The sequence below is a fragment of the Photorhabdus cinerea genome (assembly GCF_011189575.1).
Lineage (GTDB): Bacteria > Pseudomonadota > Gammaproteobacteria > Enterobacterales > Enterobacteriaceae > Photorhabdus > Photorhabdus cinerea.
In genome coordinates this window covers 1-115,343 of record NZ_PUJW01000005.1, presented here as the reverse complement: position 1 = coordinate 115,343, position 115,343 = coordinate 1, and the positions used below count along the sequence as shown (strand labels likewise).

At 40.5% G+C, this 115,343-nt stretch carries 101 protein-coding genes, 3 tRNA genes, 2 other RNA genes and 4 pseudogenes (1 of these 110 running past the window's edge); 43 read left to right on the top strand and 67 right to left on the bottom strand.

The window, feature by feature from the left end; all coding sequences use genetic code 11:
- Positions 1-2,354, top strand: partial view of a bifunctional acetaldehyde-CoA/alcohol dehydrogenase gene (adhE, locus tag C5469_RS06365; protein WP_166303859.1) — the 3' portion only. 307 nt of this gene lie to the left of the window's left edge; 2,354 of the gene's 2,661 nt are visible here — the last part of the coding sequence; the start codon falls outside the window, past its left edge; it ends in the stop codon at positions 2,352-2,354.
- Positions 2,355-2,477: 123 nt separating this feature from the next.
- Here adhE and C5469_RS06360 read toward each other — a convergent pair whose 3' ends face one another.
- A complete protein-coding gene (locus tag C5469_RS06360) occupies positions 2,478-3,086 on the bottom strand; it encodes a thymidine kinase (RefSeq protein ID WP_166303856.1) in 609 nt (202 codons plus the stop codon).
- Positions 3,087-3,728: 642 nt separating this feature from the next.
- On the opposite strand from C5469_RS06360, the gene hns reads away from it, so the two are divergent.
- On the top strand, positions 3,729-4,133 hold the full coding sequence (hns, locus tag C5469_RS06355; protein ID WP_054480421.1) for a histone-like nucleoid-structuring protein H-NS: 405 nt from the start codon (positions 3,729-3,731) through the stop codon (positions 4,131-4,133).
- Between the two features lie 296 nt (positions 4,134-4,429).
- Here hns and C5469_RS06350 read toward each other — a convergent pair whose 3' ends face one another.
- The 4 genes from C5469_RS06350 to rssB form a co-directional block, all read right to left on the bottom strand.
- Positions 4,430-5,443 carry an NAD-dependent epimerase gene (locus C5469_RS06350; RefSeq protein WP_166303853.1) on the bottom strand — a complete coding sequence of 338 codons (1,014 nt, stop codon included), beginning with the start codon at positions 5,441-5,443 and terminating at the stop codon, positions 4,430-4,432.
- Positions 5,444-5,451: 8 nt separating this feature from the next.
- Positions 5,452-6,795: a UDP-glucose dehydrogenase family protein gene (locus C5469_RS06345; RefSeq protein ID WP_166303850.1), complete on the bottom strand. Its 1,344-nt coding sequence runs from the start codon at positions 6,793-6,795 to the stop codon at positions 5,452-5,454.
- A gap of 23 nt (positions 6,796-6,818) precedes the next feature.
- The gene (gene galU, locus C5469_RS06340) at positions 6,819-7,742 is read right to left on the bottom strand and encodes a UTP--glucose-1-phosphate uridylyltransferase GalU (RefSeq protein ID WP_166303847.1); all 924 of its coding nucleotides are present in this window, start codon (positions 7,740-7,742) and stop codon (positions 6,819-6,821) included.
- A gap of 414 nt (positions 7,743-8,156) precedes the next feature.
- The gene (gene rssB / locus C5469_RS06335; protein WP_166303844.1) at positions 8,157-9,182 is read right to left on the bottom strand and encodes a two-component system response regulator RssB; all 1,026 of its coding nucleotides are present in this window, start codon (positions 9,180-9,182) and stop codon (positions 8,157-8,159) included.
- A gap of 157 nt (positions 9,183-9,339) precedes the next feature.
- Here rssB and C5469_RS06330 point away from each other — a divergent pair, with 157 nt between their 5' ends.
- From C5469_RS06330 to C5469_RS06290, 9 genes and pseudogenes are all read left to right on the top strand, one after another.
- A complete protein-coding gene (locus C5469_RS06330; protein WP_166303841.1) occupies positions 9,340-9,801 on the top strand; it encodes a YchJ family protein in 462 nt (153 codons plus the stop codon).
- A 61-nt stretch (positions 9,802-9,862) separates the two neighbouring features.
- Positions 9,863-10,711 carry a formyltetrahydrofolate deformylase gene (purU, locus tag C5469_RS06325; protein ID WP_166303838.1) on the top strand — a complete coding sequence of 283 codons (849 nt, stop codon included), beginning with the start codon at positions 9,863-9,865 and terminating at the stop codon, positions 10,709-10,711.
- 227 nt (positions 10,712-10,938) lie between these two features.
- A tRNA-Tyr gene (locus tag C5469_RS06320) sits at positions 10,939-11,023 on the top strand.
- A gap of 45 nt (positions 11,024-11,068) precedes the next feature.
- Positions 11,069-11,206: non-coding RNA, RtT sRNA (locus C5469_RS06315), on the top strand.
- A 45-nt stretch (positions 11,207-11,251) separates the two neighbouring features.
- Positions 11,252-11,389: non-coding RNA, RtT sRNA (locus C5469_RS06310), on the top strand.
- Between the two features lie 26 nt (positions 11,390-11,415).
- Positions 11,416-11,808: pseudogene (locus tag C5469_RS06305) on the top strand (class II aldolase/adducin family protein); the annotation flags it as partial.
- A 16-nt stretch (positions 11,809-11,824) separates the two neighbouring features.
- Positions 11,825-12,604, top strand: a complete 780-nt coding sequence (gene otnI, locus C5469_RS06300; protein WP_166303835.1) for a 2-oxo-tetronate isomerase — start codon at positions 11,825-11,827, stop codon at positions 12,602-12,604.
- Positions 12,605-12,615: 11 nt separating this feature from the next.
- Positions 12,616-12,792, top strand: a pseudogene (locus C5469_RS23215) (DeoR family transcriptional regulator); the annotation flags it as partial.
- Positions 12,793-12,911: 119 nt separating this feature from the next.
- A pseudogene (locus tag C5469_RS06290) lies at positions 12,912-13,508 on the top strand (GntP family permease); the annotation flags it as partial.
- A gap of 138 nt (positions 13,509-13,646) precedes the next feature.
- Here the strand turns inward: C5469_RS06290 and C5469_RS06285 are convergent.
- From C5469_RS06285 to C5469_RS06195, 19 genes are all read right to left on the bottom strand, one after another.
- Complete coding sequence (locus tag C5469_RS06285) at positions 13,647-14,483, bottom strand: hypothetical protein (RefSeq protein ID WP_166303830.1); 837 nt, start codon at positions 14,481-14,483, stop codon at positions 13,647-13,649.
- 104 nt (positions 14,484-14,587) lie between these two features.
- On the bottom strand, positions 14,588-15,460 hold the full coding sequence (locus C5469_RS06280; protein WP_166303827.1) for a YwqJ-related putative deaminase: 873 nt from the start codon (positions 15,458-15,460) through the stop codon (positions 14,588-14,590).
- A 355-nt stretch (positions 15,461-15,815) separates the two neighbouring features.
- Entirely contained in the window at positions 15,816-16,715 is a 900-nt protein-coding gene (locus tag C5469_RS06275) for a cycle-inhibiting factor (protein ID WP_166303824.1), read from the bottom strand.
- A 161-nt stretch (positions 16,716-16,876) separates the two neighbouring features.
- Complete coding sequence (locus tag C5469_RS06270) at positions 16,877-17,788, bottom strand: Pvc16 family protein (RefSeq protein ID WP_166303821.1); 912 nt, start codon at positions 17,786-17,788, stop codon at positions 16,877-16,879.
- 24 nt (positions 17,789-17,812) lie between these two features.
- Positions 17,813-19,897 (bottom strand): ATP-binding protein, encoded by a 2,085-nt coding sequence (locus C5469_RS06265; protein ID WP_166303818.1) that lies wholly within the window; start codon positions 19,895-19,897, stop codon positions 17,813-17,815.
- 9 nt (positions 19,898-19,906) lie between these two features.
- Positions 19,907-21,802, bottom strand: coding sequence for a contractile injection system tape measure protein (locus tag C5469_RS06260; protein ID WP_166303816.1), 1,896 nt, complete (start codon positions 21,800-21,802; stop codon positions 19,907-19,909).
- A 62-nt stretch (positions 21,803-21,864) separates the two neighbouring features.
- The gene (locus C5469_RS06255) at positions 21,865-22,695 is read right to left on the bottom strand and encodes a tail fiber protein (RefSeq protein WP_166303813.1); all 831 of its coding nucleotides are present in this window, start codon (positions 22,693-22,695) and stop codon (positions 21,865-21,867) included.
- A 138-nt stretch (positions 22,696-22,833) separates the two neighbouring features.
- Positions 22,834-25,800, bottom strand: a complete 2,967-nt coding sequence (locus C5469_RS06250) for a hypothetical protein (protein WP_166303810.1) — start codon at positions 25,798-25,800, stop codon at positions 22,834-22,836.
- On the bottom strand, positions 25,793-28,558 hold the full coding sequence (locus C5469_RS06245) for a baseplate J/gp47 family protein (RefSeq protein WP_166303807.1): 2,766 nt from the start codon (positions 28,556-28,558) through the stop codon (positions 25,793-25,795). The genes C5469_RS06250 and C5469_RS06245 overlap by 8 nt, the downstream gene beginning before the upstream one ends.
- A gap of 83 nt (positions 28,559-28,641) precedes the next feature.
- The gene (locus C5469_RS06240; protein ID WP_166303804.1) at positions 28,642-29,058 is read right to left on the bottom strand and encodes a hypothetical protein; all 417 of its coding nucleotides are present in this window, start codon (positions 29,056-29,058) and stop codon (positions 28,642-28,644) included.
- Positions 29,055-29,498: a GPW/gp25 family protein gene (locus C5469_RS06235; RefSeq protein ID WP_166303801.1), complete on the bottom strand. Its 444-nt coding sequence runs from the start codon at positions 29,496-29,498 to the stop codon at positions 29,055-29,057. The genes C5469_RS06240 and C5469_RS06235 overlap by 4 nt, the downstream gene beginning before the upstream one ends.
- A 12-nt stretch (positions 29,499-29,510) precedes the next feature.
- Positions 29,511-31,112: a phage baseplate assembly protein V gene (locus tag C5469_RS06230; protein ID WP_166303798.1), complete on the bottom strand. Its 1,602-nt coding sequence runs from the start codon at positions 31,110-31,112 to the stop codon at positions 29,511-29,513.
- A complete protein-coding gene (locus C5469_RS06225; RefSeq protein ID WP_166303795.1) occupies positions 31,109-31,792 on the bottom strand; it encodes a CIS tube protein in 684 nt (227 codons plus the stop codon). Before C5469_RS06225 ends, C5469_RS06230 begins: the two co-directional genes overlap by 4 nt.
- Positions 31,779-31,958, bottom strand: coding sequence for a DUF5908 family protein (locus tag C5469_RS06220; RefSeq protein ID WP_166303792.1), 180 nt, complete (start codon positions 31,956-31,958; stop codon positions 31,779-31,781). The genes C5469_RS06225 and C5469_RS06220 overlap by 14 nt, the downstream gene beginning before the upstream one ends.
- Positions 31,955-32,413, bottom strand: a complete 459-nt coding sequence (locus tag C5469_RS06215) for a phage tail protein (RefSeq protein ID WP_166303789.1) — start codon at positions 32,411-32,413, stop codon at positions 31,955-31,957. The genes C5469_RS06220 and C5469_RS06215 overlap by 4 nt, the downstream gene beginning before the upstream one ends.
- Before the next feature lie 13 nt (positions 32,414-32,426).
- The gene (locus C5469_RS06210; RefSeq protein ID WP_166303786.1) at positions 32,427-33,626 is read right to left on the bottom strand and encodes a phage tail sheath family protein; all 1,200 of its coding nucleotides are present in this window, start codon (positions 33,624-33,626) and stop codon (positions 32,427-32,429) included.
- A gap of 52 nt (positions 33,627-33,678) precedes the next feature.
- The gene (locus tag C5469_RS06205) at positions 33,679-35,205 is read right to left on the bottom strand and encodes a phage tail sheath family protein (protein WP_166303783.1); all 1,527 of its coding nucleotides are present in this window, start codon (positions 35,203-35,205) and stop codon (positions 33,679-33,681) included.
- A 55-nt stretch (positions 35,206-35,260) separates the two neighbouring features.
- Positions 35,261-36,343 (bottom strand): phage tail sheath family protein, encoded by a 1,083-nt coding sequence (locus tag C5469_RS06200; protein WP_166303780.1) that lies wholly within the window; start codon positions 36,341-36,343, stop codon positions 35,261-35,263.
- 63 nt (positions 36,344-36,406) lie between these two features.
- Positions 36,407-36,856: a phage tail protein gene (locus C5469_RS06195; RefSeq protein ID WP_015834130.1), complete on the bottom strand. Its 450-nt coding sequence runs from the start codon at positions 36,854-36,856 to the stop codon at positions 36,407-36,409.
- A 679-nt stretch (positions 36,857-37,535) separates the two neighbouring features.
- On the opposite strand from C5469_RS06195, the gene C5469_RS06190 reads away from it, so the two are divergent.
- On the top strand, positions 37,536-38,018 hold the full coding sequence (locus C5469_RS06190) for a winged helix-turn-helix domain-containing protein (RefSeq protein ID WP_207628799.1): 483 nt from the start codon (positions 37,536-37,538) through the stop codon (positions 38,016-38,018).
- A gap of 167 nt (positions 38,019-38,185) precedes the next feature.
- Here the strand turns inward: C5469_RS06190 and C5469_RS06185 are convergent, their stop codons facing one another.
- The 7 genes and pseudogenes from C5469_RS06185 to C5469_RS06155 all read right to left on the bottom strand — a co-directional run bounded on the left by C5469_RS06185 (position 38,186) and on the right by C5469_RS06155 (position 43,915).
- Positions 38,186-38,443: a hypothetical protein gene (locus C5469_RS06185; RefSeq protein WP_166303777.1), complete on the bottom strand. Its 258-nt coding sequence runs from the start codon at positions 38,441-38,443 to the stop codon at positions 38,186-38,188.
- Between the two features lie 304 nt (positions 38,444-38,747).
- A pseudogene (locus C5469_RS06180) lies at positions 38,748-38,873 on the bottom strand (CatA-like O-acetyltransferase); the annotation flags it as partial.
- Positions 38,874-39,057: 184 nt separating this feature from the next.
- Complete coding sequence (locus C5469_RS06175; protein ID WP_166303774.1) at positions 39,058-39,477, bottom strand: type II toxin-antitoxin system HicB family antitoxin; 420 nt, start codon at positions 39,475-39,477, stop codon at positions 39,058-39,060.
- Between the two features lie 50 nt (positions 39,478-39,527).
- Positions 39,528-39,701, bottom strand: a complete 174-nt coding sequence (locus tag C5469_RS06170) for a type II toxin-antitoxin system HicA family toxin (protein WP_166303771.1) — start codon at positions 39,699-39,701, stop codon at positions 39,528-39,530.
- A 462-nt stretch (positions 39,702-40,163) separates the two neighbouring features.
- The gene (locus C5469_RS06165; RefSeq protein WP_166303768.1) at positions 40,164-41,294 is read right to left on the bottom strand and encodes a hypothetical protein; all 1,131 of its coding nucleotides are present in this window, start codon (positions 41,292-41,294) and stop codon (positions 40,164-40,166) included.
- Between the two features lie 160 nt (positions 41,295-41,454).
- Positions 41,455-42,558, bottom strand: coding sequence for a T6SS immunity protein Tli4 family protein (locus C5469_RS06160; RefSeq protein ID WP_166303765.1), 1,104 nt, complete (start codon positions 42,556-42,558; stop codon positions 41,455-41,457).
- Positions 42,551-43,915, bottom strand: a complete 1,365-nt coding sequence (locus C5469_RS06155; RefSeq protein ID WP_166303762.1) for a hypothetical protein — start codon at positions 43,913-43,915, stop codon at positions 42,551-42,553. Before C5469_RS06155 ends, C5469_RS06160 begins: the two co-directional genes overlap by 8 nt.
- 728 nt (positions 43,916-44,643) lie before the next feature.
- Between C5469_RS06155 and C5469_RS06150 the strand changes: the two genes are divergently transcribed.
- Complete coding sequence (locus C5469_RS06150) at positions 44,644-44,964, top strand: hypothetical protein (RefSeq protein WP_166303759.1); 321 nt, start codon at positions 44,644-44,646, stop codon at positions 44,962-44,964.
- Between the two features lie 874 nt (positions 44,965-45,838).
- On the opposite strand, the gene C5469_RS06145 is transcribed toward C5469_RS06150, so the two are convergent.
- Positions 45,839-46,702, bottom strand: coding sequence for a helix-turn-helix domain-containing protein (locus tag C5469_RS06145; protein WP_166303756.1), 864 nt, complete (start codon positions 46,700-46,702; stop codon positions 45,839-45,841).
- 501 nt (positions 46,703-47,203) lie between these two features.
- Between C5469_RS06145 and xthA the strand changes: the two genes are divergently transcribed.
- Entirely contained in the window at positions 47,204-48,010 is an 807-nt protein-coding gene (xthA, locus tag C5469_RS06140; RefSeq protein WP_166303753.1) for an exodeoxyribonuclease III, read from the top strand.
- 58 nt (positions 48,011-48,068) lie between these two features.
- On the opposite strand, the gene C5469_RS06135 is transcribed toward xthA, so the two are convergent.
- From C5469_RS06135 to C5469_RS06125, 3 genes are read right to left on the bottom strand one after another with little or no spacing between them, the layout of a single operon-like run.
- Positions 48,069-49,997 carry a DNA topoisomerase III gene (locus C5469_RS06135; protein WP_166303751.1) on the bottom strand — a complete coding sequence of 643 codons (1,929 nt, stop codon included), beginning with the start codon at positions 49,995-49,997 and terminating at the stop codon, positions 48,069-48,071.
- A gap of 5 nt (positions 49,998-50,002) precedes the next feature.
- Positions 50,003-51,046, bottom strand: coding sequence for a selenide, water dikinase SelD (gene selD, locus C5469_RS06130; protein ID WP_166303748.1), 1,044 nt, complete (start codon positions 51,044-51,046; stop codon positions 50,003-50,005).
- Positions 51,047-51,058: 12 nt separating this feature from the next.
- Positions 51,059-51,610: an NAD(P)H nitroreductase gene (locus tag C5469_RS06125; RefSeq protein ID WP_166303745.1), complete on the bottom strand. Its 552-nt coding sequence runs from the start codon at positions 51,608-51,610 to the stop codon at positions 51,059-51,061.
- 170 nt (positions 51,611-51,780) lie between these two features.
- Here C5469_RS06125 and sppA point away from each other — a divergent pair, with 170 nt between their 5' ends.
- From sppA to pncA, 3 genes are all read left to right on the top strand, one after another.
- Entirely contained in the window at positions 51,781-53,637 is a 1,857-nt protein-coding gene (sppA, locus tag C5469_RS06120; protein WP_166303742.1) for a signal peptide peptidase SppA, read from the top strand.
- Between the two features lie 164 nt (positions 53,638-53,801).
- A complete protein-coding gene (gene ansA, locus C5469_RS06115; protein ID WP_166303739.1) occupies positions 53,802-54,821 on the top strand; it encodes an asparaginase in 1,020 nt (339 codons plus the stop codon).
- Between the two features lie 12 nt (positions 54,822-54,833).
- Positions 54,834-55,472: a bifunctional nicotinamidase/pyrazinamidase gene (gene pncA / locus C5469_RS06110; RefSeq protein ID WP_166303736.1), complete on the top strand. Its 639-nt coding sequence runs from the start codon at positions 54,834-54,836 to the stop codon at positions 55,470-55,472.
- A 64-nt stretch (positions 55,473-55,536) separates the two neighbouring features.
- Here pncA and C5469_RS06105 read toward each other — a convergent pair whose 3' ends face one another.
- Positions 55,537-55,806 (bottom strand): YeaC family protein, encoded by a 270-nt coding sequence (locus tag C5469_RS06105; protein ID WP_166303733.1) that lies wholly within the window; start codon positions 55,804-55,806, stop codon positions 55,537-55,539.
- An 84-nt stretch (positions 55,807-55,890) separates the two neighbouring features.
- Complete coding sequence (gene msrB, locus C5469_RS06100) at positions 55,891-56,301, bottom strand: peptide-methionine (R)-S-oxide reductase MsrB (RefSeq protein ID WP_166303730.1); 411 nt, start codon at positions 56,299-56,301, stop codon at positions 55,891-55,893.
- A 345-nt stretch (positions 56,302-56,646) separates the two neighbouring features.
- Between msrB and gapA the strand changes: the two genes are divergently transcribed.
- Together gapA and C5469_RS06090 are read left to right on the top strand one after the other, a co-directional pair.
- Positions 56,647-57,642 carry a glyceraldehyde-3-phosphate dehydrogenase gene (gene gapA, locus C5469_RS06095; RefSeq protein WP_166303727.1) on the top strand — a complete coding sequence of 332 codons (996 nt, stop codon included), beginning with the start codon at positions 56,647-56,649 and terminating at the stop codon, positions 57,640-57,642.
- A gap of 125 nt (positions 57,643-57,767) precedes the next feature.
- The gene (locus C5469_RS06090; RefSeq protein ID WP_166303724.1) at positions 57,768-58,646 is read left to right on the top strand and encodes a D-hexose-6-phosphate mutarotase; all 879 of its coding nucleotides are present in this window, start codon (positions 57,768-57,770) and stop codon (positions 58,644-58,646) included.
- A gap of 76 nt (positions 58,647-58,722) precedes the next feature.
- On the opposite strand, the gene C5469_RS06085 is transcribed toward C5469_RS06090, so the two are convergent.
- The 4 genes from C5469_RS06085 to fadR all read right to left on the bottom strand — a co-directional run bounded on the left by C5469_RS06085 (position 58,723) and on the right by fadR (position 63,376).
- On the bottom strand, positions 58,723-59,475 hold the full coding sequence (locus tag C5469_RS06085) for a MipA/OmpV family protein (RefSeq protein ID WP_166303721.1): 753 nt from the start codon (positions 59,473-59,475) through the stop codon (positions 58,723-58,725).
- 274 nt (positions 59,476-59,749) lie between these two features.
- Positions 59,750-60,823, bottom strand: coding sequence for an alanine racemase (gene alr / locus C5469_RS06080; protein WP_166303718.1), 1,074 nt, complete (start codon positions 60,821-60,823; stop codon positions 59,750-59,752).
- 1 nt (position 60,824) lies between these two features.
- The gene (locus C5469_RS06075; RefSeq protein ID WP_166303715.1) at positions 60,825-62,135 is read right to left on the bottom strand and encodes a D-amino acid dehydrogenase; all 1,311 of its coding nucleotides are present in this window, start codon (positions 62,133-62,135) and stop codon (positions 60,825-60,827) included.
- Positions 62,136-62,656: 521 nt separating this feature from the next.
- Positions 62,657-63,376: a fatty acid metabolism transcriptional regulator FadR gene (gene fadR, locus C5469_RS06070; RefSeq protein ID WP_166303712.1), complete on the bottom strand. Its 720-nt coding sequence runs from the start codon at positions 63,374-63,376 to the stop codon at positions 62,657-62,659.
- Positions 63,377-63,598: 222 nt separating this feature from the next.
- Between fadR and nhaB the strand changes: the two genes are divergently transcribed.
- Entirely contained in the window at positions 63,599-65,140 is a 1,542-nt protein-coding gene (gene nhaB / locus C5469_RS06065; protein WP_166303709.1) for a sodium/proton antiporter NhaB, read from the top strand.
- Between the two features lie 157 nt (positions 65,141-65,297).
- Positions 65,298-65,807, top strand: coding sequence for a disulfide bond formation protein DsbB (dsbB, locus tag C5469_RS06060; protein ID WP_166303706.1), 510 nt, complete (start codon positions 65,298-65,300; stop codon positions 65,805-65,807).
- Positions 65,808-65,952: 145 nt separating this feature from the next.
- Here dsbB and C5469_RS06055 read toward each other — a convergent pair whose 3' ends face one another.
- Both C5469_RS06055 and C5469_RS06050 read right to left on the bottom strand, forming a co-directional pair.
- Positions 65,953-66,252 carry a putative hemolysin gene (locus C5469_RS06055; RefSeq protein ID WP_166303703.1) on the bottom strand — a complete coding sequence of 100 codons (300 nt, stop codon included), beginning with the start codon at positions 66,250-66,252 and terminating at the stop codon, positions 65,953-65,955.
- Between the two features lie 48 nt (positions 66,253-66,300).
- Complete coding sequence (locus C5469_RS06050; RefSeq protein WP_015834102.1) at positions 66,301-66,633, bottom strand: DMT family transporter; 333 nt, start codon at positions 66,631-66,633, stop codon at positions 66,301-66,303.
- A 1,530-nt stretch (positions 66,634-68,163) separates the two neighbouring features.
- Between C5469_RS06050 and C5469_RS06045 the strand changes: the two genes are divergently transcribed.
- Positions 68,164-68,610 carry an ester cyclase gene (locus tag C5469_RS06045; RefSeq protein ID WP_207628797.1) on the top strand — a complete coding sequence of 149 codons (447 nt, stop codon included), beginning with the start codon at positions 68,164-68,166 and terminating at the stop codon, positions 68,608-68,610.
- Between the two features lie 174 nt (positions 68,611-68,784).
- On the opposite strand, the gene ttcA is transcribed toward C5469_RS06045, so the two are convergent.
- The 3 genes from ttcA to C5469_RS06030 form a co-directional block, all read right to left on the bottom strand.
- Positions 68,785-69,681, bottom strand: coding sequence for a tRNA 2-thiocytidine(32) synthetase TtcA (ttcA, locus tag C5469_RS06040; protein ID WP_166303697.1), 897 nt, complete (start codon positions 69,679-69,681; stop codon positions 68,785-68,787).
- Positions 69,682-70,494: 813 nt separating this feature from the next.
- Positions 70,495-71,478: a zinc transporter ZntB gene (zntB, locus tag C5469_RS06035; protein ID WP_166303694.1), complete on the bottom strand. Its 984-nt coding sequence runs from the start codon at positions 71,476-71,478 to the stop codon at positions 70,495-70,497.
- 16 nt (positions 71,479-71,494) lie between these two features.
- Positions 71,495-73,117, bottom strand: a complete 1,623-nt coding sequence (locus tag C5469_RS06030) for a peptide ABC transporter substrate-binding protein (RefSeq protein WP_166303691.1) — start codon at positions 73,115-73,117, stop codon at positions 71,495-71,497.
- A 177-nt stretch (positions 73,118-73,294) separates the two neighbouring features.
- Between C5469_RS06030 and tpx the strand changes: the two genes are divergently transcribed.
- Entirely contained in the window at positions 73,295-73,798 is a 504-nt protein-coding gene (gene tpx, locus C5469_RS06025; protein ID WP_166303689.1) for a thiol peroxidase, read from the top strand.
- 41 nt (positions 73,799-73,839) lie between these two features.
- Here the strand turns inward: tpx and tyrR are convergent, their stop codons facing one another.
- The 6 genes from tyrR to pspA form a co-directional block, all read right to left on the bottom strand.
- Complete coding sequence (gene tyrR, locus C5469_RS06020) at positions 73,840-75,423, bottom strand: transcriptional regulator TyrR (RefSeq protein ID WP_166303687.1); 1,584 nt, start codon at positions 75,421-75,423, stop codon at positions 73,840-73,842.
- 246 nt (positions 75,424-75,669) lie between these two features.
- Complete coding sequence (locus C5469_RS06015) at positions 75,670-76,734, bottom strand: YcjF family protein (RefSeq protein WP_166303685.1); 1,065 nt, start codon at positions 76,732-76,734, stop codon at positions 75,670-75,672.
- Positions 76,731-78,128 carry a YcjX family GTP-binding protein gene (locus tag C5469_RS06010; protein ID WP_166303683.1) on the bottom strand — a complete coding sequence of 466 codons (1,398 nt, stop codon included), beginning with the start codon at positions 78,126-78,128 and terminating at the stop codon, positions 76,731-76,733. The genes C5469_RS06015 and C5469_RS06010 overlap by 4 nt, the downstream gene beginning before the upstream one ends.
- Before the next feature lie 104 nt (positions 78,129-78,232).
- On the bottom strand, positions 78,233-78,586 hold the full coding sequence (gene pspC / locus C5469_RS06005; protein ID WP_166303681.1) for an envelope stress response membrane protein PspC: 354 nt from the start codon (positions 78,584-78,586) through the stop codon (positions 78,233-78,235).
- The gene (gene pspB / locus C5469_RS06000; RefSeq protein ID WP_166303679.1) at positions 78,573-78,800 is read right to left on the bottom strand and encodes an envelope stress response membrane protein PspB; all 228 of its coding nucleotides are present in this window, start codon (positions 78,798-78,800) and stop codon (positions 78,573-78,575) included. Before pspB ends, pspC begins: the two co-directional genes overlap by 14 nt.
- Before the next feature lie 160 nt (positions 78,801-78,960).
- Positions 78,961-79,632, bottom strand: coding sequence for a phage shock protein PspA (gene pspA, locus C5469_RS05995; protein ID WP_166303678.1), 672 nt, complete (start codon positions 79,630-79,632; stop codon positions 78,961-78,963).
- Between the two features lie 189 nt (positions 79,633-79,821).
- Between pspA and pspF the strand changes: the two genes are divergently transcribed.
- The 9 genes from pspF (at position 79,822) to gstA (ending at position 89,671) form a co-directional block, all read left to right on the top strand.
- Positions 79,822-80,826 carry a phage shock protein operon transcriptional activator gene (pspF, locus tag C5469_RS05990; RefSeq protein ID WP_166303676.1) on the top strand — a complete coding sequence of 335 codons (1,005 nt, stop codon included), beginning with the start codon at positions 79,822-79,824 and terminating at the stop codon, positions 80,824-80,826.
- A gap of 258 nt (positions 80,827-81,084) precedes the next feature.
- Positions 81,085-82,737 (top strand): ABC transporter substrate-binding protein SapA, encoded by a 1,653-nt coding sequence (sapA, locus tag C5469_RS05985; RefSeq protein WP_166303673.1) that lies wholly within the window; start codon positions 81,085-81,087, stop codon positions 82,735-82,737.
- A gap of 9 nt (positions 82,738-82,746) precedes the next feature.
- Positions 82,747-83,712 (top strand): putrescine export ABC transporter permease SapB, encoded by a 966-nt coding sequence (gene sapB, locus C5469_RS05980; protein ID WP_166303670.1) that lies wholly within the window; start codon positions 82,747-82,749, stop codon positions 83,710-83,712.
- Entirely contained in the window at positions 83,699-84,589 is an 891-nt protein-coding gene (gene sapC / locus C5469_RS05975; RefSeq protein WP_166303668.1) for a putrescine export ABC transporter permease SapC, read from the top strand. Before sapB ends, sapC begins: the two co-directional genes overlap by 14 nt.
- Positions 84,590-85,582 (top strand): putrescine export ABC transporter ATP-binding protein SapD, encoded by a 993-nt coding sequence (gene sapD, locus C5469_RS05970; protein WP_054479861.1) that lies wholly within the window; start codon positions 84,590-84,592, stop codon positions 85,580-85,582.
- Positions 85,582-86,391, top strand: a complete 810-nt coding sequence (sapF, locus tag C5469_RS05965) for a putrescine export ABC transporter ATP-binding protein SapF (protein WP_166303665.1) — start codon at positions 85,582-85,584, stop codon at positions 86,389-86,391. Before sapD ends, sapF begins: the two co-directional genes overlap by 1 nt.
- Positions 86,392-86,580: 189 nt before the next feature.
- Entirely contained in the window at positions 86,581-87,378 is a 798-nt protein-coding gene (gene fabI / locus C5469_RS05960; protein ID WP_166303662.1) for an enoyl-ACP reductase FabI, read from the top strand.
- A gap of 414 nt (positions 87,379-87,792) precedes the next feature.
- Complete coding sequence (locus C5469_RS05955; RefSeq protein WP_166303659.1) at positions 87,793-88,551, top strand: hypothetical protein; 759 nt, start codon at positions 87,793-87,795, stop codon at positions 88,549-88,551.
- Positions 88,552-89,065: 514 nt separating this feature from the next.
- Positions 89,066-89,671, top strand: coding sequence for a glutathione transferase GstA (gene gstA, locus C5469_RS05950; RefSeq protein ID WP_166303656.1), 606 nt, complete (start codon positions 89,066-89,068; stop codon positions 89,669-89,671).
- A gap of 55 nt (positions 89,672-89,726) precedes the next feature.
- Here gstA and pdxY read toward each other — a convergent pair whose 3' ends face one another.
- From pdxY to anmK, 4 genes are all read right to left on the bottom strand, one after another.
- Positions 89,727-90,590, bottom strand: a complete 864-nt coding sequence (gene pdxY / locus C5469_RS05945) for a pyridoxal kinase PdxY (protein ID WP_166303653.1) — start codon at positions 90,588-90,590, stop codon at positions 89,727-89,729.
- Between the two features lie 106 nt (positions 90,591-90,696).
- Positions 90,697-91,971: a tyrosine--tRNA ligase gene (tyrS, locus tag C5469_RS05940; RefSeq protein ID WP_166303650.1), complete on the bottom strand. Its 1,275-nt coding sequence runs from the start codon at positions 91,969-91,971 to the stop codon at positions 90,697-90,699.
- A 238-nt stretch (positions 91,972-92,209) separates the two neighbouring features.
- Positions 92,210-92,863: a pyridoxamine 5'-phosphate oxidase gene (gene pdxH, locus C5469_RS05935; protein ID WP_166303647.1), complete on the bottom strand. Its 654-nt coding sequence runs from the start codon at positions 92,861-92,863 to the stop codon at positions 92,210-92,212.
- 48 nt (positions 92,864-92,911) lie between these two features.
- Complete coding sequence (gene anmK, locus C5469_RS05930; RefSeq protein ID WP_166304220.1) at positions 92,912-94,024, bottom strand: anhydro-N-acetylmuramic acid kinase; 1,113 nt, start codon at positions 94,022-94,024, stop codon at positions 92,912-92,914.
- 349 nt (positions 94,025-94,373) lie between these two features.
- On the opposite strand from anmK, the gene C5469_RS05925 reads away from it, so the two are divergent.
- On the top strand, positions 94,374-94,844 hold the full coding sequence (locus C5469_RS05925; protein ID WP_054479869.1) for an outer membrane lipoprotein: 471 nt from the start codon (positions 94,374-94,376) through the stop codon (positions 94,842-94,844).
- 80 nt (positions 94,845-94,924) lie between these two features.
- Here the strand turns inward: C5469_RS05925 and slyA are convergent, their stop codons facing one another.
- Together slyA and C5469_RS05915 are read right to left on the bottom strand one after the other, a co-directional pair.
- Positions 94,925-95,356, bottom strand: coding sequence for a transcriptional regulator SlyA (gene slyA / locus C5469_RS05920; RefSeq protein WP_054479870.1), 432 nt, complete (start codon positions 95,354-95,356; stop codon positions 94,925-94,927).
- 558 nt (positions 95,357-95,914) lie between these two features.
- A complete protein-coding gene (locus tag C5469_RS05915) occupies positions 95,915-96,154 on the bottom strand; it encodes a DUF1289 domain-containing protein (protein WP_166303644.1) in 240 nt (79 codons plus the stop codon).
- Between the two features lie 173 nt (positions 96,155-96,327).
- Between C5469_RS05915 and gloA the strand changes: the two genes are divergently transcribed.
- Both gloA and rnt read left to right on the top strand, forming a co-directional pair.
- Positions 96,328-96,741 carry a lactoylglutathione lyase gene (gene gloA / locus C5469_RS05910; protein ID WP_166303641.1) on the top strand — a complete coding sequence of 138 codons (414 nt, stop codon included), beginning with the start codon at positions 96,328-96,330 and terminating at the stop codon, positions 96,739-96,741.
- Positions 96,741-97,394: a ribonuclease T gene (rnt, locus tag C5469_RS05905; protein WP_166303638.1), complete on the top strand. Its 654-nt coding sequence runs from the start codon at positions 96,741-96,743 to the stop codon at positions 97,392-97,394. Before gloA ends, rnt begins: the two co-directional genes overlap by 1 nt.
- A 191-nt stretch (positions 97,395-97,585) precedes the next feature.
- Here the strand turns inward: rnt and C5469_RS05900 are convergent, their stop codons facing one another.
- Positions 97,586-97,933, bottom strand: a complete 348-nt coding sequence (locus tag C5469_RS05900; protein ID WP_166303635.1) for a Grx4 family monothiol glutaredoxin — start codon at positions 97,931-97,933, stop codon at positions 97,586-97,588.
- 395 nt (positions 97,934-98,328) lie between these two features.
- Here C5469_RS05900 and sodB point away from each other — a divergent pair, with 395 nt between their 5' ends.
- Positions 98,329-98,907, top strand: coding sequence for a superoxide dismutase [Fe] (sodB, locus tag C5469_RS05895; protein ID WP_166303632.1), 579 nt, complete (start codon positions 98,329-98,331; stop codon positions 98,905-98,907).
- A 127-nt stretch (positions 98,908-99,034) separates the two neighbouring features.
- Here the strand turns inward: sodB and cydH are convergent, their stop codons facing one another.
- A complete protein-coding gene (gene cydH, locus C5469_RS05890) occupies positions 99,035-99,127 on the bottom strand; it encodes a cytochrome bd-I oxidase subunit CydH (RefSeq protein WP_166303630.1) in 93 nt (30 codons plus the stop codon).
- Positions 99,128-99,390: 263 nt separating this feature from the next.
- Here cydH and purR point away from each other — a divergent pair, with 263 nt between their 5' ends.
- On the top strand, positions 99,391-100,416 hold the full coding sequence (gene purR, locus C5469_RS05885) for an HTH-type transcriptional repressor PurR (protein WP_166303627.1): 1,026 nt from the start codon (positions 99,391-99,393) through the stop codon (positions 100,414-100,416).
- 6 nt (positions 100,417-100,422) lie between these two features.
- On the opposite strand, the gene punR is transcribed toward purR, so the two are convergent.
- Positions 100,423-101,331 carry a DNA-binding transcriptional activator PunR gene (gene punR / locus C5469_RS05880; protein ID WP_166303624.1) on the bottom strand — a complete coding sequence of 303 codons (909 nt, stop codon included), beginning with the start codon at positions 101,329-101,331 and terminating at the stop codon, positions 100,423-100,425.
- A gap of 147 nt (positions 101,332-101,478) precedes the next feature.
- Here punR and punC point away from each other — a divergent pair, with 147 nt between their 5' ends.
- Both punC and cfa read left to right on the top strand, forming a co-directional pair.
- The gene (gene punC / locus C5469_RS05875) at positions 101,479-102,690 is read left to right on the top strand and encodes a purine nucleoside transporter PunC (protein ID WP_207628793.1); all 1,212 of its coding nucleotides are present in this window, start codon (positions 101,479-101,481) and stop codon (positions 102,688-102,690) included.
- A gap of 295 nt (positions 102,691-102,985) precedes the next feature.
- A complete protein-coding gene (cfa, locus tag C5469_RS05870; protein ID WP_166303618.1) occupies positions 102,986-104,137 on the top strand; it encodes a cyclopropane fatty acyl phospholipid synthase in 1,152 nt (383 codons plus the stop codon).
- Between the two features lie 173 nt (positions 104,138-104,310).
- On the opposite strand, the gene C5469_RS05865 is transcribed toward cfa, so the two are convergent.
- Both C5469_RS05865 and C5469_RS05860 read right to left on the bottom strand, forming a co-directional pair.
- Positions 104,311-105,288 carry a M29 family metallopeptidase gene (locus C5469_RS05865; protein WP_166303615.1) on the bottom strand — a complete coding sequence of 326 codons (978 nt, stop codon included), beginning with the start codon at positions 105,286-105,288 and terminating at the stop codon, positions 104,311-104,313.
- Positions 105,289-105,717: 429 nt separating this feature from the next.
- The gene (locus C5469_RS05860; protein WP_166303612.1) at positions 105,718-106,374 is read right to left on the bottom strand and encodes a riboflavin synthase subunit alpha; all 657 of its coding nucleotides are present in this window, start codon (positions 106,372-106,374) and stop codon (positions 105,718-105,720) included.
- Positions 106,375-106,643: 269 nt separating this feature from the next.
- On the opposite strand from C5469_RS05860, the gene C5469_RS05855 reads away from it, so the two are divergent.
- The 4 genes from C5469_RS05855 to pykF all read left to right on the top strand — a co-directional run bounded on the left by C5469_RS05855 (position 106,644) and on the right by pykF (position 110,236).
- Complete coding sequence (locus C5469_RS05855; RefSeq protein WP_166303609.1) at positions 106,644-108,017, top strand: MATE family efflux transporter; 1,374 nt, start codon at positions 106,644-106,646, stop codon at positions 108,015-108,017.
- Positions 108,018-108,188: 171 nt separating this feature from the next.
- Positions 108,189-108,265 (top strand) — tRNA-Val (locus tag C5469_RS05850).
- A gap of 31 nt (positions 108,266-108,296) precedes the next feature.
- Positions 108,297-108,373: transfer RNA gene (locus C5469_RS05845), tRNA-Val, on the top strand.
- A 453-nt stretch (positions 108,374-108,826) separates the two neighbouring features.
- The gene (pykF, locus tag C5469_RS05840) at positions 108,827-110,236 is read left to right on the top strand and encodes a pyruvate kinase PykF (RefSeq protein ID WP_166303607.1); all 1,410 of its coding nucleotides are present in this window, start codon (positions 108,827-108,829) and stop codon (positions 110,234-110,236) included.
- A gap of 92 nt (positions 110,237-110,328) precedes the next feature.
- On the opposite strand, the gene C5469_RS05835 is transcribed toward pykF, so the two are convergent.
- From C5469_RS05835 to C5469_RS05820, 4 genes are all read right to left on the bottom strand, one after another.
- Positions 110,329-110,670, bottom strand: a complete 342-nt coding sequence (locus tag C5469_RS05835) for a type VI secretion IcmF C-terminal domain-containing protein (protein WP_422615850.1) — start codon at positions 110,668-110,670, stop codon at positions 110,329-110,331.
- 635 nt (positions 110,671-111,305) lie between these two features.
- Positions 111,306-112,391: a T6SS immunity protein Tli4 family protein gene (locus C5469_RS05830; protein ID WP_166303604.1), complete on the bottom strand. Its 1,086-nt coding sequence runs from the start codon at positions 112,389-112,391 to the stop codon at positions 111,306-111,308.
- Positions 112,384-113,994 (bottom strand): esterase/lipase family protein, encoded by a 1,611-nt coding sequence (locus tag C5469_RS05825; protein ID WP_166303601.1) that lies wholly within the window; start codon positions 113,992-113,994, stop codon positions 112,384-112,386. The genes C5469_RS05830 and C5469_RS05825 overlap by 8 nt, the downstream gene beginning before the upstream one ends.
- A gap of 3 nt (positions 113,995-113,997) precedes the next feature.
- Positions 113,998-115,343: DUF2345 domain-containing protein (locus tag C5469_RS05820; protein ID WP_166303599.1), on the bottom strand; the 1,346-nt coding region annotated here is incomplete at its 5' end.

Genomic DNA, 115,343 nt, shown 5'->3' with positions numbered 1-115,343 from the left:
CTATAGGCTTAATTTGCGGCATCGTGCCAACCACTAACCCAACATCTACAGCTATTTTTAAGGCGCTAATCAGCCTAAAAACCCGTAACGGTATTATTTTCTCACCACACCCACGAGCTAAAAAAGCAACCAACAAAGCTGCTGAATTGGTCCTACGTGCTGCAATTGAGGCCGGCGCACCTGAAGATATTATTGGCTGGATTGATGAACCTTCTGTTGAACTTTCTAATGCGTTGATGCACCACCAAGACATCAACCTGATCCTGGCTACCGGTGGCCCAGGTATGGTAAAAGCGGCATACAGCTCAGGTAAACCCGCAATCGGCGTTGGTGCGGGTAACACCCCCGTCGTCATTGATGAATCAGCTGATATTAAACGTGCCGTTGCATCTATTCTGATGTCCAAAACGTTTGACAACGGCGTTATCTGCGCTTCAGAACAGTCCGTTATCGTAGTGGATTCTGTTTACGAACAGGTACGTGAACGATTCTTTACTCACGGTGGTTATTTGTTACAAGGCAAAGAGCTGAAAGCAGTTCAGGATATTATCCTGAAAAACGGTAGCCTGAATGCAGCAATTGTTGGCCAGCCTGCAACTAAAATTGCCAAAATGGCAGGCATCAATGTTCCTGAAAAAACCAAGATCCTGATTGGGGAAGTCAGCCAGATTGATGAAACTGAACCTTTTGCTCACGAAAAACTATCTCCACTGCTCGCTATGTATCATGCTAACAGTTTTGAAGATGCGGTAGAAAAAGCAGAAAAACTGGTTGAAATGGGCGGTATTGGTCACACCTCCTGCCTGTATACCGATCAAGATAATCAAGCAGCAAGAATCAAGTACTTTGGCGACAAAATGAAAACAGCACGCATCCTGGTGAATACACCCGCATCTCAAGGTGGTATCGGTGATCTTTACAACTTCAAACTTGCTCCATCTCTGACACTAGGTTGCGGTTCCTGGGGAGGAAATTCCATCTCCGAAAATGTGGGGCCAAAACATCTCATCAACACCAAAACCGTGGCGAAGAGAGCAGAAAATATGTTATGGCATAAACTTCCAAAATCAATTTACTTCCGTCGTGGTTCCCTGCCTGTCGCATTAGGGGAAGTGGCAACCGATGGTGCAAAACGGGCCTTTATCGTAACAGACCGTTTCTTATTCAATAATGGTTTTGCTGATCAAGTCACTGATGTGCTGAAATCCCACGGGATAGAAACAGAAGTTTTCTTTGAAGTTGAAGCCGACCCGACATTGAGCATCGTTCGTAAAGGTGCTGAACAAATGCACTCATTCAAACCGGATATCATTATTGCACTAGGGGGTGGTTCTCCAATGGATGCCGCCAAAATCATGTGGGTAATGTATGAACACCCCGAAACGCATTTCGAAGAATTAGCCCTGCGGTTTATGGATATCCGTAAACGCATCTACAAATTCCCGAAAATGGGCATTAAAGCTAAAATGGTAGCGATTACCACAACTTCCGGCACAGGCTCTGAGGTGACACCATTTGCCGTTGTCACTGATGATACAACTGGTCAAAAATATCCATTGGCCGACTATGCCCTGACTCCGGATATGGCTATCGTTGATGCTAATCTGGTCATGGATTTACCAAAATCACTGTGTGCTTTTGGTGGCCTGGATGCAATCACCCATTCTCTAGAAGCTTATGTATCTGTGCTGGCAAACGAATACTCTGACGGACAAGCTCTTCAAGCCCTAAAACTACTCAAAGAATTCCTCCCAACCAGCTATCACGAAGGTGCAACTAACCCTATTGCCCGTGAACGGGTTCATAATGCTGCAACCATTGCTGGCATTGCATTTGCTAACGCCTTCCTGGGTGTATGTCACTCTATGGCACATAAGTTGGGTTCTGAGTTCCATATCCCGCACGGCCTTGCTAACGCACTGCTGATTTGTAACGTTATCCGTTATAACGCTAACGATAACCCAACTAAACAGACTGCATTCAGCCAATATGACCGTCCACAAGCACGTCGTCGTTATGCTGAAATTGCAGATCACCTTGGCTTATCTGCTACCGGGGACCGTACTGCAACAAAAATTGAAAAACTGCTAGCATGGCTGAAAGAGATGAAATCTGAACTGGGTATTCCAGCGTCTATCCGCGCAGCCGGTATTCAGGAGGCGGACTTTTTAGTGAAAATTGATAAATTGTCTGAAGATGCTTTCGATGACCAATGCACTGGCGCAAATCCTCGTTATCCCCTGATTTCTGAGCTGAAACAACTATTGTTGGATTCATACTATGGACGTGAATTCACAGAAACGACTGTAACACAGGAAACGGCAGAGCCAACACAAAACCCGGGCAAAAACTAGCCATTAACTAACTCAATATCACTTAAAGGGTGCTGATATTAGTACCCTTTAACTCATTCTATAAAAACGCCGACTCAATCCTAATAAGCCCTTAAACGTCCTCTGGAAGCTTTAAAAAAATTATTAACTACCGCTGTATTTTCGTTTTTCCTTCGCTTCACTGATAACATCCGTATAGTGTTTGCGGCAAACAGACACATATTTTTCATTACCCCCAATATCAATCTGCTTACCATCATAAATGGCCACACCTTCACTATCAAAACGTAATACACGGCTTCCTTTACGCCCACAATGGCAAATAGTTTTCAGTTCAACTAACTTATCAGCCCATGCCAAAAGATATTGGCTACCGCTAAAAAGCTCCCCTCTAAAATCAGTTCTCAGCCCATAACATAGGGCAGGAATATCATCGTAGTCAGTCACTTTACACAGCTGTTCAACCTGTTCTTTTGTAAGAAACTGGCATTCATCAATCAACACACAATGCACTTTCTCCCGCTTATTTTCATTTCTGATCAACTCACCTATATCCGTCTGTTGGCTAAACAGGAGTGCACCAGCGGATAATCCAATACGAGAACTAACTTTTCCTTTTCCAAATCGAGTGTCAATTTCTGCGGTAAAAATCAGCGTCCTCATCCCTCTCTCATTATAGTTATATGAAGACTGCAACAGAGATGTCGATTTTCCAGCGTTCATTGCAGAGTAATAAAAATAAAGTTGAGCCATAGGCCCTACCCCTTAACAAAATTTATAAAGCCATATAGTCAGATGAGTTTACCATAAACTTTAGTCGTGATTATCCATCTCAGTAAGCTACATCAGTTGATATCGTGAAATATTTAGCTTAGTGATGTCTTAATCATTCATGATCATCATTACATCAAACGGGCAATTAAGACTCATCTGCGTGGCAAATGCTCATGTTTAAATTAAGCAAATGAAAGCTTGATTCATTTGTTGCATATTGTATGCAAATTAATAAACTGCGTGATTTACTGCCAGAAAATGACAACAGAAAATCAAGGATAACTCATGGATTAGTCATAAGTTTTTTTAAACTTGGTATTATTCTTCCTTAACAGGTATGATAAGAAACAGTTAAAATTACTTACCGATTTAGTATATAGATGGTTTATAAATTAGAGAGATAATCATGTACCCTCTTAAAGGTACCCTGAACATGTTATTGTCGAATGACAATCAAAATAGCTGTATAAAAAGCGCTATATAACTTTTGTAAAGAAATTACGTTTAAAAAAAAAGAGTCATTTTATCGGAATATGAGAAATTGACTATTGCAGAAAATAAAATAGCATTCTATTATTATATCCACATCAGCCATCATCATTATAATTTGAGACCAGGACAATGAGCGATTTAAAAACCTTAAATAACATCCGTACTTTACGAGCTCAAGCAAGAGAATGTGACCTTGAGTTCTTAGAAGAAATACTTGAGAAACTGACCGTCGTTGTTGAAGAACGCCGTGAAGAAGAAAGTCTAGTACAAGCTGAATTAGAAGAACGCACACGTAAATTGGAAGAAGTTCGTAAAATGATTCTTGAACAAGGAATTGATCCAAGCGAATTGCTTCAAACAATGAGTACTGGCAAATCTGCTGGTAAAACAAAACGTGCTGCACGCCCAGCTAAATATCAATATGTTGATACAAACGGTGAAACTAAAACCTGGACTGGCCAGGGACGTACACCTGCTGTCATCAAAAAAGCAATTGAAGAGGAAGGAAAAACTCTGGAAAGCTTCTTACTGTAACTCATTGTTTTTAAATTAATTTAATTAAAAACACCCTTTCAAAATAGAAGGGTGTTTTATTATTTAAATTGTTTAAATAACAAAAGAATTAACAGCTATCATATCAACTTGTTTGAGTATCATTGACAAGGATTTAATCAAGTTGTGCATTTTTGTATCATTCTTTTGTGATAAAGCAGAGCTAGTTGTAACCTAGCTAATGCCAAGGCAAATAATAATCAAACAGGCACAACTATTTACTTCTTTTGATAACTAACGTTGATCCAATAGAAAAGGAGCCAACTGGCTCCTTTTTCTTATTTAGATTTATGATAAAAACTCAAATACCACTCTACGAACTGCTTTACACCATGCCTGACCGAAGTATTGGGTGCAAATCCTATTCTTTGAAAAATGTCACTTGAATCGGCACAGGTCGACAGAACATCACCATCTTGCATAGGCATAAAATTTTTCTTAGCTTGAATGCCTAATGACTCTTCTATCGCTTCAATAAAATCACCTAATCTAGTTGGTTGACCATTACCAATATTATAAATACAGTAAGGTGCAGAACTGGTAGATATTTGCCCATCCTCAACCACCCAGCTCTCATTTGGCACGGGAATAATGTCTTGTAACCTGATTATTGATTCAACGATATCATCTATATAAGTAAAGTCTCTAACCATATTGCCGTGGTTATACACATCAATAGGCTGCCCTGATAACATAGCTTTAGTGAACTTAAATAAAGCCATATCAGGACGCCCCCATGGGCCATATACGGTGAAAAAACGCAAACCTGTCGTTGGCAACTGATAAAGATGAGAATAACTGTGAGACATTAATTCGTCTGATTTTTTAGTTGCCGCATATAACGAGATTGGATGATCAACAGAATCGTTTGTAGAAAACGGTTGCTTTCTATTTAGCCCATAAACTGAACTGGAAGAGGAATATAATAAATGCTCAACATTATTATGACGGCAAGCTTCCAGTATATTGATATGCCCTATTATATTCGAATCAATGTAAGCCATTGGATTCTGCAATGAATAGCGAACACCAGCCTGAGCCCCCAGATGGATAACCCGCTGAAATTGATGTCGCTCAAAAAGATCGGGAATAGCTATTCTGTCAGCTAAATCCAGTTTTTCAAATTTAAAACCTGGCTTGCCAAGTAATAGATCTAACCGTACCTGCTTGAGATTCACATCATAATAGCCATTAAGGTTGTCGATACCTACAACCTCATACCCCATTTGCAATAACCGCTGGCTCACATGGAAACCAATAAAACCAGCAGCACCTGTCACTAAGAATTTCATCGTATTACTCAGATAACTGGGTTAATGGATGCACCACGACCAATCCCATAATAAGTAAAACCTCGAGATTGCAGGCGTTCAGGATCATAGAGATTTCGGCCATCAAAGATAACCGGAGTCTTAAGAGACTCTTTGATTACATCAAAATCTGGTGCACGGAAACTTTGCCATTCAGTACAGATAATCAGGGCATCTGCCCCCTTAAGGGCCGCCTCTTTAGTACCCATTAATGACAAATCATCACGTTGACCATAAATACGCTGGGCTTCCTGCATAGCTTCAGGATCGTAAGCCTGTATTTTAGCGCCGGCCTGCCACAATGTTTCCATTAAAACACGACTTGATGCTTCACGCATATCATCGGTATTCGGTTTGAACGCTAATCCCCAAACAGCAAATGTCTTACCGGATAAATCTTCACCAAAGTGACGTTTTACGAAAGAAGGTAATTTACTCTTTTGCTGTTCATTCACTTGTTCTACCGCATGAAGAATTTTAGGCTGATAACCAATTTGCTCCGCGGTACGAATTAACGCCTGTACATCTTTCGGAAAACATGAGCCACCATAACCACAACCTGGATAAATAAAATGATAACCAATACGAGAATCAGAACCAATTCCTTGACGAACATGTTCAATATCAGCTCCCAGCATTTCAGCTAAGTTAGAGATCTCATTCATAAAGCTGATTTTTGTTGCCAACATACAGTTAGCGGCATATTTCGTCAGTTCTGCACTACGGATATCCATCACAATCATACGATCATGATTACGGTTAAATGGTTGATACAATTCACGCACCAGATCAATGACTCTTTCGTTATCACACCCGATAATGATTCGCTCAGGACGCATACAATCTGCAATAGCGGCCCCCTCTTTAAGGAATTCCGGATTAGAAACCACATCAAATGGGATATCAAGATTACGCTGACGCAGACTCTCATTGACAACAGCATTAACTTTATCGGCAGTACCAACAGGAACCGTAGATTTATCGATAATAACTTTATAACTCTCCATGTATTCCGCGATAGTACGGGCAACAGCGGTTACATATTTCAAATCTGCTGAACCATCTTCATCAGGAGGCGTGCCTACAGCAATAAACTGTAATTTACCGTGTGCAACACCGGCCTTTGCATCTGTACTAAAATTCAGACGGCCTTCTTCATAATTCTTCTTAACCAGCGGTGCCAAGCCAGGTTCAAAAATAGGGATCTGACCATTTTTCAAATTTTCAACTTTATTTGCATCTACATCAATACAAAGTACATCATGCCCTACTTCAGCTAAAACCGTAGCCTGCACCAGGCCAACATAACCAATACCAAATACTGTAACTTTCATATGATACCTAAATTTCCGCAAAATTATTCTTTAGTCTGATTCTGTAAAGCCACTAACCCTAACCAATCAGTAAACTCTTTACCTAACTCATCGTGTTTCATACCATACCGAACAAACGCCTGCATATAGCCAAGCTTATTGCCACAATCATGGCTTAAACCCTGCAAGTGGTATGCTTCCACAGGTTCCTCTTCCATTAACATAGCAATCGCATCGGTAAGTTGAATTTCATCACCAGCCCCTGGTGCTGTTTTTGCCAATAACGGCCAAATTCTTTCAGACAGCACATAACGGCCAACAATAGAAAGGTTTGATGGTGCTTCTTCCGGTTTAGGTTTTTCAACTACACGTTTGATTGGCTTACTATCACCAGGTTGAAGACTTTCTCCCTGACAATCAACAACACCATAACTGGAAACTTCTTCATGAGGCACAGGCTCTACTAATATCTGGCTGGCACCGGTTTCATTATAACGAGCCAACATCTCACTCAGATTATATTTAGTTAGGTCTGTACTATACTCGTCAAGAATAACGTCAGGGAGTATCACAGCAAAAGGTTCATCACCAATTAACGGCTTCGCACATAGCACTGCATGTCCTAACCCTTTAGCAATTCCCTGCCGGGTTTGCATAATGGTGACATGGCTTGGACAAATAGACTGAACTTCATCCAATAACTGACGTTTCACCCTTTTTTCAAGGATCGCTTCCAGCTCAAAACTGGTATCAAAATGGTTTTCGATTGAATTTTTCGATGAATGAGTAACCAAGATAATTTCATTAATGCCAGCGGCAATACATTCATTGACAACATACTGAATAAGAGGCTTATCCACTAAAGGTAGCATCTCTTTAGGAATCGCCTTCGTGGCGGGTAACATTCTGGTTCCTAATCCTGCGACGGGAATAACGACTTTCTTAACTACTTTGTTTACTGATGGCATTAATCTTATCTCCTGATGTTTTTGGTTGAAACAAATCCGTCTTCAACTCAAAATCAGTGCTAACTTTTTCAGAACCTATTCCAATAAGGCATTATTATCTTTTGCCAATAAATTGTGGACACAGACAGAGCGCATAAACTGGGACGCATACACATAGTACGCGCTTCTACTCGCTCTTTTTGGACTAGATTAAGCACGTCCAAAAGCTAGCGCTTTTATCTAAGCACTAGCAAATCCACTTTTTACTACAAAGAACAGCCAATAAATATAGCCTAATGAGATAGGTTCCAAACGTAATGGACTGAGTATACCAGCTAATTCTACCCGATAAACAGCACCGTTATGTTTAATTACATCACCGTGACTTGATGTTTAATATCTGCTTTTTTAAGCAAAATGTCACTCTGGTAATATTCATCTGGAATACATTGAAGAAAGCATCAATTTTATTTGACTATCTGTATTCCAAATCCGGCATTGCCATTCAGCACTATGAGAACAAACTTGGTTCGAACAAATCGTTCGCAATGTTCCGAGCGGAACACCACTATCTAATTGAATTTGGCGATTACCCGATTTAATACTGGCATGTAACCCCGCAGAAGTAAGCAAAACCGTTTTATTAACGGTATGATAATACCCGAGCAACAGTGGAAATTGCCCTTGTAGCCCTGCATTCTCCAGCAAGTTATTAATCCTGTTCAAAATACCTGCCATGCTGGGTAAACGCCGAGAATGATGGATGATATGTTCTTGTAATAAGCTGTTAAATACAACTCTTAATAATAATGCTGAAATCACACCATACTCTTTTGAACGGCTAATATCCAGACAATAAAAAGCTAATTCATTATCAGACAATGCGGCCATATCGAGAATTAACCCTGGTTTATCAATCATATTTAATTTTCGGTAATTGACCTTACAGTGAGCAATCACCTGTGAAACCGGGGGTTGTAACTGCTTAAGCATATTTAATGCTTCATCTGAGTTATGTTTTAACGTTAACCAATCTTTATTCAAATTATTCTGCTCAATCGCACCGGACATAAAAACAGCAGGATGCAAATAGGCCAACACGGCCTTTTTTATCTCATTTAGATCTGAAACGGGTTTTAATAAAACATCTTTTGCACCTAAACGAAGCACTTCATCAACTTCTGCCATCTTGTTGGTTGCTGAAATAATAATAACTGGAATACTCATACCCTCATGAGTCAATTTCGCAACAAATTCAATACCATTCATAACAGGCATATCTAAATCACATAAAATAAGTTCAATATGCGCTTCACTTCCCAGCATCTGTAGTGCAACAGCACCATTAGATGCAACCAACACCCTGGCACCTAACGTTCGCAAATACCCTGCCAGCAAAGAACTAAAAACAGGTTCATCCTCTACAATCAAAATCTCTTTGCCTGCCAGTGCTTTTTCCATAAACGCGCTCCCTTACCTTAATATTGCGACTTTCACCTTTTCTTAGGTACTATCAATCATATTAGTTCAATTGAGTGACTATCATTTGTTCTCTTACGTTTCTTTGCAATAGAAAACACATAAAATGGTATTTCACCCTCAAAAGATTGGAGTTATTTTGACAGAATTATGCCCTTGTGGTAGTGCAATAAATTTTGCAGATTGTTGTTCCCCTTATCTGCAAAACATAAAATTTGCGGCCAATGCTGAATCATTAATGCGTTCCAGATACAGTGCTTATGTAAAACACAATGTCGATTATCTTATTACCAGTTGGCATCCTGACTGCCAGGCTGAAAAGTGGCGTTTAGATATAGAACAAAGTTTTATTGCAACTCAATGGATTGGGTTAAATGTAATTGCGACTGAAAAAGGCAAAGACGACAACGAAGCCTATGTTGAATTTTCAGCTTGCTTTCTTGATCAGAAAGCTCAAGATAAACAACTTATCCATGAACGCTCACGTTTTCTTCGTATAGATCAGCGTTGGTACTATATTGATGGTGTAAAGCCTCAAACTGGCCGTAATAGTCCTTGCCCATGTGGTTCGGGTAAAAAATACAAAAAATGTTGTGGTTAAAAACCACAGACAAAAACCAGATAAACAAGAAACGAAAAAGATTTAAGGAATCATCTCATTCATGCCACACAAAAATATACAAAAGAAAATTCTGCGTACTATTTGCCCTGATGCGAAAGGATTAATCGCTAAAATTACCAACATCTGCTACAAACACCAACTGAACATAGTTCAGAATAATGAATTCGTCGATCATTGCACTGGCCGTTTTTTCATGCGCACTGAACTTGAAGGAATCTTCAACGATGAAACATTTCTAGCTGATTTAGATGACGCACTTCCGGTTGGATCTCAACGGGAATTAAACTCTGCGGGGCGTCGTCGGATTGTTATTATGGTGACAAAAGAAGCGCATTGTCTTGGGGATTTACTCATGAAAAGCGCTTATGATGGGCTTGATGTTGAAATTGCGGCAGTTATTGGCAACCACGCAACATTGCAATCATTGGTTGAGCAATTTGGTATTCCTTTCCATTTAATCAGTCACGAAGATTTAACTCGTGAACAACACGACGAAAAACTGATTGCCCAGATCGATCAATACAAACCTGATTACGTGGTATTAGCCAAATACATGCGGGTACTGACACCAGAATTCGTTCAGCATTATCCAAATCAAATCATTAACATTCACCACTCCTTCTTACCTGCATTTATAGGGGCACGCCCTTATCATCAGGCTTACGAGAGAGGTGTAAAAATCATAGGAGCAACAGCTCACTACGTGAATGACAATCTGGATGAAGGTCCAATTATTACTCAGAACGTCATTAACATAGACCATACATACACAGCGGAAGACATGATGAGAGCAGGCCGAGACGTTGAAAAAAACGTACTAAGTCATGCTTTATACTGGGTTCTTGCTCAACGTGTTTTTGTTTATGGGAACCGCACTATAATTCTTTAATTTTCAAATACATGCTTTACATCGGCGGTTCATTTGACATGACTCCGCCCGTTGTAAACAACAATGATACATTTCAAAACCTGGTGGGGTTCTATTTGTTCACAACAGGATCAACAAGGATAAAAAAACAGCATACGGTAACTTATTTTTAAATATATACTTTACAGCAGCGGCTCATTTGATATGATTCTGCCCGCTGTAATCAGCAGTGATACATTTCAAAACTTGGTGGGGTTCCCGAGCGGCCAAAGGGAGCAGACTGTAAATCTGCCGTCACAGACTTCGAAGGTTCGAATCCTTCCCCCACCACCACCGTTGAATACTTACTCAGATATCTCAAGAGAACTAACAAGAATATATTCCCCATTCAGGGGAAGGTTGAGAACCTTCGCCAAGGTTTGAGTTGAGCGCAGCGAAACAACAACGCGACGCTTGCGACGCGTTGGCCCGCAAGGGCGAGGAACGCAGTGACGAGTCATCCTTCCCCCACCACCACCGTTGAATACTTACTCAGATATCTCAAGAAAACTAACAAGAATATATTCCCCATTCAGGGGAAGGTTGAGAACCTTCGCCAAGGTTCGAGTTGAGCGCAACGAAACAACAACGCGACGCTTGCGACGCGTTGGCCCGCAAGGGCGAGGAACGCAGTGACGAGTCATCCTTCCCCCACCACCACCGTTGAATACCTACTCAGACATCTCAAGAAAACTAACAAGAATATAGCAGTGGTGCACCTCCACTCGCCTTGGTTAACCGCACTTTCCTGCCTGCCAAATCTGAACCCTGATAATTGCCTGCCACCTATGACACCTTATTATGTGATGCGAATCGGCAAACTTCCTCTGGTGAAATATCTACCACCAGGCGACGAGAAAATCGGTGAGGAAATTGCGAAGCTGGCCGCAAAACACAACGCAATTCTGCTTTCTAACCACGGACCTGTTGTCGGTGGCAAAACTTTACGGCAAGCTTTTTTCAATGCGGAAGAATTGGAAGATACTGCCCGGTTGTATCTGACATTATTGCCATACGGTTTCACTACTTTAAATAAAGAGCAAGTGCAGGAACTTGAAACGCTCTACCCCAAAAACTGAATAAAAGGAATTCATCATGGCTGAATTTACGGCAAACCTAAGTATGATGTTTAACGACGTTCCTTTTAAAGAACGTTTTGCCCGCGCAGCCAAAGCTGGGTTTAAAGGCGTTGAATATCTGTTTCCTTATGGAGAAACAGCTGAAGACCTGTCTGTCCTGTTAAAACAACATCAATTAACACAGGTTCTGTTCAACATGCCTGCCGGAAACTGGGCAGCGAATGAAAGAGGAATAGCCTCTATTCCTGGCCGTGAAAAAGAATTTGCCGAAGGTGTACAGACCGCTCTGAAATATGCATTGGCTCTGAACTGTAAGCAAATTCATGCTATGGCAGGAAAACTGGATGAACAATTTACGCCAGAACAACAACGTGAGTGTTATATCAGAAATATTCAACATTCCTCTGATGTGATGGTGGAACATAACATTAACATATTAATTGAACCGATTAATAATCTTGATATGCCGGGTTATTTTCTGACAACTCAGCATCAGGCTGAAATATTGCTTAAAGAAATTAACCGTCAAAATGTTTTTATTCAGCTAGATCTTTATCACTGCCAGATTATGGAAGGCGATTTACTCCGCACTATTGAACGTTTATGGGGAAAATTCAGTCACATTCAAATCGCCTCCGTGCCAGAACGCCATGAACCTGATAGCGGTGAAGTGAACTATCCATGGTTGTTTAATAAACTGGATGAAATGGGCTATCAAGGTTGGCTAGGCTGTGAGTACCACCCTATCGGCTACACTGAAGATGGTCTGGGTTGGTTGATCAAGGCACAGAAATAACAGGAGAAAATATGCTCCCATCAGAGCGCAGAGACTTTATTTATCGCTATGTACATGAATATCGCACAATTTCCATTAGCGCACTGGTTGAACTGATGAACGTTTCGCATATGACAGTACGGCGGGATATCCGCACTCTGGAAGAGGAAGGCAAAGTCATTAGTATCAGTGGCGGTGTGCAACTCAGTTGGCCGGGTAACTTTGATATCAGTCGTAGTCTGTCGCTGGCTTTTTATACTGATGGAGCTTTCAGCGATACGATACGTGCTTTCATCACCAATAACATGTTCCAGAATGGAGGTTGAGTATGGAATTCTACATTCCGGTCATTGGTCTGGGTGTAGCCGTATTTGCCCTAATCTTTCTTGTGCTACGTACCCGTGTTCATGCTTTGCTGGCAATGTTGATTGCCGCCGCGATTGCTGGGATTTCTGGTGGTTTAACCGCAGCGAATACTATTGATGTCATCACTAAAGGCTTCGGTTCTACACTTGGCAGTATTGGTATTGTTATCGGTTTAGGTGTCATGATGGGGAGAGTGCTGGAAGTTTCTGGCGCGGCTGAACAGATAGCTTACAGCTTTATTCGGTGGTTGGGTAAAAAACGCGAAGAATGGGCTTTAGCAATTACCGGTTATATTGTCAGTATTCCGATTTTTGTCGATTCCGCTTTCGTTATCCTCTACCCTTTAGCTAAAGCGCTGGCAAAAAAAGGGAAACGTAATCTACTGACTCTCGGTGTAGCCCTGGCGGGTGGACTGGTTGTTACCCATCACGCCGTCCCACCCACTCCAGCGCCGTTGGGTGTCGCAGGTATCTTTGGCGTAGATATCGGCGCTATGATGCTAACTGGAATGGTGCTGGCAGTTCCTTGTGTTATTGGTATTGTGTTCTATGCCAAATGGGCAATTGGCTTATGCGGCGTCATCATCCTGGATCTAGTGCTATAAACACAAAATCATCAATAAAATTTATCATCCAGCCTCCTTAACCTAAGAGGCTGAACAACAGTGTACTGATAACACTGTAATTTTTGCAGGATTTTATTTCTTAAATGGCATTGGATGCCATGTATTTGTGCCTCTTTTCCTGTACGAGGTTATATAACTTAAGGGAATAGGAGTGATAAATGTAAGCTCTTCAGAGCGTGCTGGTATCATTGCGACAAACTCTGACTCTGCAAGAGTCAAATGGCTCATTAAAAAGTGAGGGTAATTAATTCCCCTGCTATCTTGTCTAATTTTTTCACCAAGAGTTCTTTCATTCATATCCTGCGGTTTTAGTCCAGGGATTTCCATCCTGTACAGGTATTCAGATTGCTCTCCAAACCCACCTGAATCCATATTCATACCCGTCGAAACATAGTTTTTATTTGGACTCCTGACATGCCCCATCATATGAGCTGAAGGCCCAATTTTAATAAATTCATCTATTAACTCTTTTTTAATTTTACCCGCATCCTGTTTTGACCATGGATAGAATCCACCTGCTGCTCCGATCTGTTCAGGAGTCCGATTATCGCCTCTAAAAACAACGACTTTTCCTTGACTTGTCAGCTCTAACTTATATTTGCCAATAGTTAAAGTTGAAGACGTTGTATCACACCTATTTGATGATAATAATTTATCAGGACTTGCAGGTGCTGGCGTGGGGATATTAACCGGTGATGTTGAATTTGCAGTAGCTACAGCAATCGACGATCTTCCTGGATTAATATTTACAACAGGTCTATTAGATGTATAAGGTCTTGAAAACTGAGGAACAGGTTGACTGCTGTTAGATAATCCGTTTCTCTCAAGTGCTGCTATACGTTCACTTATTGCAGTCTTACGACTTAACTTCGAGGGATTTTTTTGTTTTTCACTATATTCTCTTTCCATATTCTCACCTACTAATTTTTGGGTAAAAAAACATATTAGGAAAATTAACTTCCAAATTCACAATATTTTTATATTGGAGATTCTTGTGACGTCTTATATCGAGATCATGTTGATGAAAAATTACCCCCCGCACTTTCCACCTTACCGGTAATAACATTGACTGGTGATGACAATATCCCAGAACAATTATGGCAAGCAGAAAAATCTTTCCCAGCTTGTCCTGTTGTCAATCGCTGAGTAAAAATAGATGATTCCAACATATCTCGTATATATTTCCATTTTTCGCGTTTCTCTGTTCCTTTATCCCCTGAAATAAATAAATTATTAAGTGCTTGTACCTCCGCATGCAAACCAGCAATACCCGCCATCGTAGGTAATATATTTTCATTGTTAGCAATATGCTTTCTAATTAAAGCCTCTGTTTCTGCATGCAAAAATGTGTTTCCCTGTCGATACATACCCTTCACCCCAGAAATAAATTTCTCAATGTCAGTGACCTTATAAGCTTCGGCTTCGTCAATTTCTTTGGTGGGTTCCCATTCTCCGTCTTTATTTTTTACTCTTGAGAGTTTACGACGTTCAATCAGGCTAATACCAGGAAACAGCTTTCCTTTTGCTAAATTTTTCTTATTATCCTTAAAATTGACAAATTCATCTTCATAATGGCCATTATTTTCATATCCCGCATGAGCAGCAAAATTCTTTAAAGCATTTTTTGTATAAATAAAACTTCCATCCAAAACACCATTATTTTTTAAACCAGATTTAGAGAAGCCTTTACGTTTTTTTTCAGGCAATGGCGAAAATTCATTTGAAGAACTGAGAATTAACTTCGTCTTATCATCAAATTTTTTATATTTATCATTAAGCTTCTGATAAGCCAAGGTTACCGCTTCTACATTAGGAATTTCCAGATAAAATGAATCTATCATTCTATCTAAAGTTTTGCCTTTGCCAGATTGAGTTATTTTTTTCATCACGAATATGATCTTGGAACATTGATAAACCCTCTATTATGGTTAAGCCTATTACATCTAGAATTATCATTACGATGTTCTGACGTCTCAATTATAAAAATTTAGATAAAGAGCGCTCTGAACAGCTACTTTAGTCAAAAAACATTGTCACATTCTTCATTACCCTACAAAATGGACAAAGAAATTTCTGGCAAATTTAACTTTTTAAAGGTTATAGGAACTTATATCTTATTGTTAATATATACCCTTCATCTTTCAATTTGCTGCTTTCACTTACCCCAGTCACATCGTTATATGCTCCTGGGGATGCGTTCACTTGCCGCTGCGCTGCAATTTGAAATCTATTGGGTATGAATCAAGCTAATTTAGTCTTTAGTTTTTCAATATTGCTAATGAAATCATTGAGATCATATTCTCTTAAACAAACATCTACCGCTTTATCTTTTTTAATTTCACCTAACTTCACATTGGATATATCTTTATTTAGGTCAAGAAGTTCAGCTATTAATTCTTTTTGTTCATTCTCAGGTAACATAATGAATTCATGACTTAAAAATTTCTTTAATTTATTCGCATTAATCGATTCTTTTCCTCTGAATTTTAACCAATCTGCTATTTTAAGGGCGGGTAATGCACCATCTCCCAAATCTGACTGATAGATATATCCTACTCTTTCTCGATTCGTTGATGGAATATCAATTAAGAACATATGTCCAAGTCGGTGGTCATTAATTAATGCAACATAATTATTTGAGTTATTGAGCTGTTCCAATTTTTCAGCAAATTCATTACCGTTTATTTTTCCTGTTTGCGCCATTTTTACCGGATCAACAGCATGTTCTCCTTCAGTCATTAATTTAAATATATTTTGTGCAGAATAACCACAAACTGGCTCCGTAGGATCATAAGGATTTTCTCCAACCATATCTTTATAACTTTCAAGCCCACCAAATGCAGAAACCATTTCATCAATTATTTTAAATATGCTTTCCAGATCTCTATCAATGATTTTATCTTGCCAATTATCATTCCAGAGTAACTTATTTCCTTTAGGATCATTATGTAGCTTTATAATATCATTTATTAACTTTATGTAATTTAAACCATGATATTTTTTCTCTGGCATACCATTTAAATTAACTAAACAGGTGAGATAATCCATTTCCAGATAGTTATCTGCCTCTACATTTTCAGATTTTACTAAATTTGTTTTTTCTTCTATGCAATCATCTTCGTTACTATATTCTCGCATCATATTACCACCTATTGGCTTTAATAAAAAAACATATCAATAAGGAACAATACATCAATGAACAAATCACTTACATTTCATTTTTAGTTAACAGAAAATTAATTCAAATAAATATATTAACAAAATATCTTTTTCATATGGAATAATTAATTAATATAAAAAAATCATTTATTATCTCTTATTCCAATTAATTCTTCAAAATATTCCTCAATAATAATACCGGTGTCACTTACATTAACAATGGCACTATGACTATTTTTCCAGGTTGCAAGAATATCTCTTATTTTGGATAAATAATCCAAACGAGTAACGCCAGAAACATTAAGAATAACGTTTTTATTTTCCTGACTTTCATTATCCTTTGCGGTGAATTCAGTTTTCAGATTTACTTTAGCAAGAGCAAAATACGCATCTTCTGTCCCCCCCAAATCTGAACACAATTTCTTTGTCAGAATCTGATTTATTTGTGAACTATTTAGACTCGGTTTTTGATTTACAGAAGAGAAGATTTGGCTAACTGGTTTTATAGCATCTTTAATATTTAGCAGTTTTACCGGTGCGGTAACTGAATACAACAAAGAAAGTCGAGGACGATTGCTAAGAGCTTGCCAAAAATTACCCAGACTATTTAGATTTTCTTGCGGTGGGATCACTCTGGTATATGCCCCAGGAATTGTAGGTAATTGCCGGTTATTAATCAATGCGTTCAAGACACATGTCATGACCTTCGCAGCTTGATTATTAGGCTGGCTATCAGGATTGGTGCTATCTCCCGCTGGCTTATTTGAATGCCAGTAAGTAATTAAGTAGTTGTAATTAATGTTTACCCATCCCGGCAATAATGTACTAGAGGCAGGATGATAATTCCTGTGTTCGGCAGAACGTAATTGTAGATCCTCATGTATATCATAAAGAAATACACTGACTGTAGGATATGACGGGATTGACTCCATTTCGGGTAGATCAAAACGAATATCAATTTTCTGACCAGAAATATTTAAATATTGAGATAAGATTTCATTTAATGCATTATTAACCTCAACAATCGCATTATCAGGTGAAATTATATTTATCATATTAACTCCAATTCTATTAAATGTTTAAAAGATCAATCGCCCCGTTTTATTTAATTCGAGCATCACGGCTCGTTCTATATATTTATTTTCAATTTGAACGCTATTATTTTCAGCTGCCAATATCGATGCTAATAAAGCAACGTTTCTAATATTGGCTCCTGTTAGCTCAGCCCGTTTAGCCAAATGTTCAAAATTAATCTCATCCGATAATCTAACTTGTTCAGGCCAAATGGCCTGCCACATTTTTTTACGCAATATTTCATCAGGATAAGTGAAACGAGTAATAAAGGTAAAGCGGCGATTAAATGCACTGTCCAGATGGCTGCGGTTATTAGTGGCTAAAATCACCAATCCCGGATAATCTTCCAATCGTTGTAAAAGATAAGAAACTTCAATATTAGCGTGTCTATCATGAGCATCTTTAGTTTCACTGCGCTTGCCAAATAATGCATCGGCTTCGTCAAAAAACAGTACCCCGGAATCAGCTTCCGCCAGGTCAAAAATGCGGGCAATATTCTTCTCGGTTTCACCAATATATTTATTCACAACAGTAGAAAGATCCACTTTAATTAGATCAACACCAAGATACCCAGCAATAACCTCTGCCGCCATGGTTTTTCCCGTCCCTGATTCACCATAGAATAAAGCACTAATACCGGTACCATAGCTTATTTTCTCCTGAAAGCCAGAATTCATAATCTGGTCACGATAATTAATTGCTGCGATAATTTCTTTTAATTGTTGAGCCAATTCATCAGAAATCACTAAATCATTAAAGTGGCGTTTTGGGGTAATTCTCTGAGCTAATTTACCGAAATTCTGTTGAGCGCGGAAACTTAATGCCTTGTACAAATCTATTTCCTCTAATTGACCTTCCGGTTGCCGGAGTATTTGGTATTGACAGGCTTCTTTAATAATTAATGGTAATGTTTCGGCTGTAAATGAAAAACGATGACATAACTTATCGATATTAATCTCATCTGAAGAATTACTCGGTAAGCTTATTTTTAACATGATTCCTTTTTCTGCCAATGTTGCTATAGGCATATTAATTTGCACCATGGACAGATGTTTAATCCACACTAATGAATCCCCTGATTCTACTAAACAAACAACACGTAATTTTGGTTGGTTCAGCAAAATAGATAATTCACTATTTAATATTTTCTTTTCTGCTGCAAGCAAAGAAAAATTACGGATTAATAAACAGGCTCCGTGTAACCGGGCTTCCCGTACTACATCTTTTAACAAGTCAGATATTGTGGTTGAGTTCTCTTCATCTGTCAGGCGAGCTAAATCAAGGGTTAACGTATTAATGCTATGAGACGCCATGATATTACTCACCGCTAATTCTCTGGCGCTGGCCTGTTTTCCTCTGAGTATTACCAGTGGACGCACCTCGTCTGTTTCATTCAATAATATTTTTTCAAGTTGACGATGAAGCGTTGGTGGATACCAGATGTGTGGGGCAAGAGTACACCAGTAAGTACAGGTTATTAACGGAGGTAAAATCACTCGCTGACCGGACAAAAAATGCCAGACCGCACTGTGAGTCAGAAATTGTGTTTGTAACCAAATAGACTCTTCGTCATTATTGAGTCGCAATAGATGATGACTTATTAATGGTGTTAGTGGTAAGAAACTGTTTTGCAGTAATTGCCGATCACTTTGACGTTCACTAAATAATTCAATCGCTAAAGCAAAATTGGGCCATTGTCTTTTGCTATTACCATGCAGAGCAGCAAACAGCGCATGATAGCGGCTGTCAAAATGTGGCAATAAACCTAACAATAAAACATCACGTTCAAATTCAGTGAGTTCAAAACGTTCGATCAATAGTGACAAAGCATTAGAGGCAAGGTGTTCTTCGGTTCCCTGGCAATTAACAATATTACTTTCCTCAGATAACCAATGAGGAATGCCCTGCGGTTGTGCCAAATATTGATCTACCTTATCTTCGGCAAGTAAAAAACTCTCTGGTAAGGAATCGTATTTATCTCTCTTTTGATAATAGTAATGCTGCAACAACAGATCAATACGTTCCAAATGAGGATAAATCCAACGTAACTCAGCCATCATATAATGGTTATTTTTAAGTAAAGAATTCATATAAACCTTTTAAATGTTTTGCCAGTCTATGGATAAAGGCTGATTCAGCCAAGGAAGTTTTGCGATATTTAACGGCCATGGCCAGTCGTTTAATAGCAGATCAAATGGCTGATGTTGGATTGTGATTTTGATTTCCTGTTCGCCGATCAGCAGTTTACCTGGCCGTTGTAAAAACAGTTGCCGAACGTCATTACGGCTTAAGTTTTTCCAACCAGGAAGTTGGGCGATAACTGCATCCAGCCATTGCTCTGTTATCAACTGTTTTTCTGGCTCAAGAGAAATTGATTCATCATGTTCATTGACCATTAGCCCACACAGTACGTTATTCAATGCCTTTCGTTCTCTTTGCCCCTCTTCGTCACCCCAAATCAGGTAGTCCAGTAAATCAACTGCACTAAACTGAGCCTGACGATGAATAAATTGTTGTGTTTCAAGCAAACCAAGATGATTAAACAATGCAGGTAACATCGGCCATAGAATTAATATTCCAGCACTATTTACTGAATATAGAGGAGTTTGTCCAGTCAATAAAATCGGCTCAATGCGTGGCCTGTTGATAGTTTGCAATTGACTACAGTTATTATCTTTAATATACAGGTTATCTGGTGCTAATAATATTGCCTGATCTTGGGAGGTTAATGTTTGGTCTGTATTATTTAACATAAAACGTTGCGACAGATAGTTATATTTCTCAGCAGAGAGATGTTTTTTACATATTTGTGCAACAGGAGCCAATTGCCATAATGGCGCTAACCACGCTGTACTCGTTTTGTTATATAACGCCGGATGTTGCAATAGCTGGAGAATATTTTCTGTTTTAACCTCTCCTGTTTGAATCGCTGTCGCTATTAATGAAAGTTGATGCTGATTTAATGGTGGTAAATCTTGCTGAGGCTCTATCGCTAATATCTGTAATAACTGAGTCAATAGAGGATTAACTTCCGTTGTTTGCTGTAAAGCATATTCCCTGAAAGTTTGCTCTTCATAACTAAAGCGATTAATTAAAGTTTCATATTGCTGAATAGAGAGGTGTTTTTTGCAAAGTTGTGGAATGAGATCTGTTTGCCAAAGTTTCTCCAACCACTCATGCAATAAGGAATGATGAGTCACGATAACTTGACGAAATAACGTAATAATAGGCGCAGTATTAAGCGTTCCCTGATTGAGATCAATTATAATACGTGATATCACTTGCGTATCTGGTTTGATTATTTCCTGTATATTATGCCACTGCATATATCCCAGCGCATTCAATATCAGTTGACCAGAGGAAACTAATTCCCCCTGATGCTGTGATATATTTATATCCTCTGATAATTTGCGATTAATGGCAGTGAATAAAGCCGGTTGATTGATAGACAGAAGTCGCTGCAAACTATTTTCAGATAAACAGATTTTTGCCAATAATAATGTCAATTTACTTTCCATTCGTGTTAATTGATTAATTAACTGTCTTATATTGATATTATCCAGCATTATTTTTTCTGAATTTAATTTAAAGTCTTTTTGATATAAATAATGAATAAATCCCTCTATATTAATTAAATAATCATCTTTAAGCAAAGGAGGTTTACGGGTATTTTTTATTATAACTGGCTCTTTCGGAAAAATCCCCTCCTCATTATTATTCTTATAATATTGGCTAAACACTCTATTTAGCGCAGCATTAAGCCTAATCGGAAACAATGAATTAAAATCATGCAAGCTTATTTTACCAAGATCCAATGATAATTTTTCCAAACAAATATCTTGATTGAAAGTATATTCATTAAAGTATAAGTTAAATAGCTTATATATATTGGTTTGATTCAGTAGAGAACTATACAATACTTTTTTAGCCTCTGGCTGATTATCAGCTTCAATATTAATGGTAATCCGATTCAGCAGATTTTTCTCAGAAATCATATAAATATTTCCTTTTTAATTAATAAAAATAGATGACATGAATCTGCCAGTATGGAATAAAATTAAAGTTTTATAATAAAGGCTAATAAATAGTAAGGCGGAACCACATCAACTTTATGGCTATGTGGAGAAGACGATCCTGTTGCTGGGTGATTATGTCCTTTTCCCTCCCCAACTTCTGATGTATGTGGATGCAGATCATCATAATTACTATTTTTATCTTTGTGCCAAAGTGACGAATTAGGTGTATTATCTATTCGGTATGGTGTTTTCCCCCAATTAACATGGGAATATCCAAATCCTCCATCACTATGATAAGGAAGACATTGAATATGTTTATGCTTAGGTATTTGTGAGATATCCAGTATAGTATCTTCTACTTTAACGTTGACAGAAACTGTAATTGATTCTGTATCTTTGAGGAAGTTTTTCTTATCTCCACTACCACTGGCTTTACTACTTTGCCCTTTTTCAGAAATGGTCTCACCGCACATAATAAAACGGCTTCTTAAATCTGGGGTGTTATTGCTACCATCACAAAAAGCCCAACCTGGCGGAGCTTTCTCTCCTGAAAACATTACAATCATTCCTTTAGGAAATACTTGGTCTGGATTAATCTTAATTCCATTTTCATCAACAGTGATACCATTTCCAGCTTTGACCACTAATCTGCCATGCTCATCCAGTTTCAGCGCTGAATTTGGATTATCAGCTTGCCCAGGCGCTTGCCCGGTTGCTTTGCGGCCAATATCAGCCATATCAATTAAATATCTATAATCAGTCTGTAATGGAATACTGCCTGCCTTAAAACGATCTTTTAAATCGTCTGCTGAGAGATTTTTTAATTCAACCTTAGTATTTTCTGCTTTTGGTAAATCATATTCTTTTTCCATCTTTATCACCTCATATAATATTGAATTATCTTTAAATACCCATGTGGATATTACTACTCAATAATAAAGGATAATTAATTTAATAGTAAAACAAATGGTTCCTATTATGACGAAACATTACCCTTTCTAATATGTAAATTAATCTTTGTTTTTATCATCTTCAAACTGAGATTGAGAATTTTCAGATAATGTATTTTTTTCATTATCATTAGTTCCCGTATCTATCTTAGCTCCTGGTACATATAATAGCTGATTACTTTTGATTATCTTATCGCGTAATTCATCATCAGATGCTTTGATGACTTCATTTTTCTGTTCTTCCGTAGCAATTCGCAAATTTCCTGTGCCGGTTGATTCCGGTGGCAAACGTCCCAGGGTTAACATTTCTAAAATATGATAGGCTTCATCCCCTAAAGGAGAGCCATTATTTTGCCAACGTTTATAAGTGCTGGCAAAATCGCCAAAACGTTCCGGTGATAACCAATGAATAATCATAGAAACATGAGCAGGAAATTCAGCTAAAATCTCGGTTTTTACCCACGATTCCAGTTTATGCGGATCAACATTGCTATTCTCAATTAACTGACGATTAATAACTATGCTGACGACAAATGAAAAACGATCAGCATGAGCATATTTTTCACTGGAGAAATACCAACGATAACGCCATGCTTCTGCCTCTGGTGGAAAATCATTTTTCTTATCTTCTGTTTTCTTAAGCTTTATCCGACCTTCAATACGATCAAAATCCACTATCTGGGCTTTAAGATTATAAACAGATGAAGAATTCGAATTCGTCGACGTTTCTGTTGGTGATACATACGGCGTAATAACATATTTCAGGGTGATTTCATCACCTTTATTGATCATTGCAGGGAAAGGGCTGTGGGCATTAGAGACAATCCATCGTTCATCTTCTTCACTACTTTGATGTAATTTATCGTCATAAACCAGTTGATAATCCATGTCTTCTAACCACACCGGACTATTACACCAGAATAAATTGTTAGCCTTAAATGCCTGCTGCACTTCTTTCAGTCTGTGTTCCAAAACCGCACTGTTACGGGTGTCAAGATAAAATGATTTTTCCGTAATTTCAGTGATTATTTGGCCCCGCAGTGTGAATCCATTATCGCCTTTGATAATCAGGTCAATCATCTGCCCGTGTAGTAGCTGTCCTACCACTTCTTCTGTCTGGGTAATAATTAAATGATGACTTTCAGAGCCGGTAACATCTTTAATCTCCAGATTATCAGGCTTTTGTTCCTTGTCGAATTTCGCATTAGGTTTCACTGGTAAGAGCCGACGATGCTCAATTAAATAAAAAGGCAAGTCGGCCAGATCTGGTGGTTCATTGAAACATTTTTTCCCCAAACCCAGCCGGGCTGCAATTCGCTTTTGCAGTGCCGACACTTTATCAATACGAATATTATTACGGTGATAGGCTAATTCTGGCTGTTGAGCTAAGTAACCGCGCTGGGTAGATAGAAAATCCTGTCGGCTGAGTATCAGAGGTCTGGCTGCACGATGAGCACCAAAATAGCCTAACAGATAATCCAGAATTTCCAATTCCTTAGAATAACTTCTGTCATTACTGTCGATTTGCGCATCATCATTTAACTTCTTAATTAAGTCAGGCATTATTTCCTGATGCACTTTTTGACTAATCGTATTCGTTTTAAAAGGCCATTGCACACCGTATACCGCATTTCCTCGCTGTTTAAATGCCAATAGTTTTGGCAATAAAGCGAGTTCAGCACAGCCATTAGCCAATATTTGCTCAAAAGGCAGCATAAATTGATGCAATTGCTCCTGTTGTTGAGTATTAGCGTCGGTCTGCAATCCATAACAGGCAGGTAATTTATTACTCACCGGGTAGTAGTCCCGGACTTTACGATGTTTTCCCCAGTTTAATAATTCTGGTTGCGTATTAATCAGCGGTTCTGTAATGAGATTTTTCTCTATATCTTCTTTAGAAACCGCAACTTTCACGCCACCTTTAGCAATAATAGTTAGTGGGCTGTCTGGTGAAGTAATCAACGCTAAGGGATCTTCACCCCATAGTCTGGGATAATAATGTTCTTTAATAATTTTCCAGGACCAATTATCGTTCGGTAGCGAAGAAATAATGCCAGGATCATATTTACCTAATTCCAGCCGGGTTACACTTTGAACGCCTTTAATAGTCAATAATCGATTAACCAGAGGACTTAAATTTAACTCCATCGAGCCGTCGTAATTTTTGATCGGCGGTAATTGAGGTATCCAACCGTGATGTAAATAAGGCCCATCAAAAATTTCTTCATTACTGTAGCCCTGTTCCTTCATCGCCTCAGTGGTATAGCGTAATGGCTTTTCAATCACCATTTCTTCCGCTGTCATATAAATTTTAGCCAGTATGTCAGCGATATCTTTAACATCATCATTTAGCTGAATATCAATCTGTAATGGTAGATCGACGGGTTCCAGCCAAATAATTTCACTGACGAACTCTCCCAAGTTACGGTTATTTCGCAAGAAGTCTTTCAGGATTTCCTCAGCCTGAGTTTTATTGGTTTCAGTTTTCCGACTTGGGAGTAAATAAAGCCAGTAGTTTCCTCTTAGGGTTAATTTGCTATCTGAACCACAATCTTTAAAGCTGTATTTACGTTCCTCTTTGTTATACCAGTATTCATAGCGTTGGCCTTTAGGTTCACATATCAGCAGTACATCATTAAATAAAAAATAACCATTAACTGTGTCGTCACTATTTAAAGTGTCATCACTATGCAAATCCAACAAGGCCCGGCGATAATCCTCCGCGGTAATGGGGCCACAAGTCAGTATTTGTTGTGGGCCAAATTCTTGTGGAAAAATACCGTCACCGAATGTCTGTTCCTCTTGTTCAGGCGTGAGAAGATCCCGAAGTGGTAGTGAATGGCGATAGGCTAAATCGGACGCACCATAACAACAGGCTTCTAATAAAGTAATACCGGGATCATTTTCCCCCATATCGCTCCAGCGTTGCTCAGATTGCTGCTTAATAATCGTCTTAGCCTGAGTGAGTAAGGTATCAAAGGCAATATCATCTTTGACGATGGGAAACAAGGCGTCCTGATTATCCATTGTTAACTCCTTGGTTTGAGGAACTCTTTTCAGACCAAACTAAAATCAGTACTTCATTATCGTCAGCGTCAATACTTTTACCTGTATTAGCCCCAAGCTGATTATCTTTTTTCAACGTTAAGTTCATCACCCGCTCAACCAAAGGTGATCGCTGAATCGTGGCTAACAGCTGGTAATAATCAATGTGACGACCGATTGCGACACCAATAATAGGATTTTCTCCCCACGGCATATATTGCCGACTCAATTCTCGTTGTAGTTGATAATAGCCATAGGCGGGACTAATACCGGCAACAAATACCAGTTGATAACTGATCAAGACGTTAACGTAGGTAGGATTGTTAATTTCAATGGTTGCCCAAGGACTACTTAATCGATCTAACCACTCAACCATCTCTTTCAATTGAGCCGCGTTCAATTCCGGACGTAGCGCATCATCGTTATCTTTATGACGGTTGTCTGGAATAACTATCAATTGTTGCTTTTCTGGTGCCGGAATCGTGGTTAATTTATTGCCAGAATGGTGTCTGACATCAAATAAGCTAATAAAATGATCTTTTAGCAATGTCACCATATTCCCCCAACTCAACACTCGGTTACGATGAGATAGCCGGGTAGGAATCCGTTTCAGAAAAGCTTGCTCAGTTTCTGCCGGGTGACCATTCCAGGATGCCCAAGGTTGGGTAACACCACTGATCGCAACGGATGCAGTGACCGGTTGTTTAATACTGTCGGCGGCCAATCCATTGATAAAATGATCCTGTTCAACCGTTTCTGAATTAATTAAGGTGGCGATTGTGGCGTTATACAACAGGCCCTTAATGCGTGGATAATCCCGCGGTTCAATCTTATGATTGGTTATCTCTGCTTTCAGCCAGTATCGTCCCGTCGGCATCAGAGCAACTTGACTTGCAGCGTCCTCTGGTAATAAGGCACGCCAGATACCCCGATCAAACAGGTTACGAGTTTGGTCGTGAACAAGTTTATCCAATGGACTCCAGATGTTGTATTTGTTGAGATAAAACCAGGATAAATTAAGCGCTTTAAGACCTTCTAACTGCCAATATAAAGATAGAGTTTGCCCTGGCAGTACACCCGTAAATCCCAAATAAAATGCCTCATGGATGTATGCTGACGTTTCTGCTACTGCCTCGCCACGGCCAAAAGGCGCCAGAGGATAAACGGCAAATTGTTCAGGTTTAGCTTTAGCACTGAATTGAACCTGTAACGCACTGATTTGTGGCGTATAGGGTAAATTCTTATCTTTAGGAGCTTGCCAATATTGGGTGTGCATAAAATCTTGCTCGACCAGTTCTATACGCACCGATGCAGGCCAATCATTGGGCTCTGGACTGTCTGCAAGAGGGTAATTCATTGCTGGCAAATTAAAACTCAGGCTTTTTCCTTGAGGGGCATTATTTCCTTCGAATAATGACAGGGGATCATTAATCACGGTTTTTCCCTGGGGGGTAACTAAGTAACCCTGAATTTTAAATGCCTTATTATCAGGTTTAGTACTATATGCTGCATACCATTGCGAAAAATTTTGTTGAGGCAATCCAATCCACTGAGGAGTCATTGTCACTGTTGCGTTTTCAGTGCCATACCATTCCGGGGCAACCAAATTAAAACCGAAGCCTAACGACGGCAATTGACCAAAGGGAAAACTAGTTGTATTCGTTTGTTCAATACCACCATCAGAGGCATAGTACACACTGTGGTTACCATTAACACTGACTTCGATCTCAGTAATCTTGGGTAGAATAGGGCCTTGAGTGGTACCTAGCTTTAATACCGGTACCTTAAATGTCATATTATCCAAGCTATCAGGAGGAGTGATGGGATCATTATTAGCTGACAAGTAAAATGTAAGGCAATGGACATCAGTATTTTCTCTTACTTCAGTATCTTCTTTTACTTCGGTATTTTCTTTTACTTCCGTTGTTATAGAAGGTTTTGGTAGTGAAAGCCAATGATCTCCCGAACTGATCTGAGCGGTGATGTGATCACGATTACCCTCCCACTTGCTCGCCAGTGTCACTTTAATACTGCGTTTTCCTGCTGACATGGCAAATAGAGGCGAAGTAATCAGATAGCCAGAAAGAACCGAAACATCATTAGGCGTTGGGCTAAAAAGCTGGATATCGTTTTCAGGCAATTTAATGCCATCTGCAAGATTCAGAGGTATTGCCGATTGCCAACCATCACCCTCTTTTCGATACCAACGCAAATCGGTCACCTCCCCCTGATTCGCCAATAAATCTGATTCGGCCACATATTGTAACGGATTTCCCTCCTTATCATGCCCAGCATCAAAAAGCGTTCCTTTTGGAATAAGGTATTCAGCACAATCAGAATTCAGGGTAATACCTATCGCAACCTGATCCGCCCGCGCATTTCTGAGTTTCAAACCCAATAACTCTCGGTAATAAAGATTACGATGCCGTGCCGGGAAGGTATTGAATAATATTTTAGTCGTTTCTAATAGTTTTAAAAAAGCCAGTAAAAATGCCTGATGTGCGGGCAAAAGGCCATTTGCTTTATTCGCATTTTGGTAAATATTCGCTAATTGATGAGGATGATTTTCCTGAATAAAATAGAAACCATCCCAGAATTGTTTTTTCTCTTGATCAAAGGGGATTTTTTCTGCATATGTTTTAAGCCAATTTAAAATATCTAATGTACTTCTTTCATCAAGTTTAAAAGCGGTATCCGGTACGATAGCGGTAAGTTTATTATTTAATCCGGTCTGTTCCATATTTACGCCACCTGTTATTTGAATATAACCTTAATATGTTTTCAGGAGATCATGGTTATTTGAAAATAAGATTAAACTGTTATCTACCCGGTACTAACGGCATATTGACTGGCAATAAAACGGCCTTTTCCCATACTTGGCGCCGTTACATCCGGTCCGGTTGACGGATTATTTGCCGGCTGTGACGGGGTAAAACGGGCAGTAAATTGCTGTCCGACAATAATCATCGTGACAGGGCTGCGACAAAAGTTTACCTGCTGGCTAGCATCTAACTGAGCAATAGTGACCATGCCCATACCGGGTATCGGGTGGCTGGGGGTAATATACTGCGCTTGAAACTGTACCTTTTTTTCGTCCCCCACAATAACGATCTTTTTCCCCCGGATTTGCGCGTGCCCGCTGCCTCTGATGGTTGCCGGCCCCAAAATGATGACCTGCCGGTTACCAAATAACGGCTCGAATAGCAGGATGTCGCCATCAACAACCAGTTGTTTACTCATAAGATCACCTGTATCGGTCCTTCGCCAATCTCAAGAATACCTTCAATTTGCTGACTAATTTCGCTGCCTCTCAGGGCATAAGTCACCTGAACATGTAAGGTATTAGGCAAATCGGTTCTCTGGCTCCCCTGAATTTCCGTCACTTCTGCACGAGGTTCATAACGTAATACTCGCTCTTCAATGCGCGTTTGAATTCGTGCTATCAGTTCATCACTGATATTTTCAAACATATAATCATTCAGGCCACAACCATAATCTTCACGCATAATCCGTTCGCCAGGTTCCGTTAAAAAAAGGATTTTCATACTTTGGCGAACATGCTCGGCTCCTTCCGCCATTTTTACACCGGATTGCGCTTCAGGAATATTTTCATCGATAAAAAACTGTGGCGGAAATGCCCAGCCGCGACCATAAATATCAGCCAATATTTTGTTTGTCATTTTACTGTCCTATTATTGGGTTAAATTAATTTTCGTCCCTTTAATCTCTACCCCAGACTTTCCAGCGGCTGACAGGGATTTTTCAGCCTGGATATTAATTTCCTGTGCATGAGCTATTAGATTTTTAGTGGAATTAATCGTGATATCTTTATCCTGTTGCAGAGATAAAGTATTTTTTCCACTATTAAAGGCGAGAGTTTTATCTTTATTATCGAATAGCAATGCCTGCTGGTTATCCGCCTGTTTAATCACTAACGTTTTCACCAAATTTTTTTCACTGGGTTCTAACGGCGATTTATTTTTAGGGTTATGCATGGAGCCTAATATCACCGGGAAACGGGGATCGCATTCAAAGAAACCGATAATCACCTCATCCCCCGGCTCTGGATAGAAACAGAATCCACTTTCATGACTGGCGTAAGGTTTACCCAACCGGGCAAAAAGCACACCATTGGTCAAGTTAAAAACGGGGATTTTAACCGGGATACGTTCCAGTGACTGGCTGTCTTGTTGGTATTTCTCTACGATACCGATATGTAACTCTTTAACTTGCGGTACAGCCTGTTCTGCGTCTGGTTGCATGCCTAAAGTTAACCGGGTACGCCAACCTTGTTGCTGAGTGATTGTCTGACTGACACCGGTGATAATTGCCTGACCATCCATCCCCTGACCAAAGCCATTTAATGCCAGAATATGACCCGGTTGATAGCGATCATGACCTTCAACTTCAAAACTGCCGGATATATTATGACTTCTCCGGCTGTCCATGATGCCTTGAGCAACATGTTTAGTTTGTTCATTATCCAACGGATAGCTGAAAATCCATTGCCATTCCTGATCGGTCAGTGATTTCAGATTATCTATAGCAAGTTGGTTTTTCCCCAGTCCACTATTTTTTACCTGAATGGCCTTCGATAGTTTTTGTTGGCTAATATCCCAAGACTGCACACTGACCATTTTAGGACTGCGCTGATTATCCCATTGCAGATTAGCCTCAAATAACACAACGTCCTGATGGCTACCACGCTGACGAATAGTGTGCACGGTTGAATGATTAAGTGATTCAGGCGTGACCAACGTAATGGCATCATGACCAGGTAGCAACCAGGTATGAGTAGCATTAAGCCGACTTTTTAAGAATGCCCAGTCATTACAGCGAAACTGAACCATTTGCTCATGAACCGCTTTCAGCTGAGGAGCCTGTTTTATCGTCACAGATAGGCCCGCCTGACTGAATAGCTTCCTGATAATCGCCTCATCACTCTGTTTACTAAATAGCTGCGAGTGGAAGCTGTGAGTTAATTTTTGCAGCGAATGTTTTGCCGTCAGAATAATCATGCTGTCCTGACCTTTAAGCCCCAGTGCCTGCCGAACGATGACACCTTTAAATAACACATTTTTTTGGACCTGCACGATAAGTTCATGATTCGGGCGGCAATTTGTCAATTCAGTCTGAGCCTTTGCCTCGAATATATGACTCGCATCACCAACGATACCCAAAGTCAGGTTAGCCGAAGGGATACCATTAATATGGTGGTTTATTGTCAGACTGATAACCGTAAATTGGCTGAGCGCTTTGCCATCTATCTTAATGGCTATCTCGGGTATATTCATGCCTTCCTCCGTGCTTGCAGCGTTTGTCCTGGAGTGAAATCATCCAGATTATCCAAACCGTTTTGCCAGGCCAGAGAAAGATAATCGATACCGCCTGCCAGAGTAGCTCCAGCCCCCAGTGCGATCAAGGGTAGAGAGAGCATATCGGTTACACTGACCGCAGTAACCGGTGGCGATTTTAATTGTTGCTCGGTAGCCTGAATAACAAGACTTTCATCTGCCACCACAGATAAGGTGGCAGTTGCCCGCAACGGCGTAGCATCCCGGTCAAATAAGGTGTAATGAATGTTGAAGCCATTGGCCCGGCAAGCAAAATAACCTTTATTTTCCCAGCGCATTTTTCCCCATTTGATTTTAAGGTAATGGGGTTTTTTAGTACCGGCATCAACGGCACAGAGGGTTTTCAGCATCGCCAGCTGGGTTTCGATCGGCGTATTGTTGCCGGGCATGGATGCGTCAAACAGCAGATCTAATGACAGGCTAGCAGGCTGAGATGACATATAATGGTTGCTTTGGTGAGTACTGGTAACGCTTTCAGCCTTTTTATAATTGGCCTGATAATTGAACTGGATTGCATCAGGGTTATACATGACCTGTAAACTACCCACTGAGATTTTACCGTCCGGATCTTTAAAAGCAGTCAGCGTGAGTTTGGACAGACTACGTTCAATTAAGCTCATAATGACCACCTGCTTCACGTAATGCCTCTAACACCTCTCGCTTCACCCTTTCAATCAGGCGGGCATTATCTAACTCTTCCTGGGCTAATGTTCGTGGGGATGATACATCACTTGTGGAATCAGTGACTTTAGCCTGAATAATCAATTCTTTAATTTCTACCGTCATACTGTCACTCCTAACCAGAGCATATCCTGATAACGTAATTCCAAAGAGTTCACCAAAACAGCATTGCTATTGGCATCAAAGTCACCGGTAGACCAACGAACCGGTAATGCATTACTCACTGTCCAGCTTGCCACGGGTAAATAATTTTCATTCAGCAACATAATGACCACATCAGCATAAATCGCTTTTCCCCCGCGCAAGACATGATCAAATACCAGAGTGAGCGGCGTCACCGTCATAACACCGCGTTCCAACACTAAACTGCCATGTTGGATCTTATCGGCTAGCCAGACATTTCTGGCATTTTCCCCACCTTGACTGTGTTGGGTGGTTTGCAGCTCACGGCTCAGACCCGAGATCCGCTGAAAGGCAATATCAAGTGGACTGGGAATATTGTTAAAAAGAAAACTGGCGATAAAACGGTGTGACACTGACGGGGTGTAGAGGTTATGCATATTTTGCCCCTGTTTAACTTAACCTGGTTGTGCCGGTACGCGTATCAAACGTCAGACTCAGTTCAATAAATTCTGACGGAATTAACAGCGCTAGCCTGATTTTCATGATCATTTTCCCGGCTCGCATATCCGCTTCACTCATTGATTCTTCAACGCCGAGTAATATGTCAAATGCCCGTTCTTCCTCAGTCCCCCGCAATCCACCTTTTAACCACAACTGATGCAACCAGTTATAAGTTTGACCTTTAAGTTTCATCCAAGTGATCGGGTTATTTGGCTCGAAAACGAAAGCATGGCCGAGTCGGGTCATATGAGCTTCAATATAGGAAACCAGACGGCGAATTTGGATATAGCGCCATGGGGAGTCGGGCGTGTTGTCCAAGGTTCGACATCCCCAGATTTTTATCCCTTTGCCGGGAAAACTGCGAATCAGATTCAGCGGAGTATCGTCATCCCGATTAAAGAAGGCATTAGCTTCAATAAAAGAGCGTATCGGACTAACCACTTTGGCTAAGGCCACATTAGCAGGGGCGGTCCAGATACCTTTCTGATTATCGTTATTCTGGATGACGGCAGCAACCGCAGCCGTAGGCGAAAGCACGACAGTATTTTGCCTTGCATCCTGATAAGCACTTTTCAGTGCCGGCCAATATACCGCGCCCCATTGCCGATCACTTGAGGAAAACTGCGCTAAACATTTAGCAGCCAATGCTGGGTCATCAGGGGCATCCAGCAATCCTATAATGCCACGCCGACTCTTACACAGATCGAGCACTGACTGCCAAAACTGCAACCAAAGATCTATTTTTGCGCTGAGATCCCCCATCCGATTGAAGCGAGCAATATCAGGAGCGACAATCAGTGTGATGGCGCTCTCTGCGGAAATAACCTGTTTAATCCAATTCTGTTGCAGCGCAGTGATCAATGATTGAAAATCTTTTAATTGCTCGTCAAGATCCAGTGGCAATACATAGGCTTGCTGCCCCCCATTTTCAAAGAAATGGCGCACGGAATAGTACGTTAATCCTGACTGAGCAAATGTCAGAGTAAAATCGGTCAGGCTAGTGAGTTTAACAACTTTATCGCTACTGCTTTCGTTTACAAGACGTTGGGTATCGCCAATAAAAACAGGTACACCAATGAATTCATTATCCTGTTTCTGCGATATCAGGTTCTCCGTTACGGTTACGCCTGGCTGTTTTATCATCTCCATTATCATCTCCTTAGCAGTAAACAGACGCAGCGTTAACCGCGTCTTAATGCAGTTACTGTGCTACGTTTTGCGAAAATTGCAGGATAATAAATTCAGCCGGACGAACCGCCGCCATCCCAACCTTGACGATCATTTTTCCTTGTCTAATGTCGCCCTCGGACATCGTGGTCCTCAGACCAATTTGCACAAAATAGGCTTCCTGAGGGTTACTACCGACCAGCGCCCCTTGCTGCCAAAGTTGGTGGAGATAGTTGTCAATGGCTGACCGTACTCGCTCCCAGGTGGGTTGGCTATTAGGTTCAAAGACAGCAACTCGCATTGCCTGTTTGATATCCCGTTCTGCACTATTAAATAAACGACGTACCGGAATATAGCGCCAATTATCATCATCTTTCAGGGTACGTGAGCCCCAAATCAATGTGCCTTTGCCGGTAAAATGACGGATAGCATTAATGCCAGCTTTATTCATAGCACCTTGCTTATCATCCGTGATCACCTTGTTTGGTATAGCATTATTCAATACTACGTTGGCCGGAGCCTTCCAAACACCACGACTGGCATCGGTTGCCGCATAAGCACCCGCAACTGCGGCGCTGGGTGGCAGGGTAATTGGTGTTGTGGGTACGTTAGCCGCTTGCCATTTTTTACCGACTTCTTCCTTAGCTTTAGTATATTCATCTGACGAAGATGTTTTCAGCGCAGCTAGAGTATCCACCTCCTTATTCCCCTTATAACCACTTAGCACAATATCAGCATCCGTTGGCGGGCTATAAGTAAAAGAGGTCTCTAAATCAGGGTAATAGACCGCGGTTTTATCTGCCTGGGTCGTTGGTTTACTTGTTCCATCTTTACTGTCAGCAATCAGAAAGTAACCCACTTTTTTTTGCAACAAGGAATTTATCGCATTGTAAACATCCTGTTTTTGGCAGTTTACTAATGTTTCATCCGTTTCAGCACAGAGCAGTAAAGTAATCTCTTGCTGTTTTTCAATTAGGTCTGGCAGCGTTGCTAATTCTGTTGTGGCAGTACCTGCATCAGTTGCTACCAATGGCAACAAATAACAGACACCACCGCCATTATTAAAATAATGCTGCACCGCAAAGGCACTTAAAGACGTGGCCGTGACAGTGGCAACATAGGTATAAGTGTATTTAACCTCCTCTTCCTCTCCTTTCTTTTTATCTTTCTCTAGCAAATCACTACCTTCAGTAACAGCAAGTCTCTGAATATCTTTTGGTTCCGTAGTTTTAGACTTAAGTTCAGGTTCAGGTTCAGGTTCAGGTTCTGGCTTAGGTTTAGGTTTAGGTTTAGGTTCTGGCTTAGGTTCGGGCTGAGGCTTAAGTTCAACCTCAGTAGCCTCAGCCTTTACTGACACTACAGGCAAAAATGAAAACTGTGAGGTAAAATCCAACCAACTGGTGATTTTAATACAGCTACCCTGTTTTATTGGGCTTCCATCTTTTCTGAAAAACTTACCAATAAAAACCGGAATCGCTGTTGGGCTGGTGCTAATTGATAACGATAGTGAAGCATCTTCTTCAATATAGACACCGGGTGTAGTATATGCGACAGAAGGCATTATAACGTCCTCATTCAATTTAGATGATTAGCAGCTATAAACAGGCCACCATGATTTACCGGGCTTGCCCAATTGACTGGCTAAACTGCAAGATAATAAATTCGGCTGGGCGAACCGCCGCCATACCCACTTTGACGATCATTCTGCCCTGTTTAATATCATCATCAGTCATGGTGGTACCTTTACCTATTTGAACGAAATAAGCCTGATCAGCTTTATTTCCCACTAATCCGCCTTGTTGCCAGAGAGAATAGAGATAATTATCAATAGCCCGGCGCACAACCTCCCAAGTTGGTTGGCTGTTGGGTTCAAATACTGCGAAACTCATGGCATTTTTGATATCCCTTTCTGCACTGTTAAACAGGCGACGAACCGAGATATAACGCCAGTTATCACTATCCTCAAGCGTTCTGGCGCCCCAGACAAGCGTGCTGCCCTTAGGAAAGGTACGGATCATATTCAACGCTTTATCTTTGTTATATTCCCCTTGCAAATCATCAGTCACCGGGTATTTAGGTTGTAATCCGCCTTGAATAGGGACATTAGCCGGTGCTTGCCAAACCCCTCGGCTGTTATCAACACTGGCATAAATACCGGCCATCACGGCACTGGGTGGAATATCAACAAGCGCTTTTTTCTCTCCCCATTCAGCCGTTAGCCAAGGGTAGTAAACTGCGCCGTAAGGGGTTGCCGGGTAAGATTGACGTATTTTTTCCGGGTCTTTTATTTCACTATCACTCTTTGGGCCATCAAAAATGGCGAATAATCCTTTACCCGGTTTACAAAGTGTACTTACAGCCTCTTTGATGTTTTCTCCAGCCGCAACCAACAAGGTTACATCGTCAAGTTCTGGAACCTGGTTGGCTAAATCTTGGGTTTTAACCAGATAACCATATCCACCGCCATGAATAAAATAAGCACGTAGTGAAATATCAAGCGTATCAGCGGGATTAAATGGCCCTTTTTTTAGTGTCAGATAGTCCAGCCAGCTATTAATGCGAATATGGGTAGCTGACATTAATGAATTGTCATTTGCAACAGCAAAAACAGGCACTGCCGTTGCACTTGTACGGACAGAAAGTGCCAATGAAGCATCTTCTTCAATATAGACACCCGGATAAGATGTATCAATTGTCATAATATTAGCCTTTAAAAAGCACTGCATTGACGTGCCAGACTATTTCTGACACCAAGCAGTGTATTAATGGAATTCAACAGTAACCCGATCTGCTTTCAAGCTTATCTCCTGCACCGCAACTTCATTACTGGTTGCATCAAAACTGGGCGCAGTCAGCTTTTCTGGGAAAGCATTAGCAATATTCCAGGTAATCAGCAAATTTGAACCTGTTTCATCGGTCAGACTAATAGAAATATCTTTCTTCTCTATCTGATTAAGAGAAATAGAATTAATCCAATCGTACAACTTAGATTGTCCTTTAAAGATACCTCGTTTCAAGGTGATAGTGGGTCTTTGACGCTGACCCGGCATTTGTAGCCAGTTACCCACTCCATCACGATATTCAATTGTGTCATAGCTGATATCTAATCCTGATACACTTTGAAAACACATTTGCTCATCACCAATGGTAACGACAAAACGATAGGTTGGGATTGGGTATTGAACAGCAATTTGATCGGCAGTTGTAGACATCGTTATTTCCTTCCTAAAAAAATTTATATTGAGCTAAAGCACTCATCATTTCAGGTACGCTACCGCCCTTAGGTATCATGCCTAATTCCTCTGGTGTATTAGCCCGGCTTTTATATCCAAATCCTCATAGAAGAAATGAGGCGACCTAACTAACACCTGAACCAACTAAATTAATACGTGATAAACATCACGCCAGAGCCATCCGCCGATTAATAATCACTCACCCATACCTAAATAAAAGTTAAAAATAAAAACTAATTATTTTTATCGCTACTTTTTCTCAATGATTCAATACAATACCCCAATACTTCCCTGTTCACTGGGTTATCACTCATAGCCATCTATTCTCTAATTTTCATAAAAATGACTTATAAAAATTCAATAATACCTAAAAATTTTTTATCTATATTAAAAAACTTCCCCTTACTTCATAAATAAAAAATAACCACCATCAAAAATATAAACAAAATTGATAAATAAATAATTATCATTAATTTTATTTCTTAATAAAAACCAGAAAAATAACATACATTACAAAACAAAATAAAAAATTTTAAATTATTTATTTTCTTGCATTATTAATGCAGAAATTATATAAATTTTAACAGGCATAAGCCTATTTGAGTCCCCTGGCTATTGCGGATAGATAAACACACTAAACAGAGGCAGAGAATGCGTTATGCTGAAAATAACTAGAGATGTTTATTTGGATTGTGACTCCAACAAAATAATCCATGGTAAGAATATATTTATCATTACGGAAAAAGAGAAACGCCTGCTGCTCGCACTATGGGAACATGCATCACAAGGGAACACCTTAAACCGGGAACAGCTAATCCCACTGGTTTGGCCTGAACGCAAAAACGGAGTAGCAGAAACCAATCTATTGCAATTGATCTGTAAGTTACGCCGGACACTACGCTATTGTGAGCTAGGCGAAGCAATACATACTGTATACCGACAGGGCTATCGTTTTATTTTGCCATTTCAAGATAGAGGACCAGATGATAGTCAGTCAAAAAATACCGAATCACCCATCCCCACAGATACAACTCCCAAACCATCTTATCGGCGTTTCACCAAGCTTATTATTATGTTCATCACGGCAAGCATCTGGTTATCTACTATCCTATATACCGCTCCATTTTTAGCTGAGAAATAATTATGACTTATATTTTAATAATTGAAGAAAATATTAATAAAATATGAATTTTTATTTTCAACTCTATTAAAGATTCACAAATGGAGATAAATTAAATAAGAAACAACCGAAATTAATTTAACTATCCCCTGCGGCTCATCCCATAAATTTATGAGCCGCTTTCATAATTAATCATGGCTCATCACTATGAAAAGGCGTAACGCTCTTCCCATACCAGCAAAGATGTTTAACTTTTTCTGGATGGCAAATTTTGTCGATGAGAATAATTGAGCAGATACAAATTCACTGTATATTTTCTTACCAACTTGCATTAGAAGACGATTCCCCTTTGATAAGTGATAGAACTTTTCTACAATCTCTTCTTTTATACAGTCAGGTTTTCTACTTAAATCTTTAATGTATGAATCATTCAGGTCAGGGGCCATCTTTATTTCAGTTACACGCTAGCAACAGAACTATATTTCTGAATAAAATCACAATCAGTTTTTTCAATACTGATATTTTTAGAATTTTCTACTTTTCGGTTTAATAAATCCCCGGGATTTTAAATACCATGACAGATTTAATGACTGCAATATATCACAATGTCAGTATAATGTTCTGAATTAATTGCTACTCGTATTGTTGAAGTATTACGGACATAAAAACCACCAGCGTTAACTGATGGCTATTAATGTATTTCCGATACAACCTTATATTGAGGCCATAAATAATTCAGGTTGGCTTTAACTAAATAAAATCGTTACATAGTTCTTGTAATTTATTCATAACACGCCCCACATGGAAACCATCACAAGTAGCATGATGCACCTGAATTGCCAAAAGCAACTGCGTTTGATTTCCATTCTTGTAAAATGGGTGTTAATGTTCACTGGCACTGAGTTTTGATGTCGTCCCGCAAGTATTGAGTTTGCTATTTGTTTAGATAGCGATTTCCTATCAGGCTCATTATCTTTTTTTCCATATTTCACCTATAACAAAAAGGCCACACAATGCGTAGCCTTTGAACGTGTGTGATGAGAGAAATGCTAATCTTATGTTATGAGTACGAAATAACGGATACCTCAAGACTTTTACCCATTGCACCCATAGCACGCTGAACCGTATCGATTTTTGTTGAATGCCGTAAGTCAAAGATACGTTGCACTTCCTGTTTCTTAACGGTAATACGCTCGGCAAGCTCAACTTGTGTTAAGCCCGAATCGATAAACGTATTTAACATGACAATTTTTACCGCGATACTTATTGGTACCTCAACAAAATCACCCGTTACCTCGCTAGGTAACGGCACTTTTTCGTTATCTTCAAAGTAAAACTCAAAGGCGGTAATCAGTGCATCACGCGCCATTTCTAGCGCTTCCTCACGTGTATCGCCTTGTGTGAGGGCTTCCGGTATATCGGGAAACGACACCACAAAGCCCCCCTCGTCGACTGGCTGCAAGTTTACTGGATATCGCATAATTATTGGGTGCCGCATAGCAAGTACCAGCCCCAAAAAGGGCTGGTTCGTTACAATCCTAACTGCTTAATGATTGCTTTTCTGAGTGGTTCTTTTATCTCAGCGGAGGGATGTCTTGGCATTACGCTTCGTTTTCCCTTGTATCTCAGTTTCAAATGATTTGTCCCATTCCAAACCTCAACCCCCTGAGATTCAAGCCACCGCCTGAACTCGCTTTGCTTCACCACTCCTCCTGTTTGTTGAACATGTGATTATAGTAAACAATTTTGATTACCAAGTCAGCATTTATGTTTACTTTCATATTCAAAACGGAAAAAGTCATTTATCGATTAAGCTTTACCTGCCCTGAAACGAAAAAACCCGCTGAACATGCGGATAGCAATTGATCCTGCATGCTCTAAATAACTGTCGTTTTGGATTGACAGCATCTTCTTAGATGTTAATTTCCCGATTGCATAAATAACTCTCTGCTGGTTTTTCTCGCAGATTTGTTAATCTACCAAATATTATTTTTCATTTTCAATTCTATTAAACATTCATAAATGGAGGTAAATTAAATAAAAAACCAAATTAAATCAACTACACTCTGTGACTCATTCCATAAATTTATAAGCCGCTTTAATAGTTAATCATGACTCATCACTATGAAAAGACGTTTTGATTATTAATGACTTTGAGGTTAATTTTTATTTCTCATGTAATTCTTTTGTCATTAAATAGAGTACTGCGCTACCCTCGGGTAATTGATTAATGATGATATGGTCACTCTTTGTCAAACTGATTGCCTCAGTTAACATAGCTGATACCAAAAACGCAGACAACGGTCCTGGTGGGCCAAAAGTATGATCAATTAAATGAACCGGATTTTCTGGCGAGAAATTGAGCGAGTGCTCATGACTATAAATTGCCAGTTTAGTCAGTACATCATCAGTAATACCTGTTATCCAAAGGTGCCGCATACTGCTTTTATCAATACGGTTATACTCAAACAATATATGCAGATCTTTTATTATTTCTCCCGGTAACGAAGGTAATGCTCTTCCCATACCAGCCAAGATGTTTAATTTTTTCTGGATGGCAAATTTTGTCGATGAGAATAATTGAACAGATACAAATTCGCTATATACCTTATTATCACTTTCAGAAGGCCAGCACTGGAATGCAATAACCATTACCATCCCCTCAAAAGCCGGTTCGTTGTATAACTTATCGATTTCATCCCGATTCGCTATACGTACAAGCTCCACTTTCCACTTCCGACGAATAACTTCTTGGTACTGAAACAAATCGATAGAAGGCGTTTCTGCCAGATAAACTCTGTGCAAATGGTAGCGATAACCCGGACATTGTTTCTCAAAATCACGATCAATATTATCCAATAATTGCCGGATATCTTTCAATGGCAAATACAGTGCCCGTCCTTTATCCGGAAAAGCAGGAATATCTTTCAGATCACCTAATAATGGCGCAATACCTTGCTGTTCAGGCGTCAAAATAATATTACCAACTACTGCCAGTTGCTTTCTGCTCCATTGCTGCCACTGAAAATGAGTTTCGGCGCTGGCCTCTTCCCAGGCATGCGCTACCGAGCGATATCGCTCATAACGGTTCAGCACCGCGCCAAATAACATCATCCACACACAGAAAGCTGGTAAGCTGCCATAAATCGCAATGTGAAAGAAATCACTAGTACCGTTCAGAAAGACGCCAACGAGTGTGCCAACAGCCAGCATTAAAAGCAAAATGATAAACCACCGCCGATAACGCAAAGGTGCCACTGCTTTAAGTTCAGGTATTTCAGGAATAGGCCAGCTCATAACGATAACTCCATATTGTGATGAAACGTGGGATTAAAAATCATATTCAGCCTCTCATAAGTTCATTATTTAAAAAAATATCTGTTTTTTCGTGTTTGCTTATCTTTCCTTATCCTGATTTCTAATCCCTAATAAGCGTTTTCATTTAAAAAAACGTATTTTATCGGGATTCAAAAGCCCCCGGCCTTTTACGAAAGGTACTCGTTACCGCATCCCAAAACGTAATCAGTTCATCTCCGGTATAAGGCGTCGGAGGTAGCTGATAATTCTTCAACATAATACTGACATAGGGGTTTTTATAGTCTCCGACGGTTTCATTTGCAACTAACTCAAATTGATAGCGGGGATTATTGTCAAAAGGTTGCAAACCGATTGCTAATAACTCTTCCGCATGAATGCCGTTGACTTCCCGTTTCCCTTTTCTGGCTATTCCACCACGGTTAGCATGTAAATCCTTTTCAATTTTACCCACACGTTCAAGCAAGGTACTTTCCCCTGTCAGGTCATTAAGGATTTCAATACTGAACTTAAAGTTCTCATCCTTATTTCCCCGATAGACAAAACCTATATTCTCTCTCTCATTATGACTACCGGCAATAAACCCGTCAGGAATGCAAGTTCCTGCCACTGTCGGGATTTCGGTATCTTTTCTGCCGCTGATTCTGGATAGCAGTCGTTTCATTTTCTCCCGGGTTTGATACAACTCATTGTATTGCTTTTCAGAAAATCCACCTTTGATAAAATCATCCCTGTCTGCTTTGTACTTATCATCTGATAACTCAATAAATTCCATTGTTACGGTAAAAGCTACTCCATGACTATACAAATGCGCTTCTAATACTCGGGCATAACCAGGAACAGCAGTATCTTCATTCCTGTCGAAAATTACACCTTCCATATTATCCTGGAGGCGATAGACTTTCTTTAAAAAAGGCATATCTTTTGGTTTAACATATTGCATCGTCTTTAATTCCTGCTCCCTTGACTCTATCCGATATTTAAACTCCGGTGGATATAAACGTTCAGTTTGTATTGTCGCATCACCAATAAATATCCCATCATGAATCATATTGCCAAATGCCGCAGGGATATCAATCAGATAACGACCCACACAACGGGTCTGCATATTGGCTAACATTTCTGTTGTCACTTTCTTTTCCTTCTCAGTTAAATTGGGGTGATAAGGGTCAGGGAAATACCACCGCCACAAGGCATAAATAGCCAGGATAGATAATAAAATAAATAAGATACTTTTCTTATTCAATCTTCACCGCCTGAACCATCTTCACAATTGAGCGCAGGGTAAATAACCGGGCTTTATCCTCGTCATATGCCCCTTCATGGTCGGCATCTACTGCTAACTGACTACGTAATTTTCTGGTTGGAATACGGCCAGCCTGTTCCGGCACAGTGCCATCCCCTTTCTCCTTTGGCGGTGCCAGTTTAAAAGTTTTCGCGGCAATATCCTGAAAAGAAGGCCCAACAGAGAACTGAACCATACGTGTTGTGCCAGTTTCCAAATCATAAGGATCATATACCGGCTGATCAAATGTCATGCCGGAATAATCTTCCGTTTTATTGTAATAATCTTTACTGACCTCTTTCCAGGAGATAACTCCATATGACAGATGTTTCTCGCTGGCACCATAAAAGGTATAAGTATTAGGATGGTATTTACCACTCAACTCTTCAATAAATGGCCTGACTGTTTTTTTCATTAATTGCCAGTAATTACTCCAGCTTTCCTCATCTTTCCATTTATCTTCTTTATCTGGATTTAAAAACCGGGTCTCACATAATCCCCACCATCGGTTCTTTTCCAGATAGATTTCCTTATACGGGTCAAATTCCGGTAACTTGTGTGTAATTTTACCATCGGCGATATGTAACCAACCTTTACCGTATGCCTTTCCGGGCAAGAGCTGTAAGGGGCCGGGAGATTGTGCCAACACCGGGGTCATCTCCGCGCCATTACTACCAATAACTAACCCAGTTATGCCATCTTCTCCAGTTTTCATCCGTTTATAGGTCACTGGTGAACCGGTATCAGGCATAACACCATGTACAATACCTAAAATATTATCCCGCCCACCCAAATTTTCTGAATAATGACGAGCCACTAATCCCCCCATTGAGTGAGTGACTAAAATAACCTTCTTTATTGCACAGCGTTTGCCATAGGAAGCTAAAACCTTATCAACATATTCCGCCAGTTTCCTGGCGGAAACCGCATTGGATTGCAACCAGTTATAACCCATCACATGATAGCGATCAGAGAATTTCCTCCCTTCAGCAATGTAATTATTTATTGCCCCCGAATCGTAAATATCAGTGTTTTGAGGATCTAACGTTTCTTTCCTATAAGAAGCGTTCTTCATTATCCAACTTGCAACACCAAGCTTAGAATTGACCAACCAGACTGGATCATCATCGCGTCTTGATTTTAAGTTACTCCCCATTACCCCCGGCAGGAAAATCACCGGGATCACCTTACTCGCGTATTTCACACAAACTGCTACCAGATTTTCCTCCGTTCTGGCATTCGGTACGTTGTAGTACGGACGACCACATTCGTCATATTCCGGGTGAATATAAATTTTATTTTCACTGTTATCACTCATTCTCTGCTCCTTTCTCTTCATTAACAGTAGAATTTTTTTGAATAAGACCATCCTCCTAATGGGTGAATATAAAAATCAAGATATTTTTTCCAAAAAGCACTATATGCCTAATCTTAGAAAGAGATAAATAATATTAGAAACACAATACATCAACAAAAATAAAACAATAATAATATTTATTTAAAAAAACTTGCATTTATTATAGTAATATGAATTGAAAATAATTTATCTATTTAACACTTTAATAACTCATAAATTTAATGATGAATCCCTATTATTCCAGAAGCCTTTTAGATTAAAATATATCCTTATATTTCAATTTGTTATATATTTTTTATTATTCAAATTGGTAAGATTATTTACCCTATCATTGCCACATTCTCATTCATTTATCTGGCAACAGGAATATCATTTTTATTGACGTAAAAGAGATAAACTTCAATGACACCATATAAAATTAAACATTAGTTAAACAGGATTACCAATAAATACATAATAAATGAAATTTTTAGGAATATTCCTAATGCCATTTTAATAAAAATCCATTTATAATCAGATAGAAAAACAAGTACTGAAACTCTGAAAATAATTATCAACGTTCAAAGAGAAGTTGTAATTATCGGCCTGATATCATCGATTAATGAATGGAATAATCTAGCTTCCATATTAGCAGAAAAACCGCAAAACTTTCGTTACGCCCTCTGCAAGAACGGCAGGATATTAATGGTGTGCAAATTATTTATAACTGGAAGCAACTGGAGAGTGCATCGGGGAAATATGATTTTTCCGCGATCGAAAAAGATCTGATGCTACTTAGCAAGATCCAAAAGAAGCTGTTTATCCAAATCCAAGATCGCTTTTTTGAGAGAAATGTCCGCTATACCCCATCTTATCTTCAACAAGACACAAAATATCAAGGCGGCTTAGTCTCACTGATAATCCCGGTGAAGGCAAAGCACAAGGCTATGGCTGGGTTACTATTCAGTGGAATTCATAGAGTTGCACAAACACTACCAGAATTTGCTTTCTGCGCTAACAAAAGAATTTGATGGTCGTTTTACCGATATTAACTTGCCATAAACCGACATTGATATTGACATGAAGTGACAAAACCGGATTTTGCTGCCGAACTTGACCATGTCAAATTTACCCGTCAAGTATTCAAAAAATCCTATGTGGTGCAATATGTTAATTTCTGACCATGCGAATGGAATAACGATCATCAGTATATATCTCACCTGTTTTATTTCGCGTTGAAAAATAAGATGGGTCTCGGTGGTCCAGATATCGTGCCATATAAACCCACTCAGATGAAAAACGCCTATCCATTTTTCAATCGTTAAAAGGTAAACTGGATTTGGTCGCGATAGCAGTCCAGGAGCCTGCTTTGATCTGTACCAACCCGAAAATCATTTATCCAAGAAGAGTTCATTGATTTTGCCGAAAACTATCTGGGGGCTAACATCATTTTTTGGCGCGCCACTGCGCCGTGGCTAAAACAATAAACCGAAATCCATGCTGGTTGATATATTATGTGTGATGCCAAGATGAACTGTGACTGACAGTTCTAATGGATGCAACAAGAAAAGGCCATAAACAATGGCCTTGAATAATTTGATACCGGGAAAATACCGGCCCAGAAATAATATATCACTAACTATAAGAAATGAATGGTATTTATTCAAAGTTCTTTTACATATCGAACAAGGTTTGGTTGAGCCGAATAAAACAACAAGATAATCATTGACCCAACGGTAAGGAACGAGTCACCTTTCCCCACCACCATAAAACATTCTTTAGGATATTCAAACAAAACCAAAATAAATATAGACTTCCTATTTAGCTACAGTGAAAACTTTCTATAACTATCCTATAGAATAACAACGCGGAGCTTACAATAAGCTACTCCGCGTAAAATAAACTCTAGCTCATATCATTAACTGAATCGATAAAACGATTAAGTACACTTGAATGTGACTTAGATTTATAAATATAACATTGGTTTGCTACGCCAGGTTTTTCAATAGGAACAAAACTCAAAGCATCTCCTCCTTCCAATTCGTCCGGATGAGAATCTGTAATAAAAATATAATCCCTTGAATAAATAAAATTCAGACAGCATCCCATATTATCCATTTGGCGCATATTCACTTTCCCACCACTTTGAATAACTTCTTCTTCCAAGTTTTTAATGAAACTGCTTTTATAAAGTACAGGGTCGCATAACCAAGTATTATTTTTTAGCAATTGCATTACATCACCACCAGCAATATCTAATAATTCTTTTCGGCAGCAAATCCCCAATTCAGGCCCCTTTATTTTACGAATAAGACTGAAACGGTCGCTTAGTATCTTTTCTGAGCTTAGAATCAGCGTGTTGCCGTCATAATCCACTATTTCTTCAATGTTATCATAACTAAACCGGAATATATTTACCTGGGAGCTATTTCTGTCAGCTGCCTTATATAAATAAATTAGGTGCTTGTTTTTCCCCCAATCGTAATAAATATTAACTATGTTACATATACTACCACTGATATGTTTTTTAGTTATTTCTTTTTCTTGTAAATAAAGATCTTTAAGATCGTTATATAATTCTAAACCATCTTTAGTCAGACTCATCCCAAATTTCTCCCTTTTGAAAAGGCGCTTCCCTAATGTTGCCTCGAAGTCTTTGATTGATTTAGCTACTGGAGGAGTTGTACGGTTCATCACTCTTGCCGCTTTACTTAAAGAACCATTTTCCACCACTGCCATGAATGCTTCTAATTTACGAGAAAAAAACATAATTCACCGTTCCTATATAACCTGTGGCTAAAATAATTTCTTTGAAATAGCCTTCACCAAATGACAGTTAAATCAAGTTTGATACGTGAAGGCATAAATTTTGTACAAAAAAACAAATACTTCTCAAACATATACCACATAAAAAAAGCTTATGTTCAATACATAGGTGGCTCAATAAACGCTATTATTCATGTTTATCATGGTTCAAAAATTAATCTCAACCAATCAACCATTAGAAAATATAAACATTACTAACGAGCTCAATTTTCTATCAAAGATTAGGATAGGGTTCTACATTTTTCAGTAATCAATTTTTGTAACACTAGAGATAAAAACGGTCTACCCGAGGTGTTTTCTCACTATAAATTATTATATTTTTCACAATGAATTATAATATTGAAGGGTCCGTTACTATTTCGTTCTGACCATTGTCAATAGTTACTTTTTAAAATCCATCTGTTATTATTGTCCTTGTGTCTTTTTACTGGATGGCTGTAAAAGATGAAATTTATCTCTTTTAATATTAATGGATTACGTGCCCGCCCCCATCAGTTAGCTGCGATCGTAGAGCAGCATCAACCCGATGTTATAGGTTTACAGGAAACAAAAGTTCATGATGAGTTGTTTCCTTTAGAAGAAGTCAGCGAACTTGGCTATCATGTATTTTATTATGGTCAGAAAGCCCATTACGGCGTTGCGCTGCTAACGCGACAGGCTCCTGTTGCTGTACGCCGTGGGTTTCCAGGAGATGATGAAGATTCCCAACGCCGTATTATCATGGCAGACTTGGAAACCCCTCACGGGCTATTAACAGTCATTAATGGCTATTTTCCACAAGGGGAAAGCCGTGACCATCCAGTGAAATTTCCCGCAAAAGAGAAGTTTTATCAGGACCTACAAAGCTATTTAGAGCAGAATTTATCCTCCCAGTCACAAGTGCTTGTCATGGGTGATATGAATATCAGCCCAACAGATCTGGATATCGGGATTGGTGATAACAACCAAAAACGGTGGTTAAAAACAGGTAAATGTTCTTTTCTGCCAGAGGAACGAGATTGGATGGATCGTCTGAAAAATTGGGGATTGGTTGATACATTCCGGAACCTGAATCCAGAATGTAACGACCAATTTTCCTGGTTTGATTATCGTTCAAAAGGGTTTGATGATAATCGCGGGCTACGTATTGATTTGCTGCTCGCAAGTAAACCATTAGCGGAGCGCTGCGTCGCTACAGGTATTGATTACAAAATCCGGGAAATGGAAAAACCTTCAGATCATGCACCTGTTTGGGCAGAATTTGAAACTTGATATTCTAATTAGCACTGAATATCAATGACTTTTTGCAGAATAATGCAACAACTGCGCCTTACGGCGCAGTTGCTTTGGTTTTTTTCCCAGATTTTACTTTTTTCCCGTTTTTACCTTTAACCGGGACTGGAGGTAAATCACGGAAAGCCTGCAAGTTGCGGTGCTGCTTAGCCTGCCAGATTAACTGCTGTAATGTCTCCTCAAGCGGCCTCATGAAATCCTGATAGCGGAACTGTTTCTCACTGATTTGCGTTAACCGTGATTCCCAGTGTGCTGTCATATCCGGTAAAGCTGCTATATCCGGCAATACATGAATCAACGCCCTGCCCGCTGGCGTTGCATGAATATGACGTCCTTTTTTATAAAGAAATTCTCGTTTAAACAACAATTCGATAATGCCAGCCCGCGTTGCTTCAGTCCCTAATCCATCTGTGGCCCGCAGAACTTTTTTTAGTTCCTTATCCTGTACAAAACGGGCGATTCCAGTCATAGCAGAAAGGAGGGTCGCATCAGAAAATGGCTTTGGTGGTTGAGTCTGACGGTCTATCACCTCTCCTCTTTCACACAATAACTCATCACCTTTCGCAACCACGGGTAATGGCGTTCCGTCATTTTCTTCATCGCGCTCTTTATTACCAAGCAACGTTCTCCAACCTGCCTCAGCAAGAAAACGGGCTTTCGCAATAAATTTTCCACCAGCAATTTCCAATTCAATAACACATTTTCGAAATATCGCATCTGGGAAAAATTGCATCAAATATTGTCTGGCAATCAAACCATAAATATTAGTTTCGTTGTCTGTCAGATTTGTATGGCTATTTCGGGCGGTTGGGATAATTGCGTGATGAGCATCAACCTTTTTATCATCCCAACAGCGATTCTTTCTATCTACTTCCAATAGATCTTGGGGTAACAGATTTGTTGTGTGAACAGATATCGCATTAAACACTGCGTGACGCCCGGTAAAATGCTCTTCAGGTAAATAACGGCAATCAGAACGGGGATAAGTAATCAACTTATGCGTTTCATATAACCGCTGACAAATATCCAGCACTTGTTGCGCATTCAAGCCAAAACGTTTAGCGGCTTCAATCTGCAATGAGGATAACGAAAACGGCAAGGGAGCAACTTCAGATTCCCGTTTATCTTGATACGATATTACATAGGCTGGCTGGCCGGTTATTCTGGCAACAACATGTTCAGCCAGAGGCCGGTGTATCAATCGACCTTCTTCATCCTGAAAATCGATACAAGATTCACTCGGCTGCCAAATTGCGATAAAACGTTCATCTTTCGGCGTAACAATATGAGCTTTTACTTCAAAGAAGTCTTTTGGTACGAAATGCTCAATTTCTTCATCCCGACGAACGACTAATCCCAAAACAGGTGTCTGAACCCGCCCAACAGATAATACACCCTGATACCCCGCATTGCGTCCAAGCAAGGTGTAAGCCCGGGTCATGTTTATACCATACAGCCAATCAGCTCTGGCTCTGGCAAGAGCTGAAACGCACAGCGGAATAAAATCCCGGTTATCTCTCAACCGATCAACCGCTTTAGTAACTGCTTGTGGATTTAGATCATTTACCAGACAACGGCGAACATTTTTTCGTTTTTCACCATCCAAATTCAAAAAATCCAGCACTTCATCCACCAGCAGTTGCCCTTCGCGATCCGGGTCCCCGGCATGCACCACTTCATCTGCTTTTTTCAGCAATTCCTGAATGATATTAAGTTGTTTCGCAACAGAGGGACGAGGTTTTAACTGCCATTTTTCAGGAACGATGGGAAGATCGACCAATGACCAACGAGCAAAACGACTATCATAGGCATCAGGTTCCGCCTGTTCCAGCAAATGTCCAATACACCAAGTAACAAACTGGTTATCTCCACAAGCAATAAAGCCATCACCACGGCGATGCGGTTTAGGTAGAACATCCGCGATCGCCCTGGCTAAGCTTGGTTTTTCTGCAATAAAAAGCCGCATGGATATTATTCATTAACCTCAATTAGTACTCTGCCTAACCGTTGCTCAGACAATTCACCAATTGCTGTCAGTTCAATGCCATGACATCGTGCAATAGCTTTCACTTCATCCACAGCCTCTGGCAGAACGGCCAACAGCAAGCCACCGGATGTCTGCGGATCACATAACAGTTTGCGCTGAAGTTCTGTCATTTCGCCAATAAGATGACCATAACTGTCAAAGTTACGCCCGGTTCCTCCCGGAACACAACCTTTTTCAATATAGGATTCTACTTCCGGCAATTTAGGAATTTTTGAAAAATAGAGAGTTGCCTGAACACCTGAACCTTCACAAACTTCACTCAAATGCCCTAACAGGCCAAACCCAGTCACATCGGTCATTGCCGTAACACCAGCAACTTCGGCAAAATCAATCCCCGTTTTATTCAATCGGCACATTGTTTCTATCGCTATCCCCTGATGCTCAGGTAACAACAAGCTTTTTTTCTCAGCCGTGGTTAATACGCCGATGCCAAGCGGCTTTGTCAGAAATAGCTGGCTACCTGCTTTCGCTGCACTGTTTTGTTTCACCCGGGCAATGTTAACGATACCGGTTACAGCCAAACCGAAAATAGGCTCAGGTGCATCAATAGAATGTCCTCCCGCCAGTACAATCCCCGCCTCTCTACAAACAGCCCGGCCACCTTCAATCACCTCGCGAGCAATTTCTGGTGCCAGTTTATCAATCGGCCATCCCAGAATAGCTATCGCCATAATGGGCTTACCGCCCATCGCATAAATATCGCTGATAGCGTTTGTTGCAGCAATACGCCCGAAATCAAACGGATCATCGACAATCGGCATAAAGAAATCTGTCGTGCTGATGATACCCGTACCATTCCCTATATCATAAACCGCAGCGTCATCGCGTGTTTCATTGCCAACCAGTAAATGAGGGTCAAGAAACTTTTCCTGTTCACTGTGCAGAATGGTTTCCAGAACCTTTGGTGAAATTTTACAGCCACAACCAGCGCCGTGGCTGTATTGGGTAAGATGAACTTCTGTTGACATAGCAGACTCCGGCTAGAAGTAGCTGACAAAATTAGTCATATCCGGCATGGCAACCTTGCCTGGTGCTTTCAAAGCTGGTGTTCCCAGGTAGAGAAAACCCACTATTTTGTCATGTTCATTACAACTCAGACCGGCACGCACTGTATTATCATCAGTCCATGAGCCGGAACGCCAAATACCACCAAACCCTTGTGCCACCGCAGCCATTTGCATCGCATGTACAGCACAACCAGCAGCAATGACTTGTTCCCATTCCGGTATTTTGGAATTCTCTGTCACTCTTGCAATAACAGAGATGATTAATGGCGCACGATAAGGCGCATTTTTCGCTTTTTCTTCTGCCTCAACACCCAAATTACTGTTAACGGCAGCCTGATGGAGTAATTGACTGAATCGCTCAATACCTTCATTCTGCATGACAATAAAGCGCCACGGGCGTAATGCACCATGATCAGGAGCCCTCATACCAGCAGCCAGAATATTCTGTAATGCTTCACCTTGAGGCGCAGGTGTCGTTAAACGTGATACTGAACGTCGATTCAATAAGAGTTCCAATGCGTCCATATTTTTCTCCTAGATTAAGATGTTTTATTATAAGCTAATATTTTCTATTTGTTTGTTAATGAATAAAAGCCCAAAAGCGGTTTTTTCGGGCAATATGCCACTATTTGAAGCTGACATTGACATGTCTGGTCATTAGGATAGCCTCACTTGATCCTATCTTTGGAGATGATATGCGTATTTTATGGAAGTTGATCGCAAGATTATTTAAATGGAGTTGGCAACTACTGAATTTTGTTAGGGAAGTCGTTTCGAACCTGATTTTTATCATACTCATTCTGGCTGTTGTTGGAGGATTTCTGATTTATCAACAGCCAAACAAAACAGTAGATAGTTATCAGGGAGCATTGTATGTCAATCTCACTGGCGTTGTTGTAGATCAAGTTTCTAACCGTAACCCGTTGAATCAGTTGGGACGAGAACTGTTTGGTGTATCCAGTAATAAATTACAGGAAAACTCTCTGTTTGATATTGTTGATAATATTCGCCGGGCAAAAACTGATGACAAAATCACCGGTCTGGTACTGAAACTTGATGATTTCACTGGCGCTGACCAATCATCTATGCAGTATATCGGTAAGGCAATTAATGAGTTTAAAACTTCCGGCAAACCCGTTTACTCTATCAGTGACAGTTACAATCAGTCACAATACTATCTAGCCACCTATGCCGATAAAATTTATCTGTCACCACAAGGAACTGTTGGTCTTTACGGCTATTCAACCAATAATCTCTATTACAAATCCTTGCTGGATTCACTGAAAGTTACCACCCATATCTTCCGTGTCGGAACGTATAAATCAGCCGTTGAACCCGTTATGCGTGATGATATGTCTCCAGCCGCCCGCGAAGCTGACAGCCGTTGGGTCAACGGTCTTTGGCACAACTACCTCAATACTATCGCCACTAATCGCAAACTTTCTGTTCATCAAGTATTTCCAGGTGCTGATGAGATGATTGCTAATCTGCGTGCGGCTGGGGGTGATAACGCCCAATATGCACTTAAACACAAGCTGGTCGATTATGTCGTTCCACGTAATATTATTGAAAGCGAAATGACCAAAGCCTTTGGTTGGGATGAGAAAAACCAGCATTTCAATGCCATCAGTATTTATGATTATGCACCACAGAATAAGTCATCATCCAAGGGCAATATCGCCGTTATCGTAGCACAAGGTGCAATCATTGATGGACAGCAAGCCCCGGGAATGGTTGGCGGTGATACAACCGCTGCTCAGATCCGCCAGGCTCGTCTGGACGATAATATCAAAGCAGTTGTTCTGCGAGTAAACAGCCCTGGTGGCAGCGTAAGCGCTTCTGATGTTATCCGTACCGAACTGGCTGCCCTACGTGCGGCAAATAAACCCGTTGTCGTTTCTATGGGTGGGCTGGCTGCATCCGGCGGTTACTGGATCTCCACACCGGCCAACTACATTATCGCAAACCAAAGTACGCTGACCGGTTCTATCGGTATCTTCGGTGTTATCACAACCTATGAAAACAGTTTGGATCATATTGGTATCCACACTGATGGTATCGCCACAACGCCATTAGCTGATATATCCTTCACTAAAGGGCTGAGTAAAGAGTTCTCAGAACTGATGCAGCTTAATATTGAGAATGGCTACAAGAACTTTATTGGCTTGGTTGCTGATGCTCGCAATAAGACACCGGAAGAAGTTGATAAGATTGCTCAGGGGCATGTGTGGATTGGTAATGATGCGAAAGCCAATGGATTGGTCGACCAATTAGGTGATTTCGATGATGCCGTTGCAAAAGCAGCAGAATTGGCAAAATTGGATAAGCCAGAACTTGACTGGATGCAACCCGAAATGTCATTTAGCGAATTGCTGATAAGCCAATTAACGACAACCGCTCAAGCCATAATGCCGGAAGCTATTCAGGCATGGCTGCCTGCTCCGCTGGTTCAAGTGGCCCAGCAAGCGAAACAACAGGTAGAGTTCTATCGCCATTTGAATGATCCACAAAATCGCTATGCATTTTGTTTAAATTGCGAGGATATTCGCTAAAAGGCCGTAACCATGCCATTAGCAAGAATATGTCATGATAATTCATGACATAGCTCTGGCAGTATTTGAATTAATTAAATCATTAGCCTGATAGATACCCTGTCAGGCTTTTTTTATTTGGTAATATCCCTATAATCCAGTTGATCTTTTTACGAGGCACAGTCATGCAGAAGAAATCTATTTATGTCGTCTATACCGGCGGAACAATTGGAATGCAACATTCATCTCAGGGATACATTCCCGTTTCCGGGCACTTGCAGCACCAATTAACCAAGATGCCTGAATTCCACCGCGCTGAAATGCCGATATTTACTATCCGTGAACATCAGCCACTGATTGATTCTTCTGATATGACACCAGAAGACTGGCAATGTATCGCTGACGATATCCAGCAGAATTACGATGATTATGATGGTTTCGTGATTTTGCATGGCACAGATACGATGGCGTTTACCGCATCAGCTCTCTCTTTTATGTTTGAGAATCTTGGTAAGCCAATCATTGTTACAGGGTCACAAATTCCATTAGAAGCACTGCGTTCCGACGGGCAAACAAACTTGCTGAATGCGCTTTATCTTGCCGCTAACTATCCAGTTAATGAAGTCAGCCTGTTTTTCAATAATAAGCTGTTCCGTGGAAACCGGACAGTCAAAGCCCATGCAGATGGTTTCGATGCCTTTGCTTCACCAAACTGTTCTCCATTAATGGAAGCTGGTATTAATATCAAAGCCTTCAATACATGCCCGGCACCTGCCAGCCAGGGTGAATTTATCACCCATCGAATTACTCCCCAGCCAATTGGCGTAGTAACCATTTACCCCGGCCTTTCCAGTCAGGTTGTGAATAATATTTTAATGCAGCCAGTTAAGGCATTAATCCTACGCTCATATGGCGTTGGAAACGCGCCACAGCACCCTGAATTACTGAAAGAGCTAAAACAGGCAACAGAAAGAGGGATTGTCGTTGTCAATCTGACTCAATGCATTTCTGGTAGGGTAAACATGGAAGGATACGCAACAGGCCATGCTCTGGCTGAGGCTGGCGTGATAAGCGGTTATGATATGACTTTTGAAGCAACTTTAACCAAATTACACTATTTACTCAGTCAATCGTACAGCCATGAAGAAATTAGATATCTAATGCAACAAAATTTACGTGGTGAATTGAGTTATGCTGACAAATAATCCAGGAAAAAGATGAAAACAGCACTATTACTTATCGATATACAGAACGATTTCTGTACTGGCGGAGCCTTAGCCGTAAAAGAAAGTGAACAAGTCATTGATGTTGCAAATCAGGCTATTGATATTTGCCTGAAGTACAATATCAGTATTATTGCTAGCCAAGATTGGCACCCTGCTAAACATATGAGTTTCGCAGTGAATTCCGGTCAGAAGATCGGTGATATTGGTGTACTGAATGGTATTCCACAAATATGGTGGCCGGAACATTGCGTTCAAGGACAACATGGCGCTGATTTTCATCCACAGCTAAACAAACAGGCCATTATCGAGATTTTCCATAAAGGCGAAAATCCACAAATCGATAGCTACAGCGCTTTTTTTGACAATGGCCATCAGAGTAAAACCCAGCTTGATAACTGGTTGCAAACACAGCAAATTGAACGTCTGTTCATTATTGGCATCGCCACCGACTATTGTGTGAAGTTTACCGCACTGGACGCATTGGCATTAGGTTATGAAACCTGGGTCATTACCGATGGCTGCCGAGGGGTTAACCTCAATCCAGATGACAGTAAAGTGGCGTTCAAAGAGATAAAAGAGCAAGGCGCTATGCTAATAAGAATTGATCAGCTAGAAGATGCCCTTGTCTGATACCCATAAGGGCCAGGCTGAGTTCAACAAACTCAGCCTTTCCGCTAACCTAACCTTCCGCAGATTATGGTTTCAATGTTGCCACCATTTCAGACTGAAAAGCGGCTTTCAGCTCCTGCTTACTCTTCATTACCAACCGACCATCGGTGCCAATTGTCATATGCTCCGGATCATGGTTATGCCTTGCTTGCCATAACATAATCATTTGCAGGCTATATTCCTTCTGCTCTACAGTCAGAGGCACACCATCCTGCCATTTGCCCAGTTCCACTGCCTGAACCAAGTTTTGATATATTTCTGGTGTCATTACAGATAAAAGATCATCCAGTTCCATTGATATTTCCTCATTACTTTCCAGAATTAGCTGAAACGATTTAATTTCTTAAATTAATGGTTATACCGACAATGATAAAAATAACTAACCTGCTGTTTTTTCGCCTGTATTTTCATCAGTAAAACTTAACGCAGCCGAGTTGATACAAAAACGTTCACCTGTCGGTTGCGGACCATCAGAGAACACATGTCCCAAATGAGCGTCACAATGACTACAACGAACCTCAATACGATGCATATTATGACTATTATCATCAATATACAGTACTGCATCGTTACTGACAGGCTGATAAAAACTCGGCCAGCCACAGCCAGAATCAAATTTAGTATCAGACATAAACAACGGCTGTTCGCAACACAGACAATGATATACGCCACTTTTTTTATTATGTAGTAATTTCCCTGAGAATGGAGACTCCGTCCCGGCATGCTGGGTAACATGACGCTGAATATCAGTAAGCTCTGTATAAAGGGAAACATCAGAATTCTTAGCCATCACGACCACCTTAATAAAATAAGACTAATGTTCTTACAAAATTAATTAATAATAACAAAAAATTAACATCACATCAGTGGAATTTATTTTAAGTGGTTAACTGAATATGTTTATCCTACTATTTGTGATGTGACTCGCATATCTAACCGATTAACTTTAAATATCTGTCTGTGCCCCGATAATGATGGGCGGATCGATTGCCAGTATCCTAAGAGCAAACGTCTAAATGGTGGACTCGAAGTCGAGGTTTTTCGATTATTGACACGATTCCGCTTGACGGCTGGCAAGGTTTTGGTAACTTTAGTAACAACTTTTAATTCACTAAAAAATAGCTGGTGGAATACTATGACTATCAAAGTAGGTATCAACGGTTTTGGTCGTATCGGCCGTATTGTTTTCCGTGCTGCACAAGAACGTTCAGACATCGAAATCGTCGCAATCAACGACTTGCTAGATGCCGAATATATGGCTTACATGCTGAAATACGATTCAACTCATGGTCGCTTCAACGGTACTGTTGAAGTCAAAGACGGCCACTTGATTGTTAACGGTAAAACTATCCGTGTTACAGCAGAAAAGGACCCAGCTAACCTGAAATGGAATGAAGTGGGCGCTGATGTTGTTGCCGAAGCAACAGGTATTTTCCTGACCGACGAAACAGCACGTAAACACATTACCGCTGGTGCGAAAAAAGTTGTTCTGACCGGTCCGTCCAAAGATGACACCCCTATGTTCGTTATGGGTGTTAACCATAAATCTTATTCAGGTCAGGACATCGTTTCCAATGCTTCCTGTACCACTAACTGCCTGGCACCACTGGCTAAAGTTATCAATGATAAATTCGGTATTGTGGAAGGTCTGATGACCACCGTTCACGCAACTACCGCAACTCAGAAAACTGTTGACGGCCCTTCTGCAAAAGATTGGCGCGGTGGTCGTGGTGCTGCTCAAAATATCATCCCATCTTCTACTGGTGCAGCTAAAGCTGTCGGTAAAGTGATCCCTGAATTGAACGGTAAACTGACTGGTATGGCTTTCCGTGTTCCAACCCCTAACGTATCTGTTGTTGATCTGACTGTACGTTTGGAAAAACCAGCCACTTACCAACAAATTTGTGATGCCATCAAAGATGCGGCTGAAGGCGAACTAAAAGGCGTTCTGGGCTACACCGAAGATGACGTAGTGTCTAACGATTTCAATGGTGAAAAACTGACTTCTGTGTTTGATGCAAAAGCAGGCATCGCCCTGAACGACAACTTTGTGAAACTGGTTTCCTGGTATGACAATGAAACAGGTTACTCCAATAAAGTTCTGGATCTGATCACTCATATCTCTAAGTAACTGAGTAATCACCTTATTTGAAAAGAGCTGCCGGGGAGGCAGCTCTTTTGTTTTTTAATCTGTGTACAACATGCGTTATTCTTGGACAATGCAATACCCTGCTCTGGTTTTACAAGGTCATACGGATGAACGATAAAATTTTTGCATTACCGGTTGCAAAACAGATATCCCCTTCTATCAGTCAACGGAACATGGATGAACTTCCATTGATCGTCATATCTCATCCAAAAGCTCGCGGTGCAATCAGTCTGCAAGGAGCACACCTCATCTCCTGGCAACCAAAAGATCAGGAGCCGGGATTATGGCTAAGCAAGAAAACTTCATTTAAAACAGGCACAGCTATTCGTGGTGGGGTCCCTATTTGTTGGCCTTGGTTTGGCTCGGCTGGAACACCAAGTCATGGTTTTGCCAGAATTCTTCCCTGGGAATTTAGCGCACATAATGAACATGAAAATGGCGTAATATTAACTTTCACCCTGAGAGACAATGAATATACCCATAAATTGTGGCCTTATGATTTTACCTTAATTGCTCGTTTCAAACTGTGTGAAACCTGTGAGGTAGAGCTGGAAACCTATGGTAATTATCAAGCAACCTGTGCCCTGCATACTTATCTGAATGTAAGCGATATTAACCAGATTTCAGTCAGTGGTCTGGGTAAACATTTCATTGATACTATTACTGGCAAAGAGCAATACACAGCAGAAGAATATCTTATTTTCAATGATCGTATTGACCGCATTTACACAGAGCCAGAAGATTTTAGCCTGATAAAGGATAAATCACTGAGACGAACGATTGAAATTCACCATTACCATCACAGTGATATTGTATGCTGGAACCCAGGTGCAAAACTATCGGGTAATATGAAAGATATATGTAATGATGGCTATAAAAATATGGTTTGTGTAGAAACAGCCCGTATAAATAAACCGTTAATCACCAAAGATGATAATCCAGCCCACATTTCGGTTACAATTCGCAGCCGAAAAGACAACCCGTAAATATCGTGCGTTATTCCCCACCAAAAAATCTGAATCCAATCCTATGGATTCAGGTTTTATCCGGTATTATCGCTAATTAGAAGCTATATGTAACGCCTGTCCAGACGATACCTACATATGACTTATTAACCATCGGGCTATCTTTAATTTCATCAGGTAAACGTTCAACACGTCCCATCATAAACACAGACCATTCCTGATTAAATTTATAATTGGCAGATAATTCCAGATAAGGAGTCCAGCTATCACCTGGCGTATATTTTTCCAGTCCACTACGACGTGACTCACTAACTTTTACTCCATATTCGTAGCGGTTTTGTTTTTTGCTACTCCAGACCACACCAAGCCCCGGTTGTAATGACCAATCATCATTTTCAAAATTATACAGATAAGCAAGGTCAACCGTCATACCTTTGCTTTTACCCAAAGTATCAGCAGCAAAAGAGCTACGTAACGTCCCCCAGTCTTCAATATGACGATAACTGAAACCACCCATAATGGTATCACGACGACGATCCAATTTTTTCATCTGTTCATCTTTGTTATCTTTTGGTCGGAAATTTTGAGGATAATAATACACATCTAAAGATAGCTGATCTTTCGGCTGATTCCACAAATAATACCCAGCGGCCAAAGTATGAAAGTAGAAATTTTCACTTTCATAATTAACCATTGGAACAGGTAGTACTTTATCTTTATTCTTTACCCCCTTATAAGGTGATGCCTCAGCCAGAACAGATGCACCAATTGACCATTGTCCTGCATAGGCTACAGATGAAGAAAGACAAAAAGTTACAACTAAGGTTAAAATTTTAGCTTTATTGGTCATTACTTACGATTTCCTATAAACAATTATGCAATTATCCGGTTTCAAGTGTAAAAGTCATTTCCCCTATTTCCAAGTAATAAAGTTCTACTTTTGCTCAAAGCGCATCATATGCTTAAGCTCTGATTAGTCTTACTAGTAAAAATAACAGATTATACATATGAAACAACGATATATTAATTTAGTGAAAACAATAACTCATTTCCTTCAAATAACATCAGCAATAAACCGTTATTTATCATTCCATCTTGTAGGGAAAACTGCCCCTGTCCAATATTTAACGACATACGGATACCGGAACCCGATTTGCTAGTGCACATAACAATTCATACCCAATAGTTCCAGAAATGCCAGCCACATCATCCACCGGCAAATTCTGTCCCCATAATTCGACAGGGCTACCAATTTGTGCCTGCGGACAAGGCGTTAAATCCACTGTCATCATATCCATTGATATTGCACCTAACATTTGAGTTCTGACGCCATTTACAATAACCGGCGTTCCAGTCATTGCGCTGTGAGGATAACCATCAGCATAACCACAAGCAACTGTACCGACCAAGATAGGGCCGGATGCTGTATATTTGCTGCCATAACCGATCTTTTCCCCTCGTTTCAGATGCTGAATTGCAATAATCTCACTTTGTAAACTCATTACCGCTTTCAACCCAACATCTGCAATATCTTCCCACTTTCCACTAGGTGAAGCACCATAAAGGGCAATACCAATACGTACCCAATCTCTATGAGTTTGCGGATACCACAGAGAAGCGCCTGAATTAGCCAAACATTGGGAAATATCCACCCCCTGACTAACTGAATTGATAACGTTAAGTTGTTCAGTGACACCTATTTTTTTATCTGCATTAGCAAAATGCGACATCAACGTTATTTGCCCAATTTTCCTATTATTCCTTGCTAACGATAAAATCTCTCGATATTGATCAGCTGGAAATCCTAACCGATTCATACCACTATTGAGTTTGAGATAAATATTGATTGGTCCATTTAAATTAGCCTCTTCTATTGCTTTAAGCTGCCAATGACTATGTACTACTGTCGTCAATTGATATTCATCAATTATTCGTAAATCTTCCGGTTGGAAAAAACCTTCCAGCAGTAATATTGGCCCCTGCCAACCCTGTTCTCGCAATAAAATTGCCTCATTAAAATCAAGTAAGGCAAATCCATCCGCCTGATCAAGATGCGGCCATATACAACGTAAACCATGACCATAAGCATTGGCTTTAACTACAGCCCAAATTTTGCTATTACCGACCTTATTACGAATAACAGCCAGGTTATTTTCCAATGCATCAAGATGGATAGTTGCCGAAATCGGACGTGGCATATTAGTTTCTCAGTTCAGTGTGTAATTGGTAACTCAATGGCCCCGGTTGTGTATTGAAACCATTAATATAACGAAATACTGACAGATCATCAGATGCAATGGCGGTTTTTTTACCTGAAATAAGATCGGCCAGTAGCTGACTGGAACCACACGCCATTGTCCATCCCAGCGTGCCATGCCCTGTATTTAAATAGAGATTGTTATATTCCGTAGGCCCAACAATTGGGGTACCATCCGGCGTCATTGGACGTAAGCCCGTCCAAAAATTAGCTTGAGTAATATCCCCGCCTCCGGGAAAGAGATCCTGTACCACCATTTTCAGTGTTTCACAACGAGCTTTAAGAATATTTAAATTGAAACCCACAACTTCTGCCATCCCACCAACGCGAATACGGTTATCAAACCGGGTCATAGCAATTTTATATGTTTCATCCAACGCAGTAGATACCGGAACCCGTTCTGCATCTACGATAGGCATAGTTAATGAATAACCTTTCAATGGATATACTGGGATTTTGACAAGATCTTTCAACAGATCAGTGGAGTATGACCCCATCGCAACAACATAATTGTCTGCCGTCATGACACCATCTTCGCACTGTACGCCGGTGATACGGCGCCCTTCTACCAACAACTGCTTGACCTGTTTATTAAACAGGAACGTCACACCAGCGGCTTCTGCCATTTTTGCCAACTCTTTGGTAAAAAGCTGACAATCGCCCGTTTCATCGTTAGGCAATTGTAAACCACCTGTCAGTTTGTGAGCGACATGCGCCAGTGCTGGCTCTACTGTCGCCAATTTATCCGCAGTTAACAAATTATAAGGAACACCCTCTTGTTCAAGAACCTTTATATCATTCACCGCATTATCAAACTGTTTATTTGTGCGGAATAACTGAAGAGTCCCCCTCTGACGACCTTCGTATTGAATGCCGGTATCTGCTCTCAGTTGTTTGAGACAGTCACGGCTGTACTCTGCCAATCGTATCATCCGGCTTTTATTTATCGCATAGTGATTCGCATCACAATTGCGCAACATCTGCCACATCCAGCGCAACTGAAACAGTGATCCATCAGGGCGAATAGCCAACGGAGAATGGCGTTGAAACATCCATTTAATTGCTTTCAGTGGAATACCCGGCGCTCCCCATGGCGTCGCATATCCAGGAGAAATCTGCCCAGCATTAGCGGCACTAGTCTCCTCAGCGGCACTTCCTTGACGATCAATAACTGTTACTTCATGACCTTGCTGCACTAAATACCAGGCACTGGTTACACCTATAACACCACTACCTAAAACAAGGATTTTCATCATGACCCCCTGATGATAAAAAATTTAGGCAAGCATAATATGCTGTTTATAAAAAACCAATATAGAACAATCATCGGTAACGTCAATAATCTACATTTATGATTTAGGTCACAATTAAATTACAATTATGCAACAACATTATTTGTTATTTATGCACAAACGATTTATAAAAAAAGACATTAAAATCATAAAATTAAAGTAAAAATTGTGGTGTAGATAGCATGCTAATTATTTCATACCCAGTAATTATTCTTAATTTTTTGACTAAAATAGCGAGTCAATCAAACAACCACAAGATACCAATAACCATCAATTAATCGAAATAAAAACTCAGACAAAAACCAAAATTTCGGAATATTATTCCGAAACAGGTACATTGATAATTGGCGTAAGATTAAGAGGAAAGAAAAAACAAAATTCCCGAGGCAGAGAACTTGCCTCGGGCCAACTCAAAATAATTTTGATTTGAAATTAATGAATCAAGATCAGGCTTGAAGTTAAACAAAAATACAAATGAGATATCAACGGCAAACTTCAGCCAAATCACTAGGCATCGTACTTTGCATGCTGTGCCAAATTACACCACTCTCTTTGCCATAGCTACGCACACATTCCATGACCTTATCGTAGGATTTATCACGGCATAACGTCACCAATTGCTGATAAAAGTTCATCGCTAACTTGCGTGCTTCAGGATTAGAGAAATAATAACGACCTACACGGGTATACAGCCCTTTCAACCCATTGATAATAAGCCCATAAATTGGGTTTCCTGAAGCAAAAGCCAACCCACGGAAAATGTCATAATCCAAAGAGCTAAATGACTCTGAACTATCTTCCACATTCTCCCTTTCTGCCAACACTTCCAATGACTGCTCAGGGTTATGCCTGAAAGCAGTGCGAATAAATATTGCTGCAATATTCGTTCTTACTGCCAATAGGTTATCAATCAATTCAGGAACACGATCGTGATCAAGACGGGCCAGCGTTTCTAAAATATTAAGACCCGATGTTTCCCAAAAGTTATTCACCTTTGTTGGTTTGCCATGCTGAATAGTTAACCACCCATCACGTGCCAAACGCTGTAATACCTCACGTAAGGTAGTCCTTGTTACACCAATCAACTCAGATAATTCACGCTCTGCTGGCAGAATGGAGCCAGGAGGAAAACGGCCGTTCCATATACTCTCAATAATATATTCTTCCGCAAAACCTGCGGGACTTTGAGCCTTAATGACCATATTTTTGTTATTCCAACGCGATTATTTCAACTAATAATAGATGAAATTATATCAGAATCCGCCCCTCCAATATAGCGATCTAGTCTAGAAACCAGAAAAATGACCAGAAAAAAGACACGCTAACAACTTAATTGTCCCTAATCTCTCTTAAAATATTTTGTATTAAAGCGTACTATTGTTTAATGAATACAATCTCACATACTTGGATGAATTTTAACCACAATGAAAACCAGTATCCGACAAGCAGTGACAAAAAACTTTCTCGGTAACTCACCAGATTGGTATAAGCTAGCTATCATCAGCTTTCTTATCATCAACCCACTTGTATTCTTCTTCATCAACCCATTTGTTGCCGGATGGTTGCTTGTTGCCGAATTTATCTTTACTTTGGCAATGGCACTTAAATGTTATCCATTACAACCGGGTGGCTTGTTAGCAATTGAAGCCGTTATCATCGGCATGACATCGCCTCAACAAATTAGTCATGAAATTGCTAATAATCTGGAAGTTATCCTGCTGCTGATATTTATGGTTGCAGGGATTTACTTCATGAAGCAGTTATTGTTGTTCGCTTTCACTAAACTACTTCTTTCCATAAGATCCAAGCGAATGCTTGCCTCAGCATTCTGCCTGTCCAGCGCATTCCTCTCTGCATTTCTTGATGCCTTGACGGTTATTGCAGTGGTTATCAGTGTTTCCCTTGGCTTCTATTCTATCTATAACAATTTTATATCTAATCAACATGACGTAATTAATGATAATGGTCACATTAACACTGTAGAAAAGAAGCAAACTCTCGAACAGTTTCGTGCTTTTCTGCGCAGCCTAATGATGCATGCAGGTTTAGGTACTGCCCTCGGTGGTGTGATGACGATGGTAGGTGAACCACAAAATCTGATTATCGCCAAACACGTTGACTGGGATTTTGTCACTTTCTTTATTCGCATGGCTCCGGTCACCTTACCCGTTTTTATCTGTGGGCTGTTAGTCTGTTTCCTGGTCGAACGCTTTAAGCTCTTCGGTTATGGTGCAGAATTACCGGAACGTGTCCGAAAGGTACTGGAAGATTATGATGAAAAAACCAGCGCAAAACGAACCCGGCAGGAAAAAACACAGCTTATTGCTCAGGCACTGATAGGTATATGGTTAGTTATTGCTCTAGCATTTCATCTGGCAGAAGTTGGCCTGATCGGCCTTTCAGTCATTATTCTTACCACTTCATTCTGCGGTATTACAGAAGAACATGCATTGGGTAAAGCGTTTGAAGAAGCGTTGCCATTCACTGCATTACTCACGGTATTCTTTTCCATTGTTGCAGTGATAGTTGATCAACAACTGTTTACACCATTTATTCAGTTCGTTTTACAAGCTTCAGAAGCTTCACAGCTTTCTCTGTTTTATCTATTTAACGGCCTGCTCTCCGCAGTATCAGATAACGTATTTGTTGGTACGGTTTATATCAATGAAGCTATGGCTGCTATGCGAGATGGCCTGATATCACATAAACAATATGAATATCTGGCGGTTGCTATTAATACCGGCACTAATCTGCCTTCCGTTGCAACACCTAACGGGCAAGCAGCATTCTTGTTCCTGTTAACCTCAACATTATCACCATTAATCCGCCTGTCTTATGGTCGAATGGTCATGATGGCACTACCCTATACCATTGTGATGACGCTGGTCGGTTTACTGTGTGTGGAATTTTTACTCATTCCGGTAACGGATATGATGGTCCAGTGGGGATTAATTACTTTGCCATAACTGATAAGAAACTTATGCCGTATGGAGCGCGAATTAGCTCAATACGGCTTTTTTTACCTGAAAAAATCAGATTTACCTTAATTGACTTTTTTTATTCCGGGTAAATCGGCAGAATAAGCATTCAATTGCTCATCTTAATTTGCACGGAAAAAAGGAAATGATGCGATTTTTAAACTACTGTTCTCAAGGACGGAGTGCATGGCTGTTAATGACGTTTACGGCCCTGATACTGGAAGGCTCAGCATTATATTTTCAACATGTGATGAAATTACAGCCCTGTGTGATGTGTATTTATGAACGGGTGGCTCTGTTTGGTGTGTTAGGTGCCGGATTACTCGGCGCGATCGCACCCAAAACGCCGTTACGTTGGCTGGCTATTATTCTGTGGATTTATAGTGCCTGGAGTGGTCTGCAACTGTCATGGGAACATACTATGATCCAGTTGTATCCTTCTCCGTTTAATACCTGTGATTTCTTCGTAAACTTTCCTTCATGGCTGGCATTAAATCAGTGGATTCCTTCTGTATTTGAAGCCTTTGGTGACTGTTCTGTAAGACAATGGCAATTCATGACATTAGAGATGCCACAATGGTTAGTCGGTATTTTTGCGGTTTATTTGGTTATGGCTGCCTTAGTACTAATCAGCCAATTTTTTAGTCATAAATAATTTCCAACTCAGACGGCTAAAAATAGGTTGTCTGATGAATCAAAGATACTCGCAGAATCATGCCAAGGGACAATCCATCACCGAGTCCCAACGGCATGTTCCTGCTCATAACAGGTATTTTAGTTGTTTGATTGTTACATTAAATTTACGCACAAAAACCCTGCAACAACGCCCTTTCATCACAACGTTTACCATTCGCTAATTGACAAACAGGTACTTGCGCACCATTTAATTGTATTGCTAATGCAGGCGTACCACCTGCATAAATACACGTCGCTTTGGCATCATCTCCAAGACTAATTTCTGGCTGAGAATATTGTATTGCCTGATATTGGACAAATGTCTTCCCTGCCTGACTACTACAGCCAAACAATAAAGCACAATTAAAGAATATTCCCCCTAATAAGGCTATTTTGAATCCTTTCTTATCGCCGAAATTTAGCATATCTCTTCTCCAAAAAACGATTCAGGGAAAACCAAGTAACATAGTTAATTAATGTGCACTGCTGTTAGAAAGCAAATTTATTACCATTACACCAGCAATGATGAGCACCATACCTAAAATAGCCGCCCAATCCAACTTCTGCTGATATAAAAATATCGCTGCAATGGAAACCAACACAATACCAAGGCCAGACCATATCGCATAAGCAATTCCTAATGGAACAACTTTGACTACCTGAGATAATCCCCAGAAAGCGATACCGTACCCAACGATGACCAATATAGAAGGAAACAATTTACTGAACCCATCGGAGGCTTTTAATGAAGCTGTTGCTACGACTTCAGCCACAATTGCCATTGCTAAATATACAAATCCATTCATCTCTTTACTCTCTATAACAGAAAAAAAACCAATTGTTCAACACTAATAGATAAAAACGGGCTGAATCTATCACAAATTCTTTAAGGTGTAACGTAACAAAAATGATATATTTCGCTTTCTAAACCCCATTTACAGACTATTTACAGTGGGTTTACGGGAGGATTCCCGATGGATAAAAAATATTAAAGAGATTCTACCAGAAACGGAAGAAAGAGCTAATGACAGGTTGTAACTTTGGGATTCAGGCCAGAATTATTCAGCACTATTAATCTCGACAAGTACCTAAGTAGAATTCTTATTTCCAGGATTAAAAATCAAAATATTTATATGTTAAAGATAATCCTATTACATAATCAGGCAATAAAAATGAAACCTTAAAGAATTTATGTTGTCTAAAATTGGACAGTCATATTAAAAGAACTTCGGAGACAAAATAATATGGAAAGAAACAGTTTTTTGTGCTGCCATATTTTTCTCCTCATACGATTGATTTGACACCCAGATTGGAAAGGCAAAGTTCATTCCATACTCAGAGTATTATGGATTTTATGAATACTGTCATTTTAAAAAATTATCATCAACAAACCAAATGTAATTTTGTTTCTAAATGTTGAAAGAAAACATTTAATAAATGCCATGGCTTTAATATTCGGAGAACTTCAAAGGTATCACCAGAAACAATTCAAGTCCGTATTTATTAATTATTCTTTTTTGGTTTTATTCAGTAATCCGCAAGAAAAAATTTTAATAAAATTCATCTCACCATTTACCCTCATCCTTTTTATTTCTTCTCCAAGTAAGATTATTAAAATGATCCTTCAGAATGTGGCAAACTTCTGACGATGTATGATTTAGTTCAGAGAGATAACTATTAAGTTTGTTATTTAAGATGCTCTTTTTAGAAAGCAAGTCAAAAAGTAAATCAAACGCGAACTCATCACCAAACAGATTACCAAAGTAAATACCCTTCATTGAATCAATTGTTTTACCTGGTTTTGGCAGCATTAGTCACTATTTATCAATCACTAATCTCTTCTATCACTATAGATTCTAAACACTCTTTTTGGAACGAAAAAAGTTTGATGTAGAAACGGCCAATCCGAGCCAGTTGATTTTTTATGGTTATAATTACTTTACGTGACTATTTACAGCCTTTCCTATTAGGCGTAATATCGGGGTAACCTGATAACTTTCTATACGTTAGTACGTTAGTTATCAGGTACGTGAGTCAGTTTAGTCACTTACTCTTTATTAAATTGTGTTGTTTTTGGTGGTCCTTCTCTATCTAGTCAAAGTCAAGTAAGCCGATAAACAATCATTTTTAATTTATCTAATGAAGGAGCCCAGCAATACTTAAGTCGTTACAAAACAATCTTTTAGTTCCTTTAACAAAGAGGAAAGACCATGAAAAGTCACAAGAGGTTATCGTTATTCACGCTTTTACTGCTTACTACCAGTCCGGTAGCATTTGCGGTGCAAAACAATTGGCCCGGCACGAAAGTAGATCAACCAACACCCAAAATCCAAGGGATGCCCAAAGCTCTGGCAAGAAATTTGGCTAACTTTGACGATCTTGATTTCCGTGTCTATACACACCAAAGATGGTGGGATCTACATAAGAGCCATGCCATGGACATTATTGTTCACTACCCTGATGGTCATACTACTCAGGGTATTCGAAAGCATATTGAAGATCTGAAGTATATGTGGACATTTGCCCCTGATAACCGAATCACAGAACATCCGGTACGGTTTGGTACTGCTGATGCGGAATGGACTGCTGTAACAGGATTTACTGATGGAACATTTACGAAACCTATGGTTCTCTCGGATGGTAAGGTTATTCAACCTACCGGTAAGGCGTATCACCTCCCCATGGCGACACTCGGACACTGGAACAAAAAAGGGGTTATGGATGAAGAGTATCTGTTCTGGGACGATTCTGTACTTATGAAGCAGATAGGTGTGAGTGAGTGATTCAACAATTTCGTACGGACTTGCTTAAAAGCGAGTCCGTAAATGTTGCAATGTTATCTGTTGGGGTCTTCCACAATGGCGGCTGAGAGCACGGTAACTTGTATGCACAATTCTTTACAAAACCGGCTAGTCAGAAAAAGGCTTTGATCTGACAATCAGTAGATACATAAAAATTCACATATCAATATTAATATCAATAAACATAGATTCATCAATGTTAGTCGACGATATTACTGCTTCGTTAAATGCATATTCTTCTCTTTCACCTTCACGATACAGCGGCAAATTGACAAAGTCGAAAAGCGCTTTATCTGCTAATTGGCTTGGGCTAACATTTTGAATAGATTTGAAAATACTCTCCACCCTGCCTGGTGTTTTCTTATCCCAATCTACCAACATAGCTTTAATCGCCTGCCGCTGTAGGTTTTCTTGAGAACCACATAGATTACAAGGAATAATTGGAAATTCTTTATATCCCGCATACTCAATAAGGTCTTTCTCTCGGCAATATGTTAGTGGCCTTATGACTACGTTACGTCCATCATCAGATCGTAACTTTGGAGGCATAGCTTTCATACGTGAGCCGTGGAACATATTAAGAAATAGAGTTTCAACAATGTCGTCTAGATGATGTCCAAGTGCAACTTTTGTTGCCCCAATTTTTTCAGCAAAAGAATAGAGTGTTCCACGGCGAAGCCTTGAACATAACCCACATGTGGTTTTACCTTCCGGTATCTTCTCTTTAACAACTGAATATGTGTCTTTGTCTACGATATAATATGGAATATCCAGACTCTCAAAATATTGAGGTAAAATATGTTCAGGAAAACCAGGTTGCTTCTGATCAAGGTTCACTGCAACTACTTTAAATTTTATCGGCGCAGCTTTTTGCAGATTCAATAGGATATCTAACATCGCAAATGAATCTTTGCCACCACTGATACATGCCATTACAACATCATTTTCTTCAATCATATTGTAATCAATAATAGCATTGCCAACATTCCGCCTTAAGCGTTTCTGGAGCTTGTTGAATTCAAGTGTCTCTTTTCTCGTATCTTTTTGATTCATCGCGACTTCTCACATTGTCGATTGTATCGACTATGGATTTCCTATATAGATTTTTGCAGGGAGTGGATTATACGGATTTTTCTTTTTGTTTGAAACATATCTGTAGGTGACGATTCCCCGCCCAATCGAGCACTTACGGCGATTTTCACTAAGGACGAACGATTACAGCCAGCTATTTATATGGCAATTTAATCGCCGCAAAAAAGTAACAGGTTATTTAACACAGAATAATTGGATTCACAGTGATCGTCTCTGATTGGGTACAGCGGAAATCTCTCGTAGCGAAACTCATGTGTCGTATGAACGTACCAACAAGATCTGCCAACAGGGATTAGCTGATATGCCAGAACATAGCAGTTATCAACGGTTCTTACTATCAACCTCCTCTTAATTGGTCCGACAAACTCTGTCTGTCATCATTTCTGTACTAACTGCCTCGTCCGAATGAACAATGATTTTTTCCGTATAAGTACCACTTTAGACATATTTCAGAACGGTAATTCCTTTTTATTTTTCACCCTAATTTTCATTTATTAGTTTCTTATTTTAATCAGGATGATAATGAAAAATAAAAAAAGCCGACATTAAAAAATAACATCGGCACAGGAATGGGCAATTATTCTATATAAAGCTCAATGTGAGAAAAACTACAATTATGGAACACAACGTTAATCGCTTAACGTTGTTTTCACCTGCGGAAGTCATCATGCCTCAATTATTCTTGGCGAATATTGATATATCTCAAATTAAAAGCCAGTTTTAGCAAAGCTTTCCAGTAATTATGTTCTCTTTCTTCAAATAACCATTTGACCTTCATAACCATTTACTTCGCCTTAACCACCACGCAACAAATAAAATCAATCCTAATAGCAATAAACAAAAAACACTGAAACCCCAATAATATTCATTACCAGGAATACCACCAAGATTGACACCAAATAATCCAGTCAGGAATGTTGTCGGTAAAAAAATCATAGCAAGTAATGACATAGTATAGGTACGACGATTCATGGCATCCGCCATCATCGAGGTGATTTCATCAGAAATAACTGCCGTTCGTGCGATGCTACCGTCCAAATCATCCAGTTCTCTCCCCAAACGGTCAGAAATTTCTTGTATCCGGCGGCGATCTTCATCACTCATCCAGGGAAATCTTTCACTGGCAAGACGTGAAAACACATCTCTCTGGGGCGCCATATAACGACGCAGAATAATCAGTTGCTTACGTAGCAAAGCTAATTCTCCCCGCCCCGGCATCTGTTGATCCAAAATCGTATTCTCAAGCTCAATAAGATTGTCATGCAGATCTTCAATAAAGTTACCAACCTCATCGGTTATGGTATCAACCATTTCTACCAACCAGTGCCCGGTCGCTTTCGCACCTATACCATTTTGCAAATCACTTAACACCTGTCCAAGTGAACGAACTTCACGATGACAGCTGGAAACAATGATTTTATCATTGATATAAATACGGAACGTTACCAATTGCTCAGGACGTTCACTTTCATTGTTATTAATTGTTCGGAGAGTGATCATCGTACCGTCACCGGTACGGATCACTTTCGGCCTCAAACTTTCCCCTGCCAACCCCGTTTTGATAGGTTCTGGTAACAAATCCGTATCCATAATCCAACGATAACTCTTGGAATTATGGTAATCCAAATGCTGCCAGAAAGGTTGAGCTGGTGTGGCTGGTACATTGATATCAATCGGTGTAATACCACCATTTCCATCAAATTGGCAGGTATAGACGGCATCAGCATCTTTCAATGATGAACCGTAAATCGTTTCCACATCCAGCTCCTTACTTTTAATGCTTAATAATGTACATAGTATGACTATATGCCACATCTTCCGGATTAGTGATTGGATACCCTTTTAGCCAGGGCTTTATCAACCTGCCATTAGTGTACTGATAAATCGGCGCAATGGGTGCCTGTTCAGCAATCATCTGCTCCGCTTTATTATAGTCATCGTTTCTCAGAACATCATCTGTTTGCACACTGGCTAATTGTAGAAGTTTGTCATAGTTAACCTGATGGAATTTAGCAATATTGCCACTATGTGTTGAAGTCAGCAGACTTAGAAATGTGGATGGTTCATTGTAATCGCCAACCCAAGATGCTCGAACAACATCAAAATTACCAGTATTACGGCTATCAATATATGTTTTCCATTCCTGATTAACTAGATTTACCTGCACACCCAGTTTTTTCTTCCACATCGAGGCAACAGCAATAGCAATCTTTTGATGATTCTCCGAGCTATTATAGAGTAGAGAAAGTTTCAACGGATTATTCGGACCATAACCCGCAATCTGTAGCAAAGCTCTTGCTTGCTGATCCAGTTCCGCCTGGGTGCGTTGTTCCATGTCACTGATTGTAGGATGGAAACCGGCTGTCACATCTGGCGTAAAATGCCAGGCTGGTTTCTCTCCTGTCCCTAATACTTTTTCCGCAATGATCTTACGATCAATCGTCATAGAAAGCGCTTTACGCACTCTGACATCATTAGTTGGTGCGTGTTGTGTGTTAAAAGCGTAATAATAGGTCCCCAACTGATCAGGAGTATATACCTGTCCTGGTAATTCATGTTGCAACTTTTTGTACATGTTTTTAGGGAAGGATTCAGTGATATCCAGATCACCAGCCAGATAACGCTTAGTCGCATGTGATTCCTGATTAATCGGCACAAATGTGACTTCGGTCAGAACCGTTTTTTTATGATCCCAATAATAAGGATTTGGTATCAGAACGATTTTCTCATTAACAACTCGATCATGTAATTTAAAAGCGCCATTCCCCACCAAATTGCCAACTTTTATCCAATCTTTTCCATATTTTTCTACTGTGTTCTTATTTACTGGATAGAGACTAAAATTCGCCGTCAAATTAGGGAAATAAGGAACAGGTCGGTTCAGCGTAACCTGTAATATATGTTTATCAATGGCCTTAACACCCAGTTTTTCTGGTGGTAATTTACCCTCAATAATCTCTTGTGCATTTTCAATACCTGCCAATGCCGTAAACCAAGCAAAAGAAGAAATGTTAGCCGGCGTGACCAACCTCTGCCAACTATAAACAAAATCTGTAGCAGTAACCGGCTCCCCATTTGACCAGCGGGCATCAGAACGCAATGTAAAAAACCAGATTTTGTTATCCGCTGTTTTCCATTTTGTCGCTACTCCGGGGATTGCGTTGCCATACGCATCTTGATTTACCAGCCCTTCAAACAAGTCACGCAGAATTTGTGCCTCTGTCAGGCCCACAGCATTAATCGGATCTAAAGATGCTGGCTCGTCCTTAAGGTGACGCACAAGTTCTTGTCTATCATTTAACTGAGTGCCTGGAGGAACTTCCGCAGCAAAGGCAGAAACAGTGAGAAGAGAGCCACTAATAAGTAATGTATATGCAGTCAGACTAAAATAGCGCATAAGGTAATATACCTTGTGTATTATAGATAAAAAAATATTCCAGAGCTCAATTATAAACCATTGTCAAAATGGCACAATCAGACAATTTTACGTCACAGGAGCTATTTTGATGGGAAAAAGCCGAATATTCTTCTACACTGGGGCGCTATGGTTTCTTTATCAGAGGAAGAAAAGACTATGACACAAACAGTAAAATTTCAGGGCAATGATATTTCCGTCAGTGGTCAATTCCCAAAATCAGGGGAAAAAGCGAAAGATTTTACTCTAACAGCCAAAGATCTTTCCGATATTTCCCTCAGCCACTATGCCGGAAAACGTAAGGTACTGAATATCTTCCCAAGCATTGATACCGGTGTTTGTGCTGCATCAGTACGTAAATTTAATCAGGTAGCGAATGACCTGGAGAACACCGTTATCCTATGCATTTCTGCCGACCTGCCTTTTGCACAGTCCCGTTTCTGCGGTGCGGAAGGGTTATCAAATGTTGTCACTCTTTCTACTCTGCGTGGCGATACTTTCAGTGAAGATTATGGAGTGGCTATCAGCGACAGCCCTCTGAAAGGTCTTACAGCTCGTGCGGTAGTTGTACTTGATGAAAGCGATAAAGTGATTTACAGCCAATTAGTTGATGAGATCACTAATGAGCCAGATTACGATAGCGTGCTAGCTGCACTGAAATAAATCCAACAATTGCATAATGCCCACCAAAGTGGGCATTATTTTTACTCGTCATCATTCGAATCATACCCGGTGGGATGCTTCCTGCTACTCAAGCCATATTCTCTCAATTTATTAGCAATCGCAGTATGCGATACACCAAGACGTTTAGCCAATTTACGGGTACTTGGATAGTGGCGATAAAGACGGGTCAACACTGAGCGTTCAAAACGTTTACTAATTTCATCCAAAGAGCCATCAAACACGTCTTCACTAAAAGAAATCTCAGTTTCAAATTCTGGCAGTAGTATATCCCGAGGCTTCAACTCCATACCTTCAAGCTGAGTCAACGCCCGATAAATGGCATTTTGTAACTGCCTTACGTTACCGGGCCAACTGTAGCCAGTCAGGAAGTGAGCAATTTCAGGAGATAGTTTAGGTTTCGGTATCCCTTGTTCTTCAGAAAAACGATCAATAAAATACTCAACCAGCGGCATAATATCCGCCTTACGCTCGCGTAGCGGCGGGAGCGTAATAGCCAGCACATTAAGGCGATAATAGAGGTCTTCACGGAATTCCCCCCGTTGCACTAATTCAACCAGATTTTTCTGTGTAGCACAGATAACCCTGACACTTACTTTGACTTCGTTTTCTTCCCCGACTCTACGGAAAGTACCATCGTTAAGAAAACGTAACAGCTTGATTTGCATCTGTGGTGACATTTCACCAATTTCATCCAATAAAACGGTTCCACCATTAGCCTGCTCGAAAAATCCCTTTTTCCCTTCAATGGCATTAGGGTAAGCACCCGCCGCATAGCCAAACAACTCACTTTCCACTACATCATCCGGCATAGATGCACAATTCAGCCCTAGAAATGGTTGTTTCCCGCGCAAACTGTGCAAATGGCAAGCTTTTGCGAAAACATCTTTACCCGTTCCTGTCTCACCAATCAGCAACAGCGGCGCATCTAATATCGCCATTTTCCTAGCCTGCTCAACAACTTGAATCATTTTCGGGCTAACAGCGATAATTTTCTCAAATTCACTGCTATCATTGACAGTCAGTTTTTTCAGTTGATGACCTATTCTGGCGGCAGATTTGAGCATAATCACGGTGCCCACACTCTGCATTTGCTGCTTTTCATCAGTCAGTTGAATTGGAATAATATCCATCAGGTAGTCTTGACCTTTAAGAGTTATCCTTTCTACACGCTGCTGGGCATTTTTATTTTCAAACCAGCGTGAAAAGCTATAACCGCTGATAAACTGGCTAATAGGTTTTTGATAAGCTTGTTCCTCACTAACGCCAAATAGATTAAACGCAGCAGAGTTAGCTAGCTCAATATTTCCTTTCAGATCAACTGAAAAAACAGGTTCAGGCAAAGACTCCAACAGTGCACACATCGCTTTATGCTCTCTTTCTGAAGGCATAAAAGAAACTGTACGAACATCAATAACACCATTAATGCGGCGAATTTCTGCCATCAATCTACGGAATGTATTGAAATCAACTTGTGAAAAATTAAGATAAATCCGGCCAGTTTGAGATATTTCTATCCCTTTTAAATCAATGTCCTGTAATACCAGCAGATCGAGCAATTCACGAGTCAACCCGATTCGATCATGGCAAATAACTTCTAAGCGCATCTGTTTTGACCTTATTTACATTACTATCTATAATTTTTTTTAATATTACTCTACACTATTATTCATATGAAGCATTCTGTCAGCAAAAATTGACCCGCCCCCGGTTTTTTTCAATGTAGTAAATTGAAATCTTCACTAAAATAAATAAATTCTAAGATTGATTATAAGACAGATGAATAAAATAACGTAAAATGTCGTCGTTATCTGGATATTTTGTGCTTTATACAAAATTAAAGTATATATCACTTAATCAACTATATTCTTAGATTTATTTGGAATGATATTCTTAAGTTGAGTGATTAACTGACGACGAAAATCTCCCAATTTAGGTTTATCACCTTCCATCCAGGGTAATGGCCGACATAATTCCATTGCTTTAATGCCAAGCCGAGCTGTCAGTAAACCTACACCAATACCTTGTGCTACTCTGGCAGAAAGACGCGCAGCGATATCCTGTGATAACCAATCCATACCAACTTCTCGCACCATTTCTGATACACCAGAAAAAACAATATTAATCAAAACAAGACGAAAAAGCCGGATACGACTGAAATATCCTAATTCAATACCATACAAGGCAGCAATGCGGTTAATCAGCCGGATATTACGCCAGGCAATAAATGCCATATCAATAATTGCCAGCGGGCTGACTGCTATCATTAATGCTGACTCCGCAGCATAGCGGCTAATCTCAGCCCTTGCCTGAGAATCCAGAACAGGCTGAACCAATTTACCGTACAACACCACCACTTCACGATCGTTATGTGTATCATGCAAAGCAGCCTGCCAGCGCTGTAATGCAGGATGGTGCTGATCAATACCTGCCTGACTTGCCAACCTCTCACAAAATTCGCGGCCTTTACCTACGCCATGATTTTGCAATAGTTCTTTCGCTGTATCGCGTTCTTCAGCTCGCATCCTTAGCCGGTAAAGACGACGCCATTCACTGATAATAGAACCCATACCAGCAAATACAATCATTCCTCCTGCCGCTGTTGCACCTAATGCGATCCAATCCTGTTGCTGCCATGATTGATAGACCCACTGTACAGACTGTGCAACAACACTTACTGCCAGTAAAATCAGGGCGCCATGTATCATTTTACGCCAGAAACTGCGCTTGGGTTTCAGTGCTGTATTGACTATTCCTTCTACCTGACCTTCGCATTCCTCTGCCTCAAGCTCTGGTGAAACAGGAGAGAAATTTTCTCTATTTTTTCCATCAAAGACCTGAGCTGGTTTTAAAACCGGCTCTGATGACACCGGCAAGGGATCTTCGAAGTCAATTCTTGGCCGCAGAGAATTAGTCATTTCACTTTATCCCCCAATAAAAATTCCAGCACGGTATCCAACCGAACATGAAGTAATGGTGTATCAGCATTCACCTGACGAGGAAGAAATTCTTCGAAACAGAAGCCCTGTTTTTGCCAGAAATCATCCCTTGGTAAACACCGGGGCACCTCACCCGGGAAAAATGTCAGCAGCTTACCATCTACCAGCCGGTGTCCTTTCAGAGCCGGCACTTTTTCACCATGATGTTCAATTATTCCATTCTCGGTCGCCTGCACCGATGCCAGACCAACACAATCCATGCTGATGCCTTCAAAAGCAGCATTCTGTCTGGCTTCCTGAACCAACTGTTGTAGTAAGGAAACCAGATTGGCATGCTGATCCGAGGTAATATGATCAGCTTTGCTGGCAGCAAACATTAACCTGTCAATACAAGGGGAAAACAGGCGACGGAAGAGTGTTCGTTTACCATAATGAAAACTCTGCATTAATTGTGTCAGCGCCAAACGCATATCATTAAAGGCTTGCGGTCCACCATTTAGTGGCTGTAAACAATCTACCAACACAATCTGCCGATCAAAACGCAAAAAATGTTCTTTATAAAATCCTTTCACTACCGACTGACAATAATATTCAAAACGCTTACGCAACATACCAATATTCGTATGTGGATCTGCCTGAGCAAACTGTGATTCAACAATATAGTCGATATCCGGCCACGGAAAAAATTGTAAAGCCGGAGCGCCCATCATTTCACCCGGTAAAACAAATCGCCCCGGCTGAATAAAATGCAAACCTTGCTCTTTGCATTTAATCAGATATTCCGTATATGCCTGAGCAATGGTAGCCAATAGATTCTCATCTACTGGTGCCAATGGATCACACTGTTTGCAAAGTTCCAACCAAGATTTTGCCCATTCAGCTCTTTGCCCCTGTAATAAGTTATTCATCTGGCGTGACCATGCCAGATAACTTTGAGCCAGCATGGGTAAATCCAGTAGCCATTCGCCAGGATAATCCACAATTTCCAAATATAACGTGGAAGTTTCTTTAAAATGACGCAGAAAAGCGTCGTTAGAACGATAACGAAGTGCCAGACGGATTTCACTGACACCCCGTGTAGGTGTCGGCCAAGAGGGAGGTGTGCCGTAAAGCGCGCTCAATCCTTCATCATAAGTAAAACGAGGAATGCCTAAATCGCGCTGAGGAACCCGTTTCACCCCCAGCAAACGGCCATCACGCACAGCAGAAAACAGCGGCAACCGAGCACCGCTGCGGGCATGAAGTAATTGATTAACCAAAGATGTGATAAAAGCTGTTTTACCACTGCGGCTTAACCCTGTAACCGCTAACCGTAAATGACGATCCATTCCACGGTCAACAAGCGCCGTTAATTCATTTTGCAACCGTTTCATGTCTCTCCTATGGTAAATATCATGATAATTTTATTGTACCAGCCTGACAGATAACGATTTTTCATTTTGATCTTCAATAGCCGGGCAACACACAATCCTTACTGTTAAAGCTGACCAAAACGGCTGCGAATACTGAATGTTTCTGAGGTAACATAACGCTCCATTTGTTGTAGACGAAGTTCACCCGTTTTCAACTGATAATCCACTTCATTCAATAACTTTTGTACTGAAGGACCCGCCTCTTCGATATAATCCATCGGGATTGGGTCCAATACAAAAGCTAGTATGATATAAGCAATAACGACTAAACCAAACAACCCCAAAAACAACGACAATACAGCCATTACTCGAATTAAGCCTACCGGTACGCCAAAATAATGGGCTAACCCAGCGCAAACACCTTTGATCCTGCCCTTTTCAGGTATTCTGTACAATTTCCGGCGGTTATAATTTGCCATATTGCCTCCAGCCAGGGTGTTCCGCATCCAGAATATCTTCCAGTGTTTTGATTCGTGCCTGCATATGTTGTACACGTTCTGCCAGAAGCTGAATTTCATGTTGATCCAATCGACTTTGGTCTGAATTCCGGCTGCTGTAATGCAACCACAGCCAGATGGGTAAGACAAAAAGCACAAAGATCATCAATGGAATGCCAAGAAATATAAAACCCATTACTATTCCTTAATGGTTAGTTGAATATACCCGTTATCTTTCAAGTTGCCTCTTTGTTGGCTGCACTCACTCACCCCGGTCACATAGTTTGCTATGCTCCCGGGGATTCGCTCCCTTGCCGTCGCGATCCATCTTGAAATCCATTGGGTATACACTATAATTAATATTGTTCTTTAGCATTTATTTTAACCTTCATTGCTGCCAATTGCGCATTGATTTCATCATCTGCTTTTAATTCAGCAAATTGCTGTTCTAAAGATTTTTGTTTCCCCATACCCACAGTTTCGGCTTCAGCTTCCATATGATCGATACGACGTTCAAATTGCTCGAAGCGAGCCATCGCCTCATCAATTTTACCACTGTCTAACTGACGGCGGACCTGCCGGGAAGATGCAGCTGCCTGATGGCGCAGAGCCAACGCCTGTTGTCTGGCACGAGTTTCACTAAGTTTGTTTTCAAGCTCGACAACTTCCCCTTTCATACGCTCAAGTGTTTCTTCCAGTATGGTCAGTTCATGTTTCAATGTATCCAGTAAAGCAGAGACTTTCTGTTTTTCTATCAATGCTGCCCGAGCTAAATCTTCTCTATCTTTACTTAACGCCAACTCAGCTTTTTCTTGCCAATCACGTATCTGCTGTTCACCTGCCTCAATACGACGAGCCAACTGTTTTTTCTCTGCCAAGGTGCGGGCAGAGGTTGAGCGAATTTCAACTAAAGTGTCTTCCATTTCCTGAATCATCAAACGAATCATTTTCTGCGGATCTTCTGCTTTATCCAGTAATGAAGAGATGTTGGCGTTCACGATATCGGCAAAACGAGAGAAAATACCCATAATAAATTATCCTCTTTAACTAAGATTTGTTGATACTGTGAATGTTATATATCAAGAGTCATGATCAAGAGTCATGCCAACTTTTTTATTCTCTTTATTTACATGAAATATAAAGCGATCTTTTCTCTTTGACTTTTTATCACAACAAAATATAGTGGTCATATTGACCAACCATTGGCTTAAACAACCATGAGTGAGACCACAGAAAATCTGTTAGGTGAAGCAAACAGTTTTATTGAAATTCTGGAGCAAGTATCTGCTCTAGCAAAATTAAGTAAACCAGTACTTGTTATTGGTGAACGCGGAACCGGTAAAGAGTTGATTGCTCGCCGTCTGCATTACCTCTCCCCTCGCTGGCAAGGACCCTTTATCTCCTTAAACTGCGCTGCTTTGAACGAGAATTTATTGGACTCAGAACTATTTGGTCATGAAGCTGGCGCATTTACCGGCGCACAAAAAAGGCATCAAGGAAGATTTGAGCGTGCTGATGGGGGAACCCTGTTTCTTGATGAGCTAGCAACCGCGCCGATGCAAGTTCAGGAAAAACTGCTGCGCGTCATTGAATATGGCTATCTTGAACGCGTTGGTGGCAGTCAATTATTACAAGTCGATGCTCGATTAATATGCACAACCAATGCTGATCTGCCAACAATGGCAACACAAGGTAGATTTCGCGCTGATTTACTTGATAGGCTAGCTTTTGATGTAGTTCAGATCCCTCCATTGCGGCAAAGGCAACAAGACATCATGTTGTTGGCACAACATTTCGCTATTCAAATGTGCCGCGAACTTAATTTACCCTTATTCACCGGTTTCACTGCACAAGCAAAACAGCAGCTACAGAATTACAACTGGCCTGGTAATATCCGTGAACTGAAAAATGTTGTAGAACGTTCTGTTTATCGTCACGGCGAAAATCCCGATCAGCTTGATAATATCATTATCAACCCATTCGTTTCTGCGCAACACCCTTTAGTTTACGCTGGTGATCATAACGATTCATCTTCACTGCCTCTGCCTTCCCTACCGGTTAATCTGAAACAATGGCAACATAACAGCGAACGACAATTGATAGAGTTATCCTTAAAAGAAAGCAGGTTTAATCAGAGAAAAGCATCAGAAAAACTGGGACTGACCTATCATCAATTACGAGGCTTAATCAAGAAACACAATATCAACGCAAGTGATAAGTAGCCCGAATAACAAATAAAAAAAAGCCAGCACCCGAGCTGGCTAAAAAACACTGGAAGCAATGTGAGCAATGTCGTGCCTTTCCTGGGATAACAAAAATTGTTACCCGGAAGTGCGACACAGATGATAATGGTTATCAATACGTTTTGTAAAGCACTTTATTGAGAATTTTTCTCATTAATCGTCATCGCCGCGTTTTTCTTGGCTCAATCGCTATTTGAGATACAATGTGTCAATTCTAATTAATAACAGATGCCTTATATGCGCAATTTGATTTATTGGATCATATTAGTCCTCTCAACTCCGGCTATTGCAACAACAATGGCTACGCCTGAAAAAAAGCCTCGCGTTCCGGCTGATATCCGGCAACAAGGGTTTGTTTATTGCGTTAATGGCAACCTAAATACCTTTAACCCACAACTGACCAGTAGCGGCTTAACGGTCGATACCCTGGCCGCACAACTCTATGAGCGTCTGCTGGACGTTGATCCTTATACTTACCGTCTACTCCCTGAATTAGCTTCCCGTTGGGAAACTCTTGATAATGGCGCTACCTACCGCTTTCATTTGCGCCATAATGTTTCTTTTCAGTCAACAGACTGGTTTACCCCAACCCGTAAAATGAATGCTGACGACGTTATCTTCAGTTTTAAGCGTCTGTTTGATAAACAACACTATTACCATTACGTCAATGGGGGAAATTATCCCTATTTTGATAGTCTCCAGCTTGCTGATTCCATTCAAAGTATCCGTAAGATTAATGAATATACGGTGGAGTTTCGCCTGAATGAGCCAGACGCCTCTTTTCTTTGGCATTTAGCAACCCATTACGCCCCTGTACTTTCACAAGAATATGGGCAGCAATTACACGAAATGAACCGCCATGAACAAATTGACTGGAAACCTGTCGGCACTGGCCCGTTTATGCTAAAAGACCACCAGACCAGACAATTTATTCGCTTAGTTCGCCATGGTAACTACTGGAAAGGCAAACCACAGATGCAGCAAATAGTTATTGATGTCGGTGCTGGTGGTACAGGTCGAATGTCTAAACTTTTGACTGGTGAATGTGACGTTTTAGCTTATCCCGCCGCCAGTCAGCTCAAAGTTTTACGAAACGATCCCCGCCTGCGTCTGACTTTACGTCCAGGAATGAATATTGCCTATCTTGCTTTTAATACCAATAAGCCCCCTCTTGACCAATTACAAGTTCGACAAGCTATTGCCTACGCAATTAATAACCAACGGCTGATGCAATCGATTTATTATGGAACGGCAGAAACAGCAGCATCAATTTTACCTCGAGCATCATGGGCTTATGATAATCAAGCTGAGATTACGGAATACAATCCGGAAAAATCTCGTAAAATGCTTAATAATCTTGGACTGAATGGAATGAAACTGAGCTTATGGGTGCCTACTGCTTCTCAGTCTTATAATCCAAGCCCACTAAAAATGGCAGAACTGATTCAAGCTGATTTAGCACAAGTTGGTATTACAATGAGCATCAAGCCCGTCGAGGGCCACTTTCAGGAAACCAAACTGATGGATAAATCTCACGATATGACACTGTCAGGCTGGTCTACTGACAGTAATGACCCAGACAGTTTTTTCCGACCATTGTTAAGCTGTGCTGCTATCGCCTCACAGACGAATTTCAGCCATTGGTGTAACCCAATATTTGATAAGATTTTGCAGCAAGCTTTGATTAACCAGCAATTATTATCCCGAATTAAGTATTATCATGACGCTCAAAAAATTCTTGAACAACAATTGCCTGTCTTACCATTAGCTTATTCCCTACGTTTACAGGCTTACCGCTATGATATTAAGGGGCTAATACTTAGCCCATTTGGTAATACCTCTTTCGCGGGTGTTTACCGAGAAAAACAAACCGATAATATTGCTCAATAAGGACGGCAAATGATTATTTACACTCTGCGCCGTTTGCTGTTACTGATTATTACACTATTTTTCCTATCGCTAATTAGCTTTAGCCTCAGTTATTTTACCCCCAATGCACCGCTCAACGGAGCATCCCTGTTTGATGCTTATACATTCTATTTCCATAGCTTATTACTATGGGATTTTGGTGTATCCAGCATCAATGGTGAACTCATCAACGAACAACTATGGGAAGTCTTCCCTGCCACAATGGAACTCTGTGTTCTGGCTTTCTCTGCCGCTTTACTAGCCGGCATTCCACTAGGCATTATCGCTGGCGTATGGCGTAAAAAAACAGCCGATACCGTCATCATCTCCATTGCCTTAATCGGATTTTCTATCCCAATTTTTTGGCTGGCGCTATTATTAACCCTGTTTTTTTCTCTTTATCTTGGCTGGCTACCGGTTTCCGGACGCTTTGATTTGCTATATCAGATTAATCCTGTGACAGGTTTCTCATTAATTGATGCTTGGCTATCAAAATCACCCTATCGCAATGAGATAATTATTAATGCCATTCAACATCTACTCTTGCCAGTTATTACCCTCGCGGTCGCACCAACAACTGAAGTTATCCGGCTAATGAGAAACAGTACCGAAGAGGTTTTTAGTGAAAACTATATTAAAGCTGCCACAATCCGTGGCTTATCAAGGCTAACCATTATCCGCCGTCATGTACTGCATAATGCATTACCTCCCATCATTCCGAAACTGGGATTACAATTTTCTACCATGCTGACATTGGCCATGATGACAGAACTGGTATTTAACTGGCCAGGACTTGGTCACTGGCTGGTCAGTGCAATTCGTCAACAAGATTATTCTGCCATTTCTGCGGGGGTCATGGTTGTTGGTACACTCGTTATTTCTGTCAATGTGTTGTCTGATATTATTGGCGCAATAATGACCCCTCTGAAACATAAGGAATGGTATGCCCTTAGATGATTTTTATCGTGAAAAGAAAATGCCGTCGCCGATAAAAGTCATCTGGCGTTTTTTCTATTCTGATACGCTGGCAATGACGGGTTTTTATGGGGTACTTATTCTCATTGCCTTAAGTCTACTTGGTAGTTATCTGGCTCCCTATCAGCTTGATCAACAATTTCTTGGTCATCAGCTACTACCACCTTCATGGTCACATCACGGTAATATCGCATTCTTTTTGGGTACCGATGATCTTGGGCGCGACATTCTCAGCCGATTATTGATAGGTACTGCATCTACATTCGGTTCAGCACTGTTAGTCACGGTGGCAGCAGCTTTATGCGGCCTGCTCATCGGTTGTTTAGCAGGTATGACACGAGGATTGAAATCCGCCGTGCTCAATCATATCCTTGACACGTTACTTTCTATCCCATCGTTATTACTAGCAATTATTGTTGTCGCTTTTGTTGGTGCCAGTTTACAACATGCAATAATCGCTATTTGGCTGGCACTATTACCGCGTATAGTGCGCACTGTTTACAGTGCGGTGCATGATGAATTGGATAAAGAATATGTCATTGCGGCACGTCTGGATGGCGCATCTAATTACCATATTCTATGGTATGCCGTATTACCGAACATTACCGCAGTATTGGTTAACGAGCTAACACGTGCCCTTTCTATTGCCATACTTGATATCGCTTCACTCGGTTTTCTCGATCTTGGTGCTCAGCTGCCTTCACCTGAATGGGGTGCTATGTTAGGCGATTCATTGGAACTTATCTATGTTGCTCCCTGGACCGTTATGCTACCCGGCGCTGCAATAATGATGAGTGTATTGTTAATAAACTTGCTAGGTGATGGATTACACCGTGCAATTAATTCGGGGGCGGAATAAATGCCATTACTTGATATTCGCAACCTCACAATTGAATTTATGACTGCCAAAGGGCCAGTTAAAGCCGTTGATCGCGTCAGTATTTCACTGATAGAAGGTGAAATACGTGGCTTGGTTGGCGAATCAGGCTCCGGCAAGAGCCTGATTGCCAAAGCGATAAGTGGGGTCACTAAAGACAATCTCAAAGTGACGGCTGACCGCTTCCGCTTCAATGATATTGATCTACTTCGCCTGACTCCAAGACAACGTCGAAAAGTTATCGGTCACAATATCTCAATGATTTTTCAGGAACCACAATCTTGCCTTGACCCTTCTGAAAATATTGGTCAACAACTCATTCAGGCAATCCCTCGCTGGACTTATAAAGGCCGCTGGTGGCAATGTTTTAATTGGCGTAAACGTCGAGCGATTGAGCTACTCCATCGCGTGGGAATTAAAGATCATAAAGATATTATGAGTAGTTTCCCTTACGAATTAACCGAAGGGGAATGCCAGAAGGTAATGATTGCTATTGCATTAGCTAACCAACCACGTCTACTGATTGCAGATGAACCAACTAATGCAATGGAACCGACCACTCAGGCTCAGATCTTCCGTCTGTTAGCCAGACTGAACCAGAACAATAACACCACCATTCTATTAATAAGCCATGACTTGCAAATAATGAGTAAACTGGTGGATCGCATTAATGTTTTATATTGCGGTCAAACTGTCGAAAGCGCCGCTCCCGATGAATTATTGGTGACACCACACCATCCCTATACACAAGCATTGAGCCGCGCTATTCCTGATTTTGGTCGCTCCCTACCTCATAAAAGTAGGTTAAATACCTTGCCTGGCGCTATTCCCTCCCTTGAGCATCTACCAATCGGCTGCCGTTTAGGTCCACGTTGCCCTTACGCACAAAAAACCTGTATTGAAACCCCGCGATTACGAGTAATTAAAAACCATGCTTTTGCCTGTCACTTTCCATTAAATTTGGAGGAGCAATAATGGTGAATACTCTGTTGGAAGTCAGAAACTTGGCTAAAACTTTCCGCTATCGTACCGGTTTCTTTCACCGCCAGCATCTTGATGCAGTGAAACCTGTCAGTTTTACTTTAAAGACAAAACAGACACTGGCGATCATTGGTGAAAATGGCTCTGGGAAATCAACACTGGCAAAAATGCTTTCAGGTGTTATGGAACCCACCTCCGGCGAAATTATAATCGAAGGTCATAAACTTGCTTACGGCGATTACAGTTATCGCAGTCAACGTATTCGCATGATATTTCAGGACCCAAGTACATCGTTAAACCCTCGTCAACGTATTGGACAAATTCTTGATATCCCTCTTCTACTCAATACAGAACTGAATACTGTGGAACGAGAAAAACGAATTAACCAAACACTGCGGCAAGTTGGCCTATTACCAGACCACGCTAATTATTATCCACATATGTTAGCCTCAGGCCAGAAACAGCGGGTAGCACTAGCACGTGCATTGATCTTACAACCTCAGATTATTATCGCTGATGAAGCACTCGCATCACTCGATATGTCTATGCGTTCCCAAATAATTAATCTAATGTTGGAACTACAGGAGAAACAAGGCATCTCTTATCTCTATGTTACCCAGCACCTTGGAATGATGAAACATATCAGCGACCAAGTACTGGTAATGCATCAGGGAGAAGTCGTTGAGCGGGGAAATACAGCAGAAGTGCTGGCTTCTCCTCTACATGATATAACTCGACGTCTGATCGCCAGCCATTTTGGTGAACCACTCACTGCTGATACCTGGCGACATGATATGCTTTAAGATATGCTTTAGGATATACAAAACCTTAATCACTGCTCGGAGCAGCATGCAAAATCCAGCATATTTCTCTCTAGCGTGATAGAATCACTAGGTTTGTTAACAATAAAACGTCATATTGATATTGTTTTTGTGAGCAATTCTAATTCATTAATATCAATTAATGACGTTATCACACTTAAGGATACTGTTATGGGCTTTATGACCGGTAAGCGCATTCTGATCACTGGCGTAGCCAGTAAACTCTCCATCGCTTATGGTATTGCAAAAACAATGCATGACCAAGGCGCTGAGCTGGCTTTCACTTATCAAAATGACAAGTTGAAACTTCGTGTAGAAGAATTCGCTGAATCCCTAAATTCTACTATTACTTTGCCTTGCGATGTGACTGAAGATGGAAGCATTGAAGCCCTGTTCACTGAGTTAGGCAAAGTCTGGCCAAAATTCGATGGTTTTGTTCACTCCATTGGATTTGCACCTGCTGATCAACTGGATGGTAATTATGTGGATACAATTACCCGCAAAGGCTTTCAAATCGCGCACGATATCAGTTCTTACAGTTTTGTTGCTCTGGCAAAGGCTTGCCGTGAAATGCTGAATCCAAATTCTGCTTTGCTGACACTCTCCTATCTAGGAGCAGAACGTTCAATCCCTAACTATAACGTCATGGGTCTGGCAAAAGCCTCCCTGGAAGCTAACGTTCGTTATATGGCCAACGCTATGGGTGTTGAAGGTATTCGTGTCAACGGTATTTCTGCTGGCCCTATCCGTACTTTAGCCGCTTCCGGCATCAAAGATTTTCGTAAGATGCTGGCTCACTGTGAATCCGTCAACCCAATTCGCCGCACTGTAACAACTGAAGATGTTGGTAACGCTGCGGCATTTCTGTGCTCAGATCTGTCCGGTGGTATTACCGGCGAAATTCTGCATGTTGACGGCGGCTTCAGCATTACAACAATGAATGAACTGGAATTGCAACAATCTAATTAATGATCAATCTAATTAATGATCATTGATTTTTAATTTATAAGGCCCGAAAAAACCACTTTTCGGGCCTTATATTATGGATAAAGAACAAATTAATCACTTAATTAAATTTTCACTAACAGGTAAAAATTAATTTTAAATTAAAACACTAAAACCATTTAAGAAATTAATTAAACCCTTTGTAATTAAAGAGTTAAATGATATAGTATTATAATTATTTTACCGAAATAAAAAATATCATTCCGTTTCCTTGCACTAATTAGCAATCTGTCCTTTAATATAGTCAAAGACTTAACTTTTATAAAATCAATATCTAAAAAATAAAATATTTTATCTTTATAATCTTTTCAGCTCAAATATTATATTACATATTTTTTACCATTTAATAATTTTTATTATTTTAGCAAGGTACATAAGATGAAAAATGATTTTTTAATTATATCCAATATGTTTAAATCGATTACTAATATAAAATTACCAAAATGTCTGAAAAATCATGACCCATCACAAGAGATTGAAGCTTGTTGGTATGAATTTAGCAAATCATTATCTGGTTGGCCCTCAGCACTGGAAAACTATGAGCATGCATATAATTTTGATGAACAAGATATTGATAGGATTACTCGTAATATACATAAAGCAACGACTTATTTAGGATCACTTAGCTGCGGGTATTTAGGTCATGGTTATATTACCAAGGTAAGCGATGCATTGAAAGAAATTGAATCAGATTTTGTCAAGGTGAATGATTTTACCTCAAAATTACCACAACTCTTTGAAATAACTAAAATTGACTTTGAGCGAATGAAAAGTTTCGCAGGAAAAACTCACATAAAAATTCAACAATTATTAAAGAACATTCCCAATGGAGAAGATAAAAAACAAATATATAAAATCTCTTCATTGATAGAGGAAATCACTTTAAATATATCGGATATTTCATTTAGTTTTAAAAATATAAACAATTCAGTCAATAGACTTAACGAACAAATTAAAACAATTAATAATATTTACAATAAATTAATTGAGAGCTTTTACAAAGAAAATAGAAGAGGTATTTTCACAAGAGATTATAAACAATGCATGGTTATTTTCAGCGATTTTACAAACAAATTTAATTTATTTTTATATGATTACAAATCATTCAACAAAAATAACATTTTAATTATTTTATAGCCAATATAAGATTAATATCTGAAATTATCAATAATCTATATTATTCATTCAGTAAAATATAATTAGTTGTAAAATATGCGATATGAACCTAAATATTGGGTAGTTTTGATAAGTGATTCCACCCAAAATTATCCCTAAATTTCTCCATTTACACAGTTAACTTTGCTAGAAACATTATAAAAACCCAGATAATTTATCATATATAAGAAAAGAGATAACAAAGAAGCTGATCATAATACAATCAGCCAATCTTATATCGGTTTAATTATCAGTTTGATATATACCCTATGGATTTCAAGATGTATCGCGACGGCAAGGGAGCGAATCCCCGGGAGCATAGCAAACTATGTGACCGGGGGTGAGTGAGTGCAGCCAACAAAGAGGCAACTTGAAAGATAACGGGCATAACATATTTTCATGTATCGTGGTAATATATATTAGGGCTATGACAAATGCCCTACTGAGTTCCTTTGTTCTATTGTATCTGTTACCGGAAATTTTTAAGGAGCGACATATGAAACTTTATTACCAACCAGGAGCTTGTTCTCTATCTCCTCACATCATACTCCGTGAAGCAGGATTTGATTTCAGCATTATTAAAGTTGATCTGAAAACCAAAAAAACAGAGAACGGCGACGATTTTTTCGCGGTTAACCCTAAAGGCCAGGTACCAACCCTCCTGCTAGACAACAATGATATCCTTACAGAAGGAACTGTTATCGTTCAATATATTGCAGACCAGAAACCGGACAAGCAATTGATTGCGCCTGCTGGAACCATGGAACGATATCATCAACTTGAATGGCTTAGCTATGTTTCCAGTGAAATCCATAAAGGATTTTCACCACTGTTTTTACCAGGAACACCAGAAAATTATTTCCCGATTGTTATTAATAACTTGCTGAGGAAATTCACTTATGTGGATGAAGTATTAGCAAAACAACCATATATTACCGGAAATCATTTTACTGTTGCTGACGCCTATTTATTTACTGTCAGTAATTGGGCACCTTTGGTTAAAGTGGATCTATCCAATCTGTTACATCTTAAAGCCTATCAGATAAGGATTGCAGAACGTCCAAATGTTCGTGATGCATTAAAAGCTGAAGGGTTAATTTGATTTACAGATAATACAAACCGTTCCACATGCAATACCAGTGGAACGGCTAGATATATCAATCCAGTTGTGTCGCACAGAATTTATGGTCAGGCGCTACCATTCTATCTTGAGCCGCTACAATCTGTAATTCATATTCATCCATATCTTTAGTTGTTATCATAACTTCATAAACTGCGGCAGCAACATGCTCAAGAGCTGTCGGTAAAGATTTACCTTTTAATAGATTAACTAATAACAAACCGCTGGTTAAGTCACCAACCCCAACTGGCTGACGCTCGCCAAAATCCACCAAAGGCCGACTAACATGCCAGCTATGTTCCTGAGTCACTAATAACATTTCAAAACGATCAGTCCGGTAACCAGCACGACTAAGGTGCTTAACCAGTACGATATCCGGCCCTTTTTCGCACAGAGTTCGAGCGGCTGTAACCGCCTGCTCTACATTAGTCACTTTCTGCATACTGAGCGTTTCAAGCTCCAGTAAATTCGGCGCAATGACATCACTCGCAGGAAGAGCCTTTTCACACAAAAATTCAGCAACCCCAGGAGCAACGATACAACCTTTTTCTGGATGTCCCATAACGGGATCACAGAAATACCAAGCATCAGAATTCGCAGCTTTTACCCGCTTCACGATATCAATGATATGGCTTCCCTGCTCCGGTGAACCAATGTACCCACTCAACACCGCATGACAGGATTTTAGCTGTTCAATTTCTTCAATGCCCTGAACGACTTCAGTAAGATGACCCGCAGGCATAACACACCCCTTCCATTGTGCATATTGGGTGTGATTTGAAAACTGTACTGTATTCAACGGCCAGACGTTCACTCCCATCCGACGCATAGGAAATTCCGCAGCGCTGTTACCAGCGTGCCCAAAAACAACATGAGATTGAATTGAAAGGATATTTTTCACAATGGTGGCCTATGTTTTTTTATTCTGGCTTCTATTTGTAAAATAAGAATCATAGTAAGAAAGGGCAACGTTAGTTACCGTTGCCCGTTATGCTATGAAATATCGGTTATTTCCAGCAAATTAAACAATCGTGTTTTTTACCACGACGCAATAATGTGTAACGACCAAACAGGCAGTTGCTGTCAGTAAACACATACTCAGGCTCAGATTGTTTTTCACCGTTAACGGCTACCGCATTGGAACTAATCATAGTACGAGCCTGCCCACGGGAAGGTACTAACCCAGCATTAACCAGAGCCTGTTGTAAATCTGCCCCTTTTCCCAACTCAATTACTGGCATACCATCCTGTGCCAGTTGAGCAAAATCAGCTTCAGTCAAATCAGCAACAGCACCGGAGAACAGGCTTTCTGTAATACGTTTAGCCGCTGCCAACCCTTCCTCACCATGCACCATCCCGGTGACTTGTTCTGCCAATACATATTGGGCACGAGGGGCCTTACCACTGCTTTTATCTTCTTCTTCCAAGGCATCAATATCTTCAAAACTCATAAAGGTAAAGAATTTAAGGAAACGATAAACATCAGCATCTGCGGTGTTGATCCAGAATTGATAGAATTTGTATGGACTGGTTTTCTTCGGGTCCAACCAAACAGCACCACCTTCGGTTTTACCAAATTTAGTGCCATCAGATTTAGTGATCAACGGGACAGTCATACCAAATACTTGTTTCTGGTTGATACGACGAGTTAAATCAATACCAGAAGTAATATTCCCCCACTGGTCAGAACCACCGATCTGCAATTCAACGTCATGTTCTTCATTCAGACGTACAAAATCATATGATTGCAGCAGGTTATAAGAAAACTCAGTAAAAGAAATACCAACATCATCACGGTTCAAACGCTGTTTAACCGCTTCTTTGTTAATCATCTGGTTAACTGAGAAATGCTTGCCGATATCACGCAGGAAAGTCAAAACATCCATGCCACCAAACCAGTCATAATTGTTGGCTGTTTTAGCGCTGTTTTCACCACAATCAAAATCCAAGAAAGGTGAAACCTGTCTGCGGATCTTTTCTACCCACTCTTTGACAGTATCCGCAGTATTTAATTTACGCTCAGTGGCTTTAAAACTTGGATCACCAATCAACCCCGTGGCCCCACCGACTAAGGCCACAGGTTTATGCCCAGCCAGCTGGAATCGTTTTAAACACAGCAAGGGAACCAGATGCCCCAAATGCAAGCTGTCGGCGGTCGGATCGAAGCCACAATAGAGGGAGACAGGGCCTTGCGCCAGTCTCTCCGCTAACGCATTCTCATCCGTCACCTGGGCAATGAGGCCCCGCTCTTGCAGTTGTTTTATCAGGTTATTGCTAGACATTAATGACTCCATCGGTTTGTGTATTTATCTGTTGTATATACCCGTTATCATTCAAGTTGCCTCTTTGTTGGCTGCACTCACCCCGGTCACATAGTTAGCTATGCTCCCGGGGATTCGCTCCTTTGCCGTCGCGATGCATCTTGAAATCCATAAGGTATAGGCCGCAGCTTAAAAAAGTGTGACATAGCATAAAACGCCACTACTATAAGTGCCAGTATTAAAAATGATAATCCACGATTTATGGTGCAAACCTGTCAATATGCCAGCCATCACCTTCTCGTTGATAAATAAACCGATCATGCAACCGGTTTGCACCGCCTTGCCAAAACTCAACAGAATCAAAGACCACTCTAAATCCACCCCAAAAACTAGGCAAAGGAACCTCACCATTCAGGAATTTCTGTTTCAGTTCGAGAAATTTTCCCTCCAAAATACCTCGCGTGGAAATACGGGAAGACTGTTGCGAGGCCCATGCTGCAATCTGGCTATCTTTAGGGCGGCTATGAAAGTATTTCATCGCTTCAATAGAAGAAAGACGTTCAGCTTTACCAAGGAAAGAGACTTGCCTTTCCAGAGGATACCAAGGGAAATGAAGGCTAATTTTGTTATTCTGAGCCAAATGTTTTGCCTTACGGCTCCCTAAATTTGTATAAAAAATCAGTCCAGTTGCATCAAAATGCTTCAATAAAACAATACGTTGATACGGTTGACCATGCTCATCCACCGTAGCTATACACATTGCCGTTGGATCACTGAGTTTGGCTTCATATGCCTGCTTCAACCAACGCTCAAAAAGCTCAATGGGTTCTTTAGTCAAATCCTTACGTCTTAACCCACCACGAATATATTCACGACGTGATTCTGCAACATCGAATTCATTATGCTCTGACATTATGTAGCTCTGCTTATCACTCATCAAATACCAGACAGCTTATCATTGTTATTGATTAGTAACAGGATAAATTGCCCCTAAAATAGTTTCAGCGCTAGCGCCAGTAACAGAAGGTAAATTCCCCGGAGCACCCGACATCGTACGGAATGCCAACCAAGCGAATGCCAATGCTTCCATATCATCACCAATAAGGCCATATTTATCTGTCGGACACACTTCTGTTCCTGGCAATAATGCAGAAAGCCGGCTCATTATTAGTGGGTTATGGGCACCACCACCACAAACCATCAGACGCTCACATCCACCACTTAACATAATTTGCTGTGACACAGACACTGCAGTCAGCTCAGCCAATGTTGCCTGAACATCCACTGGCGATATATCCGGATAGTTAGCTAATTGCGCCTCCAGCCAACTCATATTGAAATACTCACGGCCTGTACTTTTAGGCGCTGGTCGTGAGAAGTAATTATCAGAAAGCATTTGTCTGAGTAAACTGTTATTAACCATCCCTTCTCGTGCCCACTGAGCATCTTTATCATAAGGTTTTTTCTGATGGCGCCATACCCAGCTATCCATCAACATATTACCCGGACCTGTGTCATATCCTTTGACTAATGACCCAGGCAATAAAGTCGTTATGTTAGCAATTCCACCAATATTGAGAATTATCCTTCGCTCTGTCGGATGGCCTAATACAGCGAAATGAAAGGCAGGAACTAATGGTGCGCCCTGCCCGCCATATGCCATATCCCGCCGACGAAAATCACCAATAGTCGTAATTTCGGTTAAAGCTGCGATACGGTTATTATCACCAAGTTGCATGGTAAACGGAGTTTGGCTATCTGGTTCATGCCAAACAGTCTGACCATGACATCCCACCGCTGTGATATCGCTTGCAGTTAACCCTGTTTTATCTAATAAACCTTGTACTGCTTCAGCAAATAAAGAACCAAGTTCATAATCTAATCGGCCTATTGCAGATAATGTCGTTTGCTGTCCCTGGCAAACCGCGAGAACTTTTTGTTTCAATTCATAAGGGAATAAATGTGAATAACTGGCTTGCTGAGCAACAACTTTATCATTGATTGCTGCAAGTACCACATCAACCCCATCCAGACTTGTACCCGACATTACACCAATATAGCGACCTGACTTCATAACCATTATTTTGCCTTCCTGCTTAGAATCTGTCTTGATAAAATCAGAAACCATGTTAGTTAATAACTATAAAGCGCGGTGGTTTTAGCTGTATATGGTTAATAGGAAAACAAAGGAATAAAACCTGAGTTTTGGAAACAACTTCACAAAAAATGCTGAATTTCTCATTAATAGCTATTTCTTTTAAAAATCTCTATTGACGTTTAATATGTGTTGAGTACTAGATTGTTAATGTACTGATATTCTACTCAAATAAATTTTTCACTACTTGTTGCCAATGCCGGTTGTTAGCCTGGTTGCTTATAAGCTATCAGATTTCCGCAGTCAGGCATCGAAATTAGGAGTTACTATGTTGAAGCATTTCTTAGTTAGCGCGGTTGCAGTCGCTTCATTATCAGGCTGTGTTAATACCGATTCCCTTTCTGGAGATACATATACTGCTGGACAAGCTAAACAGGTTCAAACTGTTTCTTACGGTACCGTTGTTTCCGTCCGTCCTGTCAATATTCAAGCGAGCAGTAATGAGAATGTATTAGGTGCGATTGGTGGTGCAGTTCTTGGTGGTTTGGTTGGTAATACGATTGGAGGGGGTAGTGGCAACACGTTGGCAACAGCCGCTGGTGCGATTGCTGGTGGTGTTGCAGGTCAAAACGTTCAAGGTGCACTTAACACAACGAAAGGCGTAGAACTGGAAATTCGCCGGGACAGTGGTGAGAGCATCATTGTCGTTCAAAAACAAGGCAAAACAGTCTTTAGTAAAGGTCAGCGTGTAAGAATCGCAGGCCAGGGTAGTAACATTACTGTCTCTCCTAGACAATAAGTCAATAAGAAAACCGTGACTTAGTTTTTTAAGTCGCGGTCTTCTTTCATTTGGTTAGCACTTCATGAATACCATAATGACTATCTACTTTGTAACTGGATAATATTTTGCTCTAGTCTTTGAACTAAAGTGGAAAGAAAAGCAAGTTCCTCTTGTGTAATACCTTCCAGAATCTCATTTCTTGTGGACGCAATGACACCATCTAGCTCCCTAATAACAGACGCAGAGTCTTCAGTTAACTTGATTCTTTTTGCACGACGATCATTAGCACAAGTGTGCCTGGTGATAAGTCTTTTTTCCTCAAGCTGATCTAATGTCCTTACCAAAGATGGTTGCTCAATACCGATAGCTTTCGCCAACTGTATCTGAGATTGCTCCTGTGGTAACCGGCTAATATTGTATAACGTTACCCAATGAGTCTGAGTTAATTCCAATGGCTTTAAACGGTAGTCAATTAAAGCGCGCCAAATACGGACTAACCGTGCCAGATCTGATCCCAATGTCGATTCCAATTGTCCCTCCTTAAATAACTAGCCCACTAAACATAACAGCCAAATTTTTCTAAATCAGGCTAATTAGCCTTAAAAAATATATATAACTTTTACACAATCACAGTAAAATCTTAATAACTAACTAATTCAGGTAACTATAACCAATAACAACAAAATTTAAATTAAATTCAAAGTAAAACAATCAACATACAATATCTTAACCATAAAAACCATCATAACTATGGATACAGACAAATAGAAACCAATAAATATCATTCAATACTTTATTCCAAACACTATAAGGATAGCTGTCATCTAAATGCTAATCTATCTATTTTTACATTAATATTGTCTTTATTTTACATTTGTCACACAATCAAACTAAAAATTCCATTTTAAACATAAGGTTATATAGACAACCAAAATAAGAACAATGAATTTTCCCGATAAGCAATAAATAAGAAAATAACAAACAAAATACACTAAATTGTAGTAGAACATTTATAGCTTAGCCAAAATATAACCCTATATAAGTAAGTCATTGAATTGTTAATCCCAATAACCTCAAAGAATCGCTAATTAAAATAGTGATGGCTGTTCAGGTCTTTCTTCATCTGGCTGATGGAATGTTCTCAATGTACGTAAATATCTTTGCCGACAAAGTCTCAATACTTCGCGCTTTTGCTCATCCGCCATTTTCATCCAATTAAATCTTTCTTCCCGACTACGATAGCACCCCCGACAAAAGCCCCTCTCATTAGCCTGGCAAATTCCTCGACAAGGGCTGGGAATAGCAAAAAACTCTAGTTGCTCAGCCATCACATCCCCTTTCCTATACATTTCATATACTATGTTTAATTATAAACCTAAATAAGAATAAATTATAATTATGGATAAATTGAACTGTAACCGTAAGACACGTTATAGTTAGTGGTTTTTGTGCGAGCTACCGCACAAAAATACAAGAAAAGCCATTAACATTAGAGGTAATTATGCGTTTACTCCATACCATGATCCGCGTTGGTAATTTACAACGCTCCGTTAATTTTTATACTGAAGTCTTAGGAATGCGCCTGCTGCGCGTCAGTGAAAATACAGAATATAAATACTCACTCGCCTTCGTTGGTTATGCTGATGAAAGCGAGGGAGCCGTGATTGAATTAACTTATAACTGGGGAGTTGATAGTTATGAGATGGGAAATGCATTTGGTCACGTAGCATTAGGTGTTGATGATGTTGCAGCAACTTGCGAACGTATTCGCAAAGCTGGCGGAAATATCACCCGTGAGGCAGGCCCAGTAAAAGGGGGAACAACTATTATTGCTTTCGTTGAAGATCCCGATGGCTATAAAATTGAACTTATTGAAAACAAAAATGCCAGTAACGCTCTGGGTAATTCAATCTGATGTCTGATAAAAAAGAGCTAAACGTCCTTAGTGGACGTTTTCGAGGTTATTATCCTGTAGTCATTGATGTTGAAACTGGCGGCTTTAATGCCAAAACGGATGCATTACTTGAAATTGCCGCTATAACACTGAAGATGGATAATGACGGCTGGATAGCACCCGACGAATCACTGCATTTCCATATTGAACCATTTGAAGGTGCTAATCTTGAACCGGCAGCGCTGGAGTTTACCGGAATTGATCCATCAAATCCGCTACGTGGAGCGGTGAGCGAATACGAAGCTTTACATGCCATTTTTAAGATGGTTCGTAAAGGCATAAAAAACAGTCACTGTAATCGGGCAATTATAGTAGCTCACAATGCTAATTTTGATCACAGTTTTGTTATGGCTGCTGCGGAACGCACCAGGCTAAAACGAAACCCATTTCATCCATTTGCAACTTTTGATACAGCGGCTTTAGGTGGTTTGGTTTTAGGACAAACGATTCTGGCAAAAGCCTGCATCGCAGCTGGGGTTTCTTTCGACAATAATCAGGCTCACAGCGCCTTATACGATACTAACCGTACTGCTGAATTATTCTGTGAAATGGTTAACCGCTGGAAACGACTTGGTGGCTGGCCATTAACAACAGAAGTAGAGGAAAATGCCTAATCAAGTAGTGCCAATGAGCCGAACTTATTAACATTATGATTATGTGCATCAGGAACATCGTTGATGCTCTTACCGCTATAACCTAATTACAAACCAATAGAATTGCAATTAACTATATGATTAATATAATTAAATGTAATTTATAACGATAATAATCTCCCCATACATCAAAATATGGGGAGATAGCATAATTACTCTGCGGCGTTTTCGTCCTGAGAACGGTATTTATCAGCAGCTTCTTTAATTAATGTTTGTAACTCACCACGCTGAAACATTTCAATTATAATATCGCATCCACCAACCAGCTCACCCTCAACCCAAAGCTGAGGAAAAGTTGGCCAGTTAGCATATTTTGGCAATTCTGCGCGAATATCCGGATCTTGCAAAATATCTACATAAGCAAAACGTTCACCACATGCAGATAAAGCCTGAACAGCCTGTGCAGAAAAGCCACAATTTGGTAATTTAGGAGAACCTTTCATATACAGCAGAATTGGATTCTCGTTAATTTGGCGCTCAATCTTCTCAATAGTCGTCATTTTTATTTCCTTTAAATCAACAGTATGCTGAAACCAACATCGTCACAATATTGGCGGAGAATACCATTTTCTTTCACCAATATGCATCCTGATATTTTCTTATCCAAGAGCAAATGGCATCTTTTTCACTGTTATTTATCGTAGAAGTTGTTAAGATAATTAAACAAAAATAGCCATACAATAATTAGCTTATATTTGCTCTTCACCATGCTTTATCCTACTAAATGCATGATTTACAGAGCTATACCCTATGGATTTCAAGATGCATCGCGACGGCAAGGGAGCGAATCCCCGGGAGCATAGCAAACTATGTGACCAGGGTGAGTGAGTGCAGCCAACAAAGAAGCAACTTGAAAGATAACGGGTATAAAACCCAAAATGAAAAGGAGTACGCAATGTCATTTGAATTACCCACTCTGCCTTACGCTAAAGATGCGTTAGAACCTCATATTTCCGCAGAAACACTGGAATACCACTATGGTAAACACCATAATGCTTATGTCGTAAATCTGAATAATCTGATTAAAGACACCGAATTTGCTGGGAAGTCTTTGGAAGAGATTATCAGAACTTCTGAAGGTGGCATTTTCAACAACGCTGCTCAAGTTTGGAATCATACTTTTTACTGGCACTGCTTGTCTCCAAATGGCGGTGGAGAACCAACAGGTAAAATCGCTGAAATTATTAATAAATCATTCGGTTCTTTTACAGAATTCAAACAACAGTTTACCGACGCAGCGGTGAAAAATTTTGGTTCCGGTTGGACCTGGCTGGTTAAGAAAACTGATGGCAGTCTGGCTATTGTGAATACGTCTAATGCAGCACCTCCCTTGACTTCTTCTGATAAACCAATATTGACTGTTGATGTTTGGGAACACGCATATTACATCGATTATCGTAATGCACGCCCTAAATATCTGGAAAGTTTCTGGACATTGGTTAACTGGAAATTCGTTGAAGAAAACCTGGCTTAATAGCTATTCATTCAACTAATTACTACCCGCTCTAACATTAAGGGCAGATGATCCATTCAAACCATCTGCCCTATTTCCTGTTAACATAAAGCTCAATTTCTCTACACTACTTAATCAATTCAAGATATCAGGCAAAAATTAAGCAAAGAGCAGCAAAAATGACAATCATTGCCAACGTGCTCACCACGGTCAATAAACCAAGCTTTAAATCAGTATCCATAGCGTCTCCTCAAAATAAAAGTTTATAGCCCCAAAACCCTTTCATTGGTATGGCTAATCATCCTTACAGAAAGGAAAAAGCATAAAATAGCGATTACCACATATTTTATAACATTGATTATTGCTTTCACTTTTGAGCCAGATCAGACAAAATTCGATGTTTATCGATAAAGAATTGCCACGCTCCCTATGTATCAAAGATACTGGCAAACGATTAACAAAGATTTATAAATTTAGACCAAAAGGTCAGGAGTCTTTTATCTCATGGCAACGATCAAAGATGTGGCTAAACACGCTGGCGTTTCAACCACTACCGTATCCCATGTTATTAATAAAACCCGTTTTGTCGCCGAAGATACCAAGGCTGCGGTTTGGGCGGCTATTAAAGAGCTGAATTATTCACCCAGCGCAGTTGCTCGCAGCTTGAAGGTTAACCACACCAAATCGATCGGTTTACTGGCAACGTCCAGTGAAGCTCCCTATTTTGCTGAAATCATTGAAGCCGTTGAAAATAGTTGTTACAGCAAAGGCTATACGTTGATTTTATGTAACTCACACAACAATATTGATAAACAGAAAGCCTATTTAGCCATGCTGGCACAAAAGCGTGTGGATGGCTTACTGATTATGTGTTCAGAATATCCGGAACAACTGTTAGGAATGCTGGAAGATTATCGCAATATCCCGATGGTCGTCATGGATTGGGGGCAAGCCAGAGGTGATTTCACTGATACTATTATTGACAACGCATTTCACGGCGGTTATCTCGTTGGTCGTTATCTTATTGAACGAGGCCATCGTGATATTGGTGCGATCCCTGGCCCCCTGGCACGAAATACCGGTGGTGGCCGCCATCAAGGATTCTTGAAAGCATTAAAAGAAGCCTGCATCCCAATCAGAGAAGAATGGATTGTTCAGGGAGATTTTGAGCCTGAATCGGGTTATAAAGCCATGCATCAAATTCTCAATCAAAAACAGCGTCCAACTGCGGTTTTCTGCGGTGGGGATGTTATGGCAATGGGCGCTATTTGTGCTGCGGATGAATTAGGATTACGAGTCCCACAGGATATTTCGGTGATCGGTTACGATAATGTACGCAACGCCCGTTACTTCTCGCCGGCATTAACAACCATTCATCAACCCAAAGAACGTTTGGGGCAAATGGCCTTTTCCATGTTACTAGACAGAATAGTCAATAAACGTGAAGATGCACAAATCATTGAAGTACATCCACGTCTGGTTGAACGCCGCTCCGTCGCGGATGGCCCATTTATCGACTATCGTCGTTAATTTGCCTTACTCCTCCTGAAGCCATTCAGCATTAAGCGTTTCACTATCGCCAAGATAGCCGAGAAGCCAACTTAATGCCGGAGAATGGCTATTTTGCGCCCATGTCAGACAGCACGGACTATCTGGCAAAGGCTGAACCAATTCCAATGCTTCCAGCTTTTTCTGTCGGATGAGCGGCATTGCCCTGTGCTTTGGCACCATTCCCACACATAACCCTTCATGCAAACAATCCAGGCCAGATTCCCAATCAGGGACGACCAATCTGCGCTGATTGTCCAAAGTCCAAGTATCACGCTTCGGTAAATTTCGGGAGGTATCTTCAAGACACAAACTTGGATAAGGTCGCATTTGATTATCAGACAGCGGACCGGGCAATTGAGCCAGAGCATGACCCGCGCTTACTACACATAGCCAAGGCATAAATCCCATATCTCTAAAACTGAACCTTGCCCCTACTGGCGCAACCCGGGTTGCGCCGATTGCAACATCAACCCGACCATCCACCAATGCATCCCATACACCATTAAACACTTCCTGATGGATAAAAAGTTCCACATCAGGAAAATGATGATAAAAATCAAGAATAAGCTGCCGACTACGTTCTGGTTTAACCACCCGGTCAATAGCAATACTGAATTGCCCTCTCCAACCATTTGCAACCTGTTGGCATTGATGACGAGTGTCAATCATCTTTTTGATAACAGCACGAGCCTCTTTGATGAAAATACTGCCAGCCTCGGTTAATTCTACATCCCGATGGCGACGCTCAAATAGCGGAACTGCAAGCCATTCTTCTAGTTGTCTTACTGTATAACTGACAGCAGAAGGAACACGATGAAGTTCCGATGCAGCAGCACTAAAACTCCCTGTTCTGGCAACAGCATCCACAACTTCAAGTGAATATTCTGACCACATAATTTTACCTTTCAATTTTTTTCACAGCATTATGCAAATATTACCGTTTCACAAGTAAAAATCACGGCATATAGAATACGTACAAATGTTCTTATCTACTTACCACAGCAAGTTATTTCAATCATGACATCCAAAGAGAATAATCAAATGAAAAACTCAAGTCAGTTCATGTTCTACCTTGCAGGCTTGAGTATGCTAGGTTATCTGGCTATTGATATGTATCTGCCAGCTTTCGGCTCTATGCAACAAGAATTAGGTACGTCGGCTGGAGCAATCAGTGCCAGCCTGAGCATCTTTCTTGCAGGTTTTGCCTTTGCTCAGCTTCTATGGGGACCTCTTTCCGATCGCTTTGGAAGAAAGCCTATCATCATCATCGGGTTATCAATATTTTCTATTAGCTGTCTGGGCATGATTTGGATAACAGACGCCTCTCAACTTTTAGTGTTGCGTTTTATCCAAGCCGTAGGTGTTTGTTCAGCTGCCGTCTCATGGCAAGCACTCGTTATTGATCGTTATGATAGCAATCGTACCAAACGCGTTTTTGCAACGATTATGCCTCTGGTTGCCCTTTCCCCTGCTCTGGCGCCTTTGATGGGAGCATGGCTGTTACAACATGGCGGTTGGCGCATAATCTTCCTGGTATTAATGGCAATGACACTCTTGCTACTGTTATCGACTCTATTCCTGCAAGAAAATCGTAGAAAGAGTCAGGCTCAAACGCAGACGAGTAATGTATCTTTCTTTACGTTACTTAGATCACCGATGTTCAGTGGCAATGTTCTAATATTTGCATCATGCAGCGCTGGCTTTTTTGCCTGGTTAACAGGCTCGCCTGTTATTCTTAGTGAGATGGGATATAACCCGAATGACATAGGTCTGAGTTACGTACCACAAACATTGGCCTTTATGATAGGAGGTTATGGGTGCCGCAGCATTTTAACTAAAATAAAAAGTGAGATTGTTTTCCCTTATCTATTGGCTGGTTATGCTGTCAGCATGATTGCACTGTATTTCATTGCAAAATTCAGCGAACCTACCCTGCTCATAATTCTGATACCTTTCTGTTTTATGGCAGCAATGAATGGTGCTTCATATCCGATAGCGGTAGCAAATGCTTTATCCGCTTATCCACAAGACAGTGGAAAAGCAGCAGCATTGCAAAATACGCTTCAATTAGGGCTTTGTTTTATTGCTAGTCTGATTGTTTCAGCATTTATCGACAATCCACTTATCGGCAATCCATTGGTATCAACAACAGCGGTTATGGCTTCTACCATTGTGTTAATGTCATTAGGATATTTTATACAGTGGAAAAAAAAACCTGACCGCTGCATGCAAGCTACTGAACAACATTCCTGACATTAATCAAAGTATTAATCAAATAAAGACTGTTAATATTCAATTAATTACAGTCTTTATTTATTAATTGATGAAACAATTTTACGCTTTTATACTCATACTAATTCCTTATTCTAAATTCTGATAATCTGGAATTTGAGGTTTTCAGGAGCAATGGCCGCTCTGATTAAACTTATGGATTAGTCATATTTAGGGTTTTTCGCTTTAACGTTTTGCATCTTGCGTTCTCGCATTCTGCTTTAATTAGCTAAAACGAGCTCCTCAATAATTCCATCACCTTAACGTTGGAGAGTATATGAGTTCATCCTATATCGGAAACCAGCAAGTCGTCACTAACTCCTGGCAGAAGATTGCCAATGAAATGCTACAAGAAGCAGGTATACAGGTTAATGGTCACAATCCTTATGATATCCAGGTAAAAAATCCTGACTTCTATAAAAGAGTTTTACAACAGGGATCAATGGGATTAGGTGAAAGTTATATGGATGGCTGGTGGGATTGTGAACGGTTAGATATTTTCTTTTATCGCGTTTTACGCTCTGGATTAGAAAATAAAATGCCTAATAGCCTCAAAGACATACTAAAAATCGCAATAACCCGTTTGCGTAATCTGCAAACCCCAAAACGGGCATGGATTGTAGGTCATAAACATTATAATTTAGGTAATGATCTTTTCACCCGTATGCTTGACTCTCATATGCAATATTCCTGTGGATACTGGAAGCAAGCTGAAACACTGGAACAAGCTCAACTTGATAAGTTGAAACTCATTTGCGAGAAATTAGAACTCTCTCAAGGGATGACCCTGCTGGATATTGGTTGTGGTTGGGGGGGATTATCCGCTTATGCTGCAAAAAACTATGGTGTTTCCGTAACAGGTGTAACCATCTCTACGGAACAACAGAAATATGCACAGGAACAATGTACTGATCTGGACGTAAACATTATTCTGACAGATTATCGGAAATTACATCAGCAGTTCGACAGGATTGTTTCTGTCGGTATGTTTGAACACGTCGGGCCTAAGAATTATTCAACTTACTTCGAGGTTGTTAAAAGAAACCTGAAACCTGATGGCTTATTCCTGTTGCATACCATTGGTTCCAGCAGAGATAAAATCAGTGCTGATCCGTGGGTTAGCAAATATATTTTCCCTAATGGTTGTATACCTTCTATTGAACAAATAGCACATACTAGTAAAAGCCATTTTGTTATGGAAGATTGGCATAATTTTGGAGCAGATTATGACCGCACATTGATGGCTTGGTATGAACGGTTTATTGCCAGTTGGCCTGAAATACAAGACAACTATAACCCAAGATTTAAACGTATGTTCAGCTATTACCTAAATGCTAGTGCAGGTGCATTTCGTGCCCGCGATATTCAACTATGGCAGATAATGTTCAGTCAAAAAGGTATTGAAGGTGGATTACGAGTCACCCGCTAATTAATCAAAGGCTACAGTGGAATACCGCTGTAGCTTCTAATTAACTAAGTTTAAACAATATAAGAAATCGATTTCAGATCTTTAAATATTAAAAGGAGGATTTTGATATGATTATACTGTTTAAATACTTATGAAAATAATTTCTTTAATATTAAAAATATAATCACCCTTCGCTATCTAAAATAACCAATATAACCATTATCAAAAACGGTTGTTTGATCAAACGCGATTTTTCCATTAGAAAAGATCAAATCTAAATGATGGCTTCCCTTTACTCCACCACCTAAACCAAGATGTAAACCAGGATGCCTTTCTTCAAAACCCGCATTTCTGCCGTAGAGTGATTTAACTCCCGTGTTGGTACCAATACCAAACTCTTCAACAATTCTATTACTGTGATTATGATTTAGATATAAATTAAAATCCCGGTTGAATTCAGCATTGTCACAATCAAACCCAATAATTTCACCATTCTTTATATTTATAGTCATCATATCATTGACAACCCCATATTTTATGGCAAATGGTGCAGTACTCAAAAAGGTACCACTGAAACTAACGTTGCCATTAAGGTTCTTTATATGACTCGCTATTTCTCCAGGAACAACATCAGGATTTCCACTTCCATCAATAGAAGTCCATTTATGATCTTTATCTAAATAACCTGTAATTGAATTCCCTTTATTATCCGTATATTGAATTTTTTGCGATCGATTCAATAGTTCAATAAGTTTTTTATTTCTTTCTGCTATTGATTCTTGTAACTCGCTAAATGCTTCAATGAAATGAGAACCATAATCTTTAAATAGTACTGATTTTTTCCATGATTCAGTAATAAAGCGTTTTATTTTAATTAAATATTCCGGACCTTGTGGAGATACATTTTTTAATGTTGATGATGCGTAAAGAAAAATAAATAAATCGCAATCGGATATTTTCTGTTTTACATCATCAACAGATGCTTCTTCTAAAAAAATAAAATCGGATTCTACTTTGAAATTCTTTTCGTACACATGCATTTTTTGCGCAATATCACCATGTTCAATATCAGATCCAATAAATAAGTTGATGCATTCATCATTTCTTACTTTATCCGAAATTGCAGGATGGTACGATAAACAGCGATACATATTTCCGAGACTTCTATCCATAAGAGCAATCCTGTTTATTTTTAAGTAAGGGGAAACTCCCCTTACTTTATATGACTAATAACCGTTAAGGCCAAAGGGCCGTACCGAAAGGTACGACAGCTTGTGCATTCATCATTTCAACAGCATCATCATGTGTAGGTTCTTCAAGCCACTCATCTAACTCAAGTGTGTTTTCCATACAATAGCCTCTAAAAATACAGTGATACGGTTAACTTGCACTTTGCAAGAAGAAAAATTAACAATATAATAACAAATAGCAATTATATTAATTAACATAATACACAAGATACTGCAATAGAAATCACAAAGCTTCATCTCTTCATCATCGATAAGCTCAACGATTCTTCGGTACTGACTTAATGACACATCCTTATCAGCTTAAAGTTTAAAGCTACAAGAACACCCTGTAGCTTTTCATTTATTTATCAACTATTCATCAAGAACAATCACTGGATGTTGAGCGATAATTTTTTCCTGCTCTTTCTGAGCAAGAACCCGTTCTACGGTATCAACGATCGCCTGAGTCTGAGGATCAATCTCAATATTCACTTTCTGACCAAGACGTTTTTTACCCAATGCTGTGCGTTCCAATGTTTCAGGAATAAGGTGAACACAAAAACGATTATTGACCACATCACCAACTGTCAAACTAATGCCATCAATGCCGATGAACCCTTTATGCAGGATATATTTCATCAACTGCTTATCGTGGATACGAAACCATATTTGATGATTATTTTCTGAAGTGAAAATCTTGGATATCTCAGCAACAGTGACGATATGACCGGACATCAAATGCCCGCCAATTTCATCACCAAATTTAACCGCCCTCTCCAGGTTTACATAATCCCCTACCTGTAAATCACCCAGATTGGTCAGGCGCAGAGTCTCTTTCATTAAATCGAAACTGATCTTATCACCTTCTACTTTGGTCACTGTCAGACAACAACCGTTATTGGCAACTGACGCTCCCGTTTCAATGCCTGGCAATAACTCAGCCGGGAATTTAACCACATGAGTCCGGAAATTATTTTTTTCATCAACAGCAACCAATAGTGCCTTTCCCTGAACGATACCAGTAAACATAAGAGAACCTCTTAATACCATGTAAAATTACTAATTAGTTTATATCAAGTTGCCATTTATAAATACTACACGAGCATTTTGAATGTAGACATCCTATTACTGGTGGGTGACGGTTACCTACCCTAAACGGAGTATCACCGCATTCCTTGCCAAATAGTATTAAACAGATACAATACTATGGTTAGTTAAACGATTGATTTTTCAAAAATCGTTTCTCATATACAGGAGTTTTCCTTAACATTTTCTACTTTATAAATAAGGTGTAATACGTGCAGAAGTATTTAAAAGAAGCGCGTAATCTGCTTGCTCTAGGTATCCCTGTCATCATTGCCCAATTCTCACAAACTGCGATGGGAGTTGTGGATACGGTTATGGCAGGTAGCGTCAGTGCAACAGATATGTCCGCAGTTGCTGTTGGTACCTCTATCTGGCTACCAGTTATCTTATTTGGTTATGGCCTGCTAGTGGCCTTGACACCAATTATTGCGCAAATGAATGGTTCTGGTCGTAGAAAAATGATTGCGAACCAAACACAACAAGGATTTTGGTTAGCGACTTTTCTCTCAATCATAATTATTGCTATTCTATACAACTGTAAATTTCTAATTGATAAACAACACAATATAGATCCGCTTTTAGCAGAAAAAGCCGTTGGATTTATCCACGCAATAATGTGGGGCGCGCCAGGTTACCTGTTTTATCAGGTACTTCGTAATCAATGCGAGGGTTTGTCGAAAACCAAACCAGGAATGATTATTAGTTTTTTAGGATTATTAATTAACATCCCGATTAACTACATATTCATTCACGGTAAATTCGGCGCTCCTGCTCTGGGTGGTGTTGGCTGTGGTGTTGCTACCGCTAGCGTTTACTGGGCCATGTTTCTTTTAATGCGTTTATATGTGAAACATTCATCATCACAAAAAGATATCCGCCCTGTGCGTCGTTTTGTGGCACCAGAATGGCATACCCTGAAACGTATCTCAGCTCTCGGTTTGCCTATTGCTATGGCAATGTTTTTTGAAATTACTCTATTTGCGATAGTGGCATTATTGGTCGCCCCTTTAGGAGTTACCGCTGTTGCAGGGCATCAGATCGCCCTGAATTTCAGTTCATTGATGTTCATGTTTCCAATATCTTTAGGCATTGCAGCGACTATTCGAGTGGGATACAACCTGGGACAAGGATCTATTGAGAGCGCCCGTATATCAGCTTATACCGGTATTGCCGTAGGTTTGATGTTCTCCTGTTTTACCGCAATCTTTACTATCATTCTGCGAGAACCGATTGCCTTGATGTATAACGACGACCCTGAAGTTGTCATCATGGCGTCACATCTGATGCTGTTTGCCGCTTTCTACCAATTATCAGATGCAATACAAGTTGTTGGTACTGGTGTCTTACGTGGATATAAAGATACACGATCTATCTTCTATATCACTTTCAGCTCTTATTGGATTCTGGGGCTACCAAGTGGTTATATTCTGGGATTAACCAACTACATTGTTCCTGCTATGGGGCCAACAGGATTCTGGATCGGCTTTATTCTTGGCCTGACCGCATCAGCAATAATGATATCCTTCCGTATGTTATGGATACAAAAACAATCAGATGAGATAATTCTGCAGCGCTCAGCCCGTTGATTTGTTTTCTATAAAGCCGGGGACGAATATTTTTACTGTAGGAATAAACGACAAATTCACTGTAAAAGATGCAAATACGAGCAGTTAAACAATAATTTGTATTATTCCCCTTGCAAGAAGGCTAACTGGCCGCTAACATTCGTCCCCGCTGTCACCAATGCAATTTAGATTGCGTCCGTAGCTCAGTTGGTTAGAGCACCACCTTGACATGGTGGGGGTCGGTGGTTCGAGTCCACTCGGACGCACCAGATTGGTTGGTTGATAGTCTCTCTTCTTAGTGCGTCCGTAGCTCAGTTGGTTAGAGCACCACCTTGACATGGTGGGGGTCGGTGGTTCGAGTCCACTCGGACGCACCAAATCTTTAGAACCAATCCTTTATTTCAGCGTCTTAATGGCGGAAAGATCGTTTTCTGAAATGAGATAACTCGTTGATTTTTTAGATAGAAATCACACTATAAGTCATAACTTCCTGCTGCAATTTGTGCCATTTTCTGGTTTTACTGTTATAATTAATCTACACAATCATTTTTTAATTCATTTAACAAAAATAACTCTTTATAATACGGCGCAATTTATAGTTGAATGGTTTCAGCACATTAATTTACGAACACTGAAAAATCACAGATTGATAGTACGTATATGCTCGTATAGTTACATGTGTCTACCTCACACAAAAAGATACCGCATATCTTCTCCGTCACCTGTCCTTAATGGTATTGCGCAACTTTCAGCACAAGATGATATCTGCGCAAACCATAAAGTTGACGGCTCACTATTTTCATCCATTAAAAACCTGTAGATAAATTGTCATGAAAAAAACCAAAATTGTTTGCACTATCGGACCAAAAACAGAATCCGAGGAAAAACTGGCTGAATTGTTGAATGCTGGCATGAATGTTATGCGTCTCAATTTTTCACACGGAGACTATGAAGAACACGGTCAGCGTATTCAAAACATTCGCTCAGTTATGACTAAAACAGGTAAGCAAGCAGCTATTTTGCTGGATACTAAAGGCCCTGAAATCCGCACCATGAAGCTGGAAGGCAGTAATGATGTTTCCCTGACTGCGGGTCAAACTTTCACTTTTACCACCGATACTTCAGTTATCGGTAACAAAGACCGTGTTGCTGTCACTTACAGTGGCTTTCCTGCTGATTTAGCGCCGGGTAACACAGTTCTGGTTGATGATGGCTTAATCGGCATGACAGTCAAAGAAGTCACTGAGTCAGAAGTCATTTGTCAAGTTCTGAACAATGGCGACTTGGGTGAAAACAAAGGTGTTAACCTGCCAGGTATTTCTATCAGCCTGCCTGCCTTAGCAGAGAAAGATAAACAAGATTTAATCTTCGGTTGCCAACAAGGTGTTGATTTCGTTGCCGCTTCTTTTATCCGTAAACGCTCTGATGTTCTGGAAATCCGTGAACATCTAGAAGCCCACGGCGGTGAAAATATTCAAATCATCTCTAAGATTGAAAACCAAGAAGGTCTGAACAACTTTGATGAGATCCTGGCAGCTTCTGACGGGATTATGGTTGCCCGTGGTGACCTGGGTGTTGAAATCCCAGTGGAAGAAGTTATCTTCGCCCAGAAAATGATGATTGAAAAATGTAACATGGCTCGCAAAGTTGTGATTACTGCAACTCAAATGCTGGATTCCATGATCAAAAATCCGCGCCCTACTCGCGCAGAAGCGGGAGACGTTGCTAACGCTATTCTGGATGGTACTGATGCTGTTATGCTTTCCGGTGAAAGCGCAAAAGGCAAATATCCCGTAGAAGCGGTGACTATCATGGCAACAATTTGTGAGCGTACAGACCGAGTCATGCCAAGCCGTATTGAAGCTGTCAATTGCCGTAAACTACGCGTAACCGAAGCGGTATGCCGTGGAGCGGTTGAAACCGCAGAAAAACTGGAAGCACCTTTGATTGTGGTTGCAACATATGGTGGTAAATCTGCCAAATCTGTCCGTAAATACTTCCCAGGTGCCCCTATTTTGGCGTTAACCACGAATGAAGTAACAGCACGTCAATTGCTTCTGGTTAAAGGTGTTTCTACGCAAATCGTCAAAGAGATCGCATCAACTGATGACTTCTACCGTATCGGTAAAGAAGCGGCACTGGCTAGCGGTTTGGCAAAGAAAGGCGAAATCGTGGTTATGGTATCTGGCGCTCTGGTTCCAAGCGGTACAACCAACACCTCTTCTGTTCACGTTCTTTAATTTAATATTTGGCTTTATTTCTGAAACACCGCATGTTTGCGGTGTTTCTCTTTCAGATCTAGCTTTCCTTGCTTATGTGATACAACACCTGATTATTCTTCCTCCCAATCTTCATCAGTTGTCACGGCTTGCATCTCCTTACCCGGAGTAACCTCAAAAATCTCCTTCGGCAACGTAAATCCCCGCAGTTTCAGCAACGCCAGCGGTCCCCGGCCCACTTCCGTGCGTAAAATCCACGTCAGCGGCAAACCATCCGGGGCCACAAACGTTAACCGATAACGGCTCTCATCCAGCCTCTCCGCTTTCGCCCGTTCCAGCCAGCGGACCAGCCCCCAGTTCCCCTGATAATCCCCAAATAAACATGACCCCGCATTCACACTGGCCCAAGTCAGCATTACCCCCGGTCTGTATGTCTCTCTCGGCCAGCTCATCATGATGACTCGACATCATGATGAAGCATTGAATTCAATATATGACACCCACAGGGGGTATCACTTAAACAAATCCTACCAGACATGGTGATATCCTCTATTGGTTATCAAAATAACCCTAAATAAATCATCAGGTATCTGGAAATCATCTGTTATACCGGGATACTTCGTTATTAATTTTGATTTTAATAGCTCCATACTTTTAACCATTGAATTAAAAAATAAATAAGCGGCCCACTCAGTAATACCGCCACCGGGATTAAGAACAGGAGACGTTTGTATTTCTTTTGCTTAATACATTTGACAGTCTGATAAATGACAACGCCATCAATCATCACTATAAACGGCCAGGCATAATAGAAAACAAGGAAAATACAGATTAATACCGTATCCCAAAAACCAAAGTGGATCACATTGAACCTCTCATTAATTCATTATTTAAAAAACAACCTTCCACAGAGAAAACAGCCACAGTTGCCAATAAAATCAGGCAGATATTCTTTATTCAATCTTTACCCATGCACAATCTTCACCCTTAAACGAACAGTGAATCATCAGGCTTTATCATTCTGATTCACCTTGATTCCCGTTATCCTGACATGCTTATCAGGATTTTAATTTAAAGCCTATTTTTATCGCTATTTGAAAGCGCCCGGCCTGACTCTGACGGTCTGGCTAATTGCATCCCAGAACGCCACTATTTCATTCTGGGTATAAGCCGTTGGCAACTCTCCATTGTTCATTACCGTCAAATCAAATACCGGTGTTTTTTTTCCGCCAGTTTTCTCATTGGTTAATAATGTAAACTGATAACGCGGATCATCACTATTCTGCTGTAATCCCACCGCCAATAATTCCTCGGTATCCAGCCCATTAATCTTTCTAACTCCTTTACGGAAAATATGCCCCCGGTACAGGGCCGCTTTAATTACACTAAGGCGCTCCAGCATACTGTCGTCTTCCTGAATATAATTATTTGTCATCATCGTGACATTCAAATAATTATCCGGCCTGGCTTTATACCATGCCTGTATACGTTCCTTATCCCTTTGGTTATCAGCAATAAACGCATTGGAAATACAACTTCCCGCCGTCGTCGGAATTTCTGTTTCTGCACGTCCCTGTATACGGGATAATAAATCCCTCAATGTAACTAAATCTTTCTGAGTTGTATTGGCATATACAGCAGGGTAGGATGCCCTGTCTTTATCATAGCGAGCGGCTGAACCATTTGTCGTCTCCATTTCTACCTTAATTGCTACCCCATTACTGTACAAGTAAGCCTCCAGTACTCTGAATGCATCATCAACGCTTACATTTTCTATGCGTTCAAAAATAATCCCTTTCATCCCCTGAGGGACAGAATAAATATTCTTTAAATAGGGCATATTAATGTCCTTCGTTATTCTTGTCTGCCGTAATGCCTGCTCCCGCAATTGGATACGTTGTTCAAAAGCAGGCAAATAGAGCCGTTGAGTTTCCACCCGATTCTTGTTCACCCAAACAGCACCATTGAGGGTATTATTGTACGCTTCCGGCAAATCAACCAAATACCGGCCAATGCAACGGGTTTGTAAGTTTGCTAATAATTTGTCCACAGCTAATTGTTCCTTCTGATTTAATACAGTATGTGGGGGATAGGGTTGCAACCGACGCCACACCCCGTAAAACACCAGCACAAGCAGGCTGGCAATCGAAATAACAAGTACTTTTTTTCTATTCATCTGGGTAGGCCAGAGAAGTTTGTTTAATAGATTGTGCTATCTTGACAATCGCTCGCAGGGTAAAAAAACGCGTTTTGTCGGTATCATAGGCATCTTCATGCTCAACCTCCGCCCCCAATATTGAACGCAGGCCGCTAGCGGTAAACTTCCCTCCCTGAACGGGTACAGTGCCATCACCCGGCTCCTGTGGGTCCGCTATAGCAAAAGTCTGTATTAGAGAATAGTCACTGTCAGGGTATATTGGATATCTGACACTGCGCATATCTGAAAATTCGGCACCAGCCGGGTCAAATATCGGGCTATTAAATGCCCGTTCAGGATTACTTGGTCGATTAAAATAATCTTTACGGGCTACCCAGCGGACGGTGCCATAAGAGCGGTGTTTCGTGCTGTTACCATAAAAAGCATAGGTATTGCTGTGGTAACAGTCAGTTAATTCTTCTATAAAACTACGCACATCTTTTCTGATTATTTTTGTAAAGTTCTCCCAATCTGCCTGCATTACCGCCCGGTTTTTTGCCTTATTTTCCGGGTTAATGAAACGCTCTTCGCATAACCCCCACCACTTATCGCGCTGTAAGTAAATTTCTTCATAAGGGTCACGCTCCGGTAAGCTATGACGTGTATTTCCATCATCAATCTTCAACCACCACTTGCCGTATCTCAGACCGGGCAACAACTGGAGTGGTCCCGGTGACTGCGCCATCACGGCAGTAAACTGTGCACCATCTTTACCTATCACTAATCCAGCTAAGCTAGCTTCGCCCGTTTTCATACGCTTATAGGCCGTCGGCGCACCAAATGTCGGCATCACACCATGCACAATCCCCAGAATCTTATTACATCCCCCCAATATTTCTGAATAGTGACGCGCTACCAGCCCCCCCATTGAATGCGTGACCAGTATCACCTTTTCACAAGGCTGACCCCGCCGTTTATAGCCCGTAACTACCTGATGAATATAGCCCACCAATTGCTTTGCTGACTCTACATTAGACTGAAGCCAGTTATACCCCATCACATGAACCGGAAACTGATACTGATAACTCAGCTTAATTTCATCCCGTGTCAGTCTGGCTTCCCCTGTCTCAGCCTGTAAATCCATAAACTCCAGTTGCTGACGCAATGTCTTTTCACCATTACTTTCCAGCCGGTTTTTCAATAAATCATCCTGATCATCCAGCGCTGCCTGAAGCCAGGGCAAAAACTTGCCGTAACTCATATAGGCTACCTCCCCCCAGCCCCGCTCTTTCCGCGAAGAAAACTTGGGGCATTCTTTATCATTGTCATCCACCCTTCCCCGTGAATCGACAACAGTGTTTTCAGGATCAAGTAACTCTTTTCGCTCTTTTGCGCCCTTGAAAACCCAATCCATCAAAGCACCCACTTTGGTGTTTAAACACCAAACTGACGTTCCATTTTGATCCTGCAAATTACTCCCCATCACCCCGGGTAGGAAAATCACCGGGATCACCCGGTTTGGCACCTTGTAACAGATGGCTTTCAGATTTTTTTCACTGGGCGCGTTAACTAACGGGTAATACAACCTGCCATGTTCGTCATAAACAGGGGTAACAATCACTTTTTCTGATGAATCTTTCATCAATCACTCCTTATCTTCTGTTAAATAGAATTTCATTTTTTCCACACCTAATTGCTGCTGTTTAGCGGTTTCACCGTCAGAGCCTGTCGCTAAGGATTGCCGGCTATTGTCCTGGTTGTGTAAAAGCCCGCTTTGGCTATTTACGGGTGAATCATCAAAAGCCCAGAGTACCTGCGGTGTTATAGAAAAATCCGTGGTCTCACGTTGGGAAGCCATCTGATTAAAACTCTGTCCACCAAACTTCTGCCATGTCCCTGCCCGCTGGATAATGTGAGCCGGGGCACCACATTCCACCTGTCCGTCGCCAATACGGATATATCCCCCACCACAAGTCAGCAAAATCTCCTGTTTTGCACTGATGATCACTTTGCCCTCATGACTGCTTACTGTGATATCTTTCAATGCCTCCAGCCCCATTGCATCACCCTGCGCCTGAATCTCTACCCGGCCCCAACTGGCAAACAGTTTGATCCCCAGTTTTTCAGCAAACAGGCTGATCATCCCACCGGCAGCCACCGTGAATTTTTTCAGTACGCTGAAATCGGTACTTTCCCCACTGGTGACCATCACATTGTCCCCCGCAGAAAGCTGGAGGCTTTTTGCCGTCGTCTGGGCAATCCCCTCCGGCGCAGAAAGTAACAACGCGGATTTTTTCAGTTCCGTTAAGGTGTCACTCAATAACGCTTTTTGTTGCTGCAAATCCGCTAATTCAGCGTTGGCCGTTTCAGCGGCACCCCGTAATGCCGCCGTTAACGCCTGCGCTTGCTGTAACTGACTGATTGCCGCCTGCATCTCCAGCACCGGTCCCCCGGCTTTAGCCTGTTCATCCGCACTGATAAACAACCCCTTACCCGCGCGGAGCACCCCCCAGCTATCGGTGCGCAGTTCAAAGCCCTCGCCCCGTTTCTTCGGATGCGGGCGCTGACCATCGACAAGATGCCCCAGATTCAGCTGGCTCTTACCGCCGTATTCAGTACTGAGTTTGATGTGCTCTTTCCCGCGCTCGTCATCCATCCGCAGTTTGTTATTCGCCGGGGTACGCAGCACGTTACGTTTGTAGTTATAAAATGCGACGTGATCCGGGTGTTTCGAGTCGTGCAGCGCGTGAGCGATATAGGGCCGGTCCGGGTCGCCCCCTTCAAACGCAATCGCCACTTCCGTCCCCGCCAGCAACGGCCAGTGAAAACCGTAGGTGTCCCCCGCATAGGGCCGGGCCAACCGCACCCACAGGCTTTCTCTCCCCTGCGGCCAGCTCGCCCGGTCAAAGTCAAATGACACCCGATACAACCCGTCTTTGTCGATATCCCCGTACTGGTCGTTCACAACCGCACTGGTCACTCTGGCCGGTA

Bases quoted from the DNA above. Each gene is read 5' to 3' on its own strand.
- purU (WP_166303838.1), top strand. From the start codon at position 9,863: ATGCCACACAAAAATATACAAAAGAAAATTCTGCGTACTATTTGCCCT.
- C5469_RS06210 (WP_166303786.1), bottom strand. From the start codon at position 33,626: ATGGAGATGATAAAACAGCCAGGCGTAACCGTAACGGAGAACCTGATA.
- pdxH (WP_166303647.1), bottom strand. From the start codon at position 92,863: ATGTCAGAGCATAATGAATTCGATGTTGCAGAATCACGTCGTGAATAT.
- C5469_RS06155 (WP_166303762.1), bottom strand. From the start codon at position 43,915: ATGAGTGATAACAGTGAAAATAAAATTTATATTCACCCGGAATATGAC.
- C5469_RS06090 (WP_166303724.1), top strand. From the start codon at position 57,768: ATGAACGATAAAATTTTTGCATTACCGGTTGCAAAACAGATATCCCCT.
- C5469_RS06105 (WP_166303733.1), bottom strand. From the start codon at position 55,806: ATGGAACTGGATGATCTTTTATCTGTAATGACACCAGAAATATATCAA.
- sapC (WP_166303668.1), top strand. From the start codon at position 83,699: ATGCCCTTAGATGATTTTTATCGTGAAAAGAAAATGCCGTCGCCGATA.
- C5469_RS06275 (WP_166303824.1), bottom strand. From the start codon at position 16,715: ATGATGCGAGAATATAGTAACGAAGATGATTGCATAGAAGAAAAAACA.
- C5469_RS06230 (WP_166303798.1), bottom strand. From the start codon at position 31,112: ATGAATATACCCGAGATAGCCATTAAGATAGATGGCAAAGCGCTCAGC.
- gstA (WP_166303656.1), top strand. From the start codon at position 89,066: ATGAAACTTTATTACCAACCAGGAGCTTGTTCTCTATCTCCTCACATC.
- fabI (WP_166303662.1), top strand. From the start codon at position 86,581: ATGGGCTTTATGACCGGTAAGCGCATTCTGATCACTGGCGTAGCCAGT.
- C5469_RS06015 (WP_166303685.1), bottom strand. From the start codon at position 76,734: ATGACTAATTCTCTGCGGCCAAGAATTGACTTCGAAGATCCCTTGCCG.
- rssB (WP_166303844.1), bottom strand. From the start codon at position 9,182: ATGGAAAAAGCACTGGCAGGCAAAGAGATTTTGATTGTAGAGGATGAA.
- sapA (WP_166303673.1), top strand. From the start codon at position 81,085: ATGCGCAATTTGATTTATTGGATCATATTAGTCCTCTCAACTCCGGCT.
- tyrR (WP_166303687.1), bottom strand. From the start codon at position 75,423: ATGCGCTTAGAAGTTATTTGCCATGATCGAATCGGGTTGACTCGTGAA.
- C5469_RS06030 (WP_166303691.1), bottom strand. From the start codon at position 73,117: ATGCGCTATTTTAGTCTGACTGCATATACATTACTTATTAGTGGCTCT.
- C5469_RS06225 (WP_166303795.1), bottom strand. From the start codon at position 31,792: ATGAGCTTAATTGAACGTAGTCTGTCCAAACTCACGCTGACTGCTTTT.
- anmK (WP_166304220.1), bottom strand. From the start codon at position 94,024: ATGAAGTCAGGTCGCTATATTGGTGTAATGTCGGGTACAAGTCTGGAT.
- pncA (WP_166303736.1), top strand. From the start codon at position 54,834: ATGAAAACAGCACTATTACTTATCGATATACAGAACGATTTCTGTACT.
- C5469_RS06125 (WP_166303745.1), bottom strand. From the start codon at position 51,610: ATGGACGCATTGGAACTCTTATTGAATCGACGTTCAGTATCACGTTTA.
- cfa (WP_166303618.1), top strand. From the start codon at position 102,986: ATGAGTTCATCCTATATCGGAAACCAGCAAGTCGTCACTAACTCCTGG.
- C5469_RS06220 (WP_166303792.1), bottom strand. From the start codon at position 31,958: ATGACGGTAGAAATTAAAGAATTGATTATTCAGGCTAAAGTCACTGAT.
- C5469_RS06190 (WP_207628799.1), top strand. From the start codon at position 37,536: ATGCTGAAAATAACTAGAGATGTTTATTTGGATTGTGACTCCAACAAA.
- C5469_RS06045 (WP_207628797.1), top strand. From the start codon at position 68,164: ATGCCCAAAGCTCTGGCAAGAAATTTGGCTAACTTTGACGATCTTGAT.
- C5469_RS06360 (WP_166303856.1), bottom strand. From the start codon at position 3,086: ATGGCTCAACTTTATTTTTATTACTCTGCAATGAACGCTGGAAAATCG.
- pspA (WP_166303678.1), bottom strand. From the start codon at position 79,632: ATGGGTATTTTCTCTCGTTTTGCCGATATCGTGAACGCCAACATCTCT.
- sapB (WP_166303670.1), top strand. From the start codon at position 82,747: ATGATTATTTACACTCTGCGCCGTTTGCTGTTACTGATTATTACACTA.
- C5469_RS05825 (WP_166303601.1), bottom strand. From the start codon at position 113,994: ATGAAAGATTCATCAGAAAAAGTGATTGTTACCCCTGTTTATGACGAA.
- C5469_RS06175 (WP_166303774.1), bottom strand. From the start codon at position 39,477: ATGCGATATCCAGTAAACTTGCAGCCAGTCGACGAGGGGGGCTTTGTG.
- C5469_RS05865 (WP_166303615.1), bottom strand. From the start codon at position 105,288: ATGGATAGAAGTCTCGGAAATATGTATCGCTGTTTATCGTACCATCCT.
- C5469_RS06285 (WP_166303830.1), bottom strand. From the start codon at position 14,483: ATGGAAAGAGAATATAGTGAAAAACAAAAAAATCCCTCGAAGTTAAGT.
- sapD (WP_054479861.1), top strand. From the start codon at position 84,590: ATGCCATTACTTGATATTCGCAACCTCACAATTGAATTTATGACTGCC.
- rnt (WP_166303638.1), top strand. From the start codon at position 96,741: ATGTCTGATAAAAAAGAGCTAAACGTCCTTAGTGGACGTTTTCGAGGT.
- C5469_RS06205 (WP_166303783.1), bottom strand. From the start codon at position 35,205: ATGCCTTCTGTCGCATATACTACACCCGGTGTCTATATTGAAGAAGAT.
- punC (WP_207628793.1), top strand. From the start codon at position 101,479: ATGAAAAACTCAAGTCAGTTCATGTTCTACCTTGCAGGCTTGAGTATG.
- C5469_RS06270 (WP_166303821.1), bottom strand. From the start codon at position 17,788: ATGATAAATATAATTTCACCTGATAATGCGATTGTTGAGGTTAATAAT.
- purR (WP_166303627.1), top strand. From the start codon at position 99,391: ATGGCAACGATCAAAGATGTGGCTAAACACGCTGGCGTTTCAACCACT.
- C5469_RS06255 (WP_166303813.1), bottom strand. From the start codon at position 22,695: ATGGAAAAAGAATATGATTTACCAAAAGCAGAAAATACTAAGGTTGAA.
- tpx (WP_166303689.1), top strand. From the start codon at position 73,295: ATGACACAAACAGTAAAATTTCAGGGCAATGATATTTCCGTCAGTGGT.
- C5469_RS06235 (WP_166303801.1), bottom strand. From the start codon at position 29,498: ATGACAAACAAAATATTGGCTGATATTTATGGTCGCGGCTGGGCATTT.
- C5469_RS05835 (WP_422615850.1), bottom strand. From the start codon at position 110,670: ATGATGAGCTGGCCGAGAGAGACATACAGACCGGGGGTAATGCTGACT.
- C5469_RS06085 (WP_166303721.1), bottom strand. From the start codon at position 59,475: ATGACCAATAAAGCTAAAATTTTAACCTTAGTTGTAACTTTTTGTCTT.
- sppA (WP_166303742.1), top strand. From the start codon at position 51,781: ATGCGTATTTTATGGAAGTTGATCGCAAGATTATTTAAATGGAGTTGG.
- pykF (WP_166303607.1), top strand. From the start codon at position 108,827: ATGAAAAAAACCAAAATTGTTTGCACTATCGGACCAAAAACAGAATCC.
- msrB (WP_166303730.1), bottom strand. From the start codon at position 56,301: ATGGCTAAGAATTCTGATGTTTCCCTTTATACAGAGCTTACTGATATT.
- C5469_RS06280 (WP_166303827.1), bottom strand. From the start codon at position 15,460: ATGAAAAAAATAACTCAATCTGGCAAAGGCAAAACTTTAGATAGAATG.
- sodB (WP_166303632.1), top strand. From the start codon at position 98,329: ATGTCATTTGAATTACCCACTCTGCCTTACGCTAAAGATGCGTTAGAA.
- ansA (WP_166303739.1), top strand. From the start codon at position 53,802: ATGCAGAAGAAATCTATTTATGTCGTCTATACCGGCGGAACAATTGGA.
- pspB (WP_166303679.1), bottom strand. From the start codon at position 78,800: ATGGGTTTTATATTTCTTGGCATTCCATTGATGATCTTTGTGCTTTTT.
- C5469_RS06215 (WP_166303789.1), bottom strand. From the start codon at position 32,413: ATGCATAACCTCTACACCCCGTCAGTGTCACACCGTTTTATCGCCAGT.
- tyrS (WP_166303650.1), bottom strand. From the start codon at position 91,971: ATGTCTAGCAATAACCTGATAAAACAACTGCAAGAGCGGGGCCTCATT.
- C5469_RS06185 (WP_166303777.1), bottom strand. From the start codon at position 38,443: ATGGCCCCTGACCTGAATGATTCATACATTAAAGATTTAAGTAGAAAA.
- galU (WP_166303847.1), bottom strand. From the start codon at position 7,742: ATGCCATCAGTAAACAAAGTAGTTAAGAAAGTCGTTATTCCCGTCGCA.
- nhaB (WP_166303709.1), top strand. From the start codon at position 63,599: ATGAAAACCAGTATCCGACAAGCAGTGACAAAAAACTTTCTCGGTAAC.
- C5469_RS06245 (WP_166303807.1), bottom strand. From the start codon at position 28,558: ATGGAACAGACCGGATTAAATAATAAACTTACCGCTATCGTACCGGAT.
- ttcA (WP_166303697.1), bottom strand. From the start codon at position 69,681: ATGAATCAAAAAGATACGAGAAAAGAGACACTTGAATTCAACAAGCTC.
- fadR (WP_166303712.1), bottom strand. From the start codon at position 63,376: ATGGTCATTAAGGCTCAAAGTCCCGCAGGTTTTGCGGAAGAATATATT.
- sapF (WP_166303665.1), top strand. From the start codon at position 85,582: ATGGTGAATACTCTGTTGGAAGTCAGAAACTTGGCTAAAACTTTCCGC.
- C5469_RS06345 (WP_166303850.1), bottom strand. From the start codon at position 6,795: ATGAAAGTTACAGTATTTGGTATTGGTTATGTTGGCCTGGTGCAGGCT.
- pspF (WP_166303676.1), top strand. From the start codon at position 79,822: ATGAGTGAGACCACAGAAAATCTGTTAGGTGAAGCAAACAGTTTTATT.
- C5469_RS06165 (WP_166303768.1), bottom strand. From the start codon at position 41,294: ATGAGCTGGCCTATTCCTGAAATACCTGAACTTAAAGCAGTGGCACCT.
- C5469_RS06260 (WP_166303816.1), bottom strand. From the start codon at position 21,802: ATGATTTCTGAGAAAAATCTGCTGAATCGGATTACCATTAATATTGAA.
- C5469_RS06050 (WP_015834102.1), bottom strand. From the start codon at position 66,633: ATGAATGGATTTGTATATTTAGCAATGGCAATTGTGGCTGAAGTCGTA.
- C5469_RS06075 (WP_166303715.1), bottom strand. From the start codon at position 62,135: ATGAAAATCCTTGTTTTAGGTAGTGGTGTTATAGGTGTAACCAGTGCC.
- C5469_RS06240 (WP_166303804.1), bottom strand. From the start codon at position 29,058: ATGAGTAAACAACTGGTTGTTGATGGCGACATCCTGCTATTCGAGCCG.
- C5469_RS06195 (WP_015834130.1), bottom strand. From the start codon at position 36,856: ATGTCTACAACTGCCGATCAAATTGCTGTTCAATACCCAATCCCAACC.
- punR (WP_166303624.1), bottom strand. From the start codon at position 101,331: ATGTGGTCAGAATATTCACTTGAAGTTGTGGATGCTGTTGCCAGAACA.
- alr (WP_166303718.1), bottom strand. From the start codon at position 60,823: ATGCCACGTCCGATTTCGGCAACTATCCATCTTGATGCATTGGAAAAT.
- selD (WP_166303748.1), bottom strand. From the start codon at position 51,046: ATGTCAACAGAAGTTCATCTTACCCAATACAGCCACGGCGCTGGTTGT.
- C5469_RS06145 (WP_166303756.1), bottom strand. From the start codon at position 46,702: ATGTTTTTTTCTCGTAAATTAGAAGCATTCATGGCAGTGGTGGAAAAT.
- cydH (WP_166303630.1), bottom strand. From the start codon at position 99,127: ATGGATACTGATTTAAAGCTTGGTTTATTGACCGTGGTGAGCACGTTG.
- C5469_RS06350 (WP_166303853.1), bottom strand. From the start codon at position 5,443: ATGAAATTCTTAGTGACAGGTGCTGCTGGTTTTATTGGTTTCCATGTG.
- hns (WP_054480421.1), top strand. From the start codon at position 3,729: ATGAGCGATTTAAAAACCTTAAATAACATCCGTACTTTACGAGCTCAA.
- otnI (WP_166303835.1), top strand. From the start codon at position 11,825: ATGGCTGAATTTACGGCAAACCTAAGTATGATGTTTAACGACGTTCCT.
- pspC (WP_166303681.1), bottom strand. From the start codon at position 78,586: ATGGCAAATTATAACCGCCGGAAATTGTACAGAATACCTGAAAAGGGC.
- C5469_RS06265 (WP_166303818.1), bottom strand. From the start codon at position 19,897: ATGAATTCTTTACTTAAAAATAACCATTATATGATGGCTGAGTTACGT.
- C5469_RS05860 (WP_166303612.1), bottom strand. From the start codon at position 106,374: ATGTTTACTGGTATCGTTCAGGGAAAGGCACTATTGGTTGCTGTTGAT.
- C5469_RS06200 (WP_166303780.1), bottom strand. From the start codon at position 36,343: ATGACAATTGATACATCTTATCCGGGTGTCTATATTGAAGAAGATGCT.
- C5469_RS06135 (WP_166303751.1), bottom strand. From the start codon at position 49,997: ATGCGGCTTTTTATTGCAGAAAAACCAAGCTTAGCCAGGGCGATCGCG.
- C5469_RS05925 (WP_054479869.1), top strand. From the start codon at position 94,374: ATGTTGAAGCATTTCTTAGTTAGCGCGGTTGCAGTCGCTTCATTATCA.
- C5469_RS05900 (WP_166303635.1), bottom strand. From the start codon at position 97,933: ATGACGACTATTGAGAAGATTGAGCGCCAAATTAACGAGAATCCAATT.
- gapA (WP_166303727.1), top strand. From the start codon at position 56,647: ATGACTATCAAAGTAGGTATCAACGGTTTTGGTCGTATCGGCCGTATT.
- dsbB (WP_166303706.1), top strand. From the start codon at position 65,298: ATGATGCGATTTTTAAACTACTGTTCTCAAGGACGGAGTGCATGGCTG.
- C5469_RS05830 (WP_166303604.1), bottom strand. From the start codon at position 112,391: ATGAATAGAAAAAAAGTACTTGTTATTTCGATTGCCAGCCTGCTTGTG.
- C5469_RS05955 (WP_166303659.1), top strand. From the start codon at position 87,793: ATGAAAAATGATTTTTTAATTATATCCAATATGTTTAAATCGATTACT.
- xthA (WP_166303753.1), top strand. From the start codon at position 47,204: ATGAAATTTATCTCTTTTAATATTAATGGATTACGTGCCCGCCCCCAT.
- C5469_RS06250 (WP_166303810.1), bottom strand. From the start codon at position 25,800: ATGGATAATCAGGACGCCTTGTTTCCCATCGTCAAAGATGATATTGCC.
- C5469_RS06010 (WP_166303683.1), bottom strand. From the start codon at position 78,128: ATGAAACGGTTGCAAAATGAATTAACGGCGCTTGTTGACCGTGGAATG.
- C5469_RS05915 (WP_166303644.1), bottom strand. From the start codon at position 96,154: ATGGCTGAGCAACTAGAGTTTTTTGCTATTCCCAGCCCTTGTCGAGGA.
- C5469_RS06055 (WP_166303703.1), bottom strand. From the start codon at position 66,252: ATGCTAAATTTCGGCGATAAGAAAGGATTCAAAATAGCCTTATTAGGG.
- gloA (WP_166303641.1), top strand. From the start codon at position 96,328: ATGCGTTTACTCCATACCATGATCCGCGTTGGTAATTTACAACGCTCC.